General features: G+C 39.6%; 103 protein-coding genes and 1 riboswitch (1 of these 104 running past the window's edge). Of the genes, 41 read left to right on the top strand and 62 right to left on the bottom strand.

The window, feature by feature from the left end:
* Window positions 1-4: 4 nt before the first annotated feature.
* The 6 genes from HWV00_RS08595 to HWV00_RS08570 form a co-directional block, all read right to left on the bottom strand.
* Window positions 5-949, bottom strand: a complete 945-nt coding sequence (locus HWV00_RS08595; RefSeq protein WP_255554978.1) for an RDD family protein — start codon at window positions 947-949, stop codon at window positions 5-7.
* Window positions 950-1,056: 107 nt separating this feature from the next.
* On the bottom strand, window positions 1,057-1,818 hold the full coding sequence (locus HWV00_RS08590; protein ID WP_370630503.1) for a GMP synthase: 762 nt from the start codon (window positions 1,816-1,818) through the stop codon (window positions 1,057-1,059).
* The gene (locus HWV00_RS08585) at window positions 1,819-2,988 is read right to left on the bottom strand and encodes an iron-containing alcohol dehydrogenase (RefSeq protein WP_211685677.1); all 1,170 of its coding nucleotides are present in this window, start codon (window positions 2,986-2,988) and stop codon (window positions 1,819-1,821) included.
* Window positions 2,989-3,010: 22 nt separating this feature from the next.
* A complete protein-coding gene (locus tag HWV00_RS08580) occupies window positions 3,011-4,405 on the bottom strand; it encodes an aldehyde dehydrogenase family protein (RefSeq protein WP_211685676.1) in 1,395 nt (464 codons plus the stop codon).
* 14 nt (window positions 4,406-4,419) lie between these two features.
* The gene (locus tag HWV00_RS08575) at window positions 4,420-5,790 is read right to left on the bottom strand and encodes a glutamine synthetase family protein (protein WP_211685675.1); all 1,371 of its coding nucleotides are present in this window, start codon (window positions 5,788-5,790) and stop codon (window positions 4,420-4,422) included.
* Window positions 5,791-6,102: 312 nt separating this feature from the next.
* Entirely contained in the window at window positions 6,103-6,309 is a 207-nt protein-coding gene (locus HWV00_RS08570; RefSeq protein ID WP_211685674.1) for a cold-shock protein, read from the bottom strand.
* A 609-nt stretch (window positions 6,310-6,918) separates the two neighbouring features.
* Here HWV00_RS08570 and HWV00_RS08565 point away from each other — a divergent pair.
* Window positions 6,919-7,788: an MYG1 family protein gene (locus HWV00_RS08565; protein ID WP_211685673.1), complete on the top strand. Its 870-nt coding sequence runs from the start codon at window positions 6,919-6,921 to the stop codon at window positions 7,786-7,788.
* A 66-nt stretch (window positions 7,789-7,854) separates the two neighbouring features.
* On the opposite strand, the gene HWV00_RS08560 is transcribed toward HWV00_RS08565, so the two are convergent.
* Window positions 7,855-8,853 carry an ABC transporter substrate-binding protein gene (locus HWV00_RS08560; RefSeq protein ID WP_211685672.1) on the bottom strand — a complete coding sequence of 333 codons (999 nt, stop codon included), beginning with the start codon at window positions 8,851-8,853 and terminating at the stop codon, window positions 7,855-7,857.
* Window positions 8,854-9,057: 204 nt separating this feature from the next.
* On the opposite strand from HWV00_RS08560, the gene HWV00_RS08555 reads away from it, so the two are divergent.
* Window positions 9,058-10,755: an electron transfer flavoprotein-ubiquinone oxidoreductase gene (locus tag HWV00_RS08555; RefSeq protein WP_211685671.1), complete on the top strand. Its 1,698-nt coding sequence runs from the start codon at window positions 9,058-9,060 to the stop codon at window positions 10,753-10,755.
* A gap of 98 nt (window positions 10,756-10,853) precedes the next feature.
* Here the strand turns inward: HWV00_RS08555 and glpD are convergent, their stop codons facing one another.
* The 5 genes from glpD to HWV00_RS08530 form a co-directional block, all read right to left on the bottom strand.
* Window positions 10,854-12,401 (bottom strand): glycerol-3-phosphate dehydrogenase, encoded by a 1,548-nt coding sequence (gene glpD / locus HWV00_RS08550; RefSeq protein WP_211685670.1) that lies wholly within the window; start codon window positions 12,399-12,401, stop codon window positions 10,854-10,856.
* 357 nt (window positions 12,402-12,758) lie between these two features.
* Entirely contained in the window at window positions 12,759-14,291 is a 1,533-nt protein-coding gene (gene glpK / locus HWV00_RS08545; protein ID WP_211685669.1) for a glycerol kinase GlpK, read from the bottom strand.
* A 154-nt stretch (window positions 14,292-14,445) separates the two neighbouring features.
* Window positions 14,446-15,303 (bottom strand): MIP/aquaporin family protein, encoded by an 858-nt coding sequence (locus HWV00_RS08540; RefSeq protein WP_211685668.1) that lies wholly within the window; start codon window positions 15,301-15,303, stop codon window positions 14,446-14,448.
* Between the two features lie 427 nt (window positions 15,304-15,730).
* Window positions 15,731-17,206, bottom strand: coding sequence for a diguanylate cyclase domain-containing protein (locus tag HWV00_RS08535; RefSeq protein WP_211685667.1), 1,476 nt, complete (start codon window positions 17,204-17,206; stop codon window positions 15,731-15,733).
* A 227-nt stretch (window positions 17,207-17,433) separates the two neighbouring features.
* Window positions 17,434-18,822: a DASS family sodium-coupled anion symporter gene (locus HWV00_RS08530; RefSeq protein ID WP_211685666.1), complete on the bottom strand. Its 1,389-nt coding sequence runs from the start codon at window positions 18,820-18,822 to the stop codon at window positions 17,434-17,436.
* A 344-nt stretch (window positions 18,823-19,166) separates the two neighbouring features.
* On the opposite strand from HWV00_RS08530, the gene HWV00_RS08525 reads away from it, so the two are divergent.
* The 4 genes from HWV00_RS08525 (at window position 19,167) to HWV00_RS08510 (ending at window position 25,983) form a co-directional block, all read left to right on the top strand.
* Window positions 19,167-19,937 (top strand): efflux RND transporter periplasmic adaptor subunit, encoded by a 771-nt coding sequence (locus HWV00_RS08525; RefSeq protein WP_211685665.1) that lies wholly within the window; start codon window positions 19,167-19,169, stop codon window positions 19,935-19,937.
* A gap of 28 nt (window positions 19,938-19,965) precedes the next feature.
* Window positions 19,966-23,019 carry an efflux RND transporter permease subunit gene (locus HWV00_RS08520; RefSeq protein WP_211685664.1) on the top strand — a complete coding sequence of 1,018 codons (3,054 nt, stop codon included), beginning with the start codon at window positions 19,966-19,968 and terminating at the stop codon, window positions 23,017-23,019.
* Between the two features lie 274 nt (window positions 23,020-23,293).
* Complete coding sequence (locus HWV00_RS08515; protein ID WP_211686450.1) at window positions 23,294-24,958, top strand: GGDEF domain-containing protein; 1,665 nt, start codon at window positions 23,294-23,296, stop codon at window positions 24,956-24,958.
* Window positions 24,959-25,233: 275 nt separating this feature from the next.
* Window positions 25,234-25,983 (top strand): hypothetical protein, encoded by a 750-nt coding sequence (locus HWV00_RS08510; protein WP_211686448.1) that lies wholly within the window; start codon window positions 25,234-25,236, stop codon window positions 25,981-25,983.
* A gap of 68 nt (window positions 25,984-26,051) precedes the next feature.
* Here HWV00_RS08510 and HWV00_RS08505 read toward each other — a convergent pair whose 3' ends face one another.
* Together HWV00_RS08505 and yeiP are read right to left on the bottom strand one after the other, a co-directional pair.
* Window positions 26,052-26,516 carry a hypothetical protein gene (locus HWV00_RS08505; protein ID WP_211685663.1) on the bottom strand — a complete coding sequence of 155 codons (465 nt, stop codon included), beginning with the start codon at window positions 26,514-26,516 and terminating at the stop codon, window positions 26,052-26,054.
* A gap of 167 nt (window positions 26,517-26,683) precedes the next feature.
* A complete protein-coding gene (gene yeiP, locus HWV00_RS08500; RefSeq protein WP_211685662.1) occupies window positions 26,684-27,256 on the bottom strand; it encodes an elongation factor P-like protein YeiP in 573 nt (190 codons plus the stop codon).
* Between the two features lie 351 nt (window positions 27,257-27,607).
* Here yeiP and HWV00_RS08495 point away from each other — a divergent pair, with 351 nt between their 5' ends.
* The gene (locus HWV00_RS08495) at window positions 27,608-29,344 is read left to right on the top strand and encodes a sensor domain-containing diguanylate cyclase (protein ID WP_255554977.1); all 1,737 of its coding nucleotides are present in this window, start codon (window positions 27,608-27,610) and stop codon (window positions 29,342-29,344) included.
* Window positions 29,345-29,419: 75 nt separating this feature from the next.
* Here the strand turns inward: HWV00_RS08495 and HWV00_RS08490 are convergent, their stop codons facing one another.
* From HWV00_RS08490 to HWV00_RS08480, 3 genes are all read right to left on the bottom strand, one after another.
* The gene (locus tag HWV00_RS08490) at window positions 29,420-29,995 is read right to left on the bottom strand and encodes an HD domain-containing protein (protein WP_211685661.1); all 576 of its coding nucleotides are present in this window, start codon (window positions 29,993-29,995) and stop codon (window positions 29,420-29,422) included.
* Window positions 29,996-30,019: 24 nt separating this feature from the next.
* A complete protein-coding gene (locus HWV00_RS08485; protein WP_211685660.1) occupies window positions 30,020-30,616 on the bottom strand; it encodes a GNAT family N-acetyltransferase in 597 nt (198 codons plus the stop codon).
* A gap of 338 nt (window positions 30,617-30,954) precedes the next feature.
* Window positions 30,955-31,407: a hypothetical protein gene (locus HWV00_RS08480; RefSeq protein ID WP_211685659.1), complete on the bottom strand. Its 453-nt coding sequence runs from the start codon at window positions 31,405-31,407 to the stop codon at window positions 30,955-30,957.
* A 404-nt stretch (window positions 31,408-31,811) separates the two neighbouring features.
* Here HWV00_RS08480 and HWV00_RS08475 point away from each other — a divergent pair, with 404 nt between their 5' ends.
* A complete protein-coding gene (locus HWV00_RS08475) occupies window positions 31,812-32,423 on the top strand; it encodes a LysE family translocator (protein ID WP_211685658.1) in 612 nt (203 codons plus the stop codon).
* A 40-nt stretch (window positions 32,424-32,463) separates the two neighbouring features.
* The gene (locus HWV00_RS08470; RefSeq protein WP_211685657.1) at window positions 32,464-33,183 is read left to right on the top strand and encodes a sulfite exporter TauE/SafE family protein; all 720 of its coding nucleotides are present in this window, start codon (window positions 32,464-32,466) and stop codon (window positions 33,181-33,183) included.
* Here the strand turns inward: HWV00_RS08470 and HWV00_RS08465 are convergent.
* Together HWV00_RS08465 and HWV00_RS08460 are read right to left on the bottom strand one after the other, a co-directional pair.
* A complete protein-coding gene (locus HWV00_RS08465; RefSeq protein WP_211685656.1) occupies window positions 33,180-33,809 on the bottom strand; it encodes an HAD-IA family hydrolase in 630 nt (209 codons plus the stop codon). The two genes, HWV00_RS08470 and HWV00_RS08465, sit on opposite strands and share 4 nt — an antisense overlap.
* Before the next feature lie 7 nt (window positions 33,810-33,816).
* On the bottom strand, window positions 33,817-34,275 hold the full coding sequence (locus tag HWV00_RS08460) for an HPP family protein (protein ID WP_211685655.1): 459 nt from the start codon (window positions 34,273-34,275) through the stop codon (window positions 33,817-33,819).
* A gap of 94 nt (window positions 34,276-34,369) precedes the next feature.
* Between HWV00_RS08460 and HWV00_RS08455 the strand changes: the two genes are divergently transcribed.
* Together HWV00_RS08455 and HWV00_RS08450 are read left to right on the top strand one after the other, a co-directional pair.
* Entirely contained in the window at window positions 34,370-34,945 is a 576-nt protein-coding gene (locus tag HWV00_RS08455; protein ID WP_211685654.1) for a TetR/AcrR family transcriptional regulator, read from the top strand.
* Window positions 34,946-35,004: 59 nt separating this feature from the next.
* Window positions 35,005-36,096 (top strand): DSD1 family PLP-dependent enzyme, encoded by a 1,092-nt coding sequence (locus HWV00_RS08450; protein WP_211685653.1) that lies wholly within the window; start codon window positions 35,005-35,007, stop codon window positions 36,094-36,096.
* A gap of 76 nt (window positions 36,097-36,172) precedes the next feature.
* Here the strand turns inward: HWV00_RS08450 and HWV00_RS08445 are convergent, their stop codons facing one another.
* The 13 genes from HWV00_RS08445 to HWV00_RS08385 form a co-directional block, all read right to left on the bottom strand.
* Window positions 36,173-36,661, bottom strand: coding sequence for a GNAT family N-acetyltransferase (locus HWV00_RS08445; RefSeq protein WP_211685652.1), 489 nt, complete (start codon window positions 36,659-36,661; stop codon window positions 36,173-36,175).
* Window positions 36,662-36,737: 76 nt separating this feature from the next.
* A complete protein-coding gene (locus tag HWV00_RS08440) occupies window positions 36,738-37,604 on the bottom strand; it encodes a PhzF family phenazine biosynthesis protein (RefSeq protein ID WP_211685651.1) in 867 nt (288 codons plus the stop codon).
* A 34-nt stretch (window positions 37,605-37,638) separates the two neighbouring features.
* Complete coding sequence (locus HWV00_RS08435) at window positions 37,639-38,343, bottom strand: aspartate/glutamate racemase family protein (protein WP_211685650.1); 705 nt, start codon at window positions 38,341-38,343, stop codon at window positions 37,639-37,641.
* A 108-nt stretch (window positions 38,344-38,451) separates the two neighbouring features.
* A complete protein-coding gene (locus HWV00_RS08430; RefSeq protein ID WP_211685649.1) occupies window positions 38,452-38,838 on the bottom strand; it encodes a nuclear transport factor 2 family protein in 387 nt (128 codons plus the stop codon).
* A gap of 85 nt (window positions 38,839-38,923) precedes the next feature.
* Window positions 38,924-39,394, bottom strand: a complete 471-nt coding sequence (locus HWV00_RS08425) for a GNAT family N-acetyltransferase (RefSeq protein WP_211685648.1) — start codon at window positions 39,392-39,394, stop codon at window positions 38,924-38,926.
* 2 nt (window positions 39,395-39,396) lie between these two features.
* Window positions 39,397-39,993: a glutathione S-transferase family protein gene (locus HWV00_RS08420; RefSeq protein WP_211685647.1), complete on the bottom strand. Its 597-nt coding sequence runs from the start codon at window positions 39,991-39,993 to the stop codon at window positions 39,397-39,399.
* A gap of 69 nt (window positions 39,994-40,062) precedes the next feature.
* Window positions 40,063-40,518, bottom strand: coding sequence for an N-acetyltransferase (locus tag HWV00_RS08415; RefSeq protein ID WP_211685646.1), 456 nt, complete (start codon window positions 40,516-40,518; stop codon window positions 40,063-40,065).
* A 58-nt stretch (window positions 40,519-40,576) separates the two neighbouring features.
* Window positions 40,577-40,813: a hypothetical protein gene (locus HWV00_RS08410; RefSeq protein WP_211685645.1), complete on the bottom strand. Its 237-nt coding sequence runs from the start codon at window positions 40,811-40,813 to the stop codon at window positions 40,577-40,579.
* 112 nt (window positions 40,814-40,925) lie between these two features.
* Entirely contained in the window at window positions 40,926-41,651 is a 726-nt protein-coding gene (locus tag HWV00_RS08405) for a bifunctional 2-polyprenyl-6-hydroxyphenol methylase/3-demethylubiquinol 3-O-methyltransferase UbiG (protein WP_211685644.1), read from the bottom strand.
* 17 nt (window positions 41,652-41,668) lie between these two features.
* Window positions 41,669-42,043 (bottom strand): glyoxalase/bleomycin resistance/dioxygenase family protein, encoded by a 375-nt coding sequence (locus HWV00_RS08400; protein ID WP_211685643.1) that lies wholly within the window; start codon window positions 42,041-42,043, stop codon window positions 41,669-41,671.
* Window positions 42,044-42,094: 51 nt separating this feature from the next.
* A complete protein-coding gene (locus HWV00_RS08395) occupies window positions 42,095-42,652 on the bottom strand; it encodes an undecaprenyl-diphosphatase (RefSeq protein ID WP_211685642.1) in 558 nt (185 codons plus the stop codon).
* Between the two features lie 789 nt (window positions 42,653-43,441).
* Complete coding sequence (locus HWV00_RS08390; protein WP_211685641.1) at window positions 43,442-44,278, bottom strand: EAL domain-containing protein; 837 nt, start codon at window positions 44,276-44,278, stop codon at window positions 43,442-43,444.
* Window positions 44,279-44,471: 193 nt separating this feature from the next.
* On the bottom strand, window positions 44,472-45,014 hold the full coding sequence (locus HWV00_RS08385) for a YqhA family protein (RefSeq protein ID WP_211685640.1): 543 nt from the start codon (window positions 45,012-45,014) through the stop codon (window positions 44,472-44,474).
* A 317-nt stretch (window positions 45,015-45,331) separates the two neighbouring features.
* Here HWV00_RS08385 and HWV00_RS08380 point away from each other — a divergent pair, with 317 nt between their 5' ends.
* Window positions 45,332-46,546, top strand: a complete 1,215-nt coding sequence (locus tag HWV00_RS08380; RefSeq protein ID WP_211685639.1) for an NAD(P)/FAD-dependent oxidoreductase — start codon at window positions 45,332-45,334, stop codon at window positions 46,544-46,546.
* On the opposite strand, the gene HWV00_RS08375 is transcribed toward HWV00_RS08380, so the two are convergent.
* The 6 genes from HWV00_RS08375 to HWV00_RS08350 all read right to left on the bottom strand — a co-directional run bounded on the left by HWV00_RS08375 (window position 46,543) and on the right by HWV00_RS08350 (window position 54,292).
* Window positions 46,543-46,965: a lysozyme inhibitor LprI family protein gene (locus tag HWV00_RS08375; RefSeq protein WP_211685638.1), complete on the bottom strand. Its 423-nt coding sequence runs from the start codon at window positions 46,963-46,965 to the stop codon at window positions 46,543-46,545. The genes HWV00_RS08380 and HWV00_RS08375 overlap by 4 nt on opposite strands.
* 136 nt (window positions 46,966-47,101) lie before the next feature.
* The gene (gene prpF, locus HWV00_RS08370) at window positions 47,102-48,310 is read right to left on the bottom strand and encodes a 2-methylaconitate cis-trans isomerase PrpF (protein ID WP_255554976.1); all 1,209 of its coding nucleotides are present in this window, start codon (window positions 48,308-48,310) and stop codon (window positions 47,102-47,104) included.
* A 6-nt stretch (window positions 48,311-48,316) separates the two neighbouring features.
* On the bottom strand, window positions 48,317-50,908 hold the full coding sequence (gene acnD, locus HWV00_RS08365) for a Fe/S-dependent 2-methylisocitrate dehydratase AcnD (protein ID WP_211685637.1): 2,592 nt from the start codon (window positions 50,906-50,908) through the stop codon (window positions 48,317-48,319).
* Between the two features lie 169 nt (window positions 50,909-51,077).
* Complete coding sequence (gene prpC / locus HWV00_RS08360; protein WP_211685636.1) at window positions 51,078-52,202, bottom strand: 2-methylcitrate synthase; 1,125 nt, start codon at window positions 52,200-52,202, stop codon at window positions 51,078-51,080.
* Window positions 52,203-52,596: 394 nt separating this feature from the next.
* Window positions 52,597-53,505, bottom strand: coding sequence for a methylisocitrate lyase (gene prpB / locus HWV00_RS08355; RefSeq protein WP_211685635.1), 909 nt, complete (start codon window positions 53,503-53,505; stop codon window positions 52,597-52,599).
* A 97-nt stretch (window positions 53,506-53,602) separates the two neighbouring features.
* Window positions 53,603-54,292, bottom strand: a complete 690-nt coding sequence (locus tag HWV00_RS08350) for a GntR family transcriptional regulator (protein ID WP_211685634.1) — start codon at window positions 54,290-54,292, stop codon at window positions 53,603-53,605.
* Between the two features lie 615 nt (window positions 54,293-54,907).
* Here HWV00_RS08350 and HWV00_RS08345 point away from each other — a divergent pair.
* The 11 genes from HWV00_RS08345 to tenA all read left to right on the top strand — a co-directional run bounded on the left by HWV00_RS08345 (window position 54,908) and on the right by tenA (window position 64,257).
* Window positions 54,908-56,485: a BCCT family transporter gene (locus HWV00_RS08345; RefSeq protein WP_211685633.1), complete on the top strand. Its 1,578-nt coding sequence runs from the start codon at window positions 54,908-54,910 to the stop codon at window positions 56,483-56,485.
* A gap of 134 nt (window positions 56,486-56,619) precedes the next feature.
* The gene (locus tag HWV00_RS08340) at window positions 56,620-57,060 is read left to right on the top strand and encodes a hypothetical protein (protein WP_211685632.1); all 441 of its coding nucleotides are present in this window, start codon (window positions 56,620-56,622) and stop codon (window positions 57,058-57,060) included.
* 110 nt (window positions 57,061-57,170) lie between these two features.
* Entirely contained in the window at window positions 57,171-57,635 is a 465-nt protein-coding gene (locus HWV00_RS08335) for a DUF411 domain-containing protein (protein WP_211685631.1), read from the top strand.
* Between the two features lie 50 nt (window positions 57,636-57,685).
* On the top strand, window positions 57,686-58,585 hold the full coding sequence (locus HWV00_RS08330; RefSeq protein ID WP_211685630.1) for a hypothetical protein: 900 nt from the start codon (window positions 57,686-57,688) through the stop codon (window positions 58,583-58,585).
* On the top strand, window positions 58,575-59,018 hold the full coding sequence (locus tag HWV00_RS08325) for a cytochrome c (protein WP_255554975.1): 444 nt from the start codon (window positions 58,575-58,577) through the stop codon (window positions 59,016-59,018). The genes HWV00_RS08330 and HWV00_RS08325 overlap by 11 nt, the downstream gene beginning before the upstream one ends.
* Window positions 59,019-59,232: 214 nt before the next feature.
* Entirely contained in the window at window positions 59,233-59,736 is a 504-nt protein-coding gene (locus HWV00_RS08320; RefSeq protein WP_211685629.1) for a hypothetical protein, read from the top strand.
* Window positions 59,737-59,806: 70 nt separating this feature from the next.
* Window positions 59,807-59,906, top strand: a riboswitch (TPP riboswitch).
* Between the two features lie 73 nt (window positions 59,907-59,979).
* On the top strand, window positions 59,980-60,861 hold the full coding sequence (gene thiD / locus HWV00_RS08315) for a bifunctional hydroxymethylpyrimidine kinase/phosphomethylpyrimidine kinase (RefSeq protein WP_211685628.1): 882 nt from the start codon (window positions 59,980-59,982) through the stop codon (window positions 60,859-60,861).
* Window positions 60,854-61,714 (top strand): ABC transporter ATP-binding protein, encoded by an 861-nt coding sequence (locus tag HWV00_RS08310; protein WP_211685627.1) that lies wholly within the window; start codon window positions 60,854-60,856, stop codon window positions 61,712-61,714. The genes thiD and HWV00_RS08310 overlap by 8 nt, the downstream gene beginning before the upstream one ends.
* Window positions 61,707-62,516 (top strand): ABC transporter permease, encoded by an 810-nt coding sequence (locus HWV00_RS08305; protein ID WP_211685626.1) that lies wholly within the window; start codon window positions 61,707-61,709, stop codon window positions 62,514-62,516. Before HWV00_RS08310 ends, HWV00_RS08305 begins: the two co-directional genes overlap by 8 nt.
* A 96-nt stretch (window positions 62,517-62,612) precedes the next feature.
* Window positions 62,613-63,560, top strand: a complete 948-nt coding sequence (locus HWV00_RS08300; protein ID WP_211685625.1) for an ABC transporter substrate-binding protein — start codon at window positions 62,613-62,615, stop codon at window positions 63,558-63,560.
* A 31-nt stretch (window positions 63,561-63,591) separates the two neighbouring features.
* The gene (tenA, locus tag HWV00_RS08295) at window positions 63,592-64,257 is read left to right on the top strand and encodes a thiaminase II (protein ID WP_211685624.1); all 666 of its coding nucleotides are present in this window, start codon (window positions 63,592-63,594) and stop codon (window positions 64,255-64,257) included.
* 146 nt (window positions 64,258-64,403) lie between these two features.
* On the opposite strand, the gene HWV00_RS08290 is transcribed toward tenA, so the two are convergent.
* Genes HWV00_RS08290 through mrcB form a run of 4 tightly spaced genes read right to left on the bottom strand, consistent with a single transcriptional unit; the run spans window position 64,404 to window position 69,894 of the window.
* Complete coding sequence (locus HWV00_RS08290) at window positions 64,404-65,120, bottom strand: 3'-5' exonuclease (protein WP_211685623.1); 717 nt, start codon at window positions 65,118-65,120, stop codon at window positions 64,404-64,406.
* 9 nt (window positions 65,121-65,129) lie between these two features.
* Window positions 65,130-67,007, bottom strand: coding sequence for a DUF294 nucleotidyltransferase-like domain-containing protein (locus tag HWV00_RS08285; protein ID WP_211685622.1), 1,878 nt, complete (start codon window positions 67,005-67,007; stop codon window positions 65,130-65,132).
* Window positions 67,008-67,029: 22 nt separating this feature from the next.
* Window positions 67,030-67,488 carry a tetratricopeptide repeat protein gene (locus HWV00_RS08280; RefSeq protein ID WP_211685621.1) on the bottom strand — a complete coding sequence of 153 codons (459 nt, stop codon included), beginning with the start codon at window positions 67,486-67,488 and terminating at the stop codon, window positions 67,030-67,032.
* Between the two features lie 54 nt (window positions 67,489-67,542).
* Window positions 67,543-69,894, bottom strand: coding sequence for a penicillin-binding protein 1B (mrcB, locus tag HWV00_RS08275; RefSeq protein WP_211685620.1), 2,352 nt, complete (start codon window positions 69,892-69,894; stop codon window positions 67,543-67,545).
* Between the two features lie 396 nt (window positions 69,895-70,290).
* Here mrcB and HWV00_RS08270 point away from each other — a divergent pair, with 396 nt between their 5' ends.
* Window positions 70,291-70,779, top strand: coding sequence for a hypothetical protein (locus HWV00_RS08270; protein ID WP_211685619.1), 489 nt, complete (start codon window positions 70,291-70,293; stop codon window positions 70,777-70,779).
* Between the two features lie 110 nt (window positions 70,780-70,889).
* On the opposite strand, the gene HWV00_RS08265 is transcribed toward HWV00_RS08270, so the two are convergent.
* From HWV00_RS08265 to HWV00_RS08240, 6 genes are all read right to left on the bottom strand, one after another.
* On the bottom strand, window positions 70,890-72,068 hold the full coding sequence (locus HWV00_RS08265; protein WP_255554974.1) for an OFA family MFS transporter: 1,179 nt from the start codon (window positions 72,066-72,068) through the stop codon (window positions 70,890-70,892).
* Window positions 72,069-72,325: 257 nt separating this feature from the next.
* Window positions 72,326-73,552: an OFA family MFS transporter gene (locus tag HWV00_RS08260; protein WP_211685618.1), complete on the bottom strand. Its 1,227-nt coding sequence runs from the start codon at window positions 73,550-73,552 to the stop codon at window positions 72,326-72,328.
* A 413-nt stretch (window positions 73,553-73,965) separates the two neighbouring features.
* Complete coding sequence (locus HWV00_RS08255; protein WP_211685617.1) at window positions 73,966-75,156, bottom strand: amino acid aminotransferase; 1,191 nt, start codon at window positions 75,154-75,156, stop codon at window positions 73,966-73,968.
* Window positions 75,157-75,382: 226 nt separating this feature from the next.
* On the bottom strand, window positions 75,383-76,918 hold the full coding sequence (gene pntB / locus HWV00_RS08250) for a Re/Si-specific NAD(P)(+) transhydrogenase subunit beta (protein ID WP_255554973.1): 1,536 nt from the start codon (window positions 76,916-76,918) through the stop codon (window positions 75,383-75,385).
* An 11-nt stretch (window positions 76,919-76,929) separates the two neighbouring features.
* Complete coding sequence (locus HWV00_RS08245; RefSeq protein WP_211686440.1) at window positions 76,930-78,471, bottom strand: Re/Si-specific NAD(P)(+) transhydrogenase subunit alpha; 1,542 nt, start codon at window positions 78,469-78,471, stop codon at window positions 76,930-76,932.
* Between the two features lie 644 nt (window positions 78,472-79,115).
* Window positions 79,116-79,571, bottom strand: coding sequence for a hypothetical protein (locus HWV00_RS08240; RefSeq protein WP_211685616.1), 456 nt, complete (start codon window positions 79,569-79,571; stop codon window positions 79,116-79,118).
* A gap of 251 nt (window positions 79,572-79,822) precedes the next feature.
* Between HWV00_RS08240 and HWV00_RS08235 the strand changes: the two genes are divergently transcribed.
* From HWV00_RS08235 to HWV00_RS08220, 4 genes are all read left to right on the top strand, one after another.
* Complete coding sequence (locus HWV00_RS08235; protein WP_211685615.1) at window positions 79,823-80,527, top strand: response regulator transcription factor; 705 nt, start codon at window positions 79,823-79,825, stop codon at window positions 80,525-80,527.
* Window positions 80,517-81,983, top strand: coding sequence for a cell wall metabolism sensor histidine kinase WalK (locus tag HWV00_RS08230; RefSeq protein ID WP_255554972.1), 1,467 nt, complete (start codon window positions 80,517-80,519; stop codon window positions 81,981-81,983). The genes HWV00_RS08235 and HWV00_RS08230 overlap by 11 nt, the downstream gene beginning before the upstream one ends.
* 228 nt (window positions 81,984-82,211) lie before the next feature.
* The gene (locus HWV00_RS08225) at window positions 82,212-83,423 is read left to right on the top strand and encodes a hypothetical protein (protein ID WP_211685614.1); all 1,212 of its coding nucleotides are present in this window, start codon (window positions 82,212-82,214) and stop codon (window positions 83,421-83,423) included.
* A 279-nt stretch (window positions 83,424-83,702) separates the two neighbouring features.
* Window positions 83,703-84,500, top strand: a complete 798-nt coding sequence (locus HWV00_RS08220) for a response regulator (RefSeq protein ID WP_211685613.1) — start codon at window positions 83,703-83,705, stop codon at window positions 84,498-84,500.
* 59 nt (window positions 84,501-84,559) lie between these two features.
* Here the strand turns inward: HWV00_RS08220 and HWV00_RS08215 are convergent, their stop codons facing one another.
* Window positions 84,560-85,477 carry a LysR family transcriptional regulator gene (locus HWV00_RS08215; protein ID WP_211685612.1) on the bottom strand — a complete coding sequence of 306 codons (918 nt, stop codon included), beginning with the start codon at window positions 85,475-85,477 and terminating at the stop codon, window positions 84,560-84,562.
* A 200-nt stretch (window positions 85,478-85,677) separates the two neighbouring features.
* Between HWV00_RS08215 and metE the strand changes: the two genes are divergently transcribed.
* Window positions 85,678-87,960, top strand: a complete 2,283-nt coding sequence (gene metE / locus HWV00_RS08210; protein ID WP_211685611.1) for a 5-methyltetrahydropteroyltriglutamate--homocysteine S-methyltransferase — start codon at window positions 85,678-85,680, stop codon at window positions 87,958-87,960.
* A 105-nt stretch (window positions 87,961-88,065) separates the two neighbouring features.
* Here metE and HWV00_RS08205 read toward each other — a convergent pair whose 3' ends face one another.
* Window positions 88,066-88,365, bottom strand: a complete 300-nt coding sequence (locus HWV00_RS08205; protein WP_211685610.1) for a Dabb family protein — start codon at window positions 88,363-88,365, stop codon at window positions 88,066-88,068.
* A gap of 206 nt (window positions 88,366-88,571) precedes the next feature.
* Here HWV00_RS08205 and HWV00_RS08200 point away from each other — a divergent pair, with 206 nt between their 5' ends.
* The 3 genes from HWV00_RS08200 (at window position 88,572) to HWV00_RS08190 (ending at window position 91,692) form a co-directional block, all read left to right on the top strand.
* On the top strand, window positions 88,572-90,293 hold the full coding sequence (locus tag HWV00_RS08200) for a choice-of-anchor I family protein (RefSeq protein ID WP_211685609.1): 1,722 nt from the start codon (window positions 88,572-88,574) through the stop codon (window positions 90,291-90,293).
* 196 nt (window positions 90,294-90,489) lie between these two features.
* On the top strand, window positions 90,490-90,903 hold the full coding sequence (locus HWV00_RS08195) for a hypothetical protein (RefSeq protein WP_211685608.1): 414 nt from the start codon (window positions 90,490-90,492) through the stop codon (window positions 90,901-90,903).
* Window positions 90,904-91,194: 291 nt separating this feature from the next.
* Window positions 91,195-91,692 carry a hypothetical protein gene (locus tag HWV00_RS08190; RefSeq protein ID WP_211685607.1) on the top strand — a complete coding sequence of 166 codons (498 nt, stop codon included), beginning with the start codon at window positions 91,195-91,197 and terminating at the stop codon, window positions 91,690-91,692.
* 83 nt (window positions 91,693-91,775) lie between these two features.
* Here HWV00_RS08190 and yejK read toward each other — a convergent pair whose 3' ends face one another.
* Window positions 91,776-92,804 (bottom strand): nucleoid-associated protein YejK, encoded by a 1,029-nt coding sequence (gene yejK, locus HWV00_RS08185; protein ID WP_211685606.1) that lies wholly within the window; start codon window positions 92,802-92,804, stop codon window positions 91,776-91,778.
* A gap of 80 nt (window positions 92,805-92,884) precedes the next feature.
* On the opposite strand from yejK, the gene HWV00_RS08180 reads away from it, so the two are divergent.
* Window positions 92,885-93,115, top strand: a complete 231-nt coding sequence (locus HWV00_RS08180; RefSeq protein WP_211685605.1) for a YejL family protein — start codon at window positions 92,885-92,887, stop codon at window positions 93,113-93,115.
* 82 nt (window positions 93,116-93,197) lie between these two features.
* Window positions 93,198-95,084 carry a DUF3413 domain-containing protein gene (locus tag HWV00_RS08175; protein WP_211685604.1) on the top strand — a complete coding sequence of 629 codons (1,887 nt, stop codon included), beginning with the start codon at window positions 93,198-93,200 and terminating at the stop codon, window positions 95,082-95,084.
* On the opposite strand, the gene HWV00_RS08170 is transcribed toward HWV00_RS08175, so the two are convergent.
* Window positions 95,081-95,758: a metallophosphoesterase gene (locus HWV00_RS08170; protein WP_211685603.1), complete on the bottom strand. Its 678-nt coding sequence runs from the start codon at window positions 95,756-95,758 to the stop codon at window positions 95,081-95,083. The genes HWV00_RS08175 and HWV00_RS08170 overlap by 4 nt on opposite strands.
* A gap of 315 nt (window positions 95,759-96,073) precedes the next feature.
* Between HWV00_RS08170 and HWV00_RS08165 the strand changes: the two genes are divergently transcribed.
* Window positions 96,074-97,861: a GMC oxidoreductase gene (locus tag HWV00_RS08165; protein ID WP_211685602.1), complete on the top strand. Its 1,788-nt coding sequence runs from the start codon at window positions 96,074-96,076 to the stop codon at window positions 97,859-97,861.
* A gap of 12 nt (window positions 97,862-97,873) precedes the next feature.
* Here the strand turns inward: HWV00_RS08165 and HWV00_RS08160 are convergent, their stop codons facing one another.
* A complete protein-coding gene (locus HWV00_RS08160) occupies window positions 97,874-98,068 on the bottom strand; it encodes a GIY-YIG nuclease family protein (RefSeq protein ID WP_255555024.1) in 195 nt (64 codons plus the stop codon).
* Window positions 98,069-98,394: 326 nt separating this feature from the next.
* Here HWV00_RS08160 and dacB point away from each other — a divergent pair, with 326 nt between their 5' ends.
* Window positions 98,395-99,825: a D-alanyl-D-alanine carboxypeptidase/D-alanyl-D-alanine-endopeptidase gene (gene dacB, locus HWV00_RS08155; RefSeq protein WP_211685600.1), complete on the top strand. Its 1,431-nt coding sequence runs from the start codon at window positions 98,395-98,397 to the stop codon at window positions 99,823-99,825.
* Between the two features lie 148 nt (window positions 99,826-99,973).
* On the opposite strand, the gene HWV00_RS08150 is transcribed toward dacB, so the two are convergent.
* The 3 genes from HWV00_RS08150 to HWV00_RS08140 all read right to left on the bottom strand — a co-directional run bounded on the left by HWV00_RS08150 (window position 99,974) and on the right by HWV00_RS08140 (window position 102,995).
* Window positions 99,974-101,275 (bottom strand): inosine/guanosine kinase, encoded by a 1,302-nt coding sequence (locus HWV00_RS08150; RefSeq protein WP_211685599.1) that lies wholly within the window; start codon window positions 101,273-101,275, stop codon window positions 99,974-99,976.
* 143 nt (window positions 101,276-101,418) lie between these two features.
* A complete protein-coding gene (locus HWV00_RS08145; protein WP_211685598.1) occupies window positions 101,419-101,754 on the bottom strand; it encodes a hypothetical protein in 336 nt (111 codons plus the stop codon).
* 98 nt (window positions 101,755-101,852) lie between these two features.
* The gene (locus HWV00_RS08140; RefSeq protein ID WP_255554970.1) at window positions 101,853-102,995 is read right to left on the bottom strand and encodes a fatty acid desaturase; all 1,143 of its coding nucleotides are present in this window, start codon (window positions 102,993-102,995) and stop codon (window positions 101,853-101,855) included.
* 400 nt (window positions 102,996-103,395) lie between these two features.
* Between HWV00_RS08140 and ylqF the strand changes: the two genes are divergently transcribed.
* A complete protein-coding gene (gene ylqF / locus HWV00_RS08135; RefSeq protein WP_211685596.1) occupies window positions 103,396-104,313 on the top strand; it encodes a ribosome biogenesis GTPase YlqF in 918 nt (305 codons plus the stop codon).
* A gap of 129 nt (window positions 104,314-104,442) precedes the next feature.
* On the opposite strand, the gene HWV00_RS08130 is transcribed toward ylqF, so the two are convergent.
* Both HWV00_RS08130 and aroG read right to left on the bottom strand, forming a co-directional pair.
* Window positions 104,443-104,937, bottom strand: coding sequence for a DUF3085 domain-containing protein (locus tag HWV00_RS08130; protein ID WP_211685595.1), 495 nt, complete (start codon window positions 104,935-104,937; stop codon window positions 104,443-104,445).
* Window positions 104,938-105,045: 108 nt separating this feature from the next.
* Complete coding sequence (gene aroG / locus HWV00_RS08125; RefSeq protein WP_211685594.1) at window positions 105,046-106,107, bottom strand: 3-deoxy-7-phosphoheptulonate synthase AroG; 1,062 nt, start codon at window positions 106,105-106,107, stop codon at window positions 105,046-105,048.
* Window positions 106,108-106,300: 193 nt separating this feature from the next.
* Between aroG and HWV00_RS08120 the strand changes: the two genes are divergently transcribed.
* Together HWV00_RS08120 and argA are read left to right on the top strand one after the other, a co-directional pair.
* Entirely contained in the window at window positions 106,301-106,615 is a 315-nt protein-coding gene (locus HWV00_RS08120) for an HI1450 family dsDNA-mimic protein (RefSeq protein WP_211685593.1), read from the top strand.
* A gap of 76 nt (window positions 106,616-106,691) precedes the next feature.
* A complete protein-coding gene (gene argA / locus HWV00_RS08115; RefSeq protein ID WP_211685592.1) occupies window positions 106,692-108,020 on the top strand; it encodes an amino-acid N-acetyltransferase in 1,329 nt (442 codons plus the stop codon).
* 94 nt (window positions 108,021-108,114) lie between these two features.
* On the opposite strand, the gene hemH is transcribed toward argA, so the two are convergent.
* From hemH to htpG, 3 genes are all read right to left on the bottom strand, one after another.
* A complete protein-coding gene (hemH, locus tag HWV00_RS08110) occupies window positions 108,115-109,095 on the bottom strand; it encodes a ferrochelatase (RefSeq protein ID WP_211685591.1) in 981 nt (326 codons plus the stop codon).
* A gap of 163 nt (window positions 109,096-109,258) precedes the next feature.
* Window positions 109,259-109,903, bottom strand: coding sequence for an adenylate kinase (gene adk, locus HWV00_RS08105; RefSeq protein ID WP_019439247.1), 645 nt, complete (start codon window positions 109,901-109,903; stop codon window positions 109,259-109,261).
* Between the two features lie 163 nt (window positions 109,904-110,066).
* Window positions 110,067-111,977 (bottom strand): molecular chaperone HtpG, encoded by a 1,911-nt coding sequence (gene htpG / locus HWV00_RS08100; RefSeq protein WP_211685590.1) that lies wholly within the window; start codon window positions 111,975-111,977, stop codon window positions 110,067-110,069.
* Window positions 111,978-112,260: 283 nt separating this feature from the next.
* On the opposite strand from htpG, the gene HWV00_RS08095 reads away from it, so the two are divergent.
* Together HWV00_RS08095 and HWV00_RS08090 are read left to right on the top strand one after the other, a co-directional pair.
* The gene (locus tag HWV00_RS08095) at window positions 112,261-112,740 is read left to right on the top strand and encodes a glutathione peroxidase (RefSeq protein WP_211685589.1); all 480 of its coding nucleotides are present in this window, start codon (window positions 112,261-112,263) and stop codon (window positions 112,738-112,740) included.
* Between the two features lie 182 nt (window positions 112,741-112,922).
* Window positions 112,923-114,866, top strand: a complete 1,944-nt coding sequence (locus tag HWV00_RS08090) for an exoribonuclease II (protein WP_211685588.1) — start codon at window positions 112,923-112,925, stop codon at window positions 114,864-114,866.
* Window positions 114,867-114,953: 87 nt separating this feature from the next.
* Here the strand turns inward: HWV00_RS08090 and HWV00_RS08085 are convergent, their stop codons facing one another.
* Window positions 114,954-115,343, bottom strand: the 3' portion of a protein-coding gene (locus tag HWV00_RS08085) for a GTP cyclohydrolase (RefSeq protein WP_211685587.1). Its footprint extends 180 nt past the window's final position; only the last 390 of its 570 coding nucleotides appear in the window; its start codon lies off the right edge, out of view; it ends in the stop codon at window positions 114,954-114,956.

Here is a 115,343-nt window from a genome sequence, read left to right as displayed (position 1 = left end):
ATATTCACTGACTTGGATTAAAAACATGAGTATGGCTATACCATTGGGACCAAATACCAATATCGAACCCATAGATAAGCGTTACTTGAATTAAATCTTTATTGATCGACTCTGGATAAGCACTCACCATCTTTTGTACAATTTTTTTAGCCAGTTCATTATCATCAACTGAATTTTCATAAAGCACAATTTTAGCTTTGAGGTACGTGGTCTTCGTCGTCTCATAAGAAGTCGAATAAACTGATTTTGTGCTCTCTGTAACACCTGCATCTTTAACAAATGGGATAGTGCTTAGTGAATTCTGGATCGAGTACAATTTCTTAAAGGGTTCTGATTGCGTTAGATCTGATAAAAATACAGGCATAAAAGCAGTCATTATCAATAGTCCTGATACAATTATTAAGTGCGGCTTCCACACGGTACTCGTATTTTCTTGCGCTGCGTCAGTGTTAACCACATAGGTACCAACGACAAGATCATGAAGAGACTGCCGTGTCACACGGTTAAAAATATACAGGTAATTTATCGTTATAAAACCACCAAAAACAATAATAGATAAAGGGTATATGAGATAGGAGAACAGAATTTCGTTATTAATAGCTTCGTTATCAAGATTAACGCCATTTAAAAAAAAGGGCATTGCAAGCACACAATAACGAAGCAATGATCTTGGTAAGCTAATCGTATTATTCGTAGAATCGACAACTTTTATATCGAAATACATCTTTCCCAACGACTGCCCATTACAAATACGGCTGTTCATCACACCGAAATAAGCAATAGCAATAATAAAGCCGATTAACTTACCCCAAGAGCCAATTTGAACAAGCGAGTTTTCAAATAATAACCCTAAAGCAAAGCCAACCGCTCCAAGTACAAATCCATCTATAACAAGCGCGCCTATTCGCGTCCAAAATCCACAAATCCATTTGCGTTCATCTTTATCCAAAATTTAATCCTTGATTACTAAGTATAAAATATATAGTTGATTCTATTGATTTTTTAATTTAATAGACAGGAACGTAAGAAAGGAAATTGAAAAGTGTGATCAAGCAACTAATTCACCGCCATTGTTTGCCTGAGGAAAGCCAATATCCACAGGGTGACGAGCTTATCATCAGCTTCCTTACTGAGTGACGTCATCGCAGTGTTGATCGTATCCGCAGGAATTTTATCACGCCGTAATGCCATGATTGCCGAAGAAAACTGGGTACTAAATTCAGGGTGCCCCTGCATACCGAGAAAATGAGAATCAACTTGGAACATACTGTAAGGGCAGAATTCATTACTCACCAACACTTGCGACCCAAGGGGAAGCTTACAGACTTGATCTTGATGACAAACCACAAGCGCAATATGATCTTGTTTTGGCTGCATCCAATCCTGTTCTAGCAGACAACGAGACTGAGCCACACCTACTCCCCAGCCACGTGGGCTTCTTTCGACTTCACCTCCGAGTGCTTTAGCAATTAACTGATGACCAAAACAAATACCGACCAAGCCTTTACCCTCGGTATAAAGTGTACGGATAAACACTTCCAATTGACGTATCCAAGGTTGCTCATCATTTACCCCCAATTTACTGCCACTGCAAATATAAGCATCACATTCTTCAATATGTTGTGGAAACTGGCCATCAATAACAGGGTAAAAACGAATATTGACTGCTTCATCCGTAAGTTGAAATAGCGCCTCAAACATCGCAGGATAATCACCAAACTCCGGCTGTAATATGGCTTGTACATGGTCGCATTGTAGAATGCCTAATGTCATCACCTTACCTCCATGCTGGGTGTTTTGTGAGGTTATTACGCCCATTTACAAATCTCCATGCACTGCAGATAAGCAAATCTCTGCATATTGCTTCGCATCAAGTGCAATAGGATTACCTGCTGCCGATGGATCTTGTTCAGCCATGACTCCGATGTCATCAACGCGCTCAGCATCAATGCCAATCGCACTTAAAGCATGTGGAATATCGAGCTCTTTACGTAACGTTAATACCCAGTTTAAGAAACTATCAAAACCAGGTTCTTCCAACTCGAGGTAACGACTTAAACGGGTTAACTTTACCTCAATAACACTACGATTCGCCTTTAATACATAAGGCATTAAGATTGCGTTTAATAAACCATGATGGCTATCGTAAATAGCGCCAATAGGATGAGCAAGTGCATGCATACCACCAAGTCCACGCTGGAAAGCCGTTGAGCCCATTGTCGACGCTGTCATCATTTGAGCTCTGGCTTCAAGATCGCCCCCATCTTCCACTGCCCGCGGTAGGTATTCTTTAATTAAGCGAATCGCTTCCAGTGCAATACCTTCTGCCATTGGGTGATAATAATTCGCGCAGTACGCTTCTAAGGCGTGGGATAAGGCATCCATACCCGTTGCTGCGGTTAACTTAGCGGGTAAACCAGTACTCAATTGCGGGTCTAAAATAACAATCGTAGGTAGCATGTTTGGGTGAAAGATAATGCGTTTAATGTGATGGTCAGAATCCGTGATCACCGAGGCGCGCCCGACTTCAGACCCCGTACCAGATGTGGTAGGAACCGCGACAACGGGGGCCATACCATCGGTACATACATTTTTCCAGTTATCTCCCACATCTTCAAAATCCCAGACAGGGCGGCCCTGTCCCACCATCAAGGCAACAGCTTTACCAGCATCAAGTGCAGAACCACCACCCAATGCGATAACACCATCATGGCCGCCACGTAAGTATGCTTGTACCCCATCACTGACATTTCCACCTGTTGGATTACTTTTTATTTGTGAAAAAAGACCACACCTTAAACCAGCTTGCTGACAGCTGATTAATACCGCTTGCACCATGGGTAGTTCAGCCAACGCAGGGTCTGTAATTAACAATGGCGCAGTCATGCCTAATTCTTGGCAACAGGCAGGTAAATCTTGAACCCGCCCGATACCTGCACGAATAGCAGTTGGATAATGCCAATTAACAGTAAATTGATTAAGTTCCATGACTTCCCCCAATTAACGAAAACTAAAGCTTAATATGGAATGATTTTGGACGTGTGAGCGACTCATAACCTAGCGCAGATAAGGTACAGCCTCGTCCTGAATTCTTAACCCCTGTCCACGCTAACGCAGGATCGAGGTAGTCACAGCGATTAACAAAAAAAGTACCTGTTTCTAAGCGCTCACCAATCTCGATAGCCGTTTCAATATTTTGCGTAAATACCGACGCGGTAAGACCAAATTCAGAATCATTCATTAACGATACGGCCTCTTCATCGCTCTCTACTTTCATAATACCGACCACAGGGCCAAAGCTTTCTTCTGTCATGATGCGCATTTGGTGATTCACATTGGTTAATAATTGTGGCGCGAGATATGGTGTACCAATTTCATCCTGCGGAAAGTTATCCACATCGATATGCGGAACAGCACCTTGAGCAATGGCCTCATTAACTTGCGCACGAACAAAATCAGCAGCAGACGTTTTCACAACAGGGCCTAATGTAGTGTGTTCATCATCAGGCCGCCCCAGTTGATAGCCATTAACGATATTGACAGACTTACGTACAAATTCGTCGAACACGCAGCTATCTACGTAGATACGTTCAATACCACAACACGATTGTCCCGAATTGAAAAACGCACCATCAATGCACGTTGCTACCGCATGGTCGAGATCAGCATCAGCACGAACATAAGCAGGATCTTTACCGCCCAGCTCTAAACCAACGCCAATGAAACGCCCACAGGCTGCAGCTTCAACCATTGAACCTCCCGCCACAGAACCCGTGAATGCCACGTAATCAATGCGGCTATCTTTAATCACAGCCTCAGTATCTGCATGGCTAAGATGCAAATATTGGAATACGTCATCTGGTAATCCCGCTTTTTGAAAGGCATTAAACAATTGCTCTGCACACAAGGGGGTCTGTGCAGAATGCTTTAATACAACACAATTCCCCGCCATAATGGCTGGCATAATCGCATTAATTGCAGTGAGGTAAGGATAATTCCACGGGGCAACAACAAAGACAGTACCTAATGCTTCACGTTGAATATAACGCACAAAGCCTATTTTTTCTGGTAATTCAATATTAGCTAAAGCATCGCTTGCAGTGTCAATCATGTAACGCGCACGTTCTGCTAATCCAGCGACTTCACCACGTGCGTATTGAATTGGACGTCCCATCATCCAGCATAATTCGTTAGCAATCTCGTCTTCATTTTCAACAAATATATCGACCATTTTATGGCAAATTTCAGCGCGTTCTTTAAGCTCTACATGATGCCAGTGAGTTTGAGCGACGACAGCATGTTCCAATGTCTTGTTAATGCTTTCAGCACTCGCGAGATGACGCTCAACATAAAGACTATTATCAATGGGTGAATAGGTTCGTTGTATGTGATTTTTGCACGTCATAGTCACGCTGCTCCTTAGATGATCTCAAAATAACGTTCGAGTTCCCAATCTGTCACATGCTTTCTAAATTCACACTCTTCCCACTCTCTGGTCGCAGCATAATGTTGCACAAACTCTTGACCGAACAATTCCTTAGCGACCTCAGAACGCTTTAACTTACGTGCAGCATCAAACAGTGTACGTGGCAGCGATAGTGCTTCTGAATGGTCTTGTTCATACGCATTGCCTTTCACTTGCGCGTGAGGTTCTAGTTTTTGCTCTATACCCATGAGCCCCGAGGCTAATGCCGCAGCAAGGGCAAGGTAAGGATTCGCATCTGCAGAGCCTAAACGGTATTCAATACGCTGAGACTTTGCTGAGCCCGGAATAACCCGTAATGCAGTCGTTCGGTTTTCAACGCCCCAAGTCGCGTCAAGCGGTGCCCATAATCCTGGTACCATACGGCTATAACTGTTTACGGTTGGCGCTATCATCGATAAAAACTCTGGCATGTACTTTTGTTGACCAGCAAGGAAGTGGCGTTGAGTATCACTCATGTTGTGCTTATTGTTAGGATCGTGAAACACCGCGTTACCCTCTTTGTCTTTTAGAGAGATATGAATGTGCCCACTTTGCCCCGGTAAATCGGCAGACCATTTCGCCATGAAAGTCGCCATCAACCCATTGCGCTGCGCCCACACTTTAATAAACGTTTTGAATAAAGCGGCTTTATCGGCTGCATCTTGCGCACCATCATAAGCAATCGCGGCTTCTAATACACCAGGGCCGGTTTCGGTATGTAAACTTTCTAACGGGAAATCCATCTCCTCCCCTAGGGACATAATTTGATGATGTAAATCGGCATGAACAGAATTGCGGAGCATGGAATAACCAAAAAAATCAGGCGAGAGTGGCGTGAGGTGCTTATAACCCTTCTCTCTCACTGATTCAGGTGTTTCTTTAAACATAAAGAATTCATATTCGAACGCGGCAGTGGCTGCAAAGCCCATTCGTTCAGCACGCGCGAGTACGCGGCGCAAGGTTCCTCTAGGGCAGATAGCTTCGGCATGCTGACTAAACTCAGCCATAAATAACAACATGTCGCCCTCGGCAGGTAACGCACGACAAGTCTCAGGTAAAATACGAACAGGGGCATCAGGATAACCGGTGTGCCAGCCTGTATATTCAACATTATCGTAAAGCTGATCTTTTGAATCCCAGCCTAAAACCACATCACAGAAAGAAAAGCCACTATCGAGAGAAGAGAAGAATTTCTCTTTATTCATATACTTGCCACGCATGATACCGTCAGCATCAAACAAACCGACTTTAACATGCGTTAAACCACGTTGTTCGACAATTTTTTTAGCATCGGCAACCGTCTTTATTTCCCTTGGGTTAAGCATAATACATCCTTATATGACAGAGCCAATATCGGCCATGCTTCAAATAGCGTACGCTTCTGTGCCCTTTGTAAAGTAACAGAATAGGTAACAGCATCTTTCTAGTATAGGGAGTATTTTGAATCTCGTAATGATTGTCGTCTCACCCTGCGGGTTAAGGTAAACGGAATGGCAGTTTTCTGTAAGATAATGTTCAGCGTCTTAGCTAAAGGATCAACACATTGAAAAAAAAGCAAAAAAAATGGCGAACCAATGAAGGTTCGCCATTTTTTAGAATTTAGTCAGCTCAGTATAAGAGCTAAACATGATAGCAAATTAAAGTGCTACGATGTTTTCTGCGTTAGGACCTTTAGGACCTTGACCAACAGTGAATTCTACTTTTTGGCCTTCAGCTAAAGTTTTGAAACCTTCGCTTGAGATTGCGCTGAAATGTGCAAATACATCTGGGCCATTTTCTTGCTCGATGAAACCAAAACCTTTAGCTTCGTTAAACCATTTAACAGTACCTTGAACTTTAGACATAATATTATCCTGTAATCTTAATTTTAAATCGCCTTAATAGGCTTGAATAGCGTACAAAAAACTGGAACTTAAAAACTACAGAGCGAGGTATTATGAATAAAACAACGAAATGGAGAATGTAAACAAAAGGCTTTCTTGCTGAGACCGCACTTTATAGATTTTTAAATAAAAGTCAAAGTTATTTAAAAAATAAAAATGAATCAGTGTAAATAAAATTTGTATTGAGGGTATATCCAACCCTCTTCCCAATACCTGAAAGTAGTTAAACATCACGCGATAATAATATTAATATCATCAACTTACAGGTAGACAACGAGTTAAAATGTTTGTATACATGCAGCGTTTACACTGTCAATTTATCTTAATTTAGGCATCGGTTTAAAAATACGACACATTAGTGCACCTTTTAAACAAGTCATAAAAAGAAAGCACGTTTATGATTTAACATGCACCTTTACGTCCATCACTCCTTACATATTAGGCAACCCAACCGTTCGATATTTTAGTTATTAAAAATCAGCTATTTTTGTTCGCTGTCTTCGTATAGAATCTGCCATAGAATTTAACGAAAAATACCTTCTTATCTCTTTCTAAGATGACATAAAACAAATGAATGATAAAACAATAGCAACTCACAATGGTAAGTTCCATGCAGATGATGTTTTCAGTATCGCTGCACTTAAAAACATTTTCCCAACATTTAAGCTCGTGCGTACACGTGATTTAGAACTGATCGGCGAAGCTGATATTGTGATCGATGTAGGTGGTGAATATGATCCAGATACAGGTCGTTTTGACCATCATCAACGTGGTGGCGCAGGCCAACGCGAAAATGGTATTCCCTTCTCTTCATTTGGTTTAGTTTGGCAGAAATATGGCTTAGAAATATGCCAAGGCAACCAAGAAATCGCTGATGCTGTAGATGCAGGTTTAGTATCAACAATTGACGCGGTTGATTGTGGCCATGTTGAAGGTGTTGCCCAAGGTATTAGCCTTAGCCAAACGATTTCAATGTTCAACCCAACTTGGGAAGAAGACAGCGATTTAGATGCATGTTTTGATGAAGCGGTTGCGTTTGCATCACGTATTTTAACGCGATTCATTGCTTCTGCGGCCGGTGGTATTAACGCGAAAGACATTGTAGCAAAAGCAATTGATAACGCAGAAGACCCTAGAGTGATAGTGTTAGAACAATACACACCGTGGAAAACAACAGTACTAAACTTAGCACCAAATGCACTGTTTATGGTTTATCCGTCTCAGTCTGGTAAATGGATCATTCAAGCAGTACCTGTTGAACTTGGTTCATTCGAAGACAGAAAATCACTGCCAAAACCATGGGCTGGTTTATCTGATCAAGCATTTAAAGACGAGACTGGTCTTGATGATGTGATGTTCTGCCATAACGGTTTATTTATTGCAGGTGCAGAATCGTTTGAAAGCACGATGAAAATGGCTGAAATGGCTGTTAAAGCATAACTAGATTTAGGCGGGAAAATACCTTGGTTATCTTCCCGCTTCACTTTAAGTCACATCTTTAGTCGGTTATAAATCAGCTAAAGCGGCATCAATTTTTAATGCAACATCCTGCGTTACCCACTGACTCCACATCGCTTTATTATTCAATAAGAAATTCTCGGCGGCATAATCACCATCAGCTTGTTCTTCATCTATCCATGCCAATTGCTGATTCATTTGAGCATTTGTAAATGAACGTTTACCAAGGTACTGCATCACCTCAGGTTCTCTTTTAGAGAAACTCGATGTCACAATACTCTGTACTGGTGCGGCTGGATAATCCGTCACTTTCGGATCTTCACACTCTTCTATAATGGTACAGTTTTCAAATTCATCACGGTTAAACCCAGTCCCGAAATCAACACGCACCATGTCATATTTATCCATGATCGCAGTTGGCGACCAATAATAGCCAAACCAAGCTTCTTTGTTTTCGTACGCTTTAACCATTGATCCTGACAATCCAGCACCAGAGCCTGGATCAACTAAATCAAAGCCATAATCAGCTAAATCCATCGCTTTATATAAATTGGTTGTTGATATCTGACATGTCCAGCCAGCAGGGCAAGCCATAAAAGCAGAACGGCTTGGATCTTCAGGATGCTTGAATAACTTAGCATTAGCCTTGATACCCGCTAACGTAGCTAACGATGGATCTTTTTCAACCATATACGCAGGTACCCAAAAACCTGATACCGCACCGTCAGACAGTAAATCGCCTGCAACAACAATACGCCCTTCTTCACCGCCTTTTTCCAGCGTTGCTCTTATTTGATTAGTCCAAAATTCAGGTGCAATATCGGGCGTGTTTTTTTCAATCATCGATGTAGCTGTTATCGTCGAATTACCCGGAACAATCTCAACATCGCAGCCATAACCATTCGCTAAAATGAAAGCATCGATATTAGCCACTAAAGTCGCACTGCCCAAATTCATATCCGCGATGGTGACTGAACCACATTCCGCTGCAAATGAATTAAAAGATGCCATGCTGAGTAGCAATACTAAAGGCGATTTTTTAAACATACTAAAACCTCAGGTTAAACAAATACATTGATTGGATAGATTAATTTCCATTGTACTTATTATTTTACACAAAATGCTCACATTCACTAAAAAATGTTAACTAATCAGTTAAATTTATCCGGTTATCTATGATTAATAATATTATTGGCGATCATCAAAACATACACAATACTTAAACAAAGTTAAAACATAAAGGTGACAAGCGTGAAACGTGAATCAATGAATTTTGATGTCGTTATTGTAGGGGCTGGGCCTGCGGGTCTCTCCGCCGCTTGTCGACTACGCCAACTTGCGCTTGAATCAAATACAGAAATCAGTGTTTGTGTATTAGAAAAAGCCGCTGATATTGGCGGTCATACTCTAGCAGGTACGATATTCGAGCCTCGCGCATTAGACGAACTATTTCCTGATTGGGCTAACTTAAATGCGCCTGTCACCAATGCCGTACAACGTGATGAAACTTGGTTATTAAAAAGCGCCACGACAGCACGTAGAATACCCAGCATGTTAATTCCAGCCAGTTTACACAACAAACATAATTTTATAATCAGTCTCGGTGAATTATGTACTTGGTTAGCAGAGCAAGCACAAGATCTGGGCGCTGAAATATTCACAGGATTTGCTGCTAACGAACTATCTTTTAACGAAGACGGCAGCGTAAAAGGGGTTATCACCGGCGATATGGGGCGTGATAAACAAGGGAAAGAAAAAGACAACTTCCAATCCGGCATGGAACTGAATGCAAAGTACACTCTGATTACAGAAGGTTCTCGTGGGCATTTAGGTAAAGAGCTCATTGAGAAGTATCAATTAGATAGCGATGTTGACCCACAACATTACGGCTTAGGTATTAAAGAGTTATGGGAAATAGATCCTGCGCTTCATCAGTCTGGCTTAGTGATGCACAGTATCGGTTGGCCCCTAGCCGAACACGGCGCAACAGGTGGCGCATTCATGTATCACCTCGGTGACAATCAGGCTTATGTGGGCCTTATTACCGATCTAAATTATCAAAACCCTTACCTTAGCCCTTTCGAAGAGTTTCAACGATTAAAATTACATCCCGCAGTAAGTCGCTTCCTAAAAGGAGGAAAACGCCTTGCTTACGGAGCAAGAACCGTGACCAAAGGCGGCTATAATTCGTTACCTAAAATGGTATTTCCAGGTGGATTATTACTGGGTTGTGATGCCGGTACGCTTAATGTGGCAAAATTAAAAGGCACACACACCGCCATGAAAACAGGGATGATAGGTGCTGAAGCCGTGTTCTCGGCAATGTCGTTAAATAACTATAAATCGACTTTAAATCCAGAGCAAAAAATAAAAGCAGACATAGATACAAACAAAGCAGAAAGTCTTGAGCATTTCACCTTGTTATATGAAGCGTCATGGGTATATCAGGAACTCTACCAATCTCGTAATTTCGCGCCCATCACACATCGTTGCAATGCGATGTTAGGTGTCACTTGGTTCGAACAAAACATATTGCATAAAAGCCTTCCCTTTACATTACACGATTGCAAACCCGATCACTGCCAATTACAAAAAATAACGTCATCAACTCAAATAGCTTATCCAACACCAGATAACACCCTAACGTTTGATAGATTAAGCTCTGTCTTTTTGGCCAACATACAACATGATGCAGACCAACCTTGTCATCTTAAATTGGCAGATCCAGCTATTCCGATGTGCACAAACCTCCCCCGTTTTGCAGAACCTGCTCAGCGTTATTGCCCTGCTGCGGTTTATGAAATACAGACAATTGACGAGCAAATCAAATTCCAGATAAATCCCGAAAATTGCATTCACTGTAAGGCCTGTGATATTAAAGACCCCTCACAGAATATTACATGGACACCGCCAGAAGGTGGTTCCGGCCCTAATTACTCAGGCATGTAATATACGATTCAAGATAAAACGGCAAAAAAAAGCGCGACTAATCAATGATTAGTCGCGCTTTAATTTAAGTGGATTAATGAACGTAGTGAGTTACGTTATTAGCCCACTTTATCTAGCTTTACCGGGTTTAGCTTTACTACTTTTGCATTAATGTAGTCAGCAACTTCCGCTTGTTGTTCTTTCGTTAAATACAGGCCAAGCTTAGTTCGGCGCCATAATACGTCTTCTGCTTTCTTCGCAAATTCAGTTTCAATCAAGTAATCAATTTCGCGGCTGTAAACGCCTTGACCAAAGTGAATACCGAAATCTGCTTCAGAAGTACAACCCGCAAATAAATCCCAAGAATCTGTACCAAACTGATTAACATAACGCTTAGCTGTTTCAGGGTTTAACCATAAATGCTTTGAACAGATATTTTCAACTAACTGCGTTCGTGGATAGTTAAAATCACCACCAGGTAGTGCTGTATCAGCAGTCCATGAACCACCTAGCTTGTCAAAATACGGTGAAATCAGATTCATCGCAGACTCAGCCAGTTTACGGTAAGTCGTTAACTTGCCACCAAAGATTGATAGCAATGGCGCTTGATCGCCTTCTTGCTCAATTTCTAATGTGTAATCACGTGTAATTGCTTGTGGTGATGAAGATTCGTCATCACACAGTGGACGTACGCCACTATAAGTCCAAACAACATCACTTGGTGCCAGTTGTTTAACAAAATGTTCGTTTACAACTTCAATCAGGTAATCAACCTCATCATCAGAGATTGCTACTTTACGTGGGTCACCCACATACTCAACATCTGTTGTACCTATGATTGAGAAGTCTTCCATGTAAGGAATAACAAACACAATGCGGTTATCTTTGTTTTGTAAAATGTAAGCTTGTTCTTCGTCGTGAATACGTGGCACAACAATGTGTGAACCTTTCACCAAACGAATATTACGTGGCGACTTTTCTTCCATGCTGTCATCGAAGAATTGCTTAACCCAAGGGCCAGCTGCATTTACTAGTGCACGCGCAGTACGTTGGAAACAAACATTTGTTTGTTCGTTTCTAATCGTTACTTCCCACAAACCGTCTTTACGTACCGCTTTTTCTACACGGCAATAGTTTTCAACTTCAGCGCCGTTACGTTGTGCTGCCATTGCGTTTAGGATAACTAAACGTGCATCATCAACCCAACAGTCAGAATATTCAAAACCTTTAGTAATCTCTTTTTTCAGTAAACCTGACTTTGCTAAGTTTACTTGTTTACTGCTTGGTAACGTCGTGCGTTTACCCAAGTTATCATATAAGAACAGACCAGCGCGAATAAGTACCGCAGGACGTAAGAAAGGACGATGTGGTAAACGAAAACGCATTGGTTTCACAATGTGTGGTGCTTTCTTTAATAAGACTTCACGTTCAGCAAGTGCTTCAGATACCAAACGGAATTCGTAATGCTCAAGATAACGTAAACCACCGTGAACAAGTTTAGAACTTGCTGATGACGTTGCTGAAGCAAAATCAGCGGCTTCATATAAGCCAACCGTTAAACCACGACCCGCTGCATCTGCAGCAATACCAGCACCATTAATACCACCACCAACAACGATGAGGTCTAACACTTCATTGGTCATTACTTTCTGATTTCCATTATTCATACTTAACTCACTTTAATACATTCTTGTCTGAGCGAACGACCGCTATCGAACATCTGCAACTAATATAAAACATTTTTTGATTTAAATCATCATTTACTTTCGAATTCGCGCATTTATTTTTATATTACGAACATTTGAATGGCATAGTAACGAACAAACCGTGCTCGAATAACTATTGAGCAGTAACTCGAATGGCTATTAAGCAGTAAATAGATGTCAATCTGATGACAAAAATACACAAACAAGTAATAGCACACATAAAAATGGCACAAAAAAAGAGTGCCACTAATAAAGATTAATGACACTCTTTCAATTTCGATAAGCTGATCGCCAGTAGGCAATCAAACTAACATACGATTATAGTAAATCGTCTTCTTCGTCATGGCCTTCAGACCACGATTGCGCCGCTTTAACTGCACGCTTCCAACCACGGTAACGACGTTGACGCTTAATGTCATCATCATGCGGTTCGAATGATTTTTCGATAACTGCTTTATCAGACAGCTCATCTAGACCATCCCAGAAACCAACAGCTAGACCAGCAAGATATGCCGCACCGAGTGCCGTTACTTCTGTTACAGCTGGACGTAATACCGTTGTATCTAGTACGTCAGATTGGAATTGCATTAAGAAATTATTTGCAACTGCGCCGCCATCAACACGTAGTTCAGCTAATTTAATACCTGAATCCGCTTGCATCGCATCAAGTACGTCACGCGTTTGATAAGCAATACTTTCTAATGTTGCACGGATAATGTGGTTTGCACCAACACCACGTGTTAGACCAACAATCGTACCACGTGCATAAGCATCCCAGTATGGTGCGCCTAAACCAGTGAATGCAGGTACAACATAAACACCGTTTGATGTATCTACTTTTGTTGCAAAGTATTCTGAATCTCTCGCATCTGCAAGTAACTTCATTTCATCACGTAGCCATTGGATAGAAGCACCACCCATGAATACCGCGCCTTCTAGTGCATATGCAACTTCACCACGTGGGCCACATGCTAACGTCGTTAATAGACCATTCTTAGATGTTACTTTTTCTGTACCTGTGTTCATTAATAAGAAACAACCAGTACCGTAAGTGTTTTTCGCTTGACCTTGTTCTACACACATTTGACCATAAAGTGCAGCTTGCTGATCGCCTGCAATACCCGCTAGTGGGATACGCGTACCACCTTTACCACCAATGTTCATTTGGCCATAAACTTCCGAAGATGATTTAACTTCAGCCATCATTGATAGTGGAATATCAAGAATTTTAAGTAGTTTTTCATCCCACTGTAGCGTGTTGATGTTAAACAACATCGTACGTGATGCGTTGGTATGATCTGTTACATGCACTTTACCTTGTGTCATTTTCCAAACTAACCAAGTATCAACAGTACCAAACAATAGTTTGCCTGCTTCAGCGTCTTCACGTGCACCCTCTACGTTATCAAGGATCCATTTAATTTTTGTACCAGAGAAGTACGGGTCAACAACCAGACCGGTGTTTTCACGAACATACTCTTCAAAGTTTTCGTTTTGTGCTTTTAGTTTATCGCAAATATCTGCTGTACGACGACATTGCCATACGATTGCGTTATAAACTGGTTTGCCTGTTTCTTTATTCCAAACAATCGTCGTTTCACGTTGATTCGTAATACCGATACCAGCGATTTCATCACTTGTGATACCTGTTTTAGCTAACGTTTCTACTAATACTGAACTCTGAGTTGCATAAATTTCAAGTGGATCATGCTCAACCCAACCGGCTTGCGGATAGATTTGAGTAAATTCACGTTGAGAAACGCTGACAATATTTGCATCGTGGTCAAGAATAACGGCACGAGAACTAGTAGTTCCTTGGTCTAGCGCAATAATGTATTTTTTCTCAGTCATTATGAAGTCCTTTATATTTCATTTGGTAGAGTACTTTATGTTTAAAGTAATAGGTCTTATTTTACTATTTATTTAACTTTATCTTTAATTATATACCTAAGCGAATACCTTTTGTAATAGTTTGAATTCGCTTAGGTTTACTTACCGTTGCCGCTTATACTTTAGCAACTTCACCTTTAACAGATGTTTCATCACACTGGTTTGGAATAGTGCAACCATGACCTGTTGTTGGTAGATATTGTGCAATCGCTTTTGGATATAACCAACCACCGAAACATGCACCAGCAATTGGGCCTAAGATTGGTACGATGAAGTAAGGAATATCTTTAGCGCCTGTTAATGCAAATTCCCAACCCGCGAAGTAAGCGAATAGTTTAGGACCAAAGTCACGTGCAGGGTTCATTGCGAAACCAGTTAGTGGACCTAAAGAGCCACCGATAACAGCAATCAGCACACCGATAAGGATTGGGTTCATTGCACCGCGGCGGTCACCGTTGTTCTCATCACCTAATGCTAAGATAACGAACATTAATACCGCTGTAATTACAAATTCAACTGCAAATGCACCAATAAATGTCAATGATGGGTGTGGGTAAGTTGAGAAGATACCAGCAGTAGACAATGCTGCTTCACTATTACGTAAGAAACCGTTCGCGATTTCGTAATCAGTAAATAAGTTGCTGTATAAGCCATATACTAAAGCCGCAGAACAAAATGCGCCAGATAGTTGAGCAAAGATATAAGGTAATACTTTGCTTTTATCAAAACCGTGGAAAGATGCCAGTGCAATGGTGACGGCAGGATTAATATGAGCACCTGATACGCCAGCGGTACAATAGATCGCGATTGCTACACCCATACCCCATACAATACTAATTTCCCACTGACCGAAGCTAGCGCCTGTTAATACCAGCGCAGCTACACAGCCAACACCAAAAAAGATTAACAAGCCAGTCCCGATAAATTCAGCGAGACATTCTCCCATCAGCGTATGCTGTTTATTGTTAGCCATTATTCATTCCTTTGTTATATTTTATTATGTAGGGTTCACACAATGTTCGTGTGAATTTAAATTTACACTTTTAATACATAATTAAAACAAACAAGGAATAAAAATGAGCGTTCGAGCACATAAATGTTACAAAATGCGACACAGTGAAGTGTAATCACATAAAAAATACGCAGTATCGAGCTGGTCTGACCATATTTTCTTATAGAATAATAGAATGTGAGCACATACCCGTAACAACATTAACACTTTGGAAGTAGCTTTAACATCTGAAATAAAGTCTTATATAATCAAATATGGATATAAACAGCGGGGACATGATTGAATGTATATAAACGAAAGTACTTAAGTGCATTTGAACAATTCGAACATTACCAGGTTCTCTGGTATCGACTTTTCAATATGTAGAATAAGGGTTCAGGATAGATGACTAGTCATCTAAAGAAAGGTTATCATTAAAATCGCTATACAAAACACGGTTTTTCCCCGCTATTTTCGCTTCATACAACAGCTTATCAGCTTGTTTCATCATAGTTGTCATTGATTTAACTTGATCGATTGATGATGTTGTTACAGCACCACCAGACATAGTCACACGAAACTCAAGATCATCACTGTAATGTGGCAAATTGGCTACCGATTCACAAATACGTTCAAATATATTCATCTGTTTATTATTTTTATTATAAGTAATTAATAAACCAAACTCTTCACCGCCAAGGCGGCATAACATGTCTCTGTCTCTAATTTGCTGCTGAATAGCGGTTGTGACACGAACCAGTACTTCATCGCCAATAGGATGCCCATAGGTATCATTAACATGCTTAAAATTATCTAAATCAATGATCATAAAAGAGTAATATTGATGATGCTTGATCACCCCAAGCTCTGCCATAAAGCCACGGCGATTTAATAACCCAGTTAAAGGATCATGATGGGATTCAGTGGCGAGTTTCTGCGATACAAGACGTAATTTTAACGTATACAATACCCAGCCAGCCAGCACAATAGCGATAAAATAAAACGCAATATCAATAAGGCTATTCTTAATTAAATACGTGATTTGATCACCGATTGAATTTGGCATAACCAGACGTAAATCACTGGCGACCCCATCAAAGCTTAGGGGATCACTGAGCCAAGCACTACTGGGAGCTGGATTCGGATCATTAATAATATGAAAATCCGGATCAATGCCAGCAACAAGATCATCCCATAAAATATCCATGTTCAGTACACCATAGAACGCTTTATCCATAAAAATCGCAATGGAGAAAGTAAGCACATCTTTGTTTAAACTCAGATCTGCATAAGGGCCTGAAATGAAAATATTATTACCCAGATTTTCAATGCCAGCGCTAAATACTTTTTGCATATAAGGTCGTTTAAATAGTTTACTTTCAAATTCATCTGGCTTGACGACTAAAGCATTATATTTTGGTGAGGTGATAACGAATTTATCCATAGAGATAAAATACAGGCTAATCACATCTTCAGCTCGACCTGCCAAGAATGTCATCATAGGGGCGATTTTAATTGTCTCGATGATCTTATTATTTAATACCGAGTCAGATTCACAACCAGATCCACCACTGACCACTAAGAAATTAGTTTCAAAGTCATACATCTGATCAGGACTAAACTTTTTTGATATTTGGCAGGTATTATCTTCCATCCGATTAAAATTTAAATTCGCAACACTAGCAGATTGATTGTCAGCACTACTCAGTAATGACATACCATATTGTATCGCTTGGAGATGATAAAAGAGTTCACCTAGACGCGCCTCTACCATTAGAAACGATTGTTGAAATTTATCTAGCTGCTTGCTCTCGGAACGATTAATCTGATAAGAAATAATAACGCTAATAATAACAACTAAGTAAATAACAACTCTAAATTTCAAGACACACCTGTTCTATATATAGCTTGGCTGGGGATAATAATGAATAACCTAAACATTATGTTACGCTAATAAATAGATTTAAAGCATTTTATAACGAGTTTAACCTCACAAAAATGTAAAACCAGAACATTAACTAGCTATAAAGGGTTATTAACTAGTGAATGAAATGCACAAAAAGACCGCAATTAAGCGGCCTTTTTAACTCGTAGACTGGCAATAAGTAATAACTACGACCAGAACACCCAAGCAATAAGCGATAAAGCGAAAATACAAATCAAGTTAAGATAAATACCAACACGCATCATTTCTGATTGTTTGATATGCCCTGTACTAAATACAATCGCATTTGGTGGCGTGGCAACAGGCAACATAAATGCACAAGAAGCTGCAATCGCGATTAATGTCGATAGCACAATAGGTGACATACCAAGCGCTTCTGCGACACCTGCAAATACCGGAATTAACAAGGCAGCACTCGCTGTATTACTGGCAAACTCCGTAAGCATAACCACAAAGGCAACCACGGTTAGAATAATAATAACCATACCTGCTTGTGCTAAAATATCACTTAAACTTTCAGCCAAAAACACACTCGTCCCAGTGGCTTTTAAGATATTACTTAAGCAAATACCACCACCAAATAAGATTAATACCCCCCAGTCCGTCGTTTTCTCGATGTCTTTCCAGTTAACAACACGGGCGACACCCACTAAGACAATAGCCATCAACGCAACTAACGTATCAAACTTAGAAAAACCACCCAGCATTGCATTAATGGGTTTACTGAATATCCACAAGCATACCGTAAACGCAAAAATAGCTAACGTAACAACCTTCCCTTTATCCCACTCAACCGGTTTATGGTCTAATTCGAATATTTCATTTAGATTCGGCTTAAGCAAGACATATAACACACCGACAGTAATCGGCAATAAGATCAAAGTAACAGGCACGCCATACGACATCCACTCCGTAAAACTAAGGTTTAGCTGTGCAGCGGCAATCGCATTAGGCGGGCTACCAACAATAGTCGCAATACCACCGATACTTGCACAATAAGCAATACCAAGTAATACAAATACATAAGTGTTATGTCCTGTCTTGGTATTAACCTTATTAAGCACCCCTAATACCAAAGGCAACATCATGGCTGTGGTTGCCGTATTACTGATCCACATTGATAACGCAGCTGTCACACCAAATAGCATGAATACAGCAACATTCATCCTGCCTTTTGCCAACACTAATACTTTGTCTGCAATCACTTTATCTAACTCTTGTCTGTGTAACGCAGCCGCTAATGCAAAGCCACCAAGAAACAAAAAGATAATCGGATTAGAAAAGTTATTTAATGCCGTTTGCGTATTAAACACGCCAAATACCACCGCAAGCACAGGCACTAAAATAGCGGTGATACTCACATGTAACGCTTCTGTTAACCATAAAACGGCAATAAAGCTCAAAATGCTAAGCCCTAGTACGACGTCTTTTTCAAAGGGTAAAAAATTATATAACAATGCAAACAGGACAATATCCAATATAACAATCACGCTGTTTTTATTTGTTAGCCACTTCATCGTATTGGTGGGTAGCGGTAGGCTTTCATTTTTGTTCATGTGAGCTCCATTCTCCTAATGAATATACAGTTATAAGTACTCCAATAGGGTTATTGTTACACACAATAAATTTTTACTCGTTACGATAAAGATAATTATGGCGGGTAAAACAAATCCAACATTCAATAAAGCGAAGCCTCTCACATTTTACATCTTAACTGCCATTTTTTAACCAGAATACAAACTTAACAACACAAATAATCAACACCAACAAACAAGGTTAATGCAATTAAACCGCTCATTTATTTACTTTATACAGTTTCATTGACAAATCATTGACATTGCAGACGTTATTATCGACTCCATAGTGATAATTCGTTCACACCATTATTGAGATGACAATTATGAACAGAAAAATACTGCCACCACTAATTATGTTACTGACATTTTCACAGCCCGCTCTATCTCTGAATTTAATTGGCCATGTTGCGAGCAATAACCCACTGAATATCGTTGCCGAGATCAGTGGTGTCGTTCAACAGGCTAAATTAGAGCTCGGTGACAGTGTGATACAAGGGCAAGATTTACTCACTATTCAGTCTCAGGATTTCTCATTAGAAGTCAATAAACAGCAAGCAAATTTAGCCTTATCTAAAGCCGACTTAAAAATCAAAGAATCTATCTATAAACGCTACCTTCAATTACAGCAACAACAAAGCTTGTCACAGAATGAACTGGATATTGCATCAACCGATTTTGATGCTGCAAGTGCGAGTCTGCAGCTGGCTGAAATTGGTCTTATAAAAGCAGAGTTAGACTTAGATCGAACTCAGATAACAAGCAGTATCAGTGGTTACATTAGTCAACGCAGTATTGATAATGGTTCTTGGGTGGATCGCGGTACCCCGCTCTACCAAGTCGTGAATATTGATACTCTGACAATACGTTTACTCGCCAGTGAATATGAAATTGATCAACTGAAAATAGGTCAAGATATTCAACTTTGGTCCGAGGCTAACCCCAACAATAAAGTAACCTCCACGATCAAACGTATTGGCATTGCACTAGTCGATAACAGTTTCGCCTACCCTGTAGATGTCGAGATAAACAACCCTCGTCATCAATTTAAGCCGGGTATGTCAATGCACGCGACAACAAACATCCTAGATAAATAACCACGACAAGTCCTAACGGATAATCATTATGCATTCATTTATTGCCTATTTTGCACAACGTAGCTTTTTAGCCCGCATCATCACGATTATGGTGTTAGCGATTGGTATTGGCGCTGTCAGTATTCTAAAACTGCAAGAACTACCCGATATTGCGTTTCCAGAAGTGACGATCACGACTCAATATCCAGGCGCATCAGCACAAGATATCGAACTTAATATAACCAATAAAATTGAAAAAGAATTACGTTCGGTACAAGGGGTTGACCGCTTCACATCAGAATCTGCAGATGGACGCTCTTACATAAATCTTGAACTAGACGAAAGCAGCGATATTGCCGAAACCGTCACCAAGATTCAACAAGCGGTTGATCGTGTCAGTGATCTACCTAAAGATGTGACAAATCCGCCACTCGTTGAGCGAAAAAACACTGCTACATTTGAAATATTTACCTTTGGAGTCACGAGTACGGGTAGCGATAGCGAATTACAGGCGTACAGTCGAAGTCTTGAAAAACAACTACGTACTTTATCAGGGGTTGGCTCTGTCAATATGTCTGGGTTCCGTGAGCGCGAGTTCTGGATTGAAGTTAAACCAACCAAAGTAAGCCGCTATCAACTCACCTTCGATGACGTCATTAATGCGGTAAAAAACCGTAACTTATCTTTATCAGGAGGCGCTGTTGAATCGTGGAATAATGAACAACGTATTGTTACGCTAACCCAAGTTCAGGGTATTGAAGAACTTCAAAACACGATTATTAAAGTACTACCCGGCGGCGGTTTGGTTCGTCTTGGTGACATAGCCAAAGTCAGTGATTCATTTGAAAAAGCAACACAACTAGGCGTGATTAATGGGCAACCAGCCATATTATTTCAAATCAGTAAAAGCGCAAGCGCAGATATTCGCGCAACCATTGCCAATGTTGAAGGTTTATTTAGCCGAGAAGAGCAACGTTTAGACGGACAGTTTCAGTTTTTAACATCACTGAACCTTGGTCAAGACATGGATGACAAGTTTAAGATTGTATCCACTAACGGCGGCGTAGGACTATTGCTGGTTTTAATTGTATTAAGTTTGATTTTGAAACGTCAAATTGCATTTTGGGTGTCTGTTTCCATTCCGTTTTGTGTACTTGGAGTAATGGCTATTTTACCCGCCCTTGATATGAACTTAGACAGTATTACACTGTCAGCCATGCTATTGGTGATAGGTATTATTGTTGATGACTCCGTTATTGTCGCCGAAAGTATTTATCAAGAAAAAGAACAAGGTGCAAGTGCAATTGATGCCGCAGTTAATGGTACAACTAAGGTAATCAAACCAATCCTCGCCAGCTTAACAACAACAGCGCTCGTTTTCATTCCTATGCTCTTTATTCCGGGAATATTAGGCAAAGCCGTTGCTGTGATCCCAATAACCGTCATTGCAGCCCTGTTATTTTCGTTAGCTGAATGCACATTAACTTTACCCGCGCATCTTGCAAACTCACTTTCGAAAGCCGATAACAAACTCAACGCTAAAACGAGTGAAACGTTAGCACACAATAAAGTCGTCGAGAACACAGCTAGTTTTCAAGTGCCAACCATGATTTATCGTAAAATACTAACACACTGCTTAAAGTGGAAACGCAGTGTCATCGTTATCGCCATCGGACTACTTTTCTTTGGCGGTTTTCTTGTCAGTAATTTAAAAATCGATTTGTTTCCCTCTGAATCAGCTAAGTACATTGAGATATATACCGAAGTCGAATCTGGAACACCACTGGATAAGATCCGTCTTGCCCACCATGAACTTGAACAAGCTATATCGGCACTCCCAAGTAATGAACTTGTAAGTTACGAAATCACCTACTCAACACCAACGAGCCAAGGCCTTATCAGTCTAACAAACGCAGAACAACGCGAACGGAGTGCAGAGCAAATTATTGATAGTTTAAATACACAAATAAAACATATTAATACGATTAATTTAGTTAAGTTTACGGTTGATGCCGGTGGTCCACCTCCTGGCGAACCAGTTGAAGTGAGGGTTATTGGTAACAACAAGTCAGATCGTGATGCTGCCGTCATCGCTGTCGAAAACTGGATGCAGCAGCGACAAGGGTTAGATAAAATAACGCATAGCGAATCATTGAAAGACCCACAATTACAAATTATTCCACAATATGAATGGTTAGCACGCTATGGACTTACCGTTAATGATCTTGCAACCACATTACGTATCGCTTTTGATGGTGATAGCGTGACAAGTACTTGGATTGGAGATGAAGAAGTGAGCTTAAGAGTGATTATGGACAGTGAAAGTCGCACGTTAGAAAAGTTACGTAATACCAAAATTTACACAGCGAGTGGCTTACAAATTCCATTAAACCGATTAGCCTACGTTGAAGCGATTCAAGCACCACGCTTACTTCAACACTTTAATGGCGAACGTCAAGTCATCGTCACGGCACAAATTACCGATAAATCGTTAGAACCCAATACGATAACGACGGAGCTAACAACTGCATTACAATCTCAAATAGCAATGGGAATTCGTCTTGATATTGGTGGTGAAGCAGAAAAAACCAACGAAACATTAACCGGTTTTGCCGTTGCTTTCCCAGCTGCGATACTCGGTATTTATTTTGTATTAGCGATTATGTTTGGTTCATTACTGCAACCGTTATTGGTGATGTCGGTTATCCCGTTTGCAAGCGTAGCTGCCATGCTCGCATTGTTTATTCATTTTGAACCCCTGTCCCTATTTGCACTTATCGGTATTCTGGGCATGACAGGCGTAGTGGTCAATAACTCATTAGTATTGATTAACTGTATTAACGAATTAAAAATGCAAGGATATGCGTGCTTCGATGCGGTATTAAATGCAGCCCTAAGCAGACTTCGACCAATACTGCTTACATCAATAACGACCGTCGCAGGATTACTTCCACTTGCCTATGGACTTGGTGGCACCGATGTTTACATGGGGCCCATGTCGCTTACTCTTGGTTACGGGCTGTTGTTTTCACTGCCCGTGGTATTAATCGTCATACCTTGCTTATATCTGACCTTTATTCGACCTAAAAGTATCACCGAATAAAAGATCTACACATAGGTTAAACCAGCATTTTCAATATGGTTTAACCTATTTTTTTAGCCTATTTTATAACCTACAAAAACCTTGAAAAACATAAGGTTGTTAAGTCCCTGTTATATTTGAATTTTCATATAATGACATGCAAACTTGCGCTTAATTTTATTGAAGAACTGTCCATAAAGTGTTAATTTAGCGGTGTAAATTAATTGATTTAATTTCGATGTTTTAAATCAATATATCTCATGTTGCTCTAGTTTATTGGATATCATAACTATTGATGAATTTATCTTTATCCCGTCAAATTGTCATTTTCATTGCTGTATTTAGCACCAATGTCGCATACGCACTCGATAGTGTTAATTTAGATTTAAGGTGGAACCACCAATTTCAATTTGCTGGCTATTATGCAGCAATCGAAAAAGGCTTTTACCAAGAAGAAAATATTAGTCTAAACCTGCGCAGAGGCTCTGCAAATAAAGATAATATTTCAGAAGTCATTAGCGGCCGTTCCGATTTTTCGATTGGTAACAGCGAATTGGTTCAAGCGCGCTTGGAAGGTAAACCCGTTGTCGCAGTGTCAGCCTTATTTCAATATTCTCCAGAGGTGCTGTTAAGCCTAAAAAGCAGTGGTATTAATACACCTGCGGATCTTGAAGATAAGATTATCTCAACAAACACAGGACGACTTGAGCCGCATTTATTAACGATGCTTGAAATGCAAAATGTCGACCTTGATTCACTTCCCCCGATTACCAAAAAAAGTGATTATTCGCTGAATGCCCTAATTTCAGGCGAAGTAGACGTAATCACCAGTTACTTAACAAATCAACCGTATATATTAGCGCAAATGGGGATCGACTATCAGATCATGGACCCTCAAGCTTACGGCATTAATTTTTATAGTGATATCTTATTTACAAGTGAAGCGTTCTTTTCGAAAAACTACCTATTAATAGAGCGATTTCAACGTGCCTCGCTACGAGGTTGGGAGTATGCACTTGCGAATCAAGATGAAATAATCACGCTGATTAAAGATAAATATCAAACGACAAAATCAGCTGACGCGCTCCGTTATGAAGCGCAAGTAATGACGACATTAATACATAATGATCTTGTTCAGTTAGGTCACATCAACCCCGAGCGCATTGATGCGATGGCTGAAGCAACAATAAAATACAGTAAGCAAGAATATGATCTCTCTAATATGGATGGCTTTCTAGCCTCAACTGAAGAGAAGAACATTTTACAATTTCAGTGGCGGTTGCGCTTTCTCTTAGTGTTTTTTATTATTGCGACTTTAGTTATCCTGTTATATTTTCATTTACATAAGAATTTACGCCGCGATATTAAAGAATATAAAGTTTTAGAACGACAGCTAAAGTCTGCCGTTAATACCGATCCACTCAGTGGCATTTATAATCGCCGTAAATTTGCCAAATGTTATAAACACGAAACAGATCGTTCGCTACGTTACGGTGGTAAATTTAGCATCGTCATGATTGATATTGATAACTTTAAGCAAACTAACGATCTATACGGCCATGAGTTTGGTGATGAAGTCATTAAAAAAGTCGCGATTATTTTATCTGGTGGTGTACGAGACATCGATATATGTGCCCGCTATGGCGGTGAAGAATTTATTCTATTATTACCAAATACCGATGAATATGCATCAGGGATATTGGCAGAACGCTTACGTGTAGCAATCGAACAATATGACTTTATTGCACCGAATAGCGATAGAGTCTCTATCACCTGTTCGTTTGGTGTCGCACAATTTCAAGGCGGTGCGACTGCACAGTCAAATATTGCAAACAAAAATAGCCAGCATGAAGGGACGATTGCGTGTGCAGACAAAGCATTATACATCGCTAAAGAAAATAGCCGAAACAGAGTTTGTTATTGGTCTGTGATCTCAGCGACACTTGCAGAAAGTGCTTAATACGTTAGCTCAGTAGTACGCTATGCTTACGCTTTAGTTATCATAGTCGGTAAACTGTTCAGGCTATCGTTAAGGCAACAGTTAAAGCTATCTTTAAGGTAACAGTTAAGAGAAGTCGTCTTGTTTAATTTACGCGTGAATATTTAATATAAACAGTATTAAGAGTGAATACTCTACTTAATCAGTGTATTATGCCGACGTTTAGGCACTATCAAAAATGCCACATGTAATTGATTAATGTTTATATTTAATAAAGGATAGAAATTTTGAATTTAATGTTCATGGAGATGGGTATCCTATTACTTGTATTTACAATGATTGCCTTTGCAATCGTGGTACAAGCTAAGAAGATGATCTCAACCAAAAAACGTCAAATTTTAGCATCACAGCGCCGATGTATTGAAGAGACTGAAATGGTCTTGAAATTTTCGACTTCGCTGGTATTTAGCACTAAACTTACGATCTTATTACACCAACGTATTATCTCGGCCCTCAAAAAGATCTCAGCAGTTGAGCCTCTACACGACAAAGTAAAGCACCATATAACACAACAAAACATGCATATCGCAACAGCTAAAATAACCCCGTCAACCACGGTTTTTATTGAACCTGTTGATGAACGCATTGCGATTGATTTAGCACGTAGTATCTCTCGCCTCAAAATTATATTACGTCACGAACTGCTCAAAAAAAATATCTCATTAGAAGACTGTATCGCTGAAGAATCAAAGCTAGAAAAGATACGCTTAAAATTACGGCTAAGTAATTGCTTAATGAAAGCCACCTCATTCTTTGAGCAAGAGAAATACAGCATCACAGCCAAAATGGTCAGTGAAAATATCGCATTAATTGAAGCGGCAACGTTCAAAGATGACTTCTTGATTGATAAACGTGACAAGATGATGATTCTACTCAATAAATCGACCTTTTTACTCGCAGAAATAGAAGCGAGAGATGTGCAAGAAAAAATACCTGAAGACACATCAACACTTGAAACTTTATTTGATCAACAACAGCCTAGATAAGCAATTAAGAAGAGTTGATTTAGCCAATCAACTCTTCTTAATGATGAGTTTTAAAATCCATGAAATGGCTAGTTAAGCAGTTTATCCACTGAATCTTTGACTTTATCATCCGCCTCTTTTTCTGCGCCATCTAGCGTACTACTGGTACTCTCTTTGACATTATCATAGGTATCGGTTGCTGTTGCAGACACAGACTCTATCGCAGTATTTGCTTTGTCTTTCGTTTTCTCATAAGCATCACTGGTCGCTTCTGAAGCGCTATCGATTGCATCCGTTGTCGTTTGTTTTGCACTGTCCCAAGCATCTGAAGATGAACTCTTAACGTCATCCGCCATTTCTTTCGCACCATCAACAGCGCTTACCGCGGCAGATTTCGTTGTATCTAACATATCCTCAGCGGTACTTTTTGCATCATCATAGCTCTTTTCAACTGCGCTTTTATTCGATTCAACTTGCTCTTCAGCTTTATCACTGCTGTCACAAGCGGCGATCAAACCACAAGATAATAAGATAATTGCAAAATTACGTATCATAAACTTACTCCTAACCATGATTACAGGAAGTACTTAAGTCACCTTAAGCATCATGAGCGTAGCAGTAAATAATCATTCGTACATAATAATAGGACTAAATTAAACCCAAAAAAAAGACCCGCTATCTGTTTAAGATAACGGGTCTTTATTAATAATAGGCTAAGCTATTATTTATCAGCACGACTCATGAATTTATGATCAGTCGTGTTAATTTTAACTTTTTCGCCGCTTGCGATGTATTCTGGTACTTGAATCGTTAGACCAGTAGACATGATTGCAGGCTTAGTACGTGCACTTGCAGAAGCACCTTTAATTGAAGGGTCAGTTTCAGTAATAACCATTTCAACAGCAGAAGGTAATTCGATAGATACAGGCTTACCATCAACGATTAGCACTTGAAGACCTTGTGTGTCTTCTGTGATGAATAATAATTCATCTGCAATTGCTGCTTTGTCTAGGCTGTAAGGTGTGTAATCTTCAGTATCCATGAATACATATTCTTCACCGTCAGCGTAAGAAAATATAACTTGGTTACGCGTAAGATCAGCTAGATTAAGGTTGTCACTGTCTTTGAATACTTCGTCAATTTTAGAACCCGTTACTACATCGTACATACGCATACGGTAGATACTACCACCAGCACGGCCTTGTGGTACTGAACGCTCAATATCACGGATGATGTATACGCCGTTATTATATTCAACAGCGGTATTCTTTTTAATATCACTTGCCTTTGGCATTTTAGGTATTCCTAATAATAAATAGTGTATAGAAAATAGCATAAAGGCTAAATCAGACCAAGTGCTGCAACCATGAAGCGCTGACTTCTTCACCATTTTTAACTAATTTAATGATGACTACAGCGCTAAATCAACGAACACCACTATAAATCACGCTCTCATTATAATTTAGTGAGCAATAGCACCACTTAACACGACTCGAATTATATACATTTTTATTAAGCTTTATATTTTATTTTTTAGGTATATAACAGCATTTAAAATACCATTTACATAGCAAATATATTCACTTAAAGTGCTCCTAACAGTTTGGACAATTGATAATCGTTAATGGCTCTTCTAGGTTAAATAATGAAAAGAAATGTAATAAGTAAAAAATGGATGTACTTCCCTATCGTCAGCATGTTGATTTCTACAATCATCGGGTTATTTATCTTTAATTTAACACTATCAAATTGGATAGAAGAAAAAATTGAAGCGGGCTTATTAACGGAAATAACAAGGATCACGCATAAGTTACAAGCATCAGATCTACAGTTTGATGACTTGGAAAGACTCGATATTTATATCAAAACAGATATTGAACTTAGCCGTCAAAACCACATCACTTTAATCAAATTTGATGGTACGGTATTAGCAGACAGTGATATTTCATTAATTGAAGTTCTGCAAATTGAAAATCATCTCAATCGTAAAGAAATCATTGACGCAAAAAATACCGGGCACGGTACAACTACACGTTTTAGTACCAGTCGCTTTAGAGACTTACTTTATTCGGCAAAGTCATTCTCTTATCAAGGCCAAGATTACATCCTTCGTGTTGCGACGCCTTTAACGCGCATTGAATCGATGGCAAATGAATTGATGACCATTTTAATTCTCTTAATGACGATTAGTTTAGTGCTCGTGACTGCTTCAACATTGCTTAGTAGTAAGTTAATGAATCAACAAGTTCAAGCAGAAAAAGATCTGCAAGAAAGTAAAATTGAACAGCGTACATTAGAAATTGAATTATTACGTCGTCTGACGAACATGCTTGCTGCCTGTAATTCGATTGATGAAGCGCAGATGATTGTTGAAGATATCATTCCGCGTATTTTAGGGGATGTAAATGGTGTTGTGTCACTTATCCGTTCATCACGAAATCAGCTGCTAGTGAAACTGGATTGGGGTGGTGCTTGGCCCGGCAGTAAAACCTATGCACCTGAAGAATGCTGGGCTCTTCGCAAAGGTAAATTCCATTTAGCGAATGACAAATATACGACATTGCCTTGTTCGCATATGGCCGAAGTACAAACTGAGCACCCAGATGCAAACCAAACATTATGCATCCCACTTGTTGCGCATGGTAATACAATTGGCATGATGCACCTATACTCGGGTGATAACGATTTAAGCGAAGACACTCAGCAACTGGCCTTTACGGTTGCAGAACATTTAGGCCTAGCGCTCGCTAACTTGAACATTCAAGAGAAACTACGTGAGCAGGCAATTAGTGATCCGCTCACAGGTCTATATAACCGTCGTTACTACGAAGAAACCATTAACCAAGAGTTGATGAGAGCAAAACGTTACAAGCAAGAACTGTCATTGTTGATGCTCGATCTAGACCACTTTAAGCGCTTTAATGATAACTATGGTCATGATGCGGGTGATTATGTGCTTAAAACGATTGGTTCGCTCCTATTAGAGTCAATGCGCGGCGAAGATACCATATGCCGTCTTGGTGGTGAGGAATTCATTATCGTATTACCGGGTACAGGGATTGCTGCAGCAAGGCAAATAGCGGATGGCTTATGTAAATCAATTAACGATCTACATCTGGCAATGAAAGACTTGTCGCTGGGTAAGCTTAGCGTATCAATCGGTATTTCAACGTATCCGATTAATGGTATGCAAAAAGATGAACTCACCAAACTTTCTGATATTGCCTTGTATGAAGCAAAAGAGCGTGGGCGTAATCAATCATGTCATTACAGTGATTTAATCATCACGGGTGAGCAAGCATTAACGTCAACCGAGAAGCTTATCGAACAAGACACCAATAAAGACAATGATAAGACAGACTTAAATGTCGTCAGTATTTAATTTAATGATGAAGTACTGATAATATGACGTTCAAAAAGGAGTCACTGTTAATGACAGTGACTCCTTTTATATAAACTACAAAATCCCCTGCTCTACCGCCACTTCAAGCTTTTGTTCCAATGACGACCATAGCGTTTCACTCCCTTTACCGATGCGACTATTCACCGAGAGCACTTGTTCTTTCGAAATGTTATGTGCTTTCCAACTGTGCCCTTCACCGTGAATGTTATGCAATAACGGTGGCACACGGTCAATGGCTTTCGCATAAACAGCATCATCGCTAACACCACTCTCAAATTCTTGCCAAAGGGCAATATACTCGCTCGCGAGTTCACTTGGTAATATATTGAACAGTCGATGAATACCTGCGAACTCTTTCGCTTTATTCTCTGGTGTTTCAGCGGCATAAATGATTGTGTCACCCGCATCTATTTCACCTAGGTCATGCAGCAATAACATTTTAATCACGCGGTCGATATTAATCTCACCATCGGCATAATCTTTTAACATCAAGGCTGAGATACAGACGTGCCAACTGTGCTCTGCAGAATTCTCGTATCGGTCTAACCCAACAGGTTTTGTTTTACGTAATACGTCTTTTAATTTTTCAATTTCAACAATGAAGTTTAATACTTTCTCAATATTTTCCAAACCAGCTCCTTGGTTAACAACCTCTTATCGATTCATTTTATAACTCAAGCTGTGTTTTACCGTTGGCCACTCATGATCGATAATCGAAAACACAACAGTATCGCGATAAAAACCATCTTTGTCTTTTCTATGATTACGTAGTACCCCATCTTGCTTTGCACCTAAACGGGCAATTGCAGCACGTGAAACATGGTTATGCCAATGAGTTCTAAATTCTGCGGCGATCACATTCAAGCTTTCAAAGGCGTGCTGGAGTAGTAGGTATTTACATTCGGTGTTCACACCTGTTTTCTGATAACGTTGCGCATACCAAGTATAACCAATTTCAACCCGGTCATTCTCTGCCGATATTTCACATAAACGGGTCGATCCGATGATCTCATTCGTCATATTATCAACAACAACGAATGGTAATGCTTTGCCGAGTGCGTGATCGTTAAGGGCTTTCTCAATATATTCATCGATAGTCTCTCCAGAGGGTATGCTGGTAAACCATAAATCCCACAAATTACCATCTGAAGCTGCATTGATTAATGCATCAGCATGCTTTCGCTGTAACGGCATGAGCGTCACTTTATTACCGATCAGTTTCGTTTCTTCTAACCAAGTATCATTGTTCATGTCTCACCACTCTCCCTATAACTCAAACCTAAACATTTGTTTATTATTAACTTACTCCAATAATAAAATAAATCAAACAAATACTTATTTATAGGTATTCAACTATATTGCGCTGTAACTCATTACCGTCTCTTTTTTTGTTAGAGCTGTTGCTCACTCACATTTGATTCATGACTGTTCGCCATACATTTTTGTATGGCGAACTACGTATTTGAATACCCTGTGCGCAATATTAGTCAGAGTCAAACAACCGAGTTTACTCAAAATCAATAACTCTGACCCTTTTGATTGATATCTGTGGTATCACAGTACCGACCAAGCAAGAGTAAAATGACGGTTTATTCAAATACCGCGGCTAACTCAGTAGCTGTCTTGATATATTTAACCTCAGATATTTTGCCTTCACTTACCGTATAAACCGTAATATGATCTTCCTTTTTTGAGAACTTGTCTTTGTTACTATCGTCTAATAACAAAATTGAAAATGGATATTTTCTCATTTTAGGCAAAGCAAATAATTTGCTAATTAAACTTGGCATCCCTGATATGTCAGCCACATAATAAGCTTGGTTAGCCGCTAAAAAACCTTTTTCCTGAGCTAATAAGAAATCACGAATGATACTGCTGGTATCTTTATCACCAGCGACAATGATATGTTTGCTATCCGCTTTGATAGTATGCACTTGGTCAAATTGATCAGTAATTTCAAAACGAGGTATCGCATCTCCGATATTAAATGCGTGGGCTAAATTTGCCGACAATAGTAGTAATAATACGAACAATTTTTTCATTATTTTTCCTAAATTTTTAAAAGATTGATACAACGACTAATATACCAAATTATACTATCAAATAGTAAACCACTATCAAGTTAGTCTTTAAGACAAAGGGCAGATTTCGAATCCGGCTGGGCTTATTTAGACTTTAAAGCCTAACCCATTTATTGAAATAATTTAGCGTCAAATGACGGGGTACGCAATGATATTAAGATCTATTTAGATGACACAATTACAGCGGACGTTAATCTCAATTTAGCCATGCATGCCTGAAACTCGAACCGTATCCTTTAAGGTCCAAGCCCTAAGCACCATTAGGTTAGATTTAATCAATAGCGTTGAGCTAGCATAAGATTCAATGTTAGTATTTTCAATACCCGCCTAAGGATTCAGGCTAAATACAAGCATATGGATATTTCATGGATTATTTTTTCGCAGTGATACTTTTCGCAATATCATCATCGGTCACACCCGGCCCCAACAATATTATGGTCATGACATCAGGCGTGAATTTTGGAGTAAAGAAAAGCCTGCCATTACTGACTGGAATTTGTGTCGGTTTTACGGTCATGCTGTTACTTATTGGTATCGGCTTTGGTCAAATATTTGAATTATTCCCTAGCCTACATTTAATCATTAAGTGTGTGGGTACCTTATATTTACTGTATCTAGCTTGGTTAATTGCTACATCAGTTAATACCCTAGCCTCTGATACACAAGCACAGCCGTTTTCATTCATAAAAGGGGCTCTGTTCCAATGGATTAACGCCAAAGCGTGGGTCGTCGCAACAGGTGCAATAGCCGCATTTACAACTGTCGGCGCTGACTTTTACAGCCAAAATATAATCATAGCGTTGACCTTTTTTATTATTTCATTTCCCTGTGTCGGTATTTGGCTGTTATTTGGCTCAATGCTTAAAAAGTGGTTAAAGAACGACAGTTATCAGCGGTACTTCAACTATGCCATGTCAGCATTGCTGATGCTGTCTGTATTCCCTGTAATAAACGAAATCGTTACGCAAATCACCTGATACACAATTAATCAGATATGAATAATTAAAGGAGTCACATTTGCCAATTGAATATATTCTTGGACTTATATCATTCCTGACATCCGTTGTGGCGGGCGTACTTGGCTTTGGTGGCGGTATGCTACTTATTGCAATACTGCCGCTATACCTACATCCCAGTACCGTTATTCCTATTCATGGCATTACACAATTAGCAAGTAACTCATCTCGAATGCTATTTTCTATTCAAGATGTTCAGTGGTCACTCTTACCTCAATTTCTCATCGGTTCATTTGTTGGCATCACTTTATTTGGTTTTTTGCTGGTAAACATGCCGAATACTTATATCCCTATCGCAATTGGCACTTACATCCTGCTCAACTTGTGGAATGCACGTTTTTCTACCGCCATCAAAAAATATGAAAGTTATTATATTATTGGATTAGTTCAGACAGGTTTAGGGATTATTGTCGGTGCAACAGGGCCAATCGCGACCAGTGTATTAACAAAACAATTAAGCTGTAAAAACCAGATCATAGCCACCAGTTCTATGTTCATGAGTATTAGTCATATTGCAAAGATTATAGTCTTTGGTTTCATCGGGTTTTCATTTTTCGAACACATTAGTTTACTTATATATATGATAGTTGGCTCCGTCATCGGTTCACTAGTTGGGACTAAATTACGTGGCCTCGCTAGCAACAGCCGATTACTATTCGCGATTAAGCTATTACTCAGCCTGTTAGCGATAAAGATGATTTTTTCTGTCTTTGTAATTTAACTCTCAATGAGTGCAACTAAATCAGCCATAGAATTAAAGCTGACTACCGACGGTAAGTCGCAATCTTGATTAAAGCGGTTATAAAATAATGTTCTTATGCCCGCTTTATAACCTGCTTCAATCCCAACAAGGCCATCATCTATCACGATGCAGTCTTTCGGCTCAAATCCCATCTCTTTTACGGCAAACAAGTAAATTGCAGGATCAGGCTTCCACACACCGATGTCATAGGCACTGTAAATACGCGAACCAAAATATTCACTTAATCCACATAACATGAGCGCTTGTTCGACTTTATGCGTAGGTCCATTCGATACTACAGCTTTTGGGTACGGGAGATTGTCTAACGCCGCTTTAATGCCTTGAATGGGTTGTAAGTCTGATTCGAAAAGCGCTGCAACAGCGAGCCTGTATTCGACAATAAAATCGTCAGGGAGTATCACGCCACATTCACTAGACAGTTCATCTAATATTTTTTCTAATTCCCAACCTCGGTATTTCATCATCAGTTGATCTGCATCCAGTGCTATACCAAGTTTACGAAACTGAATGACCAACCCTTGATTACACAGTCTTTCACTGTCAACCAAGGTACCATCACAATCAAAGAGTAAACATTTATTCATGAGATCCTTATTCAGCACTTTCAAAATACGAGGTTCTAATCTTATTTAATACTAACCCAAAAAAAACAATCACACATGAACCAATTAAAACTGGCGTAAATAAAAATCCCCAACTTTGACCTGATAACATGATGACTATAGGATTAGCGCCTGCTGGCGGATGCGTTGTTTTTGTAAGTAGCATAATAGTAACAGCTAATCCAGTTGCAACAGCTAGTGACCAAGCTTCCACACCTATGTATTCAACAAATAACACACCAATACACGCCGTTAATAAGTGTCCAGCAATAACGTTTTTAGGCTGAGCTAGTGGACTCTCAGGTACACCAAATACCAAAACTACAGTAGCACCAAAGGGGGCCATTAACCACTGCATCGAATTTGTGATACTTCCCAAATAAGCCAATATACCGATAGTTAACATTGCAAACATCCCCGCAACAATCGGAAAAATAGATTTTTTCATACAACCTCCTCTGAATGTAGACCGATCTGTCTACCTCCAATGATAGACAGGGTGGTCTACCTGTGTCAACATATTTAATAACAAGGAGTTATTCATGAATGAAAAAAAATTAGTCTTAATTCAAACAGCTTTACAACTGTTTTATGCGAATGGAGTTAACTCTGTTGGTATTAATGAAATATTGAAGCAGTCAGGTATTGCAAAGAAAACGCTATATAATCATTTCACTAGTAAAGATGAACTTGTATTAGCAACCCTGGAATACAGAAATGAATTATTTAAACAATGGCTTACACACACTATAAATAGCGAACCGTCTGGTGATAAATCCATACTTGCCATTTTTTACGGTTTGAATGATTGGTTTAATAATAGAGTCCCAGAACTTGGGGAGTTTAGAGGGTGTTTTTTTATAAATACAGCGGCCGAATACAGTGTATCTGACTCTCTAATACGTCAATGCTGCGCCTCACATAAAAGAGAAATTAGAGCATTAATACAAAGCCAAGTTAGTTCGTGTACAGACAATATTGAAGAAATTAAGCAACTTACAGACATTATTTTCATGATTAAAGAAGGTGCGATAGTGTCAGCCCTCGTCGAAGGAAACAACAACGCAGGAAAAACATGTATTCCAACGATAAAAACACTTCTTAATATGAGATGTTAAATCATGCACCTCCGTAATAGAATGCGCTAAAGCGATACACAGAATAAAAGGGATAAACAGTGATTGGAAAACATAAGTTAGAATTAGATACGCCATGTTTGGTTATCGACAAGAGTAAACTGATGAATAACATCAGCACCATGCAAGCATTCGCAGTTTCAAAGTCTAAACATGTTCGACCGCATGCTAAAACACACAAGTGTGTCGAAATATGCCAACTGCAACTTGATGCTGGCAGTATCGGCATATCAATCACAAAACCGACAGAAGCGTATGAGTTGGCAAGCGCAGGTATTCGTAACCTACTCATAACCTCTCCGATAGTCACGAAGCATAAGTTAGCTACCCTCGCGAACATCCTTACGCTTGCGCCAGAAACCATGATCGTGGTTGATGCTGAAGCAAACCTTACTCAACTAAACCAATTAGGCCGTGAATTAAACCTAAGCATTAACCTACTCGTCGATATCGACGCGGGTATTGGTCGAACAGGTGCATCGTTTGATACCGCCTTTGATTTAGCGTTATCGGTGCACAACAATGCGCATACGACGCTTAAAGGTATTCAATGCTATGCAGGTCATTTCCAACACATCCTTGGTAATGACGAAAGACAGCAAGCCTCTGCAACCTTATTGAATAAAGCTGGCGAATTAAAACAACAAATTGAAAACGCGACAGGCTTAGCTAATCTGATTCAATCAGGTTCGGGAACGGGTACCTATGAAATTGACAGTGACATTGCATCGGTTACCGAGATCCAACCCGGTTCGTACACGGTAATGGATAAAGAGTATTTTGATATCGAGTATAACAACGGTCACTTCCAGCCCGCAATGACACTACTAACCAGCGTTATCAGTGCGAATCACACAACGCATGTGACGGTTGATGCGGGTACAAAAGCAATTTATAAAGAAGCAACACATCCACAAATCATTAGCCATGATGGATTAAACTATGAGTGGCATTATTTTGGTGATGAACACGGTAAAGTATCAGGTGATAATCTACCCGCGTTAGGTGAGGTCATTGAAATGATTGTGCCGCACTGCGATCCAACCATTAACTTGCATGATAAATTCTACGTAGTTGAGAATGACATCGTTGTCGACATCTGGGATATCGCGCTACGCGGTAAATTAGCGTAATTCTAAAACGAATTTGGATAACACTGGTAAGATAAAAGCCTATCAGGTGTTATCCAGTTGAATCACTAACTAATCATTACTTAATATTCGTATGCGTGAAACACTGTCTGGTAACAGGCCCAAACTTTGCGTCTTGATAATCGTCTTCGACAAAACCAGCCGTTATATTGTTAGCTGCTGTGTAGTCAGTGAGAACATCACGCCAAAATTTTACAGCATGGTCAGTATTCGCAACTTGCTTAATTTCCCAACTGCCACCAAGGCGAGTGAACAACTCTGAAATGAAACGTTTGCCCACTTTATTTTTACGGAAATACGGCAAGATATAAAAATCACAGACTTCATAACAATCAGGCGCTTCATTCGCGATTGCGGTATGTCCAGCAGGAACACCATCAACATATAACAAATAACCTGATACGTTACCTTCGATAAGCGTATCTAAAGGTAATAAGCCATTTTCATCCGGTTTCTTCTGCATTATTTTTGAAAACTCAGCCTCAAAAGCTTGCGCCAAGTTCATATATACATGCTTATTACTACTATCAACTTTTACAATTTGCATCACAGCCTCTCATATCAAATGTATTTTCGCTAATATGGACAGTATACTCCCCAATAAAGGGAAGTAATACAGAATGTTATTCCACGTTAGAATAAATAGAGGTGCCGATTCTACTGGCTGAACCGCCTACTTTTACACTGCTGATTTTTGACCCGTTTAGCTCAACAGATGCAGTTAACATTGATGTGCATCCCATTGCCCGCCCCTGTTCGACAACATAGTGGCAATCTAAAGGAAGGTGTTCAGCGAAATAGCAAGCAAGCGCACCTGTAGCACTACCTGTTGCTGACTCTTCCGATATACCGACCAAGGGTGCAAAGTTACGACAGCTGGCTGTTAATGGACTCTCTGCATCACAAAGTTCAAATACATGAAAACCAACAACATCATGTGTACGACAAAAATCAGAAATAGCAATATCGTTCGGTATAATTGAATCCAAGTAGCCCATAGGTACTGGAATAATAAGGTCAGTGAGTCCTGTCGATATAATCTCAATAGGTAATCGAGTACTTGCTAAAATAGCGCTATCAATACCAATGACATCTGAAATTGCTTCATAGCTAAACTTACCCAGCTTCTGAGGCAATTGTAGATCCATGATCACATGACCAGTCGGCTCAACAACAACCGCGAGTAATCCGGCTTTGGTTTTTTGGATATAACCCCCCGCTGCCACAATTCCCTCTTGAAACAGCGTGGAAAATACAGCCAAGGTGGCATGACCACAAAAATCAACTTCACCGGTAGTGGTAAAAAATGAAACCTCAAAATCAGCCTCATCATCACGACAAACAAAAGCTGTTTCAGAATAACCAACAGCCTGAGCAATACTTAGTTTTTGTGCATCAGATAACATATCAGCATTTAAAACAACACCTGCAGGATTGCCACCAGCGCCATTTGACGTAAATGAATTAACCAGTATAACGTCTGTTTTCATTAAGATTCCTTTCTGTATTATTCAATAATATTAACTACGTATTAGTCGCGAATGCGCTATCAACAATGGCTTTACAGTGAATATCGGTGGTGGAAAATAAGGTGATACCTTGAACTTCAACCGTATTCAAAAGTAACGTGATTTCTGTGCAGCCCAATATTACGCCTTTAACATTCATCGACGCCATTTCTTCTATTACGGTTAAAAAGCCCTGCTTTGTTTTCGAGGTAAACTGGTTCAACACTAATTCAGAAATGATTTTGTCATGAATGTATTCCCTCGATGCTTTCTCTGGAACGACAACGTCGATACCATGAGACTGCAATTTGCTTTTGTAGAAGTCGCTTTCCATTGTTCGCTGAACGCCAATGAGCCCCACATAATCCAAGCCTGATTTTTGAATCGATTTTGCTGTTGCGTCACGTATATCAACAATCTCAATATCATAGGTTTTCTTAATGATATCCATGAAACGGTGAACGCCATTCGCACATAACGCAATTATTTCAGCGCCACCAGCAACTAAAACACCAACAGCATCAATAATCATTTTCTCACATGCTTTTTCGGTTGGGTCATTTTGTTGATGATACAGAAATTCACCTTCGTTAAGACTTTCAATCAGGATATGAGCACTCCAGTGCCCACCTACTTTTTCTACCGCATAACTATTGATTAAACGATAATACTCAAGTGTAGATACCCAGCCTAAACCACCTACTAACCCTATTTTTTTCAACTCAACAAATTCCTTTTAAAGTGTACTTGGCTAAATCAACAATATCTTTATCTGACATATGTTCAAAATCCATTTCAATTCCTTGTTAGTAATAACGATAAGAATCGCTTACGAAAGTGTGTTTACGACTAATGCTGAATCTAAATATGCACGAACACGTACGATTACCTGATCCTCAAACTCACAAACCCAGCAATAACGATTATTAAAATCAGTCCCTTTTTTTGTGGTTGAGTTAGCGACTAATTCGACCGATGCGGAATGTCCATCAGTGATACAAGAAAGTAATTTCAATGACAATGGCGACTCTAGAACTTCATTTAATTTTGAGATAGTGCCAGCAATAAAGTTTTGCTTAGAGGTATAGGTACCCGCTAAAGGATGACTTCCTGTGACTTCCCAAACAACATCATCGCTAACATGCACAAAGAAACCTTGGGGGTTACCATTTTCCAAATGTAAAAACATATCCATTATCGATTCATTCGTTACCATTATTTAATCTCTCCCTGTAAACATGTTTAATACCTATAACGCCTTGCCACGCACCAACGACCAGCTCCCAATATCATCCATGTGTTCATATTACCTTTGACATATTATAACCGGTGATCGCAAAGCCAACTTCTTGATATAACTTTAATGCTCTTTGATTATGGTAAGCCACTCTTAATTTTATTTGTGTAATACCAATCGATTTCAATTGAGATTCAAGGGCGTTAATTGCTAATGTGCCATAACCGTGATTACGACTATTAGCGAAAATGAAAAAATCATAAATGAATGTCGATTTCTCACTCTCCTTCACGGAATGCCATAAATAACCTACAAGGCTAGTATTCGGTTTAGAACCAAAATCAATGCACAATAACTCATGTTCATCCGTTTCAAGTCCATTCGGAAAACAACGCAACAGATCTTGCTTAGCTAATCCGATTGATTTATCTATTGAGTGACCATAATTTTTCGCAATTTCCTGACTATAATCGTCAATAAAATAATCACAATACGCAGGGTATTCACTTGCAGTCATTAAGCGAAGTTGGATCATGATTACATCATTCCCACATAACCCGGTGTTGATTTAATTCGTTCACACCAGCTTTGAATAGCAGGGTAATGATTTAAGTCAAAACCACCTTCGTCTGCAACATGTGTATACGCATAAAGTGAAATATCGGCAATGGTCATCCTATTACCCACTAAATAGTCTGACAGCTGTAATTGGGTTTCCATTAATTGAAGCGCTTTATTACCGCCAGATTGTAACGAATGATATTCGTCCACTCTTTCTTTCGGCATCCCTAAGTACTTTTGGATAAAGCGAGCGACAGCAATAAAGGGTTCATGACTGTATTGCTCAAAGAAAAGCCATTCATACACTTTAGCTTTTTCGTATTTATCTGTCGGCAGGAGGCTCGTATTCTCGGCAAAGTAACCCAAAATAGCATTAGACTCACAAAGGCACCTTCTATCGTCTAACTCTACTGCTGGAATCTTGCCATTTGGATTTTTAGATAGGAATTCATCAGTTTGCGTTTCACCATCCAAAATATTCACATGGATCCATTCATGCTCAATATTTAAAATAGACAGCAACAACTTCACTTTTAAGCAGTTTCCTGACTGTAGATCACCGTATACGTTCATTCAATTCCTCCTTGAAGGCTGTATTTCATAAATTAGTTTTTATATACAACCTGTTATTTCCTTTTAATATTAAAAATATAAGCTCAATTCAGGCTCACGTCCTTCAATATAATTCCCCGTCAACTTAAAACCTAAATCTTGATAAAATGTTAAAGGGCCAATCTCGTCTGTAATGACACTTGTTGTTATTTCCGTCGCATTAAATTGAGTTTTCAGCTCGCTAAGTAATAATTGAATGGACCGCTTACCTAATCCCTTTCCTTGATACTTAGCATCAATCATAAAGCGCCACAGGTAGTATTTATTATCTTGCGGGTTTACATCAACCATAACAAAGCCAACGGCTACGTCACCAAGATAAATCCCTTTAAACCAGGCATGTTTGCTAAATGAAGCCTCAGCTATAGATATCGCATTTGAATCGACATGATGTTCCTGTGTTGACTTAACAGAGAGCAAACAAACTTCATAAAAACTATCTTTGGTTAATCTTCTTAAATTTAAACTTTTATTGATAATATTCATAAGTACTCCAACTCCAAAATGTCCAATGTTATCGATCTAATCAATTGATACTGACGCTTCATTGAAATTCATCGCCCTGATTGTCTAGCGTTTTGTAACCGCATTCAGCGCAAACAACATATCGATCTATCAGTTCTAGAGATGCGAGAACGGGACTTGCAGTACCTGAAAAAAAACCGTCTAAAAATGCTTTAAACTGTTCTTTTTTACTTTTTCCATATTTCGATGGTTTCTGCTTCAGCATCTCCTTATGCTTGGTTTCTTTACCACATTTATCACAAAATCTGATGTCCATGATCACCACTCCAAACTACAAGCGTTAATGCCAGATACTAGATAACCATATTATTCATATTTAAAATGTGATGAACGGTATAAAGCTCGATTAACCACATGAAAAGTCGTATTTATTTCATCACTACGATGGTTTGAAACCCGTTGCTATTAGTTGATTCTTGTAATGTAAAACCAATATTTAATAAGTGCTTTTCAACCCACCCCGCAGACAGCCTAATTTTACGGTAACAACTCTTATTAAGTTTCCAGGTTTCATGGTCTTTTATGTACACAATGTCATGTATCTTAACCGTCTCAGGCTCATATTCTAAAAAACAGGTGAAGATAATATTCTCATCGCTTCTCACCGGAATAAACCTATCCGTATCTGTCAGTTCTTCAGATAGATCACGAAAAGTTAAAATCAGTTTCCCACCATCTTCAAGTGAATTGAATGACTCCTGAAATATTTTTAAAGCATCATCTTTCGATTTTAAATGTGTGATCGTATCTGTCATGCAAACAATCAATTCACAGTGAGTCGCAATATGATCGCTAAAATTTAAAATGTCATCTTTAATGACTGTTACTGAGTGCGCATCAGTATTTGACTTCAACTCATTCAATAACTTTTGGCTCAAGTCTATCGCAGTAACAGCAAAACCAAGTTCAGCCAAAGGTATCGACTGAAAGCCAGAACCGGCACCTAAATCAACAGCAACACCAGAAGATAAAGGCTTGATGTTCCTGCTATTAAAGAATGCGACATTACTCTTTTTAGCTTCATCAAACCCACCCATTAACCATGTATACACATCAGATAATAGGCTGTCATAATGTTCTTTAACACTGACCATTAGTCTTCCTCCATTTGCTATTTAAAGCCGATTTCATCTCTGATACCAACTCGGTTACCGTCTGGATCAACGATATTAATCACCGACCCCCAAGCATTTTTCACAATGTGCGCAGCAATGCCATAATCACAGACCGTCTTTAACGCCAGATCGATGTCTGCAACATTAAATCTCAACTTTGTGGCATTTTCAGTAATTGATTTTCCCGACGTATTCGCAACGCCCTCAGTTTCAATCATTAAATACGTTTCACCCAATGCCAAACAAGTAAGCTTAAAGTCGCCTTCAATTTTCGAAAACAAGATAGGTAAAGCAAATAAATCTTTGTAGAACGCAACACATTCGTCAAAATGTTCAACATTCAATATAATTCCGTGCCGTTGAATTTCCATAAATCCCTTTTTGTTTCCCTTGCCCCTCACACTTAAAAATCAATAACGTCGTTAGGCGGACTTCTTCGATAACATAGCTAAAAGACGTTTCTTGCTGGTCTTCAATACAAATGTTGATGCAAATTTCGATGCAAACAGTGCAACAAAAACAGCACCTAATATATCAAGCGGATAATGGATACCACCATACACTCGAGACATGCTACTAATAAGGCTCAGCACAAACAGGACAATACCCAGCACGCGAGTTTCTTTGTTAAGTAATAAGGTGATCGCGACAGAGAAAGTAAACGTGGCATGATCAGATGGGAATGAAGAATCTGGCGCATGTTCTATTAGTTGAACACCTAAGTTCTCTACAAAGGGACGCGGATTATAATAGAACATAGAAATGACGTTACTCGTTAACATCCCCAAAGCAACTGACATAACTGCGTTCAAACTGGCTTGTTTCTTTTCTATGTTCGAACTAAACCATAAATACAGTAATACCATGACGAAAAGGTAAGGCATCATGTCAACTGCAGTAATTAAAATACTATCCAGCATTTTACTCTTACCTGCATATTGGTTCACAAATAGAAAAGCTGATACGTTGAATTGTTCCATCAATTTAATCTTTATCCTGTTGAATGTTTATAGTACGCGTTAAGTCCATTTTTGTTGTGGTGCTTTATATGCAAACGTAATCGTAACGAATAGTTCGCCATACAGAATTACTGTACCAATTTGATATGTCATCAACATTACCAAATTATCTTTAAATTACAAAGTGATAACTAAAATAAGTGAGAATAATATATATCGCGTTGACTTAGGGAGTAAAGTTATAGGTTTACGGAGATATGCAACATAACGAGGGGCTTTATTCAATCAACAATTTCGACCTAAAATCATCACTAAATAACCATAAAAAGGGAGAAAAAAAGAAATGATGACATCCATTTTATCACCATGTATGTAAGCCATGATCATATTAACCGGAAAGTATCCCCCGAAAAATAAAATTAAAAACACAAATAAGCCAAGACGTTCAATAAACTTCGTCACAAATATATAATCCCTTAAAATACAGCTTAATACGCAGTGACCAATTGGCATAAAACCACGCATACGATAATTCATATATTTTGGATTCTATTGCAATTCCATTGCCATAAAAACTAGTAAAATTACTATAAATTTAAAATATGTTATATAAAAACTCATTATTAATAATGCGCTATTAGGGGGGAAAGGAATGAACTTTATGTCCATAGTGTAAAAATAGGCAGGGTCATTAATCTATATATTTTAAATGACTTGCAGTTGTTAATATGGAATATAAGTCATTAATAACGGGGGAACTGAAAGAAAGACGCTGCTTAGATAACTTAAACAGCATAAAAGTTAAATATATTACATCCGCTTCAAATCGTGTGCAGTTGTAATGTTCACTTTTGATTTTAGTTCGCTTGCTGACAGCGGTTTATCAAAAAAATAACCTTGAAAAAAATCTATATTGTTATCCCTACATTTATTAAAGGCATTTTCGGTTTCTATGCCTTCCGCAATCGTTATTGCACTAATGTCTTGTGCAACTTTAATCGCCTCTTTTAAATCCGAATCGCAGCCTGAATCGCACATATCAATAATTGATTTATCAATCTTTAAATAAGGCGGTCTTATTTTTAATGCTCTATATTCATTTGAATAATCAGCGCCATAATCATCAAGCGCAGTCAATATATTGAATTTTTCTAAAATATTCTTTCCATTAACTATATTTTCAATATCTCTTTCTTTGAATTCTGTTATCTCATAAATAATTTGATTGGGGTTCAATTTTAGTGATGTGATTTTATCTAAAAAATTCAATATTGCTTGTTCATTATTTGACAGTATTGCGAATGTGACAGGTGATACGTTTATAAAAAGGAGCTTATTGCTGAAATGAGACATCGCAAAATTGTGCGTGTGTATCTTTCCACAAATTAACGTTGAAATGACACTTTCCAAATCATTATCGTTTATATTTTTAAAATATTCGTATGGATTAACATTATTTCCTACAGAGTCTTTTATTCTAATTAGTCCCTCAAGCGCAACGATTCTTTTGCTACAATCAACGATAGGCTGAAATACACTGCTAAATTCAAGTCCATTAACAGTCGCAATCATTTCTCCTTTATCATTAATACTAACTAACCTCTGTATTAAATCATCTTGCATAGAATAAATTTTGGATAAATCCATTAGCCAAGCCTAATAATTAAAAAATATGACTGAATAGTAGCAAATATATGACCTTGAGTTGTAAGGGGGTGTAAGAATGAAAAGCAATAGTTAACCATGCTTAAAGATATTTAGGTGGGCGTTATAAGCAAACAAAAACGCTGCTTTAGATAACTAAAACAGCGTTGGGGTCTAGCTATATTACGGCAGCGTACTACTCGTCTTTATGACTACCGTTCTTGTCATTCAAATCCAAGAACTTCAGTGCCAATGCTAAAAGTAAAATAGAAATCGGTAAGATCAGAATTTCCCAGCTTAAATTATTCAAATTAATTAAGATCATTTCTAAAAACTTAACAAACAAAATAATAACGATCACTTCACCCAAAATATTCTTTAGATGGCCAATGTCAGGGGTTTTTATCCAGCTTAATACCGTTGGGATATTGTTTAGCTTCTTATCTGTAATAAATAGTGTGAATACACCATGGGCAAAAATGAAAAGTACCAAAGCGATTAAAAAGGTATCTAAACCCTTAATTAAATAGGCGGTGGCAATATCGGCGGAATCAAGGTGCGCTAATGTTTCATCTGGTACATAACCAAACGCAACTGCAGCCAGTGCATAATAACTTTTGATTGCACCAACAACAAACAATAGCAAAGAACCAAGTAACGAACAGATAATCGCTATCCAACTTATAAATCTGAAAATAAAGAATACATCCTTCATTCTTTTAACATTATGGTTTTTCATTTCTACTCCGATATATTGTTATAACAATCAGCTACCTTTTCTAATATAGAACAGCCTATAGATTGCGTTTTATGGCGGGCAATATATAGCGTTTTTTACTCATGAACAAGCCTAATTAACCTACTAATACAATTAATAAAATATCATAAATTGATGATTGCGTTATTTACTATCTAAATCGAAGTATAGGCGATAGTTGAAATCATAACTATTACAGGACAGTAATAGTTATTTGCAATTTTAGGGGATTATCAATATTTGAGACATAGATATAATGCCGCCATCAGATTTAGTTACACAAAATAGTAGAGCATATTATGTTAAGAATTGTTGTTGTAGGTGGTGGCGCAGCTGGCCTTGAATTAGTAACCCGATTAGGCCGTAATAAACGCCACGAAGTGGTACTTGTTGAGCCGTCTTCACATCATTTCTGGAAACCACGCTTACACGAGATCGCAGCAGGTACATTTGATGCGGAATTAGATGCTGTGAGCTATTTTCAACATGCCGAATGTAATGGCTATACTCATATTCAAGATGCAATGACAGGACTCGATCGCACAAACAAAACGATCAGTTTGCGTGGACTAAATAGCGACCTAACAACGTTGCAATACGATCACTTAGTCATGGCTGTTGGCGCGGTCAGTAACGATTTTAAAACTCCGGGTGTGAGTGAACACTGCTTGTTTTTAGATTCATCAGGACAAGCACAAAAAGCTTGGCAACACATTAAACAACAACTTAAAGCAACAGGTACACGTCGAATCTCGATTGTGGGCGCAGGAGCAACAGGTGTTGAATTAGCGGCTGAATTAGCAAAAGTAAGTAGTAAACTGCAAAGCTATAGACAAGCGTCTGAATTTGAGATTACTTTAATCGAAGCAGCAGACCGTACTTTACCGGGCGGGCCTGAGTGCATGTCTAAAAAAGTACAAGCGGCGCTTGAGAAGCAAGGTATTATCGTACGTACAGAAACGCGTATTCAACGTGCTGAAGCCGGTAAACTCGTCACCTCTGAAAACGAAGTTATTCCAGCAGACTTACAAATATGGGCAGCAGGAATCAAATGTGCAGAATGGTTAACAAAACTTGATGGGTTAGAAACAAATCGATTAAATCAGTTAATTGTTAAACCGACCCTGCAATCTAGCCTTGATGACAACATTTTTGTGATTGGTGATAACTCTCAATGTACGCAACCTGATGGTAGTTTTGTACCACCTCGTGCACAAGCCGCTAACCAAGCAGCTACGCACTTAGCAAAGCAGTTTAATCTCATGCTCAAAGGTAAACCATTACAGCCTTTTATTTATAATGATGGTGGTATGGTTGTCGCTGTAGGGCATGATAATGCCGTTGGTGCATTAATGAATAATAAGTTGGTCTTAAAGGGGCGTTTAATTCGTAATTTATACGATACGATATTCCGTTTACACCAACGTGTGCTCTTTAGTTGGGGACGTGTGACAGCACTTGTTATACTAAAACGGATCAAATGCATGCTTAACCCGTATTATAAAAGTTTTTAAGATAAATCGACTACGTTTGGCTCTGGTAATATTGACTCTGAACTGCCCATATACGTTAAGTATTGCGCCCACAACTCATGGGTACGTTGTTGGGTAAGCTTGGTTCGACAACTTAATATCATGACCACACGAACACTCCCGTCACGCCATACAGTAAACACCGAGTCACACTGGGATTTACTGTATGATTGCCATGCCGATTGTGCAATATTGATGGATTCAACAACCTGTGTATCCGCTGAGTATTGTGCGATGCTCTTATCAAGATAACGCTGCATTTCAGCTTCAGCCTTATCGAATTCAACTTTTGCACAATAGTTTTTTTCTAATGTATTAAACGCGTTATTGCAATCTATCGATGCTGCCACCGAGACAAAACTACAAACACTCAATATGAAGAATGTGATTACCTTTACCATTATAAAATCAGCCTAGATGTGAATAAGCTGACAATATAACGGTATCTGACAGTGAATCCAATTACTCAATACACTGGTTTGATTAGTTTGGTGTTTTTGCCTAATTGTTATTAATAAATATCACCGCTTAGTCATGTTAAGCTGGAATACGTACCCAACCTTCCATCAAAATACGCGCACTTCTGCTCATACTGGCTTTAGTGACAGTCCACTCCCCGTTCACTTTCGTCGCTTGAGCACCAACGCATAATGTCCCCGATGGATGACCAAAGTTAACGGCATCTCGCACACCACCGCCTGCAGCTAGATTCACCAATGTACCAGGAATTGCAGCCGCGGCACCAATAGCAACCGCAGCCGTACCCATCATGGCGTGATGTAATTTACCCATCGACAACGCCCGTACCGATAAATCAATGTCACTCGCAGCAATTTGTTTATCACTGGAAGACACATAATCAGCCGATTTAGCCACAAACGCGACCTTAGGTGTATGTTGACGCTGCACAGCTTCAGAGGTATCGGATATCAATCCCATCTGCACTGCGCCATAAGCACGAATAGTCTCAAACATGGCAAGTGCTTCAACATCATTGTTAATGTCTTCTTGCAGTTCTGCCCCTGTGTAACCAATATCTTCAGCATTAACAAAAATAGTAGGGATACCTGCGTTAATCATTGTGGCTTTTAAGTGTCCACCAGCAACAACAGATTGAGGTACGACTAAATCATCAATCAAATTGCCCGTAGGAAACATCGCTCCCTCACCATCTGCGGGTTCCATAAACTCAACGGGTACCTCCGCTGCGGGAAACGTTACCCCGTCTAGCTCAAAGTCACCGGTTTCTTGTACTAAACCATTAGTAATAGGCACATGAGCAATAATCGTTTTACTAATATTAGCTTGCCAAATACGCACAACTGCAACACCATTTTCTGGAATACGATTAACATCAACTAAGCCACTGTTAATCGCAAATGAGCCTACCGCGGCAGACAAGTTGCCACAATTACCGCTCCAGTCCACAAACGGTTTATCAATCGATACCTGACCAAACAGATAATCAACATCATGATCGGGTTTATCCGTTGCTGACACGATAACCGTCTTACTGGTACTGGACGTTGCCCCGCCCATACCATCTGTTTGTTTACCATAAGGATCTGGGCTACCAATGACACGTAACAACAATGCGTCTCGTGCAGAACCTGCAACTTGAGCAGCCTCGGGCAAGTCTTGAAGGCTAAAGAACACCCCCTTACTAGTGCCACCACGCATATATGTAGCTGGGATCCTAAGCTGTGGTAAAGAGTGTGCTGAATATTCCATGTTAGCTTTCGACATAAGTGGTTAGCTCCCACTCGATTCAAGGAAGTCTTGTGCAAAGCGTTGCAGTACACCACCAGCGCCATAAATAGACACTTCTTCTGCGGTATCTAATCTACACGTCACAGGCACATCAATCGTTTCACCATTTTTACGTGTGATAATAAGCGTCAATGTCGAACTAGGCGTTGGCTCACCAATCACGTCAAACGTTTCACTACCATCAATTTCGTAAGTTTTACGACTTTCACCCGCTTTAAATTCAAGAGGTAGTACGCCCATACCGACAAGGTTAGTACGATGAATGCGTTCAAACCCTTCAGCAACAATCGCTTCTACACCCGCTAAACGAACGCCTTTCGCCGCCCAATCCCGTGAAGAACCTTGACCATAATCCGCACCAGCTACAATAATCAACGGTTGCTTACGATCCATGTAGGTTTCAATCGCTTCCCACATGCGGGTTACTGTACCTTCAGGTTCAATTCGCGCTAATGAACCTTGTTTAACTTGTCCGTTTTCCAACACCATTTCATTGTTTAACTTTGGGTTTGCAAAGGTCGCACGCTGTGCCGTTAAGTGATCACCTCGGTGTGTTGCATACGAATTAAAATCAACTTCAGGAAGTCCCATTTTATCGAGATACGCGCCCGCAGCACTATCAAGCATAATAGCGTTAGAAGGAGATAGATGGTCGGTAGTAATATTGTCACCCAATACTGCTAATGGACGCATACCTTTAAGGCTACGCTCACCGGCTAATGCACCTTCCCAATAGGGAGGACGACGAATGTAAGTACTCATTTCACGCCAATCATAGAGCGGATCGTTTTGCTCGCCATAATCAACTGAAATATCAAACATAGGGTTATATACTTGCCTGAACTGCGCAGGTTTCACACTCGATTTAACAACAGCATCAATCTCTTCATCTGTCGGCCAAATATCTTTCAGCGTTATCGCATTACCTGCGTGATCGAAACCAAGGGTATCACGTTCAATATCAAAACGAATGGTACCAGCAATAGCATAGGCAACAACTAATGGGGGTGAAGCAATAAAGGCTTCATTAGCATGTGGATGAATACGACCATCGAAATTACGGTTACCGGACAACACAGCAGTCGCATACAAATCACGATCTAATATCTCTTGTTTAATAGCAGGATCAAGCGCACCACTCATACCATTACATGACGTACAGGCAAACGCGACAATACCAAAGCCAAGCTGTTCGAGTTCCGGTAATAGATCGGCTTCTTGTAAATACAATTGCACCGCTTTAGAACCCGGCGCAAGCGATGTTTTAACCCAAGGCTTACGGGTTAATCCAAGCTTATTAGCGTTACGGGCAATCAAACCTGCGGCAATCATATTACGGGGATTACTGGTATTGGTACAGCTTGTGATAGCAGCAATGATCACTGAACCGTCAGGCATTTCGCCCGCTACATTTTCAAATTTTCCACTGATACCACGTTGGGCTAGCTCAGATGTTGGCACACGGTTATGCGGATTTGAAGGACCTGCAATATTACGACACACACTCGATAAATCGAAAGTAAGCACACGTTCGTATTCAACCTTACTTAAGTCATCAGCCCATAGTCCTGTTTCTTTCGCGTAGGTTTCTACCAGCTTAACTTGATCATCTTCACGACCGGTTAATTTAAGGTAATCAATAGTCTGCTCATCAATTGAGAACAATGCAGCCGTCGCGCCATATTCAGGTGTCATATTAGAAATAGTCGCACGATCGCCTAACGTCAGATGCGAGACGCCTTCACCATAAAATTCTAAATAACTTGATACGACTTTCTGTGCACGTAAGAACTCAGTCAATGCTAATACTGTATCAGTTGCTGTCATGCCTGCTGGTGGTTTACCTGTTAGTTCAACACCAATAATGTCTGGCAAACGCATATATGAAGCACGACCCAGCATCACACTTTCCGCTTCCAGTCCTCCGACCCCAATAGCTATCACACCCAAAGCGTCAACCATAGGGGTGTGGCTATCCGTCCCCACTAAAGTATCAGGAAACGCCACACCATTTCGTGATTGGATCACCGGAGACATACGTTCTAAATTAATCTGGTGCAGAATACCGTTACCAGGGGGGATCACATCAATATTTTTAAACGCGGTTTTTGTCCAGTTAATAAAGTGAAAACGGTCATCGTTGCGTCGGTCTTCAATGGCTCGATTTTTTTCAAACGCATCAGGTTCGAAACCAGCATGTTCAACAGCCAATGAATGATCCACAATCAATTGCGTTGGTACAACAGGATTCACTTTTGATGGATCACCGCCTTTTTCCGCTATCGCATCACGTAAACCCGCTAAATCGACTAATGCGGTTTGGCCTAAAATATCATGACAAACAACACGAGCTGGAAACCAAGGAAAATCAAGATCGCGCTTACGTTCAATTAATTGCTTTAGCGAATTTTCTAATGCGTCGGGTTCACAGCGACGCACCAAATTCTCAGCAAATACACGCGAGGTATAGGGTAATGTTGCATAGGCACCGGGTTGAATTTCATCAACTGCTGCACGGGTGTCAAAATAGTCTAGCTCACTGCCGGGTAAAGGTTTTCGATAGTTAATGTTCATCACTTAATCCATTAAATTGGTGGGGCTTGAGGTTAAAACACAGTCGGTATGCTTTACTCTTCCCTCTTTTAATCAAAACTAACATCATGACTTGCTTGGATCTGAACGAACACAAGCAAGTCACTCAATACATCGTCATTCATCTTGATATGAATGGTTTTACGGTTATTTATCTTTGTTCGATTGGTGTGACGGTTCTAGGTTCTGCACCAATATAATCTGCACTTGGGCGAATGATACGGTTATTGCTACGTTGTTCCATTACGTGTGCAGCCCAACCCGTTAAACGCGAACAAACAAAGATAGGTGTAAATAATTTGGTTGGAATCCCCATGAAATGATAAGCAGAGGCATGGAAAAAATCAGCATTACAGAATAACTTTTTGCTGTCCCACATGAACTCTTCACACGCGACTGAAATATCGTATAACGACGTATCGCCGTGTTCATGCGCCAGTTTTTCAGACCATTTTTTGATAATTACATTACGCGGATCGGAAGTACGGTAAATCGCATGGCCAAAGCCCATGATTTTTTCTTTACGTTCAAGCATGCCTGCCATTTGTATTTTCGCATCTGCTGGGGATGTGAACTTCTGGATCATATCCATCGCAGCTTCGTTAGCGCCACCGTGTAATGGTCCACGCAAGGTACCTATCGCACCAGTAACACACGAGAACATATCCGATAAGGTTGATGCACACACACGCGCAGTAAAGGTTGAGGCATTAAACTCATGCTCGGCATAAAGGATCAGCGATACATCCATTACTCGACGATGCTGTTCTGATGGCGATTCACCACGTAACAATTTAAGGAAGTGACCAGCCAGTGAATCTTCATCCGTTGTACAGTCAATCTCGACCCCATCATGAGAATAACGATACCAGTAACACATGATTGCAGGAAATGCCGCCAATAAGCGATTAGCCGCTTTATTTTGAACTGAGAAGTCAGCTTCAGGTTCAATATTCCCTAAAAATGAACAGCCCGTTCGCATGACATCCATTGGATGCGCGTCAGCTGGAATATGTTGTAGTACTTCTTTCAGTGATTGGGGTAAATCACGTAGAGTATTCAATTCAGCTTTGTATGTTTCAAGCTGATCAAGTGTAGGTAATTCACCGTTAAACAGTAAATAAGCCACTTCTTCGAATGTAGCGTGTTCAGCAAGATCAGCGATGTCATAACCGCAATACGTTAAGCCACTGCCAGATTTACCAACCGTGCATAATTTTGTGTCACCCGCGCTTTGACCACGTAAGCCTGCGCCTGATAATTTTTTATCTGTCATAATTATTCCCTTAATTAATTTCAAACTGTTAATAGCAAGTCGATACCCAAGTTACTTCAAGATGCTGTATCAGAGACGATCAGGGATATCAGAACAAGGCGCAATATGTAGAGAATGGTTATTCCATTTTCAAATATTGTAACGCTGTACTGTTATTCCTGCTCGCCTCCCGTAGGGCAAGCCGAACGAAGGCACCTTCGGCGTTATGACGTCTTGATTTAAAATAACTAAATCCTCGACCTCATGCCTTGAATATACCCTCCATTCGGCTTGCTGATTATGCATATTGAAGTAGCTTGAGTATGCATACTAAAACCTATAACCCTGCAACATCCTGCTTGCTATTATTCGTTCAACTTTTGAATTTGATTTCACATCACTTTAATCATAGCTGTTATTTATTCTTGCCTTCCGAGAACAGCGTATCTAGCTTTTGCTCATAGTCGTGATAACCAAGGTAATCATAGAGATCCATGCGTGTTTGCATGTTATCAATCTCGGCTTTTTGATCACCATCTGTCAACAAGGTTTTATAAACCGACTCAGCCGCTTTATTCATTGCTCTGAATGCGGATAACGGATAGAGCACCATCGCACATCCCCACTCACCCAACTGTTCTTTATTCCATAATTCTGTTTGACCAAACTCAGTAATGTTCGCCAAAATAGGGACATCTAGCGCGTCCGCGAATGCTCTGTAATGCGCTTCTGTTTTCACCGCTTCTGCAAAAATACCGTCAGCACCCGCTGCAACATAAGCTTGCGCTCTCGCAATTGCAGCTTCTAAGCCTTCTTGTGCGAATGAATCGGTACGCGCCATAATGAAAAAATCAGCATCAGTACGTGCATCAACAGCGGCCTTGATACGGTCAACCATCTCTTCTGTCGATACAATTTCTTTATTCGGTCGATGGCCGCAACGCTTTTGTGCCACTTGATCTTCTAAATGCACCGCAGCAGCACCGGCTTTTTCCATATCTCGAATGGTTTTAGCGATATTAAATGCGCCACCCCACCCCGTATCAATGTCCACCAGCAGCGGTAAACTCGATGCAGCCGTTATACGTTGAACATCTGCGATCACATCGTTTAGTGAGGTCATACCAAGATCTGGTAAGCCATACGATGCATTCGCAACCCCCCCGCCTGATAAATAAATAGCCTGATGCCCCAATTGTTCAGCCATCATTGCGCAATAGGCATTGATAGTGCCGACAACTTGTAAGGGATTATTGTTGGCTAAAGCTAAACGAAATTTAGCGCCTGGTGATAAACGTTGAGACGAAGATGGTTTTGTAGACATTATATTTCTCTCCTTGAACTTGTGCTGTGTCTGTTTTCATACGGTTACTTTCTTGAGTTTTATTATCTGCTTATTACCTGTATATGGTGCTGGCTGTTTACCGCTCAGAAAGTTGATGGGCTATTTTGATTTCAATATTCTTACGTGATGCAGCGATATGACGGCGCATTAGCATTTCGGCTAGCTCACCATCACGGTCACTAATGGCTTCAATAATTTGGGCATGTTCTGAAAATGCACGACTGGCTCGTGGGCTGTGCATGCCAAATTGGCAACGATACATGCGGACTAAGTGATAGAGTTGGCCACAAATTAAATTAATAAGTTGTGCGTTATGGCTGCCCATGATGATTTTATAATGAAAATCTAAATCACCCTCTTCTTGGTAATAAGCCACACCATCTTTAAGCGCTTGTGCGGATGCATGTTGATTAAGCATCGCTTTCATGTCGACAATTTCAGCGTTACTCATGTTTTCTGCCGCTTGCCTGCATGCCATGCCTTCTAGCGCCTCGCGTACAAAGTAAAGATCGACTAGACCTTGCGTTGTACACTGCACGACTCGTGAGCCGACATTGGCTTTACGCTCAATTAAGTGGCATTTTTCAAGTCTATTTAATGCTTCACGCAGTGTGGAACGACTGACTTTATATTGCTTTGCAAGTTCAGGTTCACTGATTTTACTGCCCGCGAGTATGTCACCGTCAACAATGGCACGCTGCATCAGCACAAAGACTTTGTCCGCTGTCGTCACTGCAACTATTTTGGTTGGATCATCTAAAGACATAAATTAGCAGGCCATTTGAAAGTGTAAGATTGTCGACAATGTTTATTTTTTATTCAATATGATTGAGTTTTTACACCTTGTCAACATATGCGCAACATATCATCACATTTACTCATGATACAAACGCTTCGCATTAGAAACTGGAAAGTTATTAAAGCTGTTCTATACTGAATAATGAGAAGCGTTTATTTCTACTAATAAACCTTAGAGGTGAAGTAGATATAGCAACCACGTCAGTTTCTGGGCTTGAAACGTGGCCAACGGGAAAGAAGCAGAACCCTGTAATAGCTAATTCTCGACGCGCTTTTCACACTTTTAAAATCCATAAAAAAACCGCATCATTCGCGGTTTTTTTATGGGCTTTAATAAATGCCATTATTCCTAGCGCCAGCTTTATAGCGAGTCAACATACAATAAAATCAGCGAATATTTGATAAGTAAACATGTATTTTATAGTGAAAAATACATGTTAAATATAATCGAAAAGTTGGTATGTTCGATAAAACGACTACTTAATAGTTGATTAGCCCCTGAAAAATCAGGCTAAGTTTGCTACACTCACCTAACCATAAATACATACATAAAATAGAACGGGACAGTTCTAACTGAGGACTAATGAGTATTAATAGGGATAAATACAGTATTGATAATACTGACTATACGGTTGGGCAAGATAATGTCCAAAAATGGGGCTTTGATGTTCACAATCCAGTATTCGGCATTAGTGCATCACTTATCGGCATCTTTTTAATTGCCATTTTATTAGTTGACCCTGAAACGTCGAAATCTGTTCTCGATGGCATCAAATGGCAAATCATAGGAGCTTTTGACAGCCTATTCATGTGGTCTGCAAACATCTTTGTTATTTTCTGCCTTGCATTAATTGTTTCACCATTTGGTAAAATTCGCTTAGGTGGTGATGACGCTAAAGCTGACTATAGCCGCATGTCTTGGATAGCAATGCTATTTGCTGCAGGTATGGGTATTGGCTTAATGTTCTGGGGCGTTGCAGAACCTGTTGCTTACTACACGGGTTGGTATGAAACACCACTTAACGTAGCAGCAAATACACCTGAAGCAGCACAACTTGCACTCGGCGCAACAATGTTCCACTGGGGTCTGCACCCTTGGGCTATTTACGGTGTTGTTGCATTGTCACTGGCTTTCTTTGCTTATAATAAAGGCTTACCACTTTCAATGCGTTCTGTATTCTATCCTATTTTAGGCGATAGAACATGGGGTTGGGCTGGTCATATTGTTGATATCCTAGCGGTTATCGCAACACTGTTTGGTTTAGCGACATCACTGGGCTTAGGCGCACAACAAGCAGCAAGTGGCTTCCAACATGTATTGGGCATTGAAAACGGTCTGTTTTTACAAATTTCGATCATCTTTATTGTGACATTACTGGCCGTTGTATCCGTTATACGTGGTATTGATGGTGGCGTTAAAGTTATTAGTAATATCAATATGCTACTTGCTTTAGTATTATTGATATTCGTTGCATTGGTGACGTTTGCAGTATCAATGGGCACAATTCCAACGACGATCATGGGCTATGTTGAAAATATCATTCCACTAAGTAACCCTATCGGCCGTGAAGACTCGGCGTGGATGCACGGTTGGACTGTATTCTATTGGGCTTGGTGGATTTCATGGTCACCATTCGTAGGTATGTTCATCGCGCGTATTTCACGTGGTCGTACAATTCGTGAATTCATCACTGCGGTATTACTTGTTCCAACAGGTGTTACTATCTTATGGATGTCTGTATTTGGTGGCGTCGCTATTGATCAAGTTGTAAATAACGTGGGTACTTTAGGTACTGAAGGCTTGAAAGATGTACCTCTAGCTATGTTCCAAATGTTTGATGCGCTGCCTATGGGTGATGTGTTATCAATGCTAGCGGTATTATTGGTGTTAGTATTCTTCATTACATCATCAGATTCAGGTTCACTGGTTATCGACAGCATTACTGCTGGTGGTAAAGTTGATGCGCCTGTACCACAACGTGTGTTCTGGGCATTAATTGAAGGTGCTATCGCAGCAGCACTACTTTGGGTTGGCGGCACACAAGCAATTGAAGCGTTACAAGCGGGTGCAATTTCGACTGCACTACCGTTTACCGTTCTCTTGTTGGTTATGTGTGTAAGCTTAATCATGGGTTTAAGAACTGAACAGCGCAAACGCTAAGCAAGTTCAACCCACCTTAAATTAGACTCTACTTGAGTTTTCTATAAGCTGTCAGTTCACGCTGGCAGCTTTTTATCTCGCCATTATTATGCACTTCAATTGACAACCCCCTCAAAGTAATGCACTATTTTTTAATGCGTACTCTAAAACAACAATTATGTCATTTTGTATTGGTTTTCATTCTGCTATTGAGTGAGGCTTCTGCTGACGTAAATTTTGATACGTATATAGGGTCAGAAACTGCCCTTAAATCTGAAATGAATAGTGCCATGATTACTACCGAGCCAATGGCTGCTACGGGTATGAGTATGGGTATGAGTATGGGTATGAGTATGGGTATGGGTATGGGTAACTGTATTCAATGTCTCGATTTACCAGAAATAACCTGCACCAACAGTGCGTCAGCTGACTGTGACAGTAACACTTGTTCTTCTGGGCAATGTAATAATTTAATCGAAAACCCATCATTTCAAACGCGTCATACGCGATCAGACGACTCACTCAAATTCCAAACTATTATTTATAAAGACTATTACGTTTCTCTGATCCCACGCCCTCCTCTCTTATCTCTCTAAGCGCTAAGACCAGCAACACCTCTCATAGCGCACGCTCATAAATAAAAAATTAAAATGCAGCAGCATACTGCATTGCTGCACCATATCAATTAAGCGTTGAGATACTAAAGATGAAACTATCAAATACAAACAAAGTAATGACCCTGTCTATCGCCCTACTTATCATGGGTTTGTTAATCTTCACATCAAAAGCAGAAGCTGGAATTAGAGCGATTATGTACAAGCCTCTACAATGCGGTTGCTGCGATAATTATGCCGATTACCTAGAAAATAATGGCTTTGATGTCGACGTAAAATCAATGCCATCACTGGTACAGACAAAACGCACAGCAGGCGTACCAAAAGGTTATGAGGGTTGCCATACTCTTTACGTGGATGGCTATGTTGTCGATGGACTGGTACCCGTCAATACCATTTATAAATTACTTAAAGAACGCCCTGAAATAACGGGAATTACACTACCTGGTATGCCTTGGGGTGCACCAGGAATGGATAGTCGCCCTAAAAGCGCGCCATTAGTTAGCTACGGATTTCAAAAAGGCTCATCCGATACTTTTGTTTACGCAAGAAACTAAGTTATCAGTTTCATTTGTTTATAACCAAGGTATTCATTTAGGAGTCAATTATGTCATCACTTACAATTACGCGTGTTAACTCGGTCTATCATCCTGCCCGCAAGGTCTTACGTAAAGTTTGCCACTACTTTGTATTCATTATGTTCGCGAGTACGAGTATGGCGACAGTAGCAGAAACAGGTACAAACGGTTCGCTTATATCAATCACCAGTAACCCAGACAACAAGACGTTAATGCTAGCTTATTCACAAGCATTATTTCAGCTTAATATGGAAGATAATAGCCGCGAATTAATCCCATTACCTCAGTCCGTAATCACCCTGACAGGGGTGGCGGTAAATAATGAAAATGGCGAGATATTTATTGCAACTCAAACCCAAGGCGTACTTACTAGTTCTAATCACGGAAAAAGCTGGGAGCCCCGTAATAATGGACTAGCCAGCAGGACAATAACAGCGCTCACCCAACATGCTCAACAGCCAGAAACCTTATATGCCATTGATCCCACACAAGGGATCTATCACACTGAAGATGCGGGGAAAAACTGGCTGTTAGTCGATGGTGGTCCACCTGAAATGAACAATGTCATCATTCATTCAGATATGCCAGACAGTATGCAAACAGGCTGGATATTTACGGCAACAAGTAATGGTGTCAGCCGCTCTATGGATTGCTTTTGTCTTTGGAGCCAAGCAGGTGAATTACAAGGCGAAATAACCGCGCTAAGTTATGATCCTCAGCTGCCAAAACAAATCTATGCGGCAACAGATAAGTCTATTTTTCTGACTAAGGATGGCGGACAAAATTGGACCCAAATATCAGTACTAAAATCAACGTTCAGTGCGTTACACATCACGGATTCGGGCATCATTTATGCTGGAACACAAAACGGAAAACTGATGAAAAGTGCAGATAAAGCACAAGACTGGGACGTTATCGATGGGAAATAAAACATTCACAATCACCAGTGTTTTTATCATGATCATTGCGTTTACAACCAAAAGTTACGCAGTATCAACTAACAATACCACTGAACGTTTGCCTCATAATATTGGCTTGAAGGTATATCAACAAAATTGCAGTGTTTGTCATGGTCAAAATGCCGAGGGCGCTCTAAGTTGGAAAGTACCAAATAGCCTTGGTGAACTACCAGCGCCACCCCATAACCAAGATGGTCATACTTGGCGACACAGTGATGCCATGTTACAGCGAATGATAAAAACAGGTTGGCGGGATCCCTTTAACAAAACAAAACGCCTGACGATGCCCGCTTTTGGCGAGACGTTAAGTCCAATAGAGATCAATGCTGTTATTGATTATATGAAAACCCTTTGGACCCCTGCTCAAGTGGAGTATCAGCAAAAGGAAAATAGTAGACGCTAAATAGTAGACGAGAGGCCAGTGATACGGATATTACTGACCTCTCTTATCAAGAGAATCTTATCAATTAGTCTTAAAATATAACCATAAAATATTTCATATTAAACAATTAAATGCGATACGAAATATTAGTATTCTCACCTTTCATATATAGTCGTCACACTACCCAAATTACCTTAAGGTAATACCCCAATCAATTTAGTTACTGAGTGCATTAATGAAAAATTTGATTACTGTTATGATTCTTTCTTTTCTATTCATAGGTAAAACATACGCGGCAGCAGATTTAATTGCGGGCAAATTTTATGCTGAATATCTACAGCCAGATCCGTTTGATAAAACAAAAGAATACACACACCTGCGTTATGATGGTTACAATCACCATATCAGCTGTAAAACCTTTGCGATTAGCGCACCGTATAACGAATATGCAGGGTTTGATAGCTTTACTTTTCCAGCACAAGTCAAAGTAAAACGTGAAAATGGAGAGATAATTAGCTTTACCAATGCACAATATTCGACAGGCACAAGTATCGAAATCATTAGCCGAAGCCGCAACTACCTCATTTCAACCTATGGCAAAGAATACAAAACATTAATTAGTGCAATGAAATCTGATAACAAAATAACATTCGCAATGAAATGGCATAAAGGCTGGGAAACATCAGAGATGGATCTAAAAGGTTTTACTAAAGCATATAGCGTACTTAATTGTAAATAAGCTAATTTTCGCCAATATTGAAATTTTTGAGCGTCTATTGCGCTTTTAGCAAAACTTGTTACTATTACCACTTACATAGTCGGGGGGCCTAAAGGCTGAGATCGCAAATTGCGAGACCCGTTGAACCTGATTCAGTTAACACTGACGTAGGGAACTATCAGTCTCGCTTCTCATGATTTGACTTTCTACGTCTCTAAATCCTTAGCTAGATAAAGTTCCTGTGCGTCTGCTCTAGGGATATTTATGCTAAAGGCTATCACAAACACATCAACTGATTTTTCATCAGAAAACAGTCTCTCAAAAACACAAAACCAATCGACCCCTATCGTACTAACGATTGCAGGTTCTGATAGTGGTGGTGGTGCTGGTATCCAAGCTGATATCAAAGCCATGTCAGCAACAGGTAGCTACGCTTGTTCAGTAATAACCGCGATTACCGCACAAAATACCCTCGGCGTTTCCGCAATCTTCCCTATCCCACTTGAACATATCGAAAAACAACTTGATGCCGTATTTAGCGATCTAAATATTGTGGCCGTTAAAGTAGGCATGTTAGCTGACAGCGAAATAATCAAAGTCGTGGCTGATAAAATCAAGCAATATAACCCTGAATTCTTAGTCGTCGACCCCGTAATGGTAGCTACCAGCGGTGACCTTTTACTTAAAGAGTCAGCGATCAGCACACTCAAGTCAGAACTATTCCCACTTGCCGATTTAATCACCCCGAATCTACCTGAAGGGGCAGCATTGATTGGCTCTGATATTCCGACTGATGAGCACCAAATGCAAAACATGATCAGTGCGTTATGCCAGCTTGATGTCAAATCTGTGCTACTTAAAGGCGGTCACTTAGAACAAGATACAAACAGTAACGATCTACTTATCTTTCCTCATCATGTCGAACAGTTAACAGCAAAACGCATCAATACCAACAACACGCACGGTACTGGCTGTACGCTTTCTTCTGCAATAGCCTCTTATTTAGCGCAAGGACATGAACTACTTCAAGCCGTAAAACTCGGTAAACAATACATCTCTAAGGCTATCGCCCATGCCGATGAATTAGAGATAGGCAGCGGTCATGGTCCCGTTCATCACTTCTTCGCTGGTCACAAAAATGTCTAACCTCGCATCAAAAGCGATACAGGTCGAAAATGACCCTATCAGTCATACCCAAGCCATGAACATCTCAATTAGTAATGGCCGCCTACGATACAGCGATAGTACAGCACCTGTATTACAAGGGCTGAATATAACAATGCTTGCAGGGCAATGGACCTGCATTTTAGGGCGCAGCGGTTGTGGTAAAACAACGTTACTACGCCATTTGGCAGGACTGTTAAATCAAAAAACGGAATGGTCGGGTGATATATCTGTTTATTCAGCGCTAACAATTGACTCAGATTTGAAATCCAAATCAAAGCCATCACCCCAGCTCGATTTGACCCAGCATATAGCCTACATGGCACAGCAGGACTTGCTATTACCTTGGCTATCCGTACTCGAAAACGTCAAGCTTAGCAGTAAATTCGGAGATGAGGCATCAGCAGGTGACACAAAAAAAGCGCTCGACTTACTCAGTAAAGTCGGTCTTGCTGATAATGCGGACAGTTTACCTCAGCAACTCTCGGGTGGGATGCGTCAGCGAGTGGCACTCGCAAGGACATTAATGCAAGACAAACCCGTGGTATTAATGGACGAACCTTTCTCTGCATTAGACGCCGTCACTCGTTATCGATTACAAGATCTTGCCTGCGAATTATTAAAAGATAAGACCGTTGTGCTCATCACTCACGAACCACAAGAAGCGATCCGCTTAGCCCACCAAATTTATATTATGCAGGGGGCTCCAGCAAGCACAGCACAGTTACAAGTGCCAACTTCTGCAACACCACGTCCATTTGATGCTGAATGTGCACAACTACAACAGCGCATAATGACTTGCTTAGCACAAGAATATGAGGCTGATCATGAGTGACACCATAACCCCATCACATACCTTGCAGCAGCAAACCACAAAAAAGAATAAATTATCCATTGGATTATCCCCCCTTCTTCGCATCTTGATTAGCGCATTTGTGATTATTGGATTATGGCAAGGTATTGTTGTGGTTTTTGATATGCCCTCCTTCATCTTACCGACGCCTTTGTCTGTTTTTGAACGGTTAATCGAACGCCATGAGGTATTACTTAAGCACACGTTAGTAACCGCCCAAGAAATTGTATTTGGCTTATTACTCGGTTTATTCATGGGACTGTTTTTTGCGCTACAAATGTTGCTTTTCAAACCCATCAAGCACTGGTTATTACCGATACTGATTGCCAGTCAGGCTATTCCTGTATTCGCGATAGCTCCCGTTCTGATGCTTTGGCTGGGTTATGGCATGGCATCTAAAATTGTCATGGCTGCGTTAATCATTTTCTTCCCTGTGACCACTTGCTGTTATGACGGTTTACGTAATACACCAACGGGTTATCTCGACCTTGCTAAAACCATGGGGGCAACCAAGTGGCAACTCCTACGGCATGTTCAATTTCCAGCATCGTTACCAACCTTAGCATCCGGTATTCGTGTTGCCGTAGTGATTGCACCAATAGGGGCCGTTGCAGGTGAATGGGTTGGCTCAAGTGCGGGGTTAGGTTATCTGATGCTACAAGCCAATGCGCGCATGATGATTGATGAAATGTTCGCAGCATTACTTATTTTATCTGCGCTGTCTGTCTTACTGTATTTCGCCACCGACAGAATATTAAAAAAGCTCGTTCCTTGGGACGCCTAGTAGATCACCATTGATCGTCGCCGATCACCATTATTCACTCACTATCGACTTACTTACATTTTCGTCGAATAAAAGAAAACATAAAAAGGACATTTAATGAAAAGCAATATGTTATTCAAAGCCGCTGTATTTACTACTGCGATCTTATCTGTAAACGCACAAGCAGAAACTAAGACACTGACGCTGATGTTAGATTGGTTTGTTAACCCAAATCATGGCCCTATCGTTATTGCGAAAGAACGTGGCTACTTTGAAGAACAAGGCGTCAACGTGGTGATACAAGAACCAGCGGATCCAAGTATGCCCCCTAAGTTAGTCGCAGCTAACAAAGTTGATTTAGCGATCACCTATCAACCCAATTTAACCATTGATGTTGCTGCAGGTCTCCCGCTTATTCGCGCTGCGACGTTGATCGCCACACCGCTGAATACCTTGATGGTGCTAGATAACAAAAAAATCAATGATATTTCTGATCTTAAAGGCAAGAAGATAGGTATCGCGATTGCAGGTAACGAAGAAGCAACTATTGGCACCATGTTACAAACAGGCGGTGTTAACTATGAAGACGTAGAGATCATTAATGTCGGTTGGGCACTGTCATCATCATTAGCATCAGGCAAAGTAGATGCTATTTGGGGTGGGTTACGTAATTTCGAAACCAATCAGCTCGAACTAGAAGGCTTTAAAGCTAAAGCATTCTTCCCTGAAGAACACGCTGTACCTGCTTATGACGAACTTGTGTTTGTTGCTAATGCTAACACGTATAACAAATCAGCAATCAACGCATTCAATAAGGCGTTAGAACAAGCGACGACTTACATCGTGAATCACCCACAAGCATCATGGAAAGAATTTGTTGCTTACGCACCTGATACGTTAAACAACGAGCTTAACAAACGCGCTTGGAACGATACGCTAACACGTTTTGCCCTACGCCCTTCTGCCGTTGATTTAAAACGTTATGATGATTATGCCGAGTTTATGTATTCACAAAAAATCATCAAGACATTACCAAAAGCACAAGATTACGTACCAACGCTGTAAACAAATAATCAAAAATGAGAGTACATAAACAATGAATCACCAAGATTTAATTAATGCGTGTAAAGAAGATTGGGAGGCGTATACCCAACATGCTTTTGTGCAACAATTAGCGCAAGGGACATTATCACAGCCAAGTTATTTACATTACCTTAAACAAGATTTCTTGTTTCTAAAACAATATGCACGAGCTTATGCATTAGCGATTTACAAGGCCCGTACCTTAGCTGATATGCGAAAAGCATTACCAAGTGTACATGCACTATTGGATTCTGAAATCGGTCACCACGTTAGCTATTGTGAAAACTGGGGGTTAACCGAATCTGATTTAGAAGCTGAACCTGAAGACTTCGGCACTGTCGCGTATACACGTTACGTCCTTGATGCTGGCATGACTGGCGATATTGTTGATTTGTATGCAGCCCTAGCGCCCTGTTCTATCGGTTATGCCGAAATAGGCCGTAACCTAGCGGCAAGTATTAATACCAAACGAACTGATAACCCGTTTTCCAGTTGGATTGAGCTTTATAGTGGTGACGAATTTCAACAAGGTGTCGCGCAAGGCACTGATCACATAGATGCACTGCTAGCTGAAATAGACGTTAATAGTTCTCGAGGGCAAAACCTTATCCATGTATTTAGAACGGCAACACGGATGGAAATTGCGTTTTGGCAACAAGGATTAGACGCGGATAAGTAGCGACCACCTATACAAGTAAACTAAACACTGTCGTCGACTAGCGATTACTCAATAACTCGCTAGTCGATAACGTCAATATTAAAAGAATTGCCATAACAAATATTGAATAAATACGACAGTATTAACACCTCTATCATTAATTAAAACTACAGCCACAGCTTTTTGACTGGCGTATCCGGTGAAAAGTGATAATGAATTTGAGCTTGTAATAACTCAGCGGTTGCAATCGCATCTGTTAACGCATCATGTGGCGGATAAGCAGGCAGATTATAACGCGAGCGACTATTCGCAAGTCTAATTGATTCTTGGCGCTTACGTTTAAAGAAGTTTAGAAAGCCTTTATTTTTCGCGTCTTGAACATCGGCTTCAATTTGCATCGTATCAATAACTGGAAATACAATTCCCTCGTTAATTAAACTGCGTAAATTGCTGTCGAAAAAGTCACGTTCAATACGACGATAATGAACCACTACAACCTTTCCTGATAATGCCTCTAATACGGGTTCTAAAATCCGTAATAAATCCGGAGCACCGTTCAAGTCAGTATGAGTAATGCCATGAATAATAATGGAATTTTCTTGTAACTTATCTTCAGGATCAATATACCAGTGCTGTGCTTGACGACAAAAGATACGCTTTAAATTGAACGGCACAAGGCCAATGCTAATGATACTGTTTTGTTCCGAATCTAGACCTGTTGTTTCAAAATCTAACGCGACAAAATCAATATCACTTAACTTTGTTTCATCGTGATACATACCAGCGCTATAAAAAGACTTTAAACGTTCATCCTTGCTCTGTTCTACTTTAACTTTATAGAACGCACCCCAGTTTAAAATCTCTTTATTAATAAAATTATGCATTAATCATCCCTACATTTTATTGGCGGTATAACGATATTTTAAAAAGTTCTGGGCGTTACTTAACACCAAAAATGCATCTTTAAGATTACGACGTTCAAATTCCGACATATTTTCTGGTTCGATATTATTATCCGGTTCGATTTCAGACTCTACGTCTAACGCTTGGTGGCGCAAGCGCACAAGAGAAATTAATTCCATTGCATGCTGTAGATCTTGTCCTTTCGACGGCGGTAAAATACCCGCTTCAATGATATCTTCCAAGCGTTCGAATGAGTTTTGAGATTGCGAACCAATCGCTAACCCATGCACACGAATCAGATCAGCAAGTGGCGCTGTACCACGACGTTTCAAGTTAATCGAATTATTATGGCGACCGTCTTTTTCCATTACAAAGTTTTTAAAGAAACCCAATGGCGGTGTACGATTTAATGCATTACGTGCCAAACAGGCTAAGAATCGATTATTTTTCTTCGCTCGACGTAAAATGAAGGCATTTAATTGTTCAGCCCATTTAACACGACCATAAACACCCGTTAAATCAAAGAAAATAGAGCAATTTAATAGTGCCTGTGGATTCGGGTTATCAATCCAATCAGCAAAACACTCTTCCCACTCCGTTTGTGTTTTACGAAACTCAGGATTCGTTGCCATAATATCGCCCGTACAATAGGTATAGCCGCAAGCTGCTAATCCATCACATACAAACTTAGATAATGCTTCAAAATATGGGCCATGCTTCTCATTATCGTAACTATTATCTAAAATAATGCCATTATCTTGGTCTGTTACAATCAATTGTTCGTCACGTGCCATCGAGCCTAAGGCTAAGAAACAATAAGGCACAGGCGGCTGACCTAGCTCTTCTTCAGCAAGCTCAAGTAAACGCTGCTTAAAGCTACGCCCAATCTCTGACATTGCACTACCAATCATGTGTGAGTTGGCATCTTCATTAACCATACGCACAAAACAATCTTTAAGCTGCTTAGAGAGTAAAACCAGATCTTCAATATTTTGCTGTTGAAAAATACTACCTGACAACAACAAACTATTTTGAGATTCATAACGAATAATATCAGCCACTTCAATAAGACCAATAGGCTGCTTGTTCTTTAGAATAGGTAAATGATGGACGTTATAACGCAGCATCATCAGCATCGCTTCTGAAACATAAGCGTTATGATCAAGTGACATTAACTCTGTCGACATAACATCTGAAACAGGGCTATCAACGCTCAGACCCGTCGCTATCACTTTTGCACATAAATCATGTTGAGTGATAATACCAACAAAGTTATGGCCATCTTCATTGATAATAGCCGGATCATTAATCAACGCAGCTGACACATTTTCTTCTGCCATCACCTTAGCAACGTCTTGAATTGATGTCGTATTTTTTAACATCACCAAGTCTCTGCTTAATAACGTTTTCACTTTTGATGTGGTTAATGAGTTAGCATCATCACTATTTTCTTCAACCGCTTGTTTTAATCGAATAGTACCTTCCACTTCCGAAAAATCAGAAAATGCTTCATAACGTTCACAAAAATCATGAAATACAGCTTCAGGAATGCAATAAACAAGCGTGTCTTTAACGGCTTTAGCAGGGAGTCGTACTTTATTATTCGCTAATAACCCCATCTGCCCAAATATCTCGCCTTGATCAAGACGGTTATATAACTCACCTTTACGACGATATATTTCTACTACGCCACTGCGAATAAAATACAAGTCATGGATCTTATCGCCATACTCAATGATCATTGAGTCTGCACGAAAATAAGAGATTTCAATGCTTTTTACCACTTCCTCTAACGCTTCTTCTGGGAGTTGATCAAAAGGTTGATACTGGCTTATAAAGCTTTGAATTTCTAGTAATTCGATTTCCATTCTTTACTCTACTTATAAATTATTAATATGCCGAAGCGCGTTTAATTAAAGATTCTGCTTGTCGGCGTAATAGCCAATCAGCACCAAGTGTTATTGATTTTTCTGCAAGTGAACGAGCTTGATTATATTTGCCTTGAGAGAAATATTGTTCACCTAAACGGTAATAAGTGTCGGGATAACGCGGGGCAATACGGATTGCACGCTCTAATGACACGATAGCACTACGATGGTCGCCACTACTAGACTGCTGTTCAGCTCGTTTCATTAACGATAAAACAGCGGCAGGTGCCTGTGCAGTATGATCAATCGGTGCAGGTTTTGGCTTCGCTTTTTGTGTCGTTTTACCTTGCCCAGTCTGCGTCGTTGATGGTTTATTCGACTCTTGTACTGCTGTACCATTCGAATTATATGTTGGAATTGTTCCGCAGGCCGTCAACAGCCAAGGCAAAGAAACTAAACACAATCGCTTTATTATTTTCATTATTTCCCACATTACATTTGAGGCTTATTAACTAAACGGCTATACACAAAAGAACTATTCAACAAGATCACGGAACCATTCAATCACTCGCTTCACGCCTTGATTACAGCGTAATTCAATTTCAGGCTCATCGCCATTTATAAACGGCATTGGAATTGAATTAAGGCAACTACCTTGGCTACCCTGTCCGGTATCACGATCAACCCAGCCCACAGTAATATTTTGTGGTGGCAGATTCTGAATTGGTAGTTCTGAACGTTGGCGTAAAATATCAGCCCACACTCGCAGTGCACCGCTCGAACCCGTTAAACCAGTGCTCTTGTTATCATCGCGGCCCATCCATACAACAGCCATCATGTCGCCAGAGAACCCAGCAAACCAACTGTCTCTTAAATCGTTAGTCGTGCCGGTTTTACCTGCTACTTCAAAGTCAGGTAATAGCCATTCAAGTGCTCTGCCCGAGCCTTCGTGTGTCACCGCCTGCATCGCATGACGTAACATATAAACAGAGCCCGCATCAAAGCGTTTATCAACCGCTAGTGGGTAACTTTTAAGTACATTACCACTTGGTTCCACAACAGCACTAATCGCTAACAGGGGAGTATAAAAACCATCTGCAGATAATGTCTGATACATTTGTGCAACTGTTAATGGTGTCATATCCACGGCCCCAAGCGTGATCGCTGGTAACTCAGGTATACGTTGATCGACACCTAATCGATTAATCGTTTTAACCACCTTGTCTAAGCCTAGTTCGTTACCCAAACGTGCTGTCGATTGATTGTAAGAATTCGCTAACGACTTATAGAGTAGTACCTCACCATGATCTTTCTTATCATAGTTTTTTGGTGACCAAATATCCCCATTAGGTAAACTCAGGTTATATTCATCATCACTGATTACGCTGGCCAAATTATACTTTTTAGGTTGCTCTAATGCAGTAAGGTAAACCGCTGGTTTAATTAATGAGCCGACTTGACGCTTAGCATCAATCGCTCGATTAAAACCAGCATAACGGGCATTAGCCCCACCCACTACAGCAATCACAGCCCCCGTGTTTGGACGGGTGATCACTACCGCACCATCAAGCTTGGTACTCAAGCCATTACGTTTATGTTTAGCTATCGCTTTTGTTAGGCTTGATTCGGCACTGTTTTGAACAAGTGGATCAAAATGCGTAAAAATAGATAAACCATTTTCACTTAAATCTTCGACCTTATAATCTCGCTGTAATTGCCGACGTACTAAATCAAGATATGCAGGGAATCGTTTGGTGCTACTTGCGGTACGCTCGCCCATACCTAATGGCTTGGCTTTTGCTTCCGCAGCTAAAGCACTGTCTAAACGCCCTTCTCGCACGGCAATATCAAGGACTAAATCACGACGTTTAAGTGCTCGTTCTGGATTTCTCCACGGATTGTAGTAGCTCGCACCACGTACTAATGCCACCAATAATGCCTGCTTATCTAGCGGTAAATCTGCCAGTGGTGTTTTAAAGTAATACTGACTTGCTAAACCAAAACCGTGAATAGCGCGAGGGCCATCTTGACCAAGGTAAATTTCGTTAATGTAACCTTCTAAAATATCTGACTTACTCGAATGAAGCTCAAGTAAAATCGCCATTAATGCTTCTTGTGCTTTGCGGCTTAAGGTTTGTTCAGAAGTCAGGTAATAATTTTTAATCAGTTGCTGAGTCAGTGTCGATGCACCTTGAGAGATACCACCTTGTTTAATGTTTGCCACTAACGCACGTGCGATACCACGAACAGAAATACCAAAATGCTCATAAAAGCTATCGTCTTCAACTGCGACTAACATACCCTGTAATGATTCAGGCACTTCTGACAACTGCACTAATAATCGGTCTTCATTATGTGCAGGGTAAATACCACCAATAACAACAGGCTCTAAGCGTAATAGCCCCGCACCATCGTCCGTATTAAGCGAGCTCACTAACCCATCTTGTAATGTAAGTAAGATATTCCGAGGCGGCTCTAAATCATCACTAAATTGGAATCCAGGCGTATAAATTCGCACTTGATTACCGCGAATATTGGCTTGCCCAGGTTTCGTTGGTGTTGAAACAAATTTATAACCTAATAAGCCCAACTCGGTCTTCAAATCACGAACAGTTAATGCTGCACCTTCATATATTTCTAACGGACGAGCATAAACAGTCGATGGTACGGCCCACTTATTTTCATCAAACGTTGATCGGATAATAACATCCAAGTAAACCATGACCGCAATACCAATAAACACTGGGATGAGTAATAATTTCCACCACAATCCACTGCGTTTTTTATTCTTATTTGTATTATTATTTTTATTGTTCTTCTTACTTTTCTGTTTATTGTTATTCACAAGCACCTCTCGTTGCCATTCCGCCGTAAAACGACAACTCATTCTAATCTGTTACTATGATCGAATACTAACATAGTAAATGCATTTCAACCGATATTGTATTTACTGTAATAACAACCATAATCATGAGATAGTAAGTTAATAACTGCATTTAAATAGTGTATTAATCCAATAAGTTAATTATCTAATTCGCTATAAAAACATAATAAAAAACACTTCAACCACTTTCAGGTGAAAGCACAATCGATTATGTTGATAAATTACCTATATCCCCTACTAGATCTGCCTTTATTACTCTGGAAGCAGTCGATCGGTATCACTAAAATAAGACTCGTTATTAGATAATCAACTGATTATTGGTCGATATTATAGCAAAATCTATTCTTGTAACTATGATTAAAAAAACACGTCATAGTTCACATAAAACAAGGATCAACGATGAAAAAATTAATCCCCGCTATTTTATCACTCAGTGCAATCGCAACAACTTCGGTCATGGCAGAAGATAAAACATCTGGTGATGTCGACTTCTACCTCGGTGCTAAAACAGGTTATATTTATACTGCTTTTGATGAACTGGATCCTAAAGTGCCTGCAACTTTTCTTGTGGGCATCCAAAAAAGTGGCTTTGGTCTAGAATTTGAAGGTACTTTTGTCGACATGGATGAAAACAGTGTTGATTTGGAATATGAATCTTATGCTATCTACGGCACTTACCGCACACCAGGTCAATACTATGCCAAGTTAAGAGCGGGTTATTTAGAAGAAACATTAAAGTCAGATAAAAATAAATGGGAAGATCAGGGATTCTCAGGCGGTATTCTATTTGGTATTGAGCTGAATGATGCGTTCACTATTGAAGCAGGCTATACCGTCATCCAAGCTGATTTGAAATACTTCACTTTAGGCGGTAACGTTCACTTCTAACACAGAGGGATAGTCATTGCAGCGCTATCCCTTTGACGAAAATTAATCATGAATCAATGCTAATAATTACGCTTTAACCGTTTTCAATTTATTTGCTTCTTTCGCTAATACTACACTTTATCTACAGGCTTAGTGAAGAATGCAATCACAGTTACAGCAACTAATAGTGCCGAAAAAGCAACATAAGTATTGTTAGTTGTACCTGTAAGCATAGTTAAAAAACCACCGAAAAAACCCGATACACCCCATGCAGAATAAAGAATACCGAAGTTAGTACCATAATTTTTTAGCCCGTAGTTATCAGCAGTCATTGGGGGAAATACACTGAATAGTGCACCGTATGACATAGCCCCAATCGCAATCCCAACCATCAGTGGTATTTGAGCTGTAATTGTAGTGAAAAATACCATATTACCCGCTTGAAGCATAAATATTAAAGCAAGTGTATTAACACGACCAATTCGATCAGAAACCAAACCACCAACAACACGACCTCCCGTGTTAAAGATAGCAAGTAAAACAACACCGAATGCAATTTGATCTGGTGTTAAACCTATTGATGAACTGATACTACCAACAGAACCAATAAGCATAATACCAGCGGCAGATGACACCATAAACATTATCCATAATTGGTAGAATTGAGGTGTTTCCAGCATTTGTTGCCAGCTAAGGTTGATATGATCACTTGATATCCCTGCATTAGCCTCTAATGATTCAGCACTGTAATCAGTAGGGGGATCCGCAAGCTGGGACGCTAATGGAATAATAGTTAATACACCAGCACCTAATATCTTAAATGTGTCGTAGATACCATAATGTTCAATTAAGGTTGTAGATAATGGCGCGAGATATACAGCAGCCATTGCAAAACCGCCCGCAGTTAAGCCACTGACTAGGCCTTTTTTATTTGTTGGCCACCATTTCATCGCACTTGGACTAATGCATGCGTATGCGAACCCCATTCCTGCACCAACAATGCCACCAAAGGTAAATTTAAGTTCAGCTAACGTCGTTGTATAACCAGAGGCAATAAGTCCAAGACCAACAAGAGACACACCAAACATGGTTACTTTTTTAGGGCCAGTCTTGTCTTGCAATATACCTGCAAGCAGTAAACAAGTAGCAAATGTGAAAACAGAGATTTTGTACGGGGATTCGATATCGGTTGCATCCAGATTTAACGCTTCAGCTAGAGGTTCACTAAAAACACCCCACGCATAGAGAATACCGATTGTTAAGTTTATGCCTATGCCTGTTAATAAGATTTGCAGTGGTTTATTAGTCATTTTGTACTCAAGATCAAGCCGATGGAAGAAATTTACACGTGTTGTGATCTAGGTACAACTTTTAATTAAAAATATACCTTGTTTAATATGGTTTTTTTTAATCATAAATGCTATTTAGTTGGCATTTTCATGTGAATCGTCTTTTCATAGGAAAAGACGCTATAAATTTATTTCGGTCTACGAGGAATTTAAGATCAAAAAAGGGATAGTCAATTACTTGAACTATCCCTCTAAAACAAATTATTAAACGCTAATTATTAAGCTTTAGCTGTTTTTAATTTGTTTGCTTCTTTCGCTAAAACAGCTGCTTTATCAACAGGCTTAGTGAAGAATGCGATTACAGTAACTGCAACTAATAATGCTGCGAAAGCAAAATAAGTATTGTTAGTAGAACCAGCAACAGTTGCTAAGAAACCACCGAAGAAACCAGATACACCCCATGAAGAATAAAGGATACCGAAGTTAGTGCCGTAAGTTTTTAGACCGTAGTTATCAGCAGTAATCGTTGGGAATACACTTAGTAGTGCACCGTATGACATAGCACCAATTGCAATTGCTACCATAAGAGGTATTTGCGTTGTAATTGTAGTGAAGAATGCCATGTTAGCCGCTTGCAGTAAGAATACTAATGCAAGTGTGTTAATACGACCAATCTTGTCAGAAACTAAACCACCAACAACACGACCACCCGTATTGAAGATAGCAAGTAATACAACACTGAATGCAATTTGCTCTGATGTTAGGCCAATTGATTTACTGATGTTACCAATACTACCGATAAGCATGATACCTGCAGCAGCTGAAACCATGAACATTACCCATAACTGGTAAAATTGACGTGTTTTCAGCATTTGTTGCCAAGTAAGGTTGATGTCATCGCTTGACGCTGTCGCTTTCGCTTCAGATGGGTCAGCAACATAACCAGCAGGTGGAGCAACAAGCAGTGATGCTAATGGGATAGCAATTACTAGTAGGCCAGCACCTAAGATTTTGAATGTATCGTAGATACCGTAGTTTTCAATAAGGCTTGTAGATAATGGTGCTAGGTATACAGATGCAAGTCCGAAACCACCAGCAGTTAGACCACTTACTAAACCTTTTTTACCTTTAGGCCACCATTTCATAGCACTTGGGCTAATACATGCGTATGAGAAACCGATACCGGCACCAACAATACCACCGAAGGTAAATTCAAGTTCTACTAAAGTCGTAGTGTAACCTGAAGCAATAAGACCAATACCAACTAGAGTAACACCAAGCATAGCCACTTTTTGTGGACCAATCTTGTCTTGTAAGATACCAGCAATAAGTAAACAAGTAGCAAATGTGAAAACAGCGATTTTGTATGGTGCTTTTACATCAGTAGCATCTACATTTAACGCTTCTGCTAGAGGTACAGTGAAAACACCCCACGCGTATAAGATACCGATTGTTAAGTTTATGCCTATACCAGCTAATAGGATTTGAAGTGGTTTATTACTCATTTTTGCCTCAAAGTTACAAAGATTGCGGCAATTTACACGTTTTGTGATCTAGGTACAACTTTTAATTTAAAATATTGCATTTTTGTTGATATAAAACATAAACAGAACGAGGTGTCACAAGTTAAATAAATCACAATAGGTGTTATTTACAGCTAAACAAACCAAAAGTAACCAGATAGGCAATACTTTAATAACATCAGATCTTTAGCTTTCATAATACTCACTCTATTTATGCACATCCAACCATCATATAAACAACTCTGTAACGTCTTCTGCACTGCGAATAATAGACCTATCGGTATAGTACTTTTATTCATGAACCAAGGGCTTCAGTGCCATTTCATATTCCAGAAACAAAAATGAGTGCCGAAGCACTCATTTCATCATGACCAACTCTAATCACATTTTAATGATTAAAGTACGGCTGCAATCGCTTTACATAAAGGCTGCATGTTCGTTTTAGTCATACCAGCAACACTGATACGGCCTGAACCAACGATATAAACAGCATGCTCATCTTTTAATGTAGCAACCTGTTCTTTCGTTAAACCAGAGAATGAGAACATACCGTTTTGACGTGCGATAAAGCTGTAATCGCCAGTAACACCCATTTCAGCTAATGTCGCAACAAATAGTTCGCGCATTTCATGAATACGAACACGCATTACAGCAACTTCTTCAACCCACTGTTGACGTAATTCTTCATTATCAAGAATAATCGCAACAACTGCCGCACCATGTGCAGGTGGATTAGAGTAGTTTGCACGAATACCTGATTTAATTTGACTGAATGCCGCAGTAGCAACATCTTGATCTTTAGCAACCAGTGTTAAACCACCAACACGTTCATTATATAAACCAAAGTTTTTAGAGAATGAGTTTGCAACTAACAGTTCTTCACAATGTTTTGCGAATACGCGTAGGCCTGCAGCATCTTCTTCAACGCCTGTTGCAAAACCTTGGTATGCAAAATCAAACAAAGGAAGTAATTTTTTGTTCGCACACAGTTGTGCAAGTGTAGTCCACTGCTCAAGTGTTGGATCAATACCAGTTGGGTTATGGCAGCAACCATGGAAAAGAACAACATCACCCGCTTCAGCTTCAGCCAAAGAAGCCAGCATAGCGTTGAAATCTAAACCGCGTGTTTCTGCATCATAATAAGCATACTGTTTTACTTCTAGACCAGCGGTATTGAATACATTACCGTGATTCGCCCATGTTGGGTTACTTACCCAAATACGATCACTTGTTAAATGGCTTTTGATAAAATCGGCAGCTGTACGTAGTGCACCAGTACCACCCGGTGCTTGTGCTGTGATTGCGCGCTGTGATGTTACAACTTCGCTATCTGCACCAAATAATAGTTTTTGTACTGCAGACGCATATGCTTTATGGCCTTCAATACTCAAGTAACTTTTACTTTTTTCTTCATTAATTAGCTTTTGTTCTGCTAATTTAACTGATTTTAGGATAGGTGTTTGACCTGTTTCATCTTTATAAATGCCTACGCCTAAATTGATTTTTTCAGTGCGTGGATCTTTAGCAAATGCTTCAGTTAAACCTAAGATTGGATCTGCTGCTGCTGTAACGATTTTCTCAAACATGGTATTCCCTATCTGTTTGTAATTAAACTACGTATTAAACCTAACATTTCACTTATTTATACCATCACAATCCCTAAATTAATAGCAATGTGACGAAAAAATAGCTGAGATATAAAAAATAATTAGGCAGACAAATTGTCATTAATTATAAAATAAAAAAAGGAGCCTTTCGGCTCCTTCGTCATTCAAAAAATCTTGTATCATTTAACCGATACTTACAAAGCAATTACATTGCTTTGAAGATTTCTTCTACGCTTTCTTTAGCATCGCCAAATAGCATCGTTGTATTTTCTTTGAAGAATAATGGGTTTTGAACACCAGCATAACCAGTCGCCATACTACGTTTGAATACAACAACGTTCGTTGCATTCCATACTTCTAGTACAGGCATACCTGAGATTGGCGAGTTTTCTTCTTTCGCTGCAGGGTTAACCGTATCATTCGCACCGATTACAAGTACAGTATCAGTTTCGTTGAAATCATCGTTGATTTCATCCATTTCTAATACGATATCGTAAGGTACTTTTGCTTCAGCAAGTAATACGTTCATGTGACCTGGTAAACGACCCGCTACAGGGTGAATACCAAAACGAACATCAACACCTGCTTCACGTAATTTCTTCGTGATTGCAAATACAGGATACTGTGCTTGAGCAACAGCCATACCATAACCAGGAGTGATGATTACACGTTTAGAACCCATTAGCATTTCAGCAACTTCAGCTGCAGATGTTTCAACGTGAACACCTTGCTCTTCATCACCTGTTGGTGCTGCAACATCGTTACCGAAGCCGCCAGCAATAACAGAGATAAACGAACGGTTCATCGCTTTACACATTACATAACTTAAGATTGCACCAGAAGAACCAACTAACGCACCCGTTACGATTAACAGATCATTACCTAAGATAAGACCTGTAGCCGCACCAGCCCAACCAGAATAAGAGTTAAGCATAGATACAACAACTGGCATATCTGCGCCACCAATTGATAGTACTAAATGCGCACCAAATACGATTGCGATAAGGCTCATTAATACTAACGCAGTTGTGTTGCCTTCAAAGCCAGCACCAACAAACGAGAATAATAGGTAAACAGTAGCAAGTAAGGCAACTAAGTTCATTTTATGGCGGTGTGGTAACATTAACGCGCTCGATTTAACTCGACCGTTTAATTTACCCCAAGCGATTAATGAACCAACAAATGTAACGATACCGATGAATACACCCAGGAAGATCAACGTTAAGTGAATACTTAACATTACTGGTTCTGTAATACCGTGTTCGATATAACTGTTATAACCGATAAATACTGCTGCTAAACCACCGAAGCTGTTTAGGATCGCAACCATTTCTGGCATTTCAGTCATTTCAACTTTGTTTGCCCAGCGTACACCAAATGCACCACCAGCAAGCATAGCCGCAATGATATAACCGATATTTGTCACGTCGCTACTAAATAGTGTAGCAACAACCGCTACCACCATACCTAGAATACCAACGTAAATACCTTTCTGTGCTGTGTCTTGCTTTGATAGTGCAGCAAGAGCAAGTACGAAAAGTACGGCAGCAGCGATATAAGCCGCTTCTAAAATACCTTTACCGTTTGTTGCCACTGCGACTTCTTTTACAGCTTCAACAACGACAGGCGCTTGTTCTACTACTGCTGTTTGTGCCACTAACGCTGCTTGTGTTGCTGCGTCTACTGCCGCTTGCGCTGCATCGATAGCAGTTTGAGCAGCTTCAATTGATTCTTGAGACATTATAAAAATCCTTATTTACGGAACATTTTCAGCATACGCTCAGTAACGGCAAAACCACCGGCGATGTTGATAGTGGCAATAAATGTGCCTAGGAATGCGAGTAAGGTAACGAGACCACTCTCTGCACCCATTTGGAAGAAAGCACCAAGGATAACAATACCTGAAATAGCATTAGTTACACTCATCAGCGGCGTATGTAGTGACGCTGCAACATCCCAAATCAGGTAATAACCAATCACACAAGCCAGTGCGAATACCATTAAGTGATTTAAGAATTCAGCAGGTACATAACTTGCTAATGCTGAATATGCCCAGATACCGCCACCCGCTAATAGCGCTTTGTAGATACCTGTTTTTTTCTTCTCAGGCTTAGCTGGCGCTTCTTTCACTTCTTCTGCTTTAGCTGCTTGTGGCGCTGCTGAAACTTGAATAGGTGGCGCAGGCCAAGTGATTTCACCTTCTTTAACAACTGTCACACCACGTTGAACAACATCATCAAAATTGATCGTTATTTCGCCGTCTTTTTCTGGTGTTAATAGTTTAAGTAGGTTAACTAAGTTCGTACCGTAAAGTTGAGATGCTTGTGCAGGTAAACGACGAGCCATTTCGTTGTAACCGATAACTTTAACGCCACCGTCAGTCGTAATAACTTTATCAACAACACTTGGTTCAACGTTACCGCCATTCACAGCCGCTAAATCGACAATAACACTACCCGCTTTCATCGCATCAACCATTTCTTGGCTGATTAGACGTGGCGCAGGACGACCTGGAATTAATGCAGTGGTAATAACGATGTCAGCATCAGCAACTTGGTCTGCAAGCATTTTCTGCTCGTGAACCTTATAGTCGTCACTCATTACTTTAGCGTAACCATCACCAGAACCAGCAGACTCTTTAAAATCTACTTCTAAGAACTCAGCACCCATACTGGTAATTTGTTCTTTTACTTCTGGACGCGTATCGTAAGCACGTACAATCGCGCCTAGGCTACCCGCGGCACCAACAGCAGCAAGACCAGCAACACCAGCACCAATAATCAGTACTTTTGCAGGTGGCACTTTACCAGCGGCAGTGATCTGACCCGTAAAGAAACGGCCAAACTCATTTGCAGATTCAATAACCGCACGGTAACCGGCGATATTAGCCATTGAGCTTAATGCATCAAGTGACTGTGAGCGTGAAATACGTGGCACAGAGTCCATTGCTAAAACGTTAATTTCACGTTTTGCAAGCTTCTCTAAAAGTGCTTCATTTTGGGCTGGCCAAATAAAGCTGATTAATGAAGTGCCTTTTTGTAAAAGCTTAATTTCTTTGTCATTTGCTGGCGCATTTACTTTAAGTACAATGTCAGAAGCCCAAACTTGTTTGGCATCTTCTGATATCGTCGCACCCGCTGCTTCAAAAGTAGCGTCACTGAAACTTGCTAATTGACCTGCATTGCTTTCAACCAATACAGAAAAGCCTAGTTTCTGTAACTGCTCAACCGTTGCTGGCGTTGCAGCAACTCGAGTTTCACCTTTGAGGCTCTCTCTTGGTATACCTATTTGCATCATCTGTTCCTGTCTGTTTCAACATCAAAGATAAAATACTACGTTCCATGTGTATCCCATATAGCATGAGGTACGGAGAAGCATCAGTACAAAATATCGTATTTAACCCATTCATAATAAAAATGAAGTGAGTCATTTGTCACTAACGATTGTTCACAAAAATGTGACTTAACGCAACAACAATTTATCCTAACTTACCTCATTTTAATTGGAAATTAGAATCTAAAATAAGGATTTTGCATAAAATAAATAATTATCTATCTCGGATTAAAGCATCTTTGAAGTAGGATTGACAAGATTAAATTGGTTTAATCTTCAATGATTTACATCACCAAGGCGGGAGCATTTCGATTGAAACTAGAAAACATATCAAAGTGTCATAATATTTCAAATATGGCACCATGAATTAAATAGGCATAAGTAGTGACTTTTTATTATAAAGTGTAATTATTTTACTTATTATCATTTTCTTTTGTGATTTATGGCTATTTTTACAGCAATAGAGGTTAAGTTTTACTACCCTAAAAATAAGGATTCCACAATTAAAACACCTGTTTAATGTTGATTAATCAGGTAAGGCTATCAGATTGAATGGTTTTGTTTATCAAACGGGCTTAAATTTAGACGCTGACGTTAGACATTATCTACACCATTAGCGTGATATTAGCCGCTCCTTTTAACTGATTATCCTTAAATAGGAGTAATGAGTGGATATTACTGTTTTCGTTCGCCACCGAAAATAATTCCATTTGATGATGAGATGATTCTATGTTCATACGTAAAAATCCATTGTGAATATGCCATTCACCATGAAATTGACTGCTGAACAATAATGGGCATAAAACAGCATCGCGCGACTGTAAACAATCTAATCTAGCAGCTTGCCCACGATACGTGGTTTCTAACCAGTGTGAATTAGCAACTTCTGGATAATCAAAATCACGTTTACCCGACTCCCACAAAATATATTCACCCGAAGTACGGATAAAACGAGCCTCCTCATCTGATATATCAAGTACTGACTCCGGTTCTAATTCACCTTGAGTTTCGTATTGGTACAACAATATTAACTTATCAACTTCAGTTATCTTACCAAGCATACGTGACACTCTTCTGTGTGGGGTATAATTTAACGGTAGCCAAGATAAATAAAAATGCATGAATAAATGGGCAGATGTATGATATCAATACAAGCGCTTACAAAAAATCCAACACAGATCGCACTAAGTAATGCCAATATACCCGGTTTTTGCAGTTGCGATGCTATCAATATACAGTAGTCGTTAAGGCGCAATACTCAGTAATATTAATAAATAAACATATCGAGATGATATAAAGAGGTAAGGATACAATGGATACACACGTATTGGTGGTCGAAGACCAACAGGATATCGCTAATTTAATTCGTATCAACCTTGAGATGATCGGAAACAAAGTCACGTGTTGCCACAACGCTAAAGATGCATTTCAGCAATTAAGCGATAACACGTTCCAACTTATCTTATTAGATCTAAACCTACCTGATATGGATGGGTTAGACATTTGCAAAAAAATAAGAACAACCGATGCTATCGTACCCATTATGATGTTAACCGCTCGAACAGAAGAGCTCGATCGTGTTCAAGGGCTAGAAGCCGGTGCCGATGATTATCTTGCTAAACCATTTAGTGTGTTAGAGCTACAAGCGCGAGTAAAAGCCCTACTACGCCGTAGTAATGTTCAAGCAGCGAGTACCGCAATACCAGAGAAAATTAAGATTGCCGACTTAGTCATTGATCAAGCGACGCACAGTGTGCACCGTAATAAAGAGTTAATCACATTAACCAGTACGGAATTTTCTTTATTAGTGTTCTTAGCTAAATCGCCAGGTCGTGTATATAGCAGAGAACAATTACTTGCTGAAGTGTGGGACTATCACAACGATTGCTATGAGCATACCGTTAACTCGCATATGAATAGATTACGAAACAAAATAGAGCCAAATCCAGCGCAACCAACTTACATTAAAACCGTGTGGGGCGTTGGTTATAAACTGGAGGTCAGCGATGTCACATAGGTCGTTATTAGGGCAAATTACATTCCCGTTGATTATTTTGTTTGTCATCATGGCAACGGGCTTGTTTATTATTTATTGTGAAATTACCGATAAAAACTCAGCCCGTGTAGAACAAACATTACATACCAATTTAGCCCAACAAATCATCCAATATTCAGATGGTTTACAACAGGGAGAGATCAGTAAAACAGCGCTGAAGCCCGCCTTTCATAGTTTGATGTTATTGGGGCCAAGTTATGAGATATACATTACTGATAATCAAGGTAATTTATTAGTTTATGCCGCTGAACCAAGTAAAATAAAGCGTAATACGATTAATATAAAACCACTAGACAACTTTATTGAAGGGGCTAGCTACCCTATTTATGCAGACAATCCACGAAGCAAAAATCAACAAAAGCTCTTTTCGACAGCGCCTATCTTTAAAGATAACCAACAAATCGGTTATGTCTTTGTCATCCTAGGGGGTGATAAGTACGATAATATTGTCAGAAACTTAGCATTAGACAGTGATCTATATAAAATACTCGCTGCACTCATCATCTTTTTTGCACTTGCGTTAGCTGTATTAGTGTTTATTTTTGCTCGCATAGTTCGACCAGTGAGCCAGCTTGATAAAGATATGACAAACTTTATTAACAGTGATTTTTCAACCGTATCGAAATTAGCGCCACGTCAATATGCGGCCAATGAAATCATCAACTTGCACAACAATTTTTCATCATTGGAAAATAAGATCCATAAACAATTAACTCAGATAAAATCGACCGAACAACTGCGTCGAGAAATGCTGTCACATATATCGCACGATTTAAAAACACCACTTGCATCATTGAAAGGTTATTTAGAAACATGGTTATTACAATATCCAGAAGCAGCAGGTAGTGACTTCATCCAAGTCGCACAAAAGAATGCCAACCAATTACAGCGTCTTGTCGAGCAGATCATTGAACTTGCGCAATTAGACAGTAATACCGTTAGCTTATATCAAGAACCTGTTGCTGTTGCTGAACTCGCACAAGATGTATTAAGCAAATTCCAACTCCAAGCAGAACAAAAAAATATCACCTTGTCTGTTGAGCCAAAAGATCCAAGCTTACAAGCCATTGCTGATATAGCTAAATTGGAGCGTGTACTAACCAATCTTGTAGATAATGCGCTAAGGCATTGTCAATCTGGTGACAGTATTAAAATCCATCTGCAACCTAAGGATAACCAGCTTATTATAAGCATTGCCGATTCAGGTGTTGGGATCCCCAAAGAAGATGTAGACCGTATTTTTGATGCGCATTTTAGAGCTAAAAACACGGTAAATGGGCAACAAGGTAATTCAGGATTAGGACTCGCAATCGTGTCTAAGTTACTGTCGCTACATCATGCTAAGATCTCAGTGTCTAGCGTGCTAAGTCAAGGAACCACCTTTAGCTTTAGCCTACCAACAAGTGCAAGCATCTAAATTTTACTGCAGTCTAGTCTTTATTAGCTAAGCTGCAGCCTTTATTTTAAATAACCTCGATACTTCCAATCTGTATATGATTTTATTGACACTCGATCATGATTTTATATAAATTTCACAACTTCGCATTATCTTTTATACCAAGTACAAAAATAGTAACTAATCTTATATAAGCCATAGCGTTACGACTAAAGTAACGCTTAATCGACTCGTTTAGGATGGATCTATATGCGAATATTTAAACTCTCTCACACCGTAATATTAATCACGCTTGTCACAGGCTGTGCTAGCTTTGAAAAAAAATCATCGGCTGACGCAGTGCCACAGCAAGTTCAAATAAGTGACACAAAACTCAGTGAACGAGTCGATAATGCGGCATCACAAGTTGAGCAACATTACGTAAAAGCGCAAAATGAGAACTACTCGTTCTACGCACCAAGCACTTGGCAATCAACTCAAAAAGACATCGTCAGTATGCGTAAACTTGTTAATGAGTTTGACCCAAATAATCAAGGGTTCTTTGGCGGTCCATCTGAGCGTGAAGTATTAGCAAGTATCTCTGAGGTCGGTAATGCGCTAACTCAAGCACAAAATACAAAAGATCAAGTCACCACATTTTTAGCCAAACAGTTAGCTGATATCGAATACCTCACGCCGAAAATTGATAAAGTACGACAAAGAGAATTTGCCACAATTAACAAAAAACTAAACCAACTCATTAGTATGATTGAAAAAGAGTACACGCTGTCACGCCAAGAAGCTTATCGCGACAAGTTACAAAAACGAATTCACACACTTGAAATTGATATAGTAACTGCAGATTATTACTCTCCCCTTGAAGAGAAATTTAACCAGTTAAATCAACAAGTCATTCCACAAAGTTACAATAGTGTATTACAAGAACTCAAGCAGCTTGATCATACGATCACAACTGAACCTCGTAATCAAAACGCTTTAGAGGGTGCGGCCAATGTAGTCGACAAAAATATTCAAAGTGCAGTGCATGTCACGACAGATGTTAATTGGATCAATTCGTTAAATAAAAAACAACGTGAACAGATTGTTCTAAATTACCGTTCTACATTAGAAGATTTAGGGCTTAAATTTCTCGACCAAGACCTTTCGAACCTGTCATATAAAGCACAAGTCAAAACGTTTGAAGTTGCACTTTCAGCTAAGTTAGCCGAGTTTGAAGTAAAAGATACTGACGTCACCACTGAAAAAGTCGAGCTTGTGGAAAGTAAACCTAAAAACAATATTACTGAGATTGAAGCGGTGAAAACAGATACAGTTGAAGTTGCTACTATTGAGGCAAGCACAGTCGAAAACAATCCTGTTAAAAATGCTTCGACGACAACCAATATTGCCAATGCTTCATCTGAAGCTGTATTAGTTGAAACAACACAAGTGACTACAAGCACCACAGTAAATAATCAATAGTGCTACAAAATCAACCTTCTATCAATCAGCCCTACCTCAGTAAAAATGAGTTAGGGCTTAATCGCTTTAAACACGTCAGGTAATATAACAAGATACTCCCCCCCCAACGCTTTTTCCTACCGTTAATTCGATTATTACCTGTCATTACTCAAATATATGCTCAAGAATAGAGTAATCAAGGTCACTATTCATAGAGGTAAAACTAGACTCTAGTGTCAACTCGCGATATTTTAAGTAGGTTAATGAATAATGATATAACCTTATATAAAAAGGAATAATATGAGTCTTGAAGTTCGTGATCTGTCTATTTTATTAATAGAGCCGTCTAGTACACAACGTAAATTTATTAGAACACAATTGCAGGACGCCGGTGTTGATAACATCGAATGTGTCGTTTCTATAGAGCAAGCAAAACAAAGTCTAACAGGGTTTATTCCTGATTTAATTATCAGTGCAATGTATTTTGAAGATGGTTCAGGGGCTGAATTTGCTGAATTCGTTAAATCAAATGTCCTCACTGAAAATATTGCCTTTATACTAATTTCAAGTGAGCAACGTTTTGCCGTTTTAGATCAAGTAAAACAGGCTGGCGCTATCGCTATTTTACCAAAACCATTCAAATTTGTTGATTTACAGCGCGCACTTAATGCCACACTAAGCTATATCGAAGAAGATGAAATTGAATTAGATTTATATGACGTTACCGCGTTAAAAGTACTGGTTGTCGATGATAGTCTAACAGCAAGAAAACATATCTGTCGCGTACTGAGCAGCATGGGAATTGTAGGTATTACTGCCGCTGAAAATGGCGTGGAAGCATTAGAATACTTAGCACAAAACACATTTGATTTGATTGTCACCGACTACAACATGCCAGAAATGGATGGTAAGGAATTAATTGAAAAGATCAGGATGAATCCTGAATTATCTTATCTACCAATTATGATGGTGACATCTGAAGAAGGTAGCGCGCAGTTATCTGCAGTAAAACAAGCTGGTGTATCTGCACTTTGCGATAAACCTTTCGATATTGATACCGTTAGAATGCTTGTGCAGCAACTCTTAAATGAGCAATAGCAGTACATATATACATAAAAGGGACCACCTGATGATCCCTCTTCCGCTATCGTTCCAGATTAAATCGCCGTTTTAATGCCTTTCAACTGTTGAAATGAACTTGCTTTCGCATCTTTTAAAAATTCAACCATATAAGGCATTTCCAGTTGTTCAACCCGAATGGCCGCATACAGGGTTGTCCAACAGCTTTCTTCACCCAGCGGTTTCGCTAAAATATAATCTTTTTCTAAATATTCGGTTAACGCCCAGTTAGGTAATGCCGCAACACCACGCCCGCTGGCCACCAGCTGTAGCATCATAATCGTTAATTCAGCATGACGAATTGCATTGGGTGACACGCCCGCAGGGTCTAAAAATAAATTAAAGATATCCAGTCGTTCTTGCTCAACAGGGTATGTAATTAAAGTTTCAGTGATTAAGTCTTCAGGATCGATATAAGCCTTATCAGCAAGCGTATGATGACGACTCACAGCAAGCATTGGTTGATAGCTAAACAAGGGCTCATAATGAATACCTGAGAGTATTTGCGGGTCTGACGTCACCACTAGATCTAAATCACCTCTCTTCAAGGCCGGTAACGGGGCAAAACTGAAGCCAGAGCTCAAATCTAGCTCGACCTCTGGCCATTGGTCACGAAAGACATCAATCGCAGGCATAAGCCACTGGAAGCAGCTGTGGCATTCAATCGCCATATGTAAGCGCCCTGCATTACCGGATAACAAGCGGTTAATATCACGCTCTGTATTAGTAAACATAGGTAAGACAGATTTTGCGAGTTTAAGTACCCTTTCCCCCGCAACAGTAAAGCGTAACGGTCTTGTTTTACGAATAAACAACGCCGTATTTAAACGATCTTCAAGATCTTTTATTTGATGCGACAGTGCCGATTGCGTCATATAAAGACTTTCAGATGCTTCGACTAATGAGCCTGTTTTTTCTAATGCAATGATTGTTTTCAAATGCTTAACTTCGAGCATCGTTAATTCCCTTTTAAACGGATGACTAAATTCAGCATAATCGTAACTTCAATTTTTTTCAACTTAATCAATAAAAATATGAATTTGATTCATGTGAAATAATATTCAATACTTTAGCCATCTAAACGGCTTTACGTATCTATAACCCAGAGCATAAAGCAGTACATAAAACGAATACATCTAAGCAAATGGAGTTACAGATGGCTAAATCACATATATTAGGTTTCCCACGTATTGGTGCAGACCGTGAGTTAAAAAAAGCAATTGAGTCATATTGGAAAAATGACATCACTAAAGTTGAGTTAGAAGCCGTTGGCAAACAACTGCGCGCTAAACATTGGCAACAACAAATCGACGCTGGCTTAGACTTCATCACTGTCGGTGACTTTGCTTGGTACGATCAAGTATTAGCATTATCAGCAACCTTAGGTGTGATTCCAGCGCGTCACCAAGAAGATAACATCACGCTTGATACCTTATTCAATATGGCGCGTGGCTCTAGTCCATGCTGTGGTCAACAAGCTGCTGCATGTGAAATGACAAAATGGTTTGATACCAACTATCACTATCTTGTACCTGAACTAAACGAAGACCAAAGATTCGCGTTAAGTTACAACCAATTGATTGAAGAAATTCAAGAAGCAAAAGCACTTGGTTTCCCAATCAAAGCAAGTCTATTAGGTCCTGTCAGTTATTTATCACTAAGCAAAACTAACAGTGATTTTGATAAACTTACATTGCTACCACAACTGATTGAAACTTATCAGCAATTACTTGCTAACATCGCAGCGGAAGGTGTTGAATGGTTACAAATTGAAGAACCAATTTTAGTTCAAGACCTAACAACTGAATGGAAGCATGCATTCAAAACAAGTTATGCTGAATTAGCAAAAGGAAACAACAAACTATTACTCACTAGTTACTTTGGTGCACTAGGTGATAATACTGAACTCACATTCTCATTACCCGTTGATGGTTTCCACATTGATTTATCTCGTGCTCCAGAGCAATTAGACACAGCCTTAGTATTACTGCCTGAAACAGCGATCTTATCTGCGGGTATTGTTAACGGTCGTAATATTTGGCGTAACGATCTTGCTCAATCAATCTCTTCACTACAAGCAGCCAAAGCACAATTAGGTGAACGTCTATGGGTTGCATCGTCATGTTCATTACAGCATAGCCCTGTTGATCTTGATAACGAAACTAAGCTCGATACTGAACTTAAATCATGGTTAGCATATGCAACACAGAAACTAACAGAAGTAAGCACAATTAGCGCTATCTTAAATGGCAATCAAACGGCACAATTAAACGCCCAAGTCGAGTTATCAACGGCTGTTGTTACTTCTCGTGCTACATCGGCCCGAATTCATAACACCGCAGTACAGCAACGTGTCGCCGCGATAACAGACCAAGATGCACAACGTCATAGCCAATTTACACAGCGCATTGCGAGTCAGCAAAAAGAACTTAATCTACCCCTGTTCCCAACAACAACCATTGGCTCATTCCCACAGACCAGTGATATTCGTCAAACACGTAATCAGTTTAAACAAAACGTAATAGATCAAGACGAATACATTACGAAGATGCAAGCAGAGATCAAGGATGTTGTCGAACGCCAAGAAGCGCTGGGCCTTGATGTACTCGTACATGGTGAACCAGAACGTAATGACATGGTTGAATACTTTGGTGAATTACTCGATGGCTTTGCTTTCTCTAAAAATGGTTGGGTACAAAGTTATGGTACGCGTTGCGTTAAACCACCTATCATCTTTGGTGATATCTCTCGCCCAGCACCGATGACGGTTGCTTGGAGTCAATATGCACAAGCTCAAACAAGCAAACTAATGAAAGGGATGTTAACCGGCCCAGTCACTATCTTATGTTGGTCGTTTACTCGTGATGATATTAGCCGCGAAGAACAAACCAACCAAATTGCATTGGCAATCCGTGATGAAGTGGTTGATTTAGAGAAGGCTGGAATTAAAGTTATTCAGATTGACGAGCCAGCACTGCGTGAAGGGTTGCCACTACGTGGCAGCGAGCAGCAAGCGTATTTAGATTGGTCAACAAAAGCCTTTCGTATCAGTGCATCAGGCGTGAGAGACAACACGCAGATCCATACGCACATGTGTTACTGCGAGTTTAACGAAATTATGCCGTCAATTGCCGCATTAGATGCCGATGTGATCACGATTGAAACATCACGATCTAATATGGAATTATTATCAGCCTTTACTGATTTCAGTTACCCAAATGACATTGGCCCTGGTGTATATGATATTCATTCACCAAACGTACCAAGTGTTGAATGGATGACGCAGTTAATCACAAATGCCAGTGAATACATTGACGTTGCACGTTTATGGGTTAATCCAGATTGCGGTCTTAAAACTCGTGGTTGGAAAGAAACGGAAGAAGCATTGAAAAACATGGTCACCGCAGCACATAACTTACGAGACACATTCTCGAATTAAGCTTTATTTGATGCCGTGCTAAAATCATCTGATACAAAAAGGAGAGCAAGCGCTCTCCTTTCTTTTATCTCTATATTTCAAGTCAATTCGTATTAACGAAAAGAATTAGTAATCAACAGCTGCACGTTGGCTCGTAATACTTTTCATCATAGGTAACACAGCTTGGTGTGCTGGATGATCTTGATATACATCTAGCGTTTCACGAGAATCCAAATCTGCGACTAATACTAAGTCGTAAGAACCTGCACCTTGTAAACAATCAATACCCACTTCCAAATGTTGTAATCCAGGGATCTGACCATTCAGCGCTTCAAGAGCCTCTTTTGCTAATTTAGCATTTGTGCTTTTATCATTACCATTGACAGTGTCGTGTAGAGTCCACATAACAATATGTTTGAACGCCATGATTGTTCCATCCTTTTTAACAAACGAATAATTCACCCAACTGACTTGGGAATTGAAGAAGCGAGAGTATAGCTTTAAACGTCACATTTAACTGGATGAATATCAATAATTCACAAATTTGTCATGTAAGCATCATAAATATGCACCACATATACCCTATATTTATTTAAACAAACACGCATAAACTAATTTAAGAAGCCATTAAAATGAAAAGAACACTGATAAGCTCAATGCTTGGCCTTGCTTTCACAACAGTCGTGAGTGGTTGTACTGCAAAACCAAATGACGCAGTTGCCAATTTTCAGCAAGATGAATCACCACTAACTGTCACCATGCTTGCACGCTATGAATCTGGTCAATATGGTGTCAGTGCTGCTGAGATCTTAGATTATCATACTCAAAGTCAGTCTATTTTTGTTGTTAACGCCAAAAGTGGTCAAGTGGACATCCTTGATGCCAGTATTATCAGCGTAATTAACAATGCTTCACCATCTAAAATTGACCCGCTAACGTTAAATAATTTAGCTAAAAAAGCCACCTTAAATCTAGCGTCAGACTTAGGACTAAGTCGCCTAGGTTCAGTAAACAGCATCGCAATTTTTGATGATTTACTCGCAGTTGCCATTGAACGAGGTGATAAACAGGGTAACCCAGTACAAGATCGAGGATTTATTGGCTTTTATAAACTCGATAATGCAGGTAAAACAACATATTTAAACGCGGTCGAAGTTGGCTACTTACCTGATAACGTCGTCTTTACTCATGATGGCAGTAAAGTCGTTGTGGCGAATGAAGGTGAACCAAATCAAGATTACACCGTTGACCCTGAAGGTTCTGTTTCAATTATTAATATCAATAACAATATGCCGAGCAAAAAAGCAATTAATATCAGCTTTAACGATTTCAATCTTCACTCAACACGTCATCATGAGCTACCTAGCGGCGTCAAGATCAACGGCCCAGCATCTACAGTTAGCCAAGACCTTGAACCTGAATATATCGCGATATCTCACAACAACGCACAAGCATTTGTATCTTTACAAGAAAATAATGCGATTGCAGTGATTGATTTAAACTCACAACGTGTTGAACGTATCGTAGATTTAGGCAGCAAAGATTACGGTCTAAATAGAAATGCCATTGATACGAGTGATAAAGATGGCAAAGTAAATATTCAAACATACCCAGGCGTATACGGACTTTATCAACCTGACACGATAGCCAGCTACAGTATTGATGGCGCTGATTTCATCGTGACAGCAAATGAAGGTGATGCGAGAGATTACGCAGGTTTCTCTGAAGAAACACGCGCGGGAAAATTGACCCTAGATAAAAATCATCCTCAATTTGATGCTATTCAAGATAAAAAACAATTAGGCCGATTAAAAGTAACAACCAGTATGGGTGATACGGATAATGACGGCGATATAGATAAGATATACAGCTACGGTTCTCGCTCTTTTTCTATTTGGAATGCACAAGGAAAGCAAGTATTTGATAGTGGTAAAGATTTTGAACGCATTACCGCAGATCGTCTGGGTATTAACTTTAATAATCATAATACTAAAAATAAAGGCGACACGCGTAGTGATGATAAAGGTGCAGAACCAGAGGCGCTAGCACTAGGTACTATTAATGATCGTCAATACGCCTTTATTGGTCTAGAGCGTACATCAGGTTTCATGATTTATGACATAACTGAACCACAACACGCCTACTTCATCGATTATATTGTGAATCGCGATTTTACAGCTAAGTTTGAAATCGAGGATGGCGTAATAACAAAAGGAAATCTAAATACAGTAGGCGACCTTGGCCCCGAAGGGATGAAGTTTATAGCTGCAAACAAGAGCCCTAATGGTAAACCACTCTTGTTAGTTGCTAATGAAGTAAGTGGTACAGCCGTTGTATATCAACTACAACAATAGTTATGCGTTGCCTAATATAAAGCAATAAACAACAACCAATTAGCTTATTTAAATGCATTACCTACGGTGATGCATTTTTATTTAAAATTTGTCATTTTTTTACGTCCTCTGGAATGTGATTTCTAAATAAAACCAATATGATTAACTCAGTTGAAACAAACCTTAACCTAAAATACTTTCACTAGGAGTGATAACAATGGCTAACTTACTAAACCAAGTAGAAACTATCTACAATGTCGCAAAAGAAACAGCAAAAACATCTATCACTGCAGGTTTTGGTGTTTACGGCACAATCGTTGATGAAGCAACAAAGTCATCAGATAAAGCAACTCAACTATTTGAATCTCTAGTTGAACGTGGCGCACAAGTTGAACCTCAAGTAAAAGAGCAGGTTTCTTCACTTTTCAGCAAAAAAATCTCTTTAGATTCAATCGAAACTAAAGCTCAAAGCATCACTGGCCGCTTTACTGGTGTTCAAGGTCAAAAATTGAATGAAGTAGAAAGCAAAATCGACCTACTTGCTCAAATGATCAGCGAATTAAAAACAGAACCAGCAAAAGTACAAAAAGTTGTTAAATCAGCAGCAGCAAAAGTTACTGCTGAAGCGTAATCATATAACGATTACATAATACGTGAGGGGGAGGTTTCTCCCCTTTATTTATTCTGCACCCTATTTAATATAGATTACCCTCACACTCATATTTCGCTTATCAATTGATTTCCCCATACTTTTAGCATATTAATAGCCGTTATTACCCCATTATTTTCTTTTAGCTCATGCTCTCGGAATCTGCATTACAATTACCTTTAAACTGTTTGCTATTTGCATTTGCACTTTACGACGTAAAAACTACTATTAAGTTATATCAATACAATGTAACGCATCCAGTAAGGATAACGAATGAGTCAAGTCAGCTTAACGTACAACCCTGTTGAAGACCGCATGCTACTCATCGTTTCTAATAATATAAACCATCCACAATGGTGGCTTACTCGTCACATGTGTAAGAAATTATTAGAAATGCTTAATGCAGAATTAACCCTGCAATATGAGTTAGATAAAATTCAATCGCAGTATAAAGATAATAAAATGGCTTCAGATTCGTCATTTGCAGATAAGCATCAACGCGCATTACATGACGCGGCGGGTCGAACCGAAACACAAAAAAAATCAACACCAGCACAACCCGATGCATTACTCACAACACGAATATCTTTAGATAAAAAGCCAGATAATTTGGTCGCCTTATATATTTACTCACGAGAAAATCACGGTATCTGCTTGGATCTCGATAATAACGGCTTACATATATTTTTAGATATGATGCTAAAGGTAGCTGTCAAAGGGGAATGGGGGCTAAAACAAGCGCGATCAATAGAGAATAAATTAATCGAATAGAGTCCTGTCATGCAGATGAAAGATAGAGTGATGATAGTGATAATCCTAAATTATCACTATCATCATTGATTATTCTTTATTCATTATTCATTATCATCATTACTACGACGAGTTAATTGCTCGCGTAAGTTTGGTGGAATACCAACAATCGTCAGCGTATCTGTTTGAGCATCATAACTAATGCGCTCGCCCATTAACTTTTGATCAAAACTCACACTCAAACCACCGCCCTGTCCGACATACTTAGTCAGTTTACGTACCGCACCACGGTCTGCAGGAAAGCTGTCTTCAAGCTCATATGCTTCTGATGCATATTGATAAAAGTCGCGCGATGATACGTCGGCTAAATGATCAGATAGATCCTTAACTTCAATTTCATTACCTTCTTTAATTTGCTCGTTACAATATTGCGCCACTTGCTCACGTGCTTGGATCGCTTCTTCAGCATCAAGTTCTGCAACATGACAAAACTCATCAACAGCGCGCATTAAGCCTGCATTTTGCAATTTAGCGTCCATGCCTTCCGTACAACCGAGGAAATCTAAGAAGAAATCAGACACTTTACGTCCTGCTCGACCTTTAATAAACGATAAATAACGTTTTGAATCGCTATTTTGACGCCATTCAGTCAAATCGATTTTTGCGGCAAGTTGTACTTTAGAAAGCTCAAGGTAATGTGTATTACTCAGATCAAGTTGCTCAGTTACCATTACACTGTCTTTATTTTCTAATAACGCAACAATCAAGTAATCCGATGCCATCCAGTTGTAGTGTACAAAAGACAGAATACCCTGCGTAACAAAGTCATATTTAAGTAACTCACCCACCAATAAACTTGACGCTGCGCTCGAAAAATCAACAAAATTACTTTCTTCGTCCATGAATTTACGCAGTTCAACTTCAAAAGGTAGACGACTGTTGTCTTCTTCTGCGCATTTAAAATAGCCAAAACCTTTCGCTGGCTTCGCGTTATAAATTCGATGTAATTCACTTGCAAGTTCTTCAACCGGTTGCGAATTAACCAGTTCTTCACTGCGTGGGTAGCATTTCAACTCGCCTTCGGTGTTAAAGGCTAAAGAATGTAGAATAATGTTATTTAATTTTAGCTGCATATATTTAAAGTATTAGAGTTAATGAATCCTGTGAGGTATTATAATCATCTTTGACCATTCATACATTAAAAGATTAAATTATGCCTATAGTTTCTAAATACAAAAATGATAAAGTTGAACAAATTATTGATGAAGTTATTGATGTACTAGAAAAACACGATGCACCATTAGACCTTGGTTTAATGGTTCTTGGTAATTCAGCTGCAAACATCATCAATGCATCTTTATCACCAAAGCAACGCCAAGCTGTTGCTGAAAAATTTGCTAAAGCACTTGTTGCTTCAGTAAAGTCAAAAGATACATCACATTAATTAAAATGATAGGCAAGGATGCCTTGTCATTTATGATTACTCATTACATTATTAAAGCACATTAGAGACAGCAGTTTAACTTATGCTAGAAACAGGACATCATTATCGCGATCAGGTCTCCAAAATTATCAGTTGGGGTCATTGGTTTAGTTTAGTCAATATCTTACTGGCAATCGTTTTTGCATCACGATATCTTTTCATTGCCGATTGGCCTGAAACGATACTTGGTCAAGCCTATTCGCTAATTAGTCTGCTTGGTCACTTCAGCTTTATTATCTTTCTTTTATATCTGGTTATCATCTTTCCAGTCAGTTTTTTGATACCATTCCCACGCGCGTTACGCTTTCTAACAGTCATCTTTGCGACTGTGGGACTGTCTCTGTTAATCATTGATACCGAGATATTTAAACTTTATAACTTACATATTAACCCCATTATCTTTGAGATTTTGCTGGGTGAAAGTGAACAAACCCTTAATTCAGATTGGCAATCATTCTTTGTTTTTGTCCCTTTCTTATTCCTGTTTGAATTACTGATTTCAAGTTTCCTTTGGCATAGATTAAGACGCTTGAGTCGTTTTAAGCTGGGCCCTATTATTGCCATTTTCTTTTTCTGCTGTTTCCTAACCGGACATCTACTTCATATGTGGGCAGATGCAGCCGTTTACCGCCCTATTACCGCACAAAAAGCAAACTTCCCATTAGCCTACCCAATGACAGCAAGAACCTTCCTTGTTAAATATGGTTGGCTAGATAAAGCTGCATTTGATAAACGTGTAAGTAATACAAAGAATTTAACCGACTCACGACTTGATTACCCTAAAAATCCATTAGACATAAATAAGAGCAGCCAAAAACTAAATGTCTTGTTGATTAACATCAGTACACTTAGAGCCGATATGCTCAATGACAGCGTAATGCCAGAAATGTCAAAACTGTCGCGCAAGGGCCTACAGTTTAAGAGTCACTTTAGTACCAGTAACGATGACTCATTGGGTAACTTTGGGATCATGTACGGTCTTGCTCCACAATATTGGGGTGATATCGAAATATCAGCAAAATCACCCTTCATGCTCGATTACTTTACTCAAGCAAACTATAACTTAGGTATTTTTAATACTGAGAAATTGTCAGAGCATAAACAGAACCAAACGACGTTCATTAACTTAGATAATCCTCAAACAACAATTGTAGAAGGTACTAATGATGATAGAAAGACTGTCGAAAAGACTCGTGACTGGTTGAGAGAACAGGATAAAACAACACCTTGGTTTGCTTATATTAGCCTGGATTCAGTGCAAAATATGAATACGCCAGATGGCTTTCCAGCGCTGTTTTATCCTAATATTCAAGATCTAAATAGCCAAGCAAGCAATCGCCAAATTGCGCTATTTAATAGCTATAGAAATAGCGTGAGTTACGTTGATAAGGCCATAGCAAAAATCATCTATGAGTTAAAATCATCTGAGCAATATGATAATACTGTCATTATATTCACCGCTAATCACGGTAATGAATTCAATGATTCAGAAGATCATTCATGGGGTTACGGTAGTAATTATTCAACTTATCAAACTCAAGTTCCCTTGTTTATCGTGTGGCCAAACAAAGAACCAAACGTAATAAATCAAGATACGAGTCATACTGATTTAGTCCCGACTATTTTGACTAATCTATCTGCTGTCAACAATCCTATTTCAGATTACAGCAATGGTATCGATTTATTTTCTGGCGACTTTAAGACATGGCAATTGCTCGGTAATAAGAATAACTTTGTAATCCTACAAGAAGACACTATTACATTATTTTCTTACCAAGGTCTATTTAGCCGCCAAGGAAATCATGATGTACGTAATCGTAGTGATTATAAACCGATTCCACGAACAGCGATGCATGAAGCTAAATTCAAGCAAGTACTTAATGAGCTAAACTACTTCTATAAGGCTGCGCCAGCTCAAACTGAGAATTAAGCGATCACCATATATGCTTGTTGTGCGGATAAGACTGTTAAACGTCTTGTCCGCATTAAAGTATCAATCCATAATTGATTCAAATTAGTCGTCACCCTTGCGCAATTAACATGTCCATGTATCGTAAATTTAACATCATGGATGTGAAACATTTTCCCCTGCTTAACTTCCTGATATTGTTTTGTCGACCACAAGCAATCTTTTAATAACGCTAAGTTTGCTGTATCTGAATATTGTAATTCAGACCAATTAACCGGTGCGTTAGCATGACAAACACCGATACTTCCATATTGAGATTCAATGGTGAATGCAATTGGGCAATGCGCTTCGATTAGTAGCCTCAATTTAGCTTGTTCTTCTGCCGTGCATTGAAAAAACCACTCACCACCGGCATTACGATGAATGCGAGCTAACTCACTCGCTTCATCTGCTAATAACATCTCTTCATGATTCCCTCGAACGGCATAAAACCAAGGTTCATTCAATAACTCAAGACACGCTATAGAATCAGCGCCTCGATCAATAATATCGCCAACAGAAAACAAGCGATCACACTCAAAATTAAACTGACATTGCGCTAATGTAGCTAATAACAAATCATATTCACCATGGATGTCTCCCACAAAGAAATCCTGCCCTTTATGATTAATTGGTATATTTTTATGTATTCGCATTTTCTACCTCATTAGACGTATTCAACAACATTTTATTTTTGCTATAGAGCTCACGTTAATCCTGTCATAAGTTAACGCTAACACGAGTTAATCAACGAAACCCTCTCTAAATACAACAGCCTAGTAATTTTACTAGTATTATTTAGTTACATACCTACAGTATGGTACATACAATGATAACAACATCTTGATAACATATTTAAACCGTTAGTATTAAAGAATACTGATCAGAGCATCAAAGATATTCTAAAACTAATATAGTGCTTTATGCACAATCTTGATGTGAAATTAACGATTAAGCAGTAGGGGTAATAAATGTCGAGTACTAACTTTGATTTTGACCAGATTATTATTGGATCCGGTTTTGGTGGTTCAGCCAGCGCATTGCGTTTAACAGAAAAAGGATTTCGAGTATTAGTATTAGAACGTGGTAAACGTATTCAAACTAAAGATTTTTCTCGCACAAGTTGGAACTTAAAACGTTTCATGTGGCTACCACAATTAGGACTAACAGGTCCTTTTACACTCTCTGTCACACGAAAAATTAACTTGGTTCACGGCAGTGCTGTCGGCGGTGGGTCAACAGTTTACGGTAATACCCACCTTATTCCCGATGCAGACATATTTGCAGATCCGTCATGGACAGGCATGCATGAAGATTGGCACTCACGTCTCAGCCCTTATTACGCTTTAGCACAACGCATGATTGGCGTACAAAAAAATCGCTTCTTTGGCCCAGCAGACCTTATCTTAAAAGATGTAGCAGTCGATATGGGACGAGAAGATAGCTTTAAAACCGTTTATAGCGGCCTACTCTATCCAAAAGGTGAAGATAAAGTTTCACGTAACATTGATGTAGAGCGTTTAGGTGAAGATCGTGGTGACCCTTACTTCAATGGTGATGGTCCAAAACGTAATAGCTGTACTTACTGCGGTAACTGCATGTCTGGCTGTCGTCATAATGCAAAAAATAGTTTGGATAAGAACTACCTCTACTTTGCAGAACGCAATGGTGCAGAAATACGCCCAGAATCAAATGTCACCAAGATTGAACCAATTGCTGATGAGAACGGTGTTAAAGACGGTAGCGCTGGTTATACCATTCATATTACCGAAGGATTAGGTCTATTTAATAAGAAAAAATATACGCTAACTACACGTGGCGTTGTCGTCTCTGGTGGTGTATTCGGTACGATGCCGTTATTACTTAGAATGCGAGATGTAGAAAAAACATTACCTAACCTAAGCCCGAACCTCGGTCAAAATGTACTAACCAACTCAGAAACACTGCTAACCGTTTCACACGATCGCTTAACCCAACAAGAGCAAAAAGAAGAAGTGTGGAATGGTACGGCCATTACCTCAATATTCTCACCGGATGATGAAACAAAAGTTGAAATTGTACGTTATGCGAAAGGCAGTGATGCTTCTTTTGCAGGTGCGATGGCGGTTCCACTAACATCAAAACACGCTGGTATCCCCCGTTCAATGACGATGCTTATGAACATTGCTAAGCAGCCAATTAAAACATTAAAAATGGCAAACCCAATTGGTAAAGCAAAAGACACCATTATCTTGTTAGTAATGCAAACAGCACAAAATAATATCCACTTAGAAAGTAAGCGCGCATGGTATTCCCCTTTTAAGAAAACATGGTTACCAGTACAACATAAGGGAGATACTAAACTAAGAAACTACTTCCCTATCGCGCACAAAGTCGCAGAGCATTACGTTAAACATTCTGGTGGTAATGCCGGTAATCTTGCTTTAGAAGTGATTGCAGGTACACCTATCACAGCACACATGATGGGTGGTGCTAGAATGGGTAAAGATCCAAAAACAGCCGTCCTTGATGATTCAGGGCAAACGTATGGGTACAAAAACTTAAGAATCCTCGATGGTTCAATTATCGCGGGTAATTTAGGGGTGAATCCATCGCTGACTATTCTCGCGCTAACTGAACATGCGATGGCACAAATTCCAGTATTTGATGCAGAAAGAGCGGCAAAGATTAAACCTATCTACTTTTCAGCAGCACTCGCTGGTAATCCATCACTTGTTCAAACAGCTGGCGTACCGGATATCCTAGCCAAAGCTGTTTAAGCATTCATATTATTACGACAAACAAGAACTCGTTGGATTAATTAAAGCGAGTTTTTGTTTCCGTGATAACTGTTTAATCGCATATTCTCGCTTACTTGCCCTACTCCGGTCAGGTTGTATTTCTGTATAAGCAATTCGAATCGGTTTTGCCCGACGAAAAAATTTTGCCCCCGTCCCTTTACAATGCTGCTGATAACGCCTTTCCATATCCGTTGTAATCCCACAATACAGACCCGCGTCTGTTTCAATAAGATACACAATCCATAAACTCGCTTCCACTTTAGTCAAAACTGAACCTTTTATACTTATACCAATCATAATAAAGAGATAATCATGACTGCAAATTAAATCGATATTGAGCACGCTCTGCTTATCGTTTAACAACAGTTGTAATGAGAATAACAGCTTATACTATGAATATTTGAGTGTTATTTAATTATTCACATTCTATTACTTTCTAATCTCAGATAGAATAATCATCCACACGGCGAGAAGTATTTAAAAATAATATGTTACGAACTTACCTTTACTGCATGACACTCCTCTTCATTAGCATCAATGCGAATGCGAACACGGATGAAATTGCGCCTTTAAAAAAATTGCTACCTTCAGGTACAAATGTTGCCTATATCATTGGACAACCTTTAGATTCAACGACAAGCGCCAGTACTGCATTATTCAGTCAAGATAACGCAGACCTTCTATTAACTCCGGCATCGACACAAAAGCTACTGACAGCATTAACAGCAAAGCTTTTTCTCACTGACAACTATACTTTTAATACCAGCTTGCACGGCAATATAAATAAACAGCGCTTAAATAATGCAGAGTTTAATTTTACTGGAGATCCCACCTTCACACGCAAAGACTTACGCAATATGCTTAAGCAATTAAAAGCAAAAGGGGTTAACCAGATTAACGGTGACATTATCCTCAATCAGAGTCGCTTTAATGGTTACAATTGGGGTAATGGCCAAGTTTGGAATGACCAAGCTGTCTGCTATGCAACGCAGGCATCCGCGCTAGTCATCAATAATAACTGTGTATTAGGTAATCTTAAGCGCTCTGCAGACATGACAAAGGCTACGATTTATATTCCCGACTATGAGCCTGTTATATTAAACAGCCAAGTGCATATTCTCACTAAAGAGCAGCAACAAGCACAATTTTGTGATTTAGAGGTCACACGTCATCCTAACAATAATTACACGCTATTTGGCTGTATCACCCCCTCTAAACGTAACCTTCCGCTGTCATTTGCTATTTCTGACCCTGCGACTTACTTTACAGCATTGCTTAAAGATGAATTAACACAGGCAAGAATAGCATTTACAGGCAAGGTTGTTGAAAGCAAGAAAGCAGTAAAAACAGCAACGATCATAAATCAACAATCGGCACCATTACCAGACATTATCACTGAAATGATGAAAGAGTCGGACAACTTAATTGCTGATATATTATTCAAAACAATAGGCGCGGAATACTTCCAACAGGCAGGTAATTATCGTAATGGGGCTAAAGCTATGCGCTTAATCCTGGCGGATAAAGACATTTCACTCGCATCGAGTGTGATTGCAGATGGTTCAGGTCTGTCACGCCACAATTTAGTATCAGCTCAAACCATGTTTAATGTACTTGAGTATATTATTAACCATGACGATGAGCTGAAGTTGTTAGAGACTATGCCAATATCAGGTGTGGACGGAACATTGCAATATCGTAGAGGATTACTCACTAAAAAATTGGCCGGTAAAATTGCCGCTAAAACGGGTTCTTTAAAAGGCTTATCAAATTTAGTCGGTATTGTGAAAACAGAAAAGAATCACAGGGTACCCTTTGTTCTAATGGTAAGCGGTTACAATCCTAAAAATATAGAACTATCGAATAAGGATAAACCGAGGCAGCCCTCTCCTCTCACACAATATTCCGCAGCGTTCTTTAATACTATCGTGTCTAATTACTAAGTATTAGTAACGTATCTCGATCTGGAAATACAAAAATGGCGAACAACTCACGGATTACCGTTTTGTTGTTCGCCATTTTTGTATCGATGAACTGCTTAAATCATACCAATGTATTTACTTAATAAATCACCAGTATTAATCAATTCGATTAGCTAGACCAATAGCCTTCATCTAGTGATTCTTCACGTTCCGGTAAACCTTTTAATAAACGTGGAGAATGCTGTGCTAACACTTCATAACTTACACGGTTTGCATATTTACATAACTGTGAAAGTGATGAATAAGCAAGGCAGCTCGCCGTATGCTTATCAGAGTTAGGCACGATGTCTCTGTGGTAAGAATTCGCTAACATATCATGTAAAATAGCAGATAGCGCACCATCACCAGCACCATTGGTGTTTTTGATTTCAACTGGTCCACCTAAATATGGTGCAATATGTGAATACATTTTTAATGGCTCAGTTGTATCAGCTAAGCGCATTGGACGGCTGTATTCATAACGGTTAAATTCGGCAATTGCGCCCGGTAATAACTGTCCGCTTGTTTCACGTTTAAACTTCTCATCCGTATAACCAGCCATATATAGGCCTTCAGCACCTGCAGTACAAAGCACAAGGTCACACCATTCCAAAGCCGCATCTGCAGCTAATAATGGATCAGTAAAGCCAGTTAACGCTTCACCTTCATCTTCATTCATTGCGATAACAGTAACGTATTCGTTAATGAAATCTTGCCACCACTTTTCATTACCTTCAATAATGAAGCGCGTGCCCAATGTAAGAATGATTGGAATATTAAGGTATTTAGCCTGCTCAACCATATGCATTGCAGCTTCTTTAATTGGATCATCTTCTGCACAACGCAATAAGTAAGCAGAGATAAGTAATCCAGAGCTTTTTTGTAATTGATCAACAGGTAAATGCTCTTTACTTAACTTATTCATTAAGCCAGCATTGATACCGAAACTACGATCACCATCTGAAGAAATAAATGTAAAGCAACGCCCGATTGGACCGTTCACAGGTTGCAAGTAATTAAGGTTTACCTTGCTGCTGGTATTACATAGATATTGGTATGCATAGCTGCCGATTTTAATTTGATCACACATAGTACCAAATAGAAGCGACTGAGATTCAGATAGAATGGCATAGTTATGAAGTGTATTCGCTACTGTACCACCAGCAAACTCACTCACGATAAGGTCGTTCTGCTTTAATTCTGTATAAATTTGCTCGGCTATTTCATCACTGATCATCAGTGACTCACCCTTTCTCAAACCAAAGCGAGTTAAAAACTCATCTTCGACATGAGCTTCAATATCAACGAGTGTCTGATCAATACCGCATAATACAGGTTGAGCTACACTTGCAGCGTCTACCGGTTTGACAAATGGATTGCCTGTATTTACAGGAAAGTAATGCTTAGACTTGCGTTGACCGGGAAATTTCATATTTGAACCAGCATGAGAGAATAAAAGGGGGCTGATTTTACCAGTCTAATTCTGAAATACCAGTAAAACCAAATTAATGATCCAATTATTAACCATATTCCGGTCAATCACATAGATTTATGCGAAAAAAATAGAAAATAAGACTACGATTGTCGAATTGTTACGACAAAATCACCACCCATTTTATTACTATCACTACCACGAATAACAAAACTGCGACTCGCGAGATCGAATTTACACTCGTGCCAAGCGCAGGTAAAGTTCATCATATACCCTATTTGAGTTAGGTCATCATTGGGGTCAAGCCGAATAGTCCCTTCGCAATAACCCGCAAGAACGAAACTCACAAGTGTCTCGACACTGCATTTACGTAATGGGCTAATGTATTCAACGAGGGCAAAAAACGAGGCGTTACCAAAATCATTGGTTGGTAAATCATGCGCAAGTAAATACTTACGCATATCTTTATGTTTAATCAAAATATCCTCCATGATTATCATGCCATCCTTGGCAATCCGTTAGGTGATATTCAAAAACACCTAACGCTATTACATCTACCGCTACATTTAACTCTTATTTAGTGAGAAAAGTTAAGTTGCATGTTATTCCAAACTCGACGTTGCGCATGAAACGCCTCTTTTAGTTGGCTTAATTGCAATTTAGTATCAGTGATCTGTTGTTCAAATTGAATTTTATCCAATTTTTCATTCAATGATTTTTTCTTTGATTCAAATAATACGACTTTTGCTTTATAAAAAGCGTTAAGTTTCTCACATAACACATCGTACTCTTGATTAAGACGTAAAATAACTTCTTCAGAATTAGGCAAGTGCTTCACTTTATCGTGACGACGTTTTAATTCCATCTTCAGTTTAGCTTGCTCAATACGTGCTTCTGGAACCATACGTAAATCACTGGCTAGATTACACCATGCTAAAACATTGATTAACCATTTAGTCGGATCATATTGATACCATTTAATACCGTTACGGTAATCTGTTTCAAAAATATGATGATAATTATGGTAACCCTCACCATGAGTGAAGATAGCTAGCAGTGCATTATCACGAGCAGTGTTACGATCTGTATAAGGCTGTGTGCCCCACATATGTGCCCATGAATTAATAAAGAACGTGAAATGATGGCTTAATACTAAACGTGCAACGCCTAATAATAATAAGCTCGCCCATACATCGCCATACAACAAACCAACTAAAATAGGCACACCTACATTCATTGCAAACGCAAGTACGTTATAGTATTTGTGCTGCCATACTGCGATAGCATCTTTTTGTAAATCACGAACATTCGTGTAATCAGTGTAAAGCATCGCGTTATATTCACGTAGCATCCAACCGATGTGTGAAAACCAAAACCCATGGCTCGCTGAGTACGGGTCTTTATCATCATGATCTACATGCTTGTGGTGACGACGGTGATCAGAGCTCCAATGAATTGCACTGTTTTGTAACGCAAACGCACCACCCAGAGCAAAAATCAATCGTACAGACCAATGTGCTTTATAAGTACGGTGAGACCAAAGTCTGTGGTAACCACCAGTGATCGATAACCCGCATACGAAAATACCAATAATCATGGCAACAATTTCGAATGTTTCAAATCCATAAACATAGCCATACCAAGGTACTGCCGTGATAGCAATAAGGAAGGTTGAAGCAAAAATTAGTACATTTAGCCAAATTAACGGTGGTTTTTTCATAACTATCTCTAACATCCTGATGAAGTAGTTTCACTTATAATAGCGAACAAGTGTAAGCTGAGTTGTTAATTAAAGCAATGCCGTGTTACAAAAACAGCTACATTATCGACTATTTTCTTTCCATATATTAAATATACGACACAAATCACGTTTTTAAGAAAACTGTCCGTACATAAAATAAGGTAGATTAAAATTACTTGAACAGAAGTCTTAACCATTAGTGACCGAAATCACTATTTACGTTAAACTAACGCCAGTTTATAAGACTATGGCAGGAAATTTTTCAGCTGCGATAGCAACCAAGTTTCAGGCCTACGTACTAAATAGCTAATTACGTAAACAGTAGTACTTAATTACGTACGCATGTAACTGCATATTAAAATCAAAAGGTATATTTCAAATGACCATTCAGTGGTACCCAGGGCACATGCACAAAGCCCGTAAAGAGATCGCGGAAGTAATGCCGCAAATGGACCTCATTATCGAAGTGCTTGATGCACGTATCCCTTATAGTAGTGAGAATCCAATGATCTCTGACTTACGTGGTGATACCCCTTGTATTAAAATTCTTAATAAGAGTGATCTTGCTGATCCAATTATTACAGCGCAATGGTTAGAGTACCTAGAATTAGAAGAAGGCGTTAAGGCGTATGCCTTTACTACACAAGAAGTACATGAGATCAAAAAGATCCCTGCACTAGCACGCCAATTAGTACCAAATAAAGAAGGTGCTGACAAAGTAATCAAAGCGATGATTATGGGTATTCCAAACGTGGGTAAATCAACCACGATTAATATCCTTGCTAACCGTATCATTGCTAAAACAGGTAATGAGCCAGCTGTGACTAAACAACAGCAACGCATCAAGCTGGATAACGGTATCGTATTATCAGATACCCCAGGAATGTTATGGCCAAAAGTACAAAACCCACTTTCAGGATATCGCTTAGCATCTACTGGCGCGATTAAAGATACTGCGATTGAATATGATGATATCGGTATGTATGCAGCTGAATACATGTGTAAAGCTTATCCAGAGGCGATGCGTGAGCGTTATAAACTCGATAATCTAGACAAAACAGATTTAGAACTGCTAGAAGATATTGGCCGTGGTCGTGGTTGTTTAGGTCCAGGTGGTTTTGTTGATTTAAACAAAGCAGCTGCAATTTTAATCAATGAATTACGTACAGCTAAAATCTGCCGCCTTAGCTTAGAAACACCAGCAATGGCTGAAGCAGAGAAAAAAGCTGTAATTGAGCGTTTAGCCCTTGAAGGCGAAAAAGTTAAAAAACGTAAGCCAAAGAAAAAACGTCGTTAATCTTTTCGTTCCGACAAGCTTGATTAAATAATATAATAAAAAAGCGCCTCTCGTTACAGTAACGAGTGGCGCTTTTTTTGATGAGTAATTAAACTAACTTTTCAGCTAGCTTAACTTTACTCTTTGTTTTTATTTGATGATTAGACGTACATCGTCGTCATCACCAAGTTCAATAATGAACTGCTTCTTATCCGCTTTAACAGAGCGACTAACCCATTCCAGTGGAATTGTGATTGAGCCCATTTCACCATCAAAAATTTCATCTTGATTCATTTGAAAATCAGCATCTTTCTCTGGGTGACAACCTTGTGCATACGCTAACGTACCACGATCAATTGGCGAGATATCGCTTGAGACATTGTTCATAATGAAAATGCCGTGCTCAGCCATCAAGGTTAATTGTGCTTTCAGTTTTTTAGGATTAAGTTGATTAACATCTGGCCAGAAGTTTAGACCGTTACTTAATGCTTCAACTTCCGTGTTGCCATGTTCATCAACAACTTTAGAACCTTTGAACTTACTCGCGTCCCAAAGATCATCATAAGTAGGGGTAAAAGTCTTTGCAGCAAGTGCTTCCGCTTCAATCGGCAAAACTTCATCAAGAGAAAATATAATTCGTTTCATTTTTGTCCGCTCTTTAATGACAAAAGCACAAACCAAAGTTTGTGCTTTATAATATGCTAGGACTATATACCTAAACAGCGGTGCAATGCAAGTCAGCTAACTGCTTGCTTATTTCACTGTACGTCGTGTAGCAACTGCGTCAGATAACTGTGCCATCATAGTTTCAGTGTCTGCCCAGCCAATACAAGCATCAGTGATACTTTGACCGTAAGTTTCAACTTTACCGTCAACAAGATCTTGGCGACCTTCAACTAAATGACTTTCAACCATCACGCCAAAGATACCTTTATTACCAGCACTAATTTGACCAGAAACATCTGTTGAAACATCCATTTGTTTTTGGAATTTCTTTTCGCTGTTTGCATGGCTAAAATCAATCATGATATTAATGTCTTGCTTCGCCGCTTCTAACTGAGTTGTAATTGTTGCTACATCGTCAGCAGAATAGTTTGTCGACTTATTGCCACCGCGTAGAATCAGGTGACAATCAGGGTTACCTGCTGTTGAGATAATCGCAGAGTGACCAAATTTAGTTACTGATAAGAAGTGGTGCGGTGCATTTGCACTACCAATTGCATCGATAGCAACTTTGATTGTACCGTCTGTACCGTTTTTGAAACCAACAGGGCAAGACATACCAGAAGCAAGTTCACGGTGAACTTGAGATTCTGTTGTACGTGCACCAATTGCGCCCCAACTCATTAGATCACCAACATATTGCGGTGTGATCATATCTAAGAACTCACCTGCAGTTGGTAGACCCATTGCATTAACATCAAGTAATAGTTTACGTGCAATACGTACACCATCATTTAATTGGAAGCTATCATCTAGATACGGGTCGTTGATTAATCCTTTCCAACCAACCGTTGTACGCGGTTTTTCAAAATAAACACGCATCACAATTTCAAGTGTATCTTTATATTTTTCACGTAATGCCACTAGTCGCTCTGCATATTCTAATGCAGCTTCAGTGTCATGAATAGAACAAGGCCCTACAATCACTAAAAGGCGATCATCTGCTTGTTTAAGAATTTGGCTAATGCTATTGCGTGATTCAAATACTGTTTTAGTCACATCATCAGAAGCAGGATATTTTTCTAACACTGCAATTGGCGGTAATAGTTCTTTAACTTCTCGAATTCTAACGTCGTCTGTTTGATAATGCATACTACTAATATTCCTTTATTCGCCCGTGGGCATTCATACTCTAATGTTATATTGTCCGCATTCAATGTAACGCCTATTTCACTCGGAAGCAATTAGAAATCACATAAAAATTCCATGGATATTCTAAGAAATATTCTTATCTTGTCGAGATTAAGGTAAAATCCACTATAAATTGGCTAAACTTGGAAACCCCATGCTATTAAAAACTGAAGACGAACTCATTGACTTTGCCTACGATACATTTCTAGACAGCGCGCAAAAAGAATTATCCCCTGCAGATCAAATCTTATTTGCAATGCAATTTGAAGACCGTGGTGCAGTTGATATCGTTGATTTAGGCAAAGATTGGCCAGCAAGTGTCGCAATGGGTATCAACGACAATGACTATTGTGAATTGCATATTGGACTTGTAGACGACAATGATCTACTAAATGATGTTTTCGGCCGTGTATTAGTAAAGAAAAAAGCCAACGATAAATTCATTCATATTCTTTGGAAAGCTGAATAATCAAACAGCAGTGACTTGCTTTCATCTCCAAATTAAGGAATATTAGCGTTAGAACACGCTGTAGAAGTCCAAGGAGATGGAATTGAGTCAACAAGATAACCAGTTAGTGCGGTGGTTTCGCCAGTCCGCACCCTACGTTAATGCCCACCGCGATAAAACAATTGTCCTCACACTCAGTGGTGAAGCGATTGCACACGCTAATTTTATTAATATCGTCAATGATATCGCCTTATTAAATATTCTCGGCATTCGTATCGTACTGGTCTTTGGTGCCCGTCCGCAAATCAACACCATATTGGCCCAACACAATTGTGAAAGTGTATTCCACAAGCGTCAGCGCGTAACAGACGAACAAGCTTTTCCACTAATTAAACAAGTTATTGGTCAACTTCAATTTGAGATCACAGCTGCGTTCTCAATGGGATTAGTTAACACTCAGATGCACGGTGTAAAAATTAATATTGTCAGTGGTAACTTTATTACAGCGCAACCGATTGGCGTTGATGAAGGCGTTGATTTTTGCCATACAGGCAGTGTCCGTCGTGTCGATACTGATGCACTTGAATATCAACTTGCTCAAAATGCAATTACCGTCGTCCCGCCACTTGGCTATTCAGTCACAGGTGAAAGCTTTAATTTGAGTGCGGAAGAAGTGGCGACTAAGATTGCCATTAAGCTTAATGCACATAAGTTGATTAGTTTCTGTTCAGCCCAAGGCGTTCTCGACTATAACGGTGAGCTTATTTCTGAAATGTTCCCAGAACAAGCACAAGAACGTTTAGCTGAACTTGACGCTGAAGGTGGTATTAATAGTGGTACAGCCTCTTATTTACGTGCCGCAATCAATGCGTCATTAGCAGGCGTTCCCCGCTGTCACTTAGTTAGCTATAAAACGGATGGTTCTCTATTACAAGAATTGTTCTCACGTGATGGTGTTGGTACGCAAATAGTACGCCAGAGCGCAGAACAAACACGTGCAGCGAGAGTGGAAGATGTAGCCGGTATCATGTTACTCACACAACCATTGGTTGAACAAGGCATGTTAGTTCAGCGTACAAGAGAACAATTTGTGCGTGATATTGAACATTTCACCGTGGTTGAACGCGATGGCACCATTATTGGATGCGCCTCACTGTATTGTTTCTCGGGAAATATTGCCGAAATGGCGAGTGTCGCGACACATCCGGAATATCGACGCTCAAGTCGTGGTGACTTGTTGGTTAAGGAAATCGAGAAACAAGCAAAAGAGCAAGGAATGGACAACCTCTTTGTACTGACAACCCACAGTATTCATTGGTTTAGAGAACGAGGATTTGAGCCTGTTGAATTGGAGCAATTACCCGTTGAAAAACAAGAGCTCTACAATTTACAACGTCGCTCAAAAATATTGATGAAGAAGTTGTAACTAAAAGCGTAGGTTAGCGCCTACGCTTTTATTTACACTTACACTTACACTTACACTTACACTTATACTACAACGTTAAACTTAATCGCGTATATTAGCGTAAATACTCACTCGCGACAGCATGTATGGCACGTATGTGTGCATCGTCATCATTCAGACACGCAATAAAATGATAATCTTCACCACCAGCATTCACAAACACTTCTTTATTCTCTATCGCCATTTCTTCTAATGTTTCTAAACAATCGACAGCAAATGCAGGCGCAAGAACATCTAGCGACTTAGTGCCACTTTCAGCCAATTTGACTAAGGTTTCATTCGTATATGGCTGTAACCACTCGGCTTTACCAAAGCGAGATTGATAGCAGTGAACAACATCCTCTTCAGATAATCCTAAGCGCGCGCATAATAGCTTAGTCGTTTCAACACAATGCTCTGCATAAATGTCACCTTGTTCAACCAAGAACTTAGGTATGCCATGGTAAGACAACAGCAGTTTCTCTGCCCTGCCCTTTTCTTGCCAATGACGTTCGATACTTAAGGCTAATGCATCGATAAAGAGCGCATTATTATGATAGTGTTTAACTAAACTCACACTTGGTGTATCAATCGTTGTTTGTATATAACGCGCAACCTGATCAAATACAGGTGCTGTTGTCGTCGACGAGTACTGCGGGTATAAAGGCAACACCACAATATGTTCGGAACCTGATTGCTGTAACGCTGTAATTGCATCTTTGATGCTGCGCTCACCATATGTCATCGCGAGTTCAACTTGCACATCTTGCCCTGCTTCGGCAAACAGAGCAGCTAACGCTTTTTGCTGCAACAGACTGTAGTGTAATAATGGAGAACCATCATCAAACCAGATTGACTGATAAGCTTTCGCTACACGTTTACTACGTAAAGGTAAAATGACACCGTTTAGTAATGGTAACCAGAATAATCGTGGAATGCTAACAACACGAGAATCAGACAGAAATGGTTTTAAAAAAGCTTTAACGCCCGCTGGTGTTGCCGATTCAGGCGTACCAAGGTTAACCAATAACACACTTTGCTTAGTCATATTACACATGATCACTATATCGTTTAACGAGTATCGTCATTCTATTCGATTAAACGTATCGGATCCAATAACTCACTGAGATTTAGTTATAAAAAAACCCCGAGCATGCTCGAGGTTAAATAACCGTATACAGATTAATCGAAAGGGTTATCCCTCTCTATTAAGCTATAGATTAGCCAAGTAGTTCAGCTAATTGTTTGCTTACAGCGTCAACAGCTTGAGTGCCGTCAAATGTAACGTATTTGCTGTTACCTGCTTCCGCTTCTTTGCCATAGTAAGCAATAAGTGGTGCAGTTTGGTCATGGTAGATACCTAAACGTTTACGTACTGTTGCTTCAACATCATCCGCACGGATTGATAGATCTTCACCAGTTTCGTTGTCTTTACCTTCCACTTTTGGTGGATTGTAAACAGTGTGGTAAACACGGCCTGAAGCAGCGTGAACACGACGACCGCTCATACGTTTAACGATTTCTTCATCAGGCACATCAAATTCAAGTACGAAATCAACGTCAATACCGTTTTCTTTCATAGCGTCAGCTTGTGGGATAGTACGTGGGAAACCGTCTAGTAGGAAACCTTTTGCACAGTCTTCTTTCTTAACGCGATCTTTAACTAATTCGATGATTAGTTCGTCAGATACTAGTTGGCCACCATCCATAACAGCTTTAACTTTTTGACCTAACTCAGAACCTTCTTTAATAGCAGCTCGTAGCATATCACCAGTAGAGATTTGCGGAACACCATAATTTTCCATGATGAACTGTGCTTGAGTTCCCTTACCTGCACCTGGTGCACCTAATAAAATAATACGCATAAATTGCCCTTAAATTGACTTAGCTTGTTTAAATTGCTTAAATTTCAGAACCGCTAGACTACACGGGAAATCCGATGTGTTCAAGTCTGGCCCTGTTTTGTTAACCTTTTGTATACAACTTTGTGAGTAATTCGATAAATCACTCACAAAGTTTACGGTCTTATTAACCGATTAAACGGTTTATACGTGCGATAAATGCAGCTGGATCATCCAAACTACCACGTTCCGTCAGTTGTGCTTGCTCTAATAGTAACTGAACCCAGTCAGCAAATACCACTTCATCCGCTTCATCTGCAACACGTTTAATCATTTCGTGCTCAGGGTTTAGCTCAAAAATGTACTTTTGCGGCGGTACAGCTTGACCAGCAGATTCCATTAGCTTGATCATTTGACTGCTCATGCCATCTTCGTTTGTTACAACACAAGACGGTGTTTCTGTTAAGCGATGAGTTAAACGAACATCGGCTACTTTTTCACCTAATGTTGATTTAGCACGCTCAAGGAAGCTTGCAAATTCTTCAGTTGCTTCTTCTTTTGCTTTCTTAGCATCTTCATCGTCAAGGTCGCCAAGGTCTAGATCACCCTTAGTTACTGACACAAGTTGCTTACCATCGAAATCTGTTAAGTGAGAAAGTAACCACTCATCAATGCGATCTGTTAATAGTAATACTTCGATGCCTTTTTTCTTGAAGATTTCAAGATACGCACTGTTTACTGCTGTTGTGTAGTTGTCAGCAGTAATATAGTAAATCTTATCCTGACCTTCTTGCATGTTTTCGATATATTTACCGAAACCAACTTCTTGCGCAGGACCGCCAACAGATGTTGAAGAGAAACGTAATAAAGAAGCAATCTTCTCTTTATTCGCCATGTCTTCAGCTGGACCTTCTTTCAGTGCTTGACCGAATTCGTTCCAGAATTTAAGGTATTTTTCATCTTCGTTTTTCGCCATGCGCTCAAGCATAGTCAGTACACGTTTAGTACAAGCAGTACGTAGTGACGTTGTTACTTTATTATCTTGTAGAATTTCACGTGATACGTTTAGTGGTAGATCGTTTGAATCTAATACACCCTTCACGAAACGCAGGTAAGTCGGCATAAACTGCTCTGCGTCATCCATGATAAATACACGTTGAACATACAGTTTTAAACCATGTTCTTTTTCACGGTTCCACATATCAAATGGTGCACGCGCAGGGATATAAAGTAAGCTTGTGTATTCTTGCTTGCCTTCTACACGGTTATGGCTCCATGTAAGTGGATCTTCAAAGTCGTGAGCAATGTGCTTGTAGAACTCATTATACTCTTCGTCTTTCAGTTCATTTTTCGATAGTGTCCACAATGCACTCGCACGTGTTACCGATTCCCACTCACCTGGTACTGCTGGTGCTTTTTCACCGTCAGGACCTTCTGATTCAGGTTGTTCTTCTTTCCACATTTCAACAGGGATACTGATGTGATCAGAATATTTGTTTACGATTTGACGCAGTTTCCATGCATCAAGTAGATCATCTTCGCCTTCACGTAGGTGCAAGATAATGTCAGTACCACGACTTTCTTTCGTGATATCTGCTAGGCGGTAATCGCCTTCGCCTTCTGATTCCCACTGTACAGCTTGGTCCGCTGCCGCGCCTGCTGCACGTGTATTTACTGTCATCATGTCTGCAACGATGAAACCAGAATAGAAACCAACACCGAACTGACCGATTAATTGTGAATCTTTCGCTTGGTCACCAGATAGGTTGTCAAAAAACTCTGACGTACCTGAACGCGCAATAGTACCTAGGTGAGAGATAACATCTTCACGTGACATACCGATGCCGTTATCAGAAATGGTAATTGTACGGGCCGTTTTATCCAATGTAACACGTACGCGTAATTCACCATCATTTTCATATAAGCTATTGTCAGATAATGCTTTAAAACGAAGTTTATCGGCAGCATCAGCCGCATTAGAGACAAGTTCACGTAAAAATATTTCTTTATTTGAATATAAAGAATGGATCATTAATTTAAGTAGCTGCTTAACTTCAGCTTGAAAGCCGTGAGTCTCAGTATTAACTGTATCAGTCATTACTTATTCCTTTGTTCTAATGGGACGATTCATATTCAGATCTCAAAGTATCTGAATTTATTAGTTAATAGATAGATGGGTTTGTTATCCCTGTTTTCAAGGGCAATTCATTATTTTTATCTGTGAGCGAATACGCAACTACTAAAAAACATACGATAAAGTGACAGACAGTCTAAAAAAAACCTTGCATATTAATATACTAACCAGCAATATATTGCGCACAACCTAAATTAAGTCATACATTAGCAACTATCACTCATTCTATTATTTAAAGGTACTTACAATGACTAAGCTTTATGATTTCGAAGTAACGACTATCACGGGTGAACAAAAGAAACTCAGTGATTATGAAGGCCAAGCAGTATTAATCGTCAATACAGCAAGTAAATGTGGATTTACGAATCAATATGCAGAACTAGAAGAGTTACATCAACAATATGGTAGTAAAGGCCTCGCTATTTTAGGCTTTCCTTGCAACCAATTTAAGCAACAAGAACAAGGCTCAGATGCTGACATCAACTCGTTCTGCCAGCTAAATTTTGGTGTGACATTTGATATGTTTAGTAAAATAGACGTAAATGGCGATAATACAGATCCGCTTTATCAATGGCTTAAAACCGAAGCTAAGGGTTTGTTAGGCAGTAAAGGCATTAAATGGAACTTCACTAAATTCCTCGTGAACCGTGATGGCGATGTTGTCAGCCGCTTCCCGCCGACACTCTCTCCAAAAGGCATGGTTAAAGATATTGAAAAATTACTGTAACGTTAATTCAGTAAATAAAGTGCTTAATATTTACAAATACTTAGTTAAATAGTTAGTCTTTTTTTTAGATTAAGCTAGCTATTTAATCGCATTATTTTTTGCAACAAACAACCCTCATAAGGGGTGGAACTTAGCCCTTCTCTGTCGTATAGTATGCGCAATTCATTATAGGAAGGCTTTACATGTTTCGCGACAATCCACTACTCTCACAATTAAAACAAAATATGCGCCAAAACACGCCAAGTGTTGAAGGTACTGTTAAAGGCACAGAACGTGGTTTTGGCTTCCTTGAAGCGGATGATGGTGAAAGCTATTTCATTGCGCCACCTCACATGAAAAAAATCATGCACGGCGATAGAATCAAAGCGTATATCGAAACTAATGGTGATAAAACATCTGCAGAACCAGATACATTAGTTGAAGCTAAATTAACGCGTTTTATTGCCCGTATTAGTATTACTAAAAACAAGCTAACAATTCTTGCAGATAGTCCTGTTATCAATATGCCAATCAGAGCTAAATTAGTTGGTTTTGGCGAGCAAAAAGTTAACGATGGCGACTGGGTTGTAGCACAACTAAAATCTCATGCATTAAAAGATGGTAGCTTTGCTGCTGAAGTAACTGGTTTTGTTGCTACAGCAACGGATCCAAATGCACCATGGTGGGTAACACTAGCACGTCAAGATTTAGCTAAAGATGTTCCTGCTATGCCTGAATCTGTTGAATTTAAAGATGATACAGCGCGTATCGATCTAACAGACAAGCCATTCTTTACTATCGACTCAGCGTCAACAAAAGATATGGATGATGCACTGCTTATTGAAAAAACAGCAGAAGGCAACCTTAAAGTAACGGTAGCGATTGCCGATCCAACATCATATATTCCAGCTGATTCTGAGCTAAACAAAATTGCTGCTGAACGTGCATTTACTGTGTATCTACCGGGCCGTAACATTCCGATGATGCCACGTGAACTAAGTGACAGTGTTTGTTCACTCGTTGCTGGCGAAAAGCGCCCAACATTATGCTGTACTTATACCATTCAAGAAGATGGTGCATTAGCTGAAGAGTTTGAGTTCTTTACAGCTTGGATCACATCACAACATAAACTGTCTTACACACAAGTTTCAGATTGGATTGAAGAAGTATCGACAGAATGGCAACCAGAAGCACAACTGGCTGAACAATTACAATCACTGGCTACTTTTGCACGTCATCGTCAACAATGGCGTAAAAAGAATGCGATCGTATTCCCAGACCAACCTGATTACAGCTTCGAGCTAGACGAGAGCGGCAACGTACTTGCAATTCATGTAGAGCACCGTCGTATTGCTAATCAGATGATTGAAGAAACAATGGTTGCTGCAAATATTACAGCGGCGCGTTTATTCCGTCAAAATGGCGATGTGGGTGTATTCAATACACACGCAGGTTTTGATCCAGAAAAGATTGACTTAGTTGTTGAGCTATTAGCTGAACACGGTATTGAATGTACTAAAGAGCACATCCAATCTCTGCCAGGTTATGTTGAATTGCAACGTACACTAGCCGAAAAAGCGAATCCAGCATTAGACAGCCGTTTACGTCGTATGCAAAGCTACAGTCTTATTAGCGCAAGTGCAGAACGTCACTTTGCGATGGGCTTAGATGGCTATGCAACATGGACATCACCAATTCGTAAATACGGTGACATCATTAATCACCGTCTAATTAAAGCAACATTAACAAATGGTTCAGCACCTTCTGCAACTGAAGATGAAGTGATCTTAATGTCAGAACGTCGTCGCCAACACAGAATGGCAGAACGCGATATCTCATCATGGTTGTACGTTGACTACCTAACACCTGCCGTTGAAAACAAACAAGTATTCGAAGCAAGTATTATGGATGTTAACCGTGGTGGTTTACGCGTGCGTTTACTTGAAAATGGCGCGGTTGCATTTATCCCTGCTAGCTTATTACATGATAATAAGAAAGAAGTTAAATGCTTAACTGAAACAGGTCAAATCAGCATTAAAGATCAAGTTGAATATAGCTTGGGTGATTTAATCCAAGTCAACATTGCTGAAGTAAACAAAGAAAAACGTAACATTGTTGCTAAACCAGTTGAAAAAATAGCCGGTTAATCACAGCTACAATTAGTCAGACAACACATTACACCGAGTGTAAAACTGTTACTGACGTATAAAATAGGGCAAGGTAACTTGCCCTATTTAAATAATGAATCCTGTCCCACCCCACTGTCTTTGTCGTTCTGTATTCAACTTAACTGTTAGCTTAAAAGCATCATTTGGATCTACCTGCCAATCAGCATTAATGTCTGGGTTTGATTGCGTAAATTCAGTCAACATTTTCTGTAGATGTACAAGCATCATTGACGTCGCTTGCTCACGCTCTGACACTTCAATAACAAAGTTAAATGTTTGCAACTCCATCATTTCATACTGTTGTAATGCAAACGCTAAGTCGGCGAGCTTCTGTTCATAATTAATCTGCGCTTTTACAAGGCTACTATCAACAACATCACGTGTTTCAATATTCATGGCATCCGTGTAGATACGATCTATATTCACCATACCCGGCATCGAGTTATCATTATAAGC

The organism is Moritella sp. 24 (assembly GCF_018219155.1).
Taxonomy (GTDB): Bacteria; Pseudomonadota; Gammaproteobacteria; order Enterobacterales; family Moritellaceae; genus Moritella.
This window is presented reverse-complemented; position numbering and strand designations above follow the sequence as displayed.

What these genes read in the sequence shown, in the direction of transcription:
- HWV00_RS08270 (WP_211685619.1), top strand. Translation starts at nt 70,291, where the DNA reads ATGAAAAAATTAATCCCCGCTATTTTATCACTCAGTGCAATCGCAACA.
- HWV00_RS08475 (WP_211685658.1), top strand. Translation starts at nt 31,812, where the DNA reads ATGGATTATTTTTTCGCAGTGATACTTTTCGCAATATCATCATCGGTC.
- HWV00_RS08345 (WP_211685633.1), top strand. Translation starts at nt 54,908, where the DNA reads ATGAGTATTAATAGGGATAAATACAGTATTGATAATACTGACTATACG.
- acnD (WP_211685637.1), bottom strand. Translation starts at nt 50,908, where the DNA reads ATGAACATTAACTATCGAAAACCTTTACCCGGCAGTGAGCTAGACTAT.
- HWV00_RS08540 (WP_211685668.1), bottom strand. Translation starts at nt 15,303, where the DNA reads ATGGCTAACAATAAACAGCATACGCTGATGGGAGAATGTCTCGCTGAA.
- yeiP (WP_211685662.1), bottom strand. Translation starts at nt 27,256, where the DNA reads ATGCCAAAGGCAAGTGATATTAAAAAGAATACCGCTGTTGAATATAAT.
- glpD (WP_211685670.1), bottom strand. Translation starts at nt 12,401, where the DNA reads ATGAATAATGGAAATCAGAAAGTAATGACCAATGAAGTGTTAGACCTC.
- HWV00_RS08285 (WP_211685622.1), bottom strand. Translation starts at nt 67,007, where the DNA reads ATGGAAATCGAATTACTAGAAATTCAAAGCTTTATAAGCCAGTATCAA.
- HWV00_RS08395 (WP_211685642.1), bottom strand. Translation starts at nt 42,652, where the DNA reads ATGGAACAATTCAACGTATCAGCTTTTCTATTTGTGAACCAATATGCA.
- metE (WP_211685611.1), top strand. Translation starts at nt 85,678, where the DNA reads ATGGCTAAATCACATATATTAGGTTTCCCACGTATTGGTGCAGACCGT.
- HWV00_RS08215 (WP_211685612.1), bottom strand. Translation starts at nt 85,477, where the DNA reads ATGCTCGAAGTTAAGCATTTGAAAACAATCATTGCATTAGAAAAAACA.
- adk (WP_019439247.1), bottom strand. Translation starts at nt 109,903, where the DNA reads ATGCGTATTATTTTATTAGGTGCACCAGGTGCAGGTAAGGGAACTCAA.
- HWV00_RS08400 (WP_211685643.1), bottom strand. Translation starts at nt 42,043, where the DNA reads ATGGAAATTCAACGGCACGGAATTATATTGAATGTTGAACATTTTGAC.
- tenA (WP_211685624.1), top strand. Translation starts at nt 63,592, where the DNA reads ATGAATCACCAAGATTTAATTAATGCGTGTAAAGAAGATTGGGAGGCG.
- HWV00_RS08430 (WP_211685649.1), bottom strand. Translation starts at nt 38,838, where the DNA reads ATGGTAACGAATGAATCGATAATGGATATGTTTTTACATTTGGAAAAT.
- HWV00_RS08380 (WP_211685639.1), top strand. Translation starts at nt 45,332, where the DNA reads ATGTTAAGAATTGTTGTTGTAGGTGGTGGCGCAGCTGGCCTTGAATTA.
- HWV00_RS08530 (WP_211685666.1), bottom strand. Translation starts at nt 18,822, where the DNA reads ATGAACAAAAATGAAAGCCTACCGCTACCCACCAATACGATGAAGTGG.
- HWV00_RS08130 (WP_211685595.1), bottom strand. Translation starts at nt 104,937, where the DNA reads ATGAAACGAATTATATTTTCTCTTGATGAAGTTTTGCCGATTGAAGCG.
- HWV00_RS08260 (WP_211685618.1), bottom strand. Translation starts at nt 73,552, where the DNA reads ATGAGTAATAAACCACTTCAAATCCTATTAGCTGGTATAGGCATAAAC.
- HWV00_RS08335 (WP_211685631.1), top strand. Translation starts at nt 57,171, where the DNA reads ATGAAACTATCAAATACAAACAAAGTAATGACCCTGTCTATCGCCCTA.
- HWV00_RS08480 (WP_211685659.1), bottom strand. Translation starts at nt 31,407, where the DNA reads ATGAAAAAATTGTTCGTATTATTACTACTATTGTCGGCAAATTTAGCC.
- HWV00_RS08340 (WP_211685632.1), top strand. Translation starts at nt 56,620, where the DNA reads ATGCGTACTCTAAAACAACAATTATGTCATTTTGTATTGGTTTTCATT.
- HWV00_RS08375 (WP_211685638.1), bottom strand. Translation starts at nt 46,965, where the DNA reads ATGGTAAAGGTAATCACATTCTTCATATTGAGTGTTTGTAGTTTTGTC.
- HWV00_RS08230 (WP_255554972.1), top strand. Translation starts at nt 80,517, where the DNA reads ATGTCACATAGGTCGTTATTAGGGCAAATTACATTCCCGTTGATTATT.
- HWV00_RS08565 (WP_211685673.1), top strand. Translation starts at nt 6,919, where the DNA reads ATGAATGATAAAACAATAGCAACTCACAATGGTAAGTTCCATGCAGAT.
- HWV00_RS08420 (WP_211685647.1), bottom strand. Translation starts at nt 39,993, where the DNA reads ATGAACGTATACGGTGATCTACAGTCAGGAAACTGCTTAAAAGTGAAG.
- HWV00_RS08525 (WP_211685665.1), top strand. Translation starts at nt 19,167, where the DNA reads ATGAACAGAAAAATACTGCCACCACTAATTATGTTACTGACATTTTCA.
- HWV00_RS08160 (WP_255555024.1), bottom strand. Translation starts at nt 98,068, where the DNA reads ATGGAAAGGCGTTATCAGCAGCATTGTAAAGGGACGGGGGCAAAATTT.
- HWV00_RS08385 (WP_211685640.1), bottom strand. Translation starts at nt 45,014, where the DNA reads ATGAAAAACCATAATGTTAAAAGAATGAAGGATGTATTCTTTATTTTC.
- HWV00_RS08515 (WP_211686450.1), top strand. Translation starts at nt 23,294, where the DNA reads ATGAATTTATCTTTATCCCGTCAAATTGTCATTTTCATTGCTGTATTT.
- HWV00_RS08235 (WP_211685615.1), top strand. Translation starts at nt 79,823, where the DNA reads ATGGATACACACGTATTGGTGGTCGAAGACCAACAGGATATCGCTAAT.
- HWV00_RS08140 (WP_255554970.1), bottom strand. Translation starts at nt 102,995, where the DNA reads ATGAAAAAACCACCGTTAATTTGGCTAAATGTACTAATTTTTGCTTCA.
- mrcB (WP_211685620.1), bottom strand. Translation starts at nt 69,894, where the DNA reads ATGAGTTGTCGTTTTACGGCGGAATGGCAACGAGAGGTGCTTGTGAAT.
- HWV00_RS08580 (WP_211685676.1), bottom strand. Translation starts at nt 4,405, where the DNA reads ATGACGTGCAAAAATCACATACAACGAACCTATTCACCCATTGATAAT.
- HWV00_RS08570 (WP_211685674.1), bottom strand. Translation starts at nt 6,309, where the DNA reads ATGTCTAAAGTTCAAGGTACTGTTAAATGGTTTAACGAAGCTAAAGGT.
- pntB (WP_255554973.1), bottom strand. Translation starts at nt 76,918, where the DNA reads ATGTCTCAAGAATCAATTGAAGCTGCTCAAACTGCTATCGATGCAGCG.
- aroG (WP_211685594.1), bottom strand. Translation starts at nt 106,107, where the DNA reads ATGCATTATCAAACAGACGACGTTAGAATTCGAGAAGTTAAAGAACTA.
- HWV00_RS08120 (WP_211685593.1), top strand. Translation starts at nt 106,301, where the DNA reads ATGCTATTAAAAACTGAAGACGAACTCATTGACTTTGCCTACGATACA.
- HWV00_RS08205 (WP_211685610.1), bottom strand. Translation starts at nt 88,365, where the DNA reads ATGGCGTTCAAACATATTGTTATGTGGACTCTACACGACACTGTCAAT.
- HWV00_RS08255 (WP_211685617.1), bottom strand. Translation starts at nt 75,156, where the DNA reads ATGTTTGAGAAAATCGTTACAGCAGCAGCAGATCCAATCTTAGGTTTA.
- HWV00_RS08575 (WP_211685675.1), bottom strand. Translation starts at nt 5,790, where the DNA reads ATGCTTAACCCAAGGGAAATAAAGACGGTTGCCGATGCTAAAAAAATT.
- prpC (WP_211685636.1), bottom strand. Translation starts at nt 52,202, where the DNA reads ATGACAGATAAAAAATTATCAGGCGCAGGCTTACGTGGTCAAAGCGCG.
- yejK (WP_211685606.1), bottom strand. Translation starts at nt 92,804, where the DNA reads ATGCAGCTAAAATTAAATAACATTATTCTACATTCTTTAGCCTTTAAC.
- HWV00_RS08245 (WP_211686440.1), bottom strand. Translation starts at nt 78,471, where the DNA reads ATGCAAATAGGTATACCAAGAGAGAGCCTCAAAGGTGAAACTCGAGTT.
- argA (WP_211685592.1), top strand. Translation starts at nt 106,692, where the DNA reads ATGGAATTGAGTCAACAAGATAACCAGTTAGTGCGGTGGTTTCGCCAG.
- HWV00_RS08240 (WP_211685616.1), bottom strand. Translation starts at nt 79,571, where the DNA reads ATGCTTGGTAAGATAACTGAAGTTGATAAGTTAATATTGTTGTACCAA.
- HWV00_RS08095 (WP_211685589.1), top strand. Translation starts at nt 112,261, where the DNA reads ATGACTAAGCTTTATGATTTCGAAGTAACGACTATCACGGGTGAACAA.
- HWV00_RS08310 (WP_211685627.1), top strand. Translation starts at nt 60,854, where the DNA reads ATGTCTAACCTCGCATCAAAAGCGATACAGGTCGAAAATGACCCTATC.
- HWV00_RS08560 (WP_211685672.1), bottom strand. Translation starts at nt 8,853, where the DNA reads ATGTTTAAAAAATCGCCTTTAGTATTGCTACTCAGCATGGCATCTTTT.
- HWV00_RS08590 (WP_370630503.1), bottom strand. Translation starts at nt 1,818, where the DNA reads ATGGGCGTAATAACCTCACAAAACACCCAGCATGGAGGTAAGGTGATG.
- thiD (WP_211685628.1), top strand. Translation starts at nt 59,980, where the DNA reads ATGCTAAAGGCTATCACAAACACATCAACTGATTTTTCATCAGAAAAC.
- HWV00_RS08195 (WP_211685608.1), top strand. Translation starts at nt 90,490, where the DNA reads ATGGCTAACTTACTAAACCAAGTAGAAACTATCTACAATGTCGCAAAA.
- HWV00_RS08165 (WP_211685602.1), top strand. Translation starts at nt 96,074, where the DNA reads ATGTCGAGTACTAACTTTGATTTTGACCAGATTATTATTGGATCCGGT.
- HWV00_RS08330 (WP_211685630.1), top strand. Translation starts at nt 57,686, where the DNA reads ATGTCATCACTTACAATTACGCGTGTTAACTCGGTCTATCATCCTGCC.
- HWV00_RS08300 (WP_211685625.1), top strand. Translation starts at nt 62,613, where the DNA reads ATGAAAAGCAATATGTTATTCAAAGCCGCTGTATTTACTACTGCGATC.
- HWV00_RS08265 (WP_255554974.1), bottom strand. Translation starts at nt 72,068, where the DNA reads ATGACTAATAAACCACTGCAAATCTTATTAACAGGCATAGGCATAAAC.
- prpF (WP_255554976.1), bottom strand. Translation starts at nt 48,310, where the DNA reads ATGTCGAAAGCTAACATGGAATATTCAGCACACTCTTTACCACAGCTT.
- HWV00_RS08445 (WP_211685652.1), bottom strand. Translation starts at nt 36,661, where the DNA reads ATGCAAATTGTAAAAGTTGATAGTAGTAATAAGCATGTATATATGAAC.
- HWV00_RS08350 (WP_211685634.1), bottom strand. Translation starts at nt 54,292, where the DNA reads ATGTCTTTAGATGATCCAACCAAAATAGTTGCAGTGACGACAGCGGAC.
- HWV00_RS08415 (WP_211685646.1), bottom strand. Translation starts at nt 40,518, where the DNA reads ATGAATATTATCAATAAAAGTTTAAATTTAAGAAGATTAACCAAAGAT.
- HWV00_RS08495 (WP_255554977.1), top strand. Translation starts at nt 27,608, where the DNA reads ATGAAAAGAAATGTAATAAGTAAAAAATGGATGTACTTCCCTATCGTC.
- HWV00_RS08305 (WP_211685626.1), top strand. Translation starts at nt 61,707, where the DNA reads ATGAGTGACACCATAACCCCATCACATACCTTGCAGCAGCAAACCACA.
- HWV00_RS08280 (WP_211685621.1), bottom strand. Translation starts at nt 67,488, where the DNA reads ATGAAAATAATAAAGCGATTGTGTTTAGTTTCTTTGCCTTGGCTGTTG.
- HWV00_RS08190 (WP_211685607.1), top strand. Translation starts at nt 91,195, where the DNA reads ATGAGTCAAGTCAGCTTAACGTACAACCCTGTTGAAGACCGCATGCTA.
- HWV00_RS08440 (WP_211685651.1), bottom strand. Translation starts at nt 37,604, where the DNA reads ATGAAAACAGACGTTATACTGGTTAATTCATTTACGTCAAATGGCGCT.
- HWV00_RS08460 (WP_211685655.1), bottom strand. Translation starts at nt 34,275, where the DNA reads ATGAAAAAATCTATTTTTCCGATTGTTGCGGGGATGTTTGCAATGTTA.
- HWV00_RS08390 (WP_211685641.1), bottom strand. Translation starts at nt 44,278, where the DNA reads ATGGATTTATCCAAAATTTATTCTATGCAAGATGATTTAATACAGAGG.
- HWV00_RS08410 (WP_211685645.1), bottom strand. Translation starts at nt 40,813, where the DNA reads ATGGACATCAGATTTTGTGATAAATGTGGTAAAGAAACCAAGCATAAG.
- HWV00_RS08485 (WP_211685660.1), bottom strand. Translation starts at nt 30,616, where the DNA reads ATGAACAATGATACTTGGTTAGAAGAAACGAAACTGATCGGTAATAAA.
- glpK (WP_211685669.1), bottom strand. Translation starts at nt 14,291, where the DNA reads ATGACTGAGAAAAAATACATTATTGCGCTAGACCAAGGAACTACTAGT.
- HWV00_RS08290 (WP_211685623.1), bottom strand. Translation starts at nt 65,120, where the DNA reads ATGCATAATTTTATTAATAAAGAGATTTTAAACTGGGGTGCGTTCTAT.
- HWV00_RS08170 (WP_211685603.1), bottom strand. Translation starts at nt 95,758, where the DNA reads ATGCGAATACATAAAAATATACCAATTAATCATAAAGGGCAGGATTTC.
- htpG (WP_211685590.1), bottom strand. Translation starts at nt 111,977, where the DNA reads ATGACTGATACAGTTAATACTGAGACTCACGGCTTTCAAGCTGAAGTT.
- HWV00_RS08220 (WP_211685613.1), top strand. Translation starts at nt 83,703, where the DNA reads ATGAGTCTTGAAGTTCGTGATCTGTCTATTTTATTAATAGAGCCGTCT.
- ylqF (WP_211685596.1), top strand. Translation starts at nt 103,396, where the DNA reads ATGACCATTCAGTGGTACCCAGGGCACATGCACAAAGCCCGTAAAGAG.
- HWV00_RS08505 (WP_211685663.1), bottom strand. Translation starts at nt 26,516, where the DNA reads ATGATACGTAATTTTGCAATTATCTTATTATCTTGTGGTTTGATCGCC.
- dacB (WP_211685600.1), top strand. Translation starts at nt 98,395, where the DNA reads ATGACACTCCTCTTCATTAGCATCAATGCGAATGCGAACACGGATGAA.
- prpB (WP_211685635.1), bottom strand. Translation starts at nt 53,505, where the DNA reads ATGTCTACAAAACCATCTTCGTCTCAACGTTTATCACCAGGCGCTAAA.
- HWV00_RS08090 (WP_211685588.1), top strand. Translation starts at nt 112,923, where the DNA reads ATGTTTCGCGACAATCCACTACTCTCACAATTAAAACAAAATATGCGC.
- HWV00_RS08585 (WP_211685677.1), bottom strand. Translation starts at nt 2,988, where the DNA reads ATGGAACTTAATCAATTTACTGTTAATTGGCATTATCCAACTGCTATT.
- HWV00_RS08465 (WP_211685656.1), bottom strand. Translation starts at nt 33,809, where the DNA reads ATGAATAAATGTTTACTCTTTGATTGTGATGGTACCTTGGTTGACAGT.
- HWV00_RS08455 (WP_211685654.1), top strand. Translation starts at nt 34,370, where the DNA reads ATGAATGAAAAAAAATTAGTCTTAATTCAAACAGCTTTACAACTGTTT.
- HWV00_RS08180 (WP_211685605.1), top strand. Translation starts at nt 92,885, where the DNA reads ATGCCTATAGTTTCTAAATACAAAAATGATAAAGTTGAACAAATTATT.
- HWV00_RS08200 (WP_211685609.1), top strand. Translation starts at nt 88,572, where the DNA reads ATGAAAAGAACACTGATAAGCTCAATGCTTGGCCTTGCTTTCACAACA.
- hemH (WP_211685591.1), bottom strand. Translation starts at nt 109,095, where the DNA reads ATGTGTAATATGACTAAGCAAAGTGTGTTATTGGTTAACCTTGGTACG.
- HWV00_RS08520 (WP_211685664.1), top strand. Translation starts at nt 19,966, where the DNA reads ATGCATTCATTTATTGCCTATTTTGCACAACGTAGCTTTTTAGCCCGC.
- HWV00_RS08510 (WP_211686448.1), top strand. Translation starts at nt 25,234, where the DNA reads ATGTTCATGGAGATGGGTATCCTATTACTTGTATTTACAATGATTGCC.
- HWV00_RS08225 (WP_211685614.1), top strand. Translation starts at nt 82,212, where the DNA reads ATGCGAATATTTAAACTCTCTCACACCGTAATATTAATCACGCTTGTC.
- HWV00_RS08405 (WP_211685644.1), bottom strand. Translation starts at nt 41,651, where the DNA reads ATGGTCAGTGTTAAAGAACATTATGACAGCCTATTATCTGATGTGTAT.
- HWV00_RS08425 (WP_211685648.1), bottom strand. Translation starts at nt 39,394, where the DNA reads ATGATCCAACTTCGCTTAATGACTGCAAGTGAATACCCTGCGTATTGT.
- HWV00_RS08320 (WP_211685629.1), top strand. Translation starts at nt 59,233, where the DNA reads ATGAAAAATTTGATTACTGTTATGATTCTTTCTTTTCTATTCATAGGT.
- HWV00_RS08325 (WP_255554975.1), top strand. Translation starts at nt 58,575, where the DNA reads ATGGGAAATAAAACATTCACAATCACCAGTGTTTTTATCATGATCATT.
- HWV00_RS08150 (WP_211685599.1), bottom strand. Translation starts at nt 101,275, where the DNA reads ATGAAATTTCCCGGTCAACGCAAGTCTAAGCATTACTTTCCTGTAAAT.
- HWV00_RS08175 (WP_211685604.1), top strand. Translation starts at nt 93,198, where the DNA reads ATGCTAGAAACAGGACATCATTATCGCGATCAGGTCTCCAAAATTATC.